We start from the raw sequence: 113,263 nt of genomic DNA, 5'->3' as shown, positions 1-113,263 counted from the left end.
TTGCGGTCGAAGGGCGCCAGGTTCGTGAGGTTCTCGAAGTAGGCGCGCCGCCAGCGGTTGCCCTCGAAGAAGTAGTCCTGGGCGGCCAGCGAGACGATGCCGTCGCCGTAGCTGCCCAGCGCGAATTTCACGAGCCCCATGTCGAGGTGGCTCGCGTGGTTCGAGACGACGATCGTGTTGCGGTTGTGCGGGATGAACGCGCGCCCGTAGACCTTCGGGCGCATGACGTTCCCGTAGAAGCCGGACTGGACCTTGTTCATCCAGTGCTTGGCGAAGTCGGCCACGGGGCGGGGGATGTGGATCGGCTCCTCGCCCGGCGCGTGCGACCTCGGCTCGATGCCCCCCGCGGCGCCGTCGTGCGCGAGGCTCCCCGCGCCGGCGTCGGCCGCCGCGGACGCGGCCGCCTCGGCGGCGAGGCGCGCGACGATCGCCTTCACCTCGGCGCGCTTCACCTGGCCGGACGCGGTGCGCGGCAGGTCCGCGTCGTGGAGGTGCACGGCCATGGGGTGGCACGGCTTGGGCAGCGCCTGGATCGCCGTCCGGAGCGCCTCGAGCGCGCGCTCGTGGTGCATCGCCCACGCGAGCTCCTCGTCGTCGCCTTCGTCCTTCGGGCCGGGCGCCGTGGGGACGGCGAGGCACGCGACCTGCTCGCCGCCGCGGCCGTTGTCGATCCCGACGATCGCGAGCTCCTTGATGTGCTCGACCTTGCCGAGCATGCGCTCGATCTCGGCCGGGTACACGTTCTCGCCCTTCGCCGCGGTGATCACCTCGCTCTGCCGGCCGACGAGGGTGAGCCGCCCCTGCTTGTCGAGCTTGCCGAGGTCGCCGGTGTGGAGCCACCCGTCCGCGTCGAGCGCCGCCTGGGTCGCGTCGGGGGCGTCGGCGTAGCCCTTCATGACGTTGGGGCCGCGCGCGAGCACCTCGCCCACGCCGTTCGCGTCCGGGTTCGCGATCTTGATCTGCACGCCGGGGAGCGGCTTGCCGACGTTCCCCGGGCTCGCCGCCGGCGAGGCCTTGGCGACGGTGAGGAGCGGCGCCGCCTCGGTCAGGCCGTAGCCCTCGGCGAGCGGCAGGCCGAGCCCCTTGAAGACGGCGGCCGTGTCCCTGGGGAGCGCGGCGCCGCCGGAGATGAGGAAGCGGACGTTCCCGCCGAGCGCGTCGTGGACGCTGCCGAAGAAGAGCCGCCCCGCGTTCAGCCCGAAGCGCTTGCCGAGCATGCGGTTCAGCTCCATGGCCCAGTTGAACGCGGCGGCCGCGGCGGGCCCCTGCTCCTTCATCCGGGCGACGATCTGGCGCTCCAGCATCTGCCAGAGCGCCGGCACGCCGACCATCGCGGTGACGCGCGCCTTCTTCAGCCCGTCGCTCACCCGGTCGGCCGAGACCTCGTCGAGGTAGATGATCCGCGCGCCCTGCGACAGCGGCAGGAGCAGGCCGCAGGTGACCTCGAAGGTCTGGTGGAGCGGCAGCACGCTGAGCACGCGGTCGCTCGCCTTGAGCGGGAAGAGCGGGGCGAGGGAGGCGAGCAGCGCGGTGAAGTTGCCGTGCGTGAGCAGCACGCCCTTCGGCTCCCCGGTGGTGCCGCTCGTGTAGACGACGCTCGCGACGTCCTCGCTGCCCACGCGCACGTCCGGCGGCGCGAGCCCGTCGCCCGACGCCGGCCCGAGGTCGGCCGCGCGGCCCTCGGCGAAGCCGGCCAGGTCGAAGGCGTACAGGTTCGGCAGCGCCGCGCGCACGTCGGCGCCGATCTTCGCCTCCACGCCGCTGTCCCAGAGGACGACCTTCGCGGTCGACGAGCGGACGACGGCCGCGAACGCCGCCGCGTCGAGCGCGGGGTCGATCGGGACGGCGACGGCGCCCGCGCGGAGGATGCCGAAGTAAGCGACGGGCCACGCCGGCTGGTTCGCGCCCGAGAGCGCCACGCGATCGCCGCGGCGGACGCCGAGCGCGGCGAGGCGCGCGGCCGTCTTGCAGGCCGCGTCGCGGAGCTCGCGGTAGCTCGTGCGCGAGAGCCCGTCCTGCTCGATGCGCTGCACGGAGAGCGCGTGATCGAAGCGCTCGGCGACCTCGTCGAGCAGGTCGACCAGGCTGTCGTAGGGCCGAAGCGGCTTGATCTCCCGGCGGAGCATCTCCTCCATGAGCGGGAAGGCCCACTTCTCCAGGCCGGGGAGGTGGACGTTCCAGATGTAGTCGCGCCAGTCGATCTTCTCGGGCGCCCAGACGAAGCGCGCCCGCTCCTCGGGCGGCATGCGGGCCATGGCCGCGCGGGTGTTGGCGCAGGAGTAGACCCAGTCCGCCTCCGCGACGAACGGCATGAAGACCTCGAGGAGGGTGGCCGTCCTCTGCTCGGTCTTCGCGGCGCTCTCCAGCGCGGCGGCCGCCGGCCTGAGGAGCGCGGCGGCGGGGCCGACGCCGGCCGTCTTGAGCAGGCCCCCGAGGCCGCGGAGCGCGCCCTCGATGGCCCGCGCGCCGTGCGCGTTGTACTGCTGCCGGGTGAGCCCGCGCGGCTCGAAGCGGGACGACACGACGTCGAAGAGCGCGGTCTTCTTCCCCTCGAAGACCTGCCGTCGCTTGTAGAGCCCGGCGAGCTCCAGGTAGCGCGTCACGCGGCAGCCGTTCGTGTCGGTGCTCCCGTACTGGTACACGGCGGGCGCGCGGCCCTCGATCAGCTCGCAGAGCGAGGCGATCATGCCGCTCGCGGTCATGTCGACCGGGATGAGGTCGAGCCGCACGTCGTGGTCGCCCGGGAACTGCACCTGCCCCTTCGAGGCGAGGTAGAGGTAGGGCGCCGAGGTGTTGATCCCCTCGTTCCAGCCGCAGAACGGGAACTCGACGGCGGTCTCGACGACGGCGGGGCGGACGATGGTGAAGGGCAGCCCGGAGCTGGCGAGCACCTGCTCGCCGATGCTCTTCGTGTAGGTGTAGATGTTGGTCCACCCCCAGAAGAGCGCGCGCTCCTTGCCGGCCTCGACGAGCCGGTCCTTGATGAACTTGCGCTTCACCCGGGCGAGCTCGTTCTCGAGCGCGCTGCCGCGGCCGGGCTCGCCGCGCGCGGCCAGGTTCGCCTTGGCCTCGTCGAGGAAGGCGCTCTGCCGGAAGGCGTCCTCGCACCGCTGGCGCGCCTGCTTCACGAGGTCGAGGCACTCGCTGATCTCGCGCTGCGGGTCCCAGTGCGATCGATCGAGCGTCCGCTTCGGGCAGGCGGCGCCGAACCACGTCTCGCCTGCGGCGCGGGGGAAGGGGATCTCGGCCGGGTGGTTCTCCTCGATGAGCCCGGAGCGGTACCCTGCGACGAAGCAGGTGCTCGTGTGCATCACCTTGGCCCCGAGGGTCCGCGCGAGCTCGACGAGGTTGCTGATGCCGAACGCGTTGACCTCGAGCGCCTCGTCGAGCGGCGGGTTGAAGTCGACGACGCCGGCCACGTTCACGACCGCGGCGATCTGGCCGGTGAGCTCCCCCACGCGGTCGCCGAGCCCGAGCAGCGGCTGGCCGACGTTGCCGTTCATGGGGGTGATCTTCTGCCGGAGGTACTCCTCGAAGGCGGGCCCGGGGTGCTGCTCGCGGACCGGATCGAACACCGGCGAGGTGGCGATCTGCGACCAGAAGCGCTCCTCGGGCGACTGGCCCTCCTTGGCCCGGACGAGCAGGTAGATGTGGGCGATCTCCGGGAACCTCGCGAGCAGCATGGCCAGCCAGACCTTGCCGAGGAACCCGGTGCCTCCGACCACCACGAGCCGCTTGCCCGAGAGCACGTGAGACGGCACCAGCGGCGGGGCCGCCGCGATCTCTTGGCGGCCCGCTTCACCCGGCGCCCCGGGCTCCGTCGCTCTGGCCCCAGCCCCGTTCGTAACACCCATATGGCTCATCGAGACTCCAGGAAGGCCGCTCAATTCGCGCCTGGGCCGGAACGCGTCAAGGGCGAGGTGCCGCGAACCGGGGTTCGCGCCCTCCAGGCATGGGGTTTGCTCACATCTTGCTCGCAGAATTGAGCATGTCGCGGCGTGTCGACGGCGTGTTCCGAGCATGTCGCGTCCGCGCGTGGCGCGAGCGTGTGATGGGCCGGTGCGGTGGCAGATCTCGCGCGTTCAGCGCAATGCCTTGCCCGCGCGCGCGAGGCGACCCAAGCAGTGCGGCCCATGATCTTCGGCGCGCACGAGTCCGTGGCCGGCGGCCTTCACCGCGCGATCGCGCTGGCGGGGGAGGACCGCTGCGAGGCGATGCAGATCTTCACCAAGGTCTCGGGCCAGTGGCGCGAGCCTGCGCTGAGCGCGGAGCAGATCGCGGCGTTCCGCGCCGCGCGCGCGTCCTGGGCCGGCGCGGGTCGGACGCTCGCGCACGCGAGCTACCTCATCAACCTGTGCGCTGATGACGCCGCGATCCTCGAGCGCTCGCGGGAGGCGCTGTACCAGGAGCTCGCGCGGTGCGACGCGCTCGGGATCGACTTCGTCGTGTTCCATCCGGGCGCGCACCGCGGCCTCGGCGAGGAAGCCGGCCTCGACCGCATCGGCGAGAGCCTCGCGATCGTGCTCTCGCGGGGGAAGGGGCTCCGCGCGCAGCTCTGCATCGAGAACATGGCCGGGCAGGGGTCGACGCTCGGCGATCGGCTCGACCAGATCGCCGCGATGATCGCGCGCGCCGGGCCGGAGGGGGCGCGGCTCGGGGTCTGCATCGATACCCAGCACGCCTTCGCGGCGGGGCACGATCTCCGCACCGAGGCCGGCTACGAGGGGTTCTGGGGCGACTTCGGCCGGCTGCTCGGCATGGACAGGCTGCGTTGCATGCACGTGAACGACTCGAAGGCGGCGCTCGGCCAGCGGCTCGATCGGCACGAGCGCATCGGCGACGGGGAGATGGGGCTCGCGCCGTTCTGGCGCCTCGCGAACGACGCGCGGCTCGCGCGCGTGCCGGCGGTGATCGAGCTGCCGCCGCTCTCCAAGGAGCGGCGCGGCTACGCGGAGGAGCTCGCGCGGCTGCGCGGCCTCTGCGGCGCGGCAGCGCCGGCGGCGGCGGCGCCGGTCCCCGTCGACGCCCGTCCGGCGAGGAAGGGGAAGCCGCGCGCCCCACGCGCGTGACGCTCGCGCCAGCCTGTGCCTCCAGGCCGGTGCCTCCAGGGGATCGCGGCCCCGCGGCGCGGCTCGCGCCCCGGCGCGCCGCCCGTTCACCCCGCCCGGTGCGGCACCCTGACGCCCTTCTCGTCGGCGACGCGGATCGCCGTCTCGTACCCCGCGTCGGCGTGCCGGATGATCCCCATGCCCGGATCGATCGTGAGCACCCGCTCGAGCCTGCGCCGGGCCGCCTCGGTGCCGTCGGCGACGATCACCATCCCGGCGTGCAGCGAGTTGCCGATCCCGACGCCGCCGCCGTGGTGGAAGCTGACCCAGGACGCGCCGCCGGCGGTGTTCGCGAGCGCGTTGAGGATCGCCCAGTCGGCGATCGCGTCCGAGCCGTCCTTCATCGCCTCGGTCTCCCGGAACGGCGACGCGACCGACCCGCAGTCGAGGTGGTCGCGCCCGATCACGAGCGGCGCCTTCACCCGGCCGGTGCGCACGAGCTCGTTGAAGGCGAGCCCGACCTTCGCGCGATCGCCGTAGCCGAGCCAGCAGATCCGCGACGGGAGCCCCTGGAACGCGATCCTCTGCTCCGCGAGCTCGATCCAGCGCCGGAGATCGGGGTCGCCCGGGACCGCCTCGAGCACCGCGCGGTCGGTGGCGAGGATGTCCTCGGGGTCGCCGGAGAGCGCGACCCACCGGAACGGGCCCTTGCCCTGGCAGAACAGCTCGCGCACGTACGCCGGCACGAAGCCGGGGATCGCGAACGCGTCCTGGCACCCCGCCTCCATCGCGCAGGTGCGGATGTTGTTGCCGTAGTCGAAGACCTCGGCCCCGCGCCGCTGCATCGCGAGCATCGCGTCGACCTCGACCCGCATCCCCTCCTTCGCGCGCGCGACGTACTCCCCGGGGTCGCGGGCGCGGAGCTCCGCCGCCTGCTCCAGCGTGAGCCCCGGCGGGACGTAGCCGACGAGCGGATCGTGCGCCGCGGTCTGCTCGGTGACGAGGTCCGGCGTGACGCCGCGGCGGACGAGCTCCGGGTACACGTCGGCTGCGTTGCCGCAGAGGGCGATCGAGCGCGGCGCGCCGCGCCGGACGCTCTCCAGGACCGCGTCGAGCGCGCGGTCGACGTCGTCGATGCGCTCGTCGACGTAGCGGGTGCGGAGCCGCTTCTCGATGCGCGCCGGGTCGATCTCGACGCCGAGGCAGGCCATGCCCGCCATGGTCGCGGCGAGCGGCTGCGCGCCGCCCATGCCGCCGAGGCCCGCGGTGAGCACCCAGCGCCCGCCGCCCTGGACCCGCGCCGCGTGCGCTTTCCGCGCGGCGACGAACGTCTCGAAGGTGCCCTGCACGATGCCCTGCGAGCCGATGTAGATCCAGGAGCCCGCGGTCATCTGCCCGTACATCGTCAGGCCGAGCGCCTCGAGCCGCCGGAACTCGTCCCACGTCGCCCACCGGCCCACGAGGTTGGAGTTCGCGAGGAGCACCCGGGGAGCGTCCGGGTGCGTGCGGAAGCGGCCCACCGCCTTGCCCGACTGCACGAGGAGCGTCTCGTCGTCCGCGAGCTCCCGGAGCTCGCGGACGATGACGTCGAACGCCTCCCACGATCGCGCGGCCTTCCCCGTGCCGCCGTACACCACGAGATCGTCGGGCCGCTCCGCGACCTCCGGATCCAGGTTGTTGTGGATCATCCGGAGCGCCGCCTCCTGGATCCACCCCTTGCAGCTCCGCTCGCTCCCGCGCGGCGCGCGCACCACCCGGGCCCCCTGCTCTCCGGTCGCCATGCTGTCGTGTACTCCAGCCGCCCCGGATCGACCAGGCAGGGTGGCGCCCGCCGCCGCGCGCCGCGCAGCGTGGCGTAAGCCTGCTCCGCGAGGTCGGTCGCTCTCCAGGGCAGCCGGCTTCGTCCGAACCGGAGTATGCTCGCCCCGGGCGCGCGCAGCGCCCCTATCCGGGAGAGTCCATGATCTCGAGGATCCGTTCGGCCCTGGCGCGTTGCTCCATCCCGGCCCTTCCTCCGCTCGCAGCGCTGGCGCTCGCCGTCGCGACCACCGGGTGCGACAAGGTCGGGTGCTTCGAGTGGACCGAGCTCGAGGGGGCATGCCCCTCCCAGGCCGAAGCGCTCGCCTACTTCGGCAGCGATGAGTGCAATGGCCACATCGAGTCGGTCGACAGCGAGCCCGACTACGACGGGGACTACTGCTGTTACAGCATCACCAAGCGCGACGACTACGGCGCGTGCTCCTCGTTCGACGGGCGCTCGTCGCCGCCGTCTCCGCCGCCGCAGCCCGCTCCGGCACCCCAGCCCGCGCCTTCTCCGCCGAACTGAGCCATGACGCCGGGCCCTCGTCGCCCTCGTCGCCCTCGTCGTCGGGTGTTGCGCCCGGACGAGCGTGGCGCCGCCCCCTCTCGCGATTCCTAGAGCTCGTCCAGCGCGTTCCTGTCGAGCTCCTGGAGCGCCGCGAGATCCCGCGCGGTCATCTCTTCCACGTCGCCGGGGGCCCCGCGCGGGTAGGCGAGCGCGACGTCTCCGTCGTGCAGGTAAAGGTGCTGGTCGTCGATGCACCCGTGCGCGCCCCCCGCGGCGTGGAGCGCCGCGACGGCCTCGCCGAGCCGCGCGCGCTGGCCCCTGGTCAGCGCGCGCCCCTCGTCCGCGAGCGCGCGGCCCTGGGGCAGCGCCACCCAGACCTCGCCGGCGGCGAGGTCGACCCGCAGCACGCACGGCAGGGACGGGTGGCCGGCGCGCGCGAACGCCCGGGCGCGGGCGAGGGTCGCGTCGTCGAGCTGCAGCACGAGGACGTCGCGGTCGAGCCACGCGTCGCGCCACCGCCCCTCCGTGTCCCGGCCGTCGCCGACCTCCAGGGTCGCCGCGAGCCGCGCCGTCGTCGAGGGCGGCGCGTCGCTCGCTCGAGGCCGGGCGCTCGCGCGCGATCGCTGCGGCCGCGCGCGCTCCGGCCAGGAGAGCGCGGTCAGCGCGCGCCGCGCCTCGAACGCGTCCGCGGGCCGCGCGGCCGGGTCCTCCGCGAGCAGCGCCGCCACGACCGCGTCGTGGGCCGCCGTGAGGTCGGGATGGACGTCGCTCGGCGCCGGATCGAGCTGCCCGTGCACCGCCGGGGCGGGCGGCTCTCCGGTGAGCAGCTCGGCGAGCACCGCGCCGACGCCGTACAGATCGCTCGCCAGCGTCGCCGGCCGGCCCATGCGCTGCTCCGGCGACATGTACGCGAACGTCCCGATCGCGCCGGCCGTGGCGGTGGTCGAGAGATCGCCGAGGTGCGCCGCGCCGAAGTCCGCGAGGTGCGCCGTCCCGACCTCGTCGAAGAGCACGTTGCTCGGCTTCACGTCGCGGTGGAGGATGCCGAGCCGGTGCGCCTCGCCGAGCGCTGACAGGAGCGCGCACGCGATCTCCACGGCGCGCGCGGGCGCGACCGGCTCCCCCCGCAGCCGCTCGATCAGCGACCCGCCCGCCATCCAGGCGAGCACCATCGCGGGCCCCTCCGGGTGGTACGCGCGGAGCGCGACGACGTTCGGGTGCCGGAGCTGGGCGAGGGCGCGCGCCTCGCGCTCGAACCGGAGGAGCGCGTCGCGGCCCGCGCCGAACGCCGCGCCCGCGAAGATCTTCACCGCGACGCGCTCCGCCGTGATCCGGTCGCGCGCCTCCACGACGCGCGCGTGCGGCGTGGCCGTGACCTCGCGCAGCGTCTCGTAGCGCCCGAAGAGGAGCGGCGCGCCGGGAGGCCCCGCGGCGGGGACGACGTCGCGCGGCGGGGGCGCCTCCTGAGCTCTCGGATCGAGCTGGGCGATCTCGTCGCGCACGGTCCGCGCGGCGTCCTCGAGCCCGAGCTCGCTCAGGCACCTGGAGAGCAGCGGCAGCGCGCGAGCGCGCTCCGCGGCGTCGGGCGGCAGCCGCTGCAGCGCCCGCACCGCGGCCTCGGCGCGGCCGTGGCGCGCGAGGAGCTCGCCGAGCGCGAGCCACGCCGCCGCGTCGTCCGGGCGGCGGCGGAGCGCGGCCTCGAGCACCCGCGCGCCGTCCGCGGGGCGGCCGGCGAGCTCGAAGCTCTCGGCGGCGCGGCGCGCGTCCTGGGCCGCGGTGAACGCCTCCGCGGCCGCGGCGTGCGCGCCGAGCGCCGCGAACAGCGCGCCGGCGTGGCGGGCGAACCCGCGCGCCGCGAGATCGGCGGCGGCGCGCAGCGCGGCGTCGCGGGGCGCCGTGGCGGCGAGCAGGTCGAGCGCCTCGCGCGCGAGCGCCTCGTCGCCGCCGAGCGCGGCCATCAGCGCCGCGCGGGCCGGGTCCTCGGCCGTCAGCGCCTCCCGGGCCGCGCCGACGAAGTCGCAGGCCCGCTCGAGCAGCTCCGAGGCGCCCGCGTGATCCCCGGCCGCGACGAGCAGCGCGGCGCCGCGGGCGCGCTGCCCGATGGCGGCGAGCTCGGCCGCGCGCCGTCGCAGGTCCTCGTGCGCCACCCCGACGCCGATCGTCAAACGGTCAGTGCGCGGCGATGCGCGCGCGGCCGACCACGGAGAGATCGAACCGCACCTCGCCGAGGTCGATGCCCGAGGCGCTGAACGGCACCTGCCGCGTGCGGTGCACGGCGAGCGTCGCGATCGCCGGCAGGGGCCCGAGCGTCGAGGGGTCGAGCAAGGAGCCCGGGATCACGCCCCGCCCGGTGTCCTTGAAGGCGCACCGCACGGCCGCGCCGCGCGTGGAGGTGACGTCGACGTAGATGACGTCCCGCGACCGGCCCGCCTCGGCGCCCTCGTCGGCGCGCCACTGCACGACGGCGCCGACCCCGGCGTCGAGCGCGACGCCGTCGGCCAGCTCGGCGTCGCCGACCCGCACCTCTTCAGGACCCGCGGGCGCGTCGGCCTCGAAGGAGAACCGGTCGAGCAGGCCCGACCCGGAGCTCTCGAAGACGTACCGCGCCGGCGCCGGCAGATCGCTCGTCGCGTCGCGCGACGTGTAGAACACGCCGAAGACCAGATCGCCGACGTCGGGGAATGCGCGGGCGGCGAGCGGCATTGCCGTGCTGTCGGTCTTCATCGTCACGTCGCCCGCGTCGAGGAGCTCGATCGGGCCGAGCGAGCTCAGGCTGCTGGTCGCCGTCTCGTCGTCGGCGGGCGAGAGGACCATGCAGCTGCCGGCGGACGGAAGGTCGAAGGGCGAGCCGACCACCCGCTCCGCGAGCTCGGAATCGGCCGCGGACGAGAGGCGCATGAACTTCGCCGAGACGTTGGTGACCGACCCCGACCCCTCGACGGCGGTGCTCGGCAGCGCCGCCTCGTCGAGCTCGACGGCCGAGGTGGTCCAGGCGTCGTCCCGGCTCAGGTTGATCGCGCGCTCGACGCGCACGACCCCCTGGGTGACCACCCCGCTGGCGCCGGCCGCGTCGTCGCCCGCGACAGGGGCCGAGCAGCCGATGAGAGCCGCACCGGCGAGGACGAGGCATGAGGTGCAGAGGGCGCCGATGGGACGCATAGATCCGAGTCTAAGGCCGGTCCTCCGGGCGGGCAAGCGCCTGTGCAGCCCACAGAAAATGCAAGAAAATCCGCGAGCTTGCGGTCAGGCCGGCGGCGGTTACGGCCGCGTCAGAAGGTGACCGTGAGACCGCCGCCCGGAACGACGGTTCCCTGGTCGAGCGCCACGGGAACGCCGGCGATCTCGCCCTCGGCGTGGTGGTAGGTCGCGGTGGCCTCCAGGGCGACATGTACGTGACGGAACCCACCGCGCACGCCCAGCACGAACCCGACCCGGAGGTGCTGGCCCGACGCATCGACGAGGGGCCCGGGGGCGGCTGCCCCGGCGGCGGGCAGCCGCACCTCGCCGCCGAGGAGCTCGAGCCCGAGCCGCGGGCCGAACCAGAGCGCATAGAGGTCGGCGTCCGAACGGAAGCCGAGCAGGACGGGAACGTCGATCCCGGCGCCGAGGACGTCGCTTCCTTCCGAGCCCGGTCCGCCCGCGAAGAGCGCGGAGGCACCGAGCCCGACCGACAGGGCCGCCTCGCCGATCGGGAACGCATGCCGCCCGTCGAGCCGGAGGGCGCGCCCCGTGTACGTCAGCCCCGCCTCGTTGTCGCCCTCGATCCCGACGCGGGCGCTGGCCCAGGGCGCCACGCCGGGCGCCACGGCGATCTCGGAGAGCTTCCGCCGGGCGGCGCCCTCCGTCGCCGTCGGGCCGCCGCTCGCGTCCGGCGGGGCGGTCGCCGCGCCGGCGAGGACCATCTCGCCGGACAGGCCTCCGCCGAAGCTCACGGTGCCCGGACGGAGCGCGTGGGCCGGGTGCAGCAGCGGGCCGCCGCCGTGGCAGCCCGCGCACGCGCTCGCGAGGAGCCATGCGGCCCAGCGCCGGATCACGGCGTGACCCGGGCGCCGAATCGAACCGACGGGGCCGGCGGAGACATGGCAAGCGTGGCCCGGGTGGCGACGCGATGTGGATCGGGAGAGGGCGCTACTTGCGGAAGCGCGAGGGGTAGTCGTTGGCGGCGGCCCGCTTCTGCAGATCGGCATCGTCGGGGTGCAGCTTGATGGCGCGCGCGATGAGGGCCTCCTCGGTCTCCACGATTTGCGGGTTGGGCAGGCAGCACTCGACCGGGCACACGGCCTGGCACGCTTCGTGGTCATAGAAGCCGACGCATTCCGTGCAGAGCTCCGGATCGATCACGTAGATCTCATCGCCCTCGCTGATGGCTTCATTCGGGCATTCGGGCTCGCAGGCGCCGCAGTTGATGCAGTCTTCGGTGATGTAAGTCGCCATGACCTTCGCTTCATTCTCCGGGGTCCAACCCCGGTCCGCTCGTTTGTAGAGGCCTGGCCGCAGGGTGTCAATTCGGGCGGAAGCAGGCGCCGGTTCTGCGCGCCAGAGCCGCGCGTATGCTTGCGCGCGGGCGCCCCCGCCAGTACTAAGCGGCCCTCCTCGATGCTTCGCCTCACCGGGCCCGCCCAACTGCTCGTCGTCCTCGGCGTTTCCTCGCTGCTCGCCGGATGCGGCCCGCAGATCGGCGATGAGTGCACCACGTCGCTCGACTGTGTGCAGCAAGAGCAGGCGCTCTTCTGCGACACCACCCAGCCGGGCGGCTACTGCACGATCTTCAACTGCGAGCCGAACGGCTGCTTCGGCAGCAGCGTCTGCGTCGCGTTCAACCCCGTGCTGGACCAGGCGTGCGGCGCGCTCGAGAACGCCCGCTGGCCGCGCTTCGAGCGGACCTTCTGCATGGCCACGTGCGACGAGGACGAGGACTGCCGCGGCGGCTACGCCTGCGTCCCGCTCCGCGACGTCCGGGAGGCGGCGGCGATCGCGCCGGGCGAGCGCAACGCCGTGATCGTCGACACGGAGCCCGAGGCCTGGAAGGCGTGCCTGCCGCTGCCGTCCTCCTCGTCGAGCGCGCCCGGCGAGCCGTCGGGCGACGCCGAGAGCACACCCGGGATCTGCGGGGCCGCTACCGAGCAGCCCGAGTGGACTCCTTATACGCCGGGGTCTTCTGGCACGGGCGGGGCGGGGGGCGAGGGCGGCGCTGAGGGTGAGGGCGGCGCTGGCGGCGGCTCGGGCGGCGCTGGCGGCGGCTCGGGCGGCGCCGGCGGCGGCTCGGGCGGCGCCGGCGGCGGCTCGGGCGGCTCCGAAGGCGACGGCGGCGCGGGCGGCGGCTGAGCGCCGCTCGGTCGATCCGGCGTCGCGCGTCGACCGTGCTAGCGTTGGCCGCGTGTTCGGACCGGCCCCTGCGAAAAGGACGCTCGAGGCTGCGCTGCGCGACGTCGGCTCGCAGAAGCCAGCCGTGCGCGTCGAGGCGGTGAGCGACCTCGTCCCGTACGCAGCGACGGCGCGGGAGCAGGTCCTGCGCGCGGTCGAGGGCGCGCTGCGCTCCGATGCGCACGCGGCGGTGCGCGCGGCGGCGGCGATCGCGCTCGCCGACACGAAGGCGGTCGAGGCGCTCCCCGCGCTGCTCCTCGCCGTGGAGGACGTGGACCCGCACGTCCGGCAGATGGCGATCACGGCGCTCGGCGAGATTGGCGACGGGCGCGCCACGGGCCGGCTCCGGCGCGCCCTCTCGGACGAGCGGCCCGAGGTCCGCTTCCAGGCGGTGATCGCGTTCCCCCGCGTCTGCGCCCAGCGGGCCGACGCGGTCGACGCTGTCATGCAGGCCACGCACGACGACGACCCGCTCGTCTGCCACATCGCCCTGCGCATGTTCGAGGAGCTCGGGGAAGCCGCCGGCGAGCTGCCGCCGCTGGCGATGGAGCGAACGCGGGCGCTGCTCGGCCACGCGTCGCCGCTCGTCCGGGCGGCGGCGGCGGTCGTCACCGCGCGCTTCGGCGATCCGATCGGCCACCCGGTGCTCGTCGAGATTGTGGAAGGGAAGCTCCGCGGGGTTGACCACGAGGACGAGGCCGCGGCCATCGAGCTCTGCGGCGAGCTCGGCCTGCAGGCCGGCCGGAGCGCGCTGGAGCGGCGCGCGTTCGGGCTCAGGATCGGCTTCGGCCGCGACCCGCTGCGCTGGCACGCGCGCGTCGCGCTCGCGCGCATGGGGCACGAGCGCGCGGTCCGGGAGATCCTCAGCGAGCTGGGCGCGTGGGACCGCCACCGCCGCACGCTCGCCGTCGCCGCCGCCGGTCGCGCCCGCCTCGAGGCCGCCCGCGCGACGATCGCGGCGATGCGGGGCGACGAGCGGAAGGCCGACCAGGGGGCCGTCGAGGAGGCGCTCGCCGCAATCGCCTCCGCCGCCGAGGGCGCGCCGACGGCGCCCGGCAACTGAGCCGCGCGGCGGCCGCGCGCGGGGCATGCGGCGCGGTCGAGGGTGGCGTAGAGGGACGGAGCCAACCGCGGGCAGGTCGCCGGGACGCCGCGCTGCCCCCCACCGAGGTGGATGCATGAACGATGAAGCGCAATTCAGCGAGGCCGACCTCGCCCCGGGCCCCGAAGAGCGCGCCGCGTCGCGCCGCTTTCTGATCGACCGGGTGGCCGCGAGCGTGGCCGCGCTCGCGGCGGGCGCCTGGGCCGGGGGGATGGTGGCGCTGGGGGCCTGCGCCGCGCCGTTCGTCTTCCGGCTCGCCCCGGCCCCTTTCTCCGGTGACGCGATGAGCGCGGCGTTCGCCCGCTTCGATCAGCTCGCGCTCGGCGCCGCGGTGATCCTCCTCGGCGCGGAGGTGGCGCGCACGTGGGCGGCAGGACGTCAGGGCGCGGGCCCCGCGGCCCGCGTGCGCCGGGTCGTCGCCATGGTGATGGCCGGCTGCGCCGCCTACGTCGGCCTGGCGCTCACCCCCCGCATCGCCGCGCTCCACCGCGACGGCGTCCGGCGCGGCGAGGGGGAGCTCGGCATGGAGCTGGAGCGCGCCCATCGCCGCGCCGAGCTCGTGGGGCGGTCCGAGGTGTTCCTCGGCGCGGGCCTGGTCGTGCTGCACGTCTTCACGCTCGGCGCGCGCCGTCCCGACCAGGACGATGACGACGACGAGGCGGCCGCGCCGCTGCCGCCCGGACCGCGGTGACGCCGCGTCCACGACAGGGAGAGACCAGGTGCCGCGCGACAACAAGCTGTATAGCGGCTTCGTCAACCACGATTACATCCTCACCTTCTCGATCGCCGACGAGGCGAACCGGGCTCGCCTCGTCGCGCTCTGCGCCGGACCGTGGCAGGGCGACGAGGTCACGCCGGATACCTGGGAGGTGTCCAACACGCTGAGCCCGGACCAGATGGAGCGCGCCATCCTCGAGCTCATGGGCGACGCAGACCGCGCCGCCTATTACTATCTTTCCGACAGCAAGCGCATGTTCCGCGTCCTCCTCGGCTGAGCGCGGGCGCGAGGGATGTGAGCCGCTTCGCTCCGGCAGGCGGCCAGGGCGAACGGGCTCGTTCCGGCGGGCTGAAGGCGCCACGATCGCCGCCATTTCGCGGTATGGTCGTCACGTCATGAGCGAGCTGGAAGCCACGCCGCCCGGCGCCACGACGAGGCCTGCAGCCGACGCCTCTCCGCCTACCGCGCCGCCGTCCCGAGCGGCGGAGGGGGACGACGAGGGCCTGCTCAGCGTCCTCCGCGACGACGGGACGCTGGACCCTGCGACCGATCCCGGCCTCGCCGACGCGCTGCTGCTGCGCGCCTTCCGCGAGATCAAGCGGCTCCGGCTGCTCGACGCGCGCATGCTCCTGCTCCAGCGGCAGGGGCGGGTCGGCTTCTATGGCGCGTGCACCGGCCAGGAGGCGACGCCGATCGCCGCGGCGCTCGCGCTCGAGCCGGGCGACTGGATCTTCCCCGCGCTGCGCGAGAGCGTGATGATGCTGGTGCGCGGCTTCCCGCTCCGCACCTACGTGGCCCAGGTGTTCGGCAACGCGGGCGACCTGCTCAAGGGGCGCCAGATGCCGTCTCACATGAGCGGTCGGCGCGTGAACCAGGTGTCCTGGTCGAGCTGCATCGGGCCGCAGATCCCGCAGGCGGTCGGCGCCGCGTGGGCCGCGAAGCTGCGGCGCGACAGCACGGTGGTGGTGGGGTTCATGGGCGACGGCGCGACGAGCGAGCCCGACTTCCACAGCGCGATGAACTTCGCCGCGGTGTTCAGGGTGCCGTGCGTGATGATCTGCCAGAACAACCACTGGGCGATCAGCGTGCCGACCGAGCGGCAGACGGCGTCCCGGACCATCGCCATCAAGGGGCGGGCGTACGGCGTCCCGTCGATGCGGGTGGACGGCAACGACGTCATCGCTGTCTACCGCGCCGTGTCCGAGGCGGTCGCGCGGGCCCGGTCAGGCGGCGGGCCGACCTTCATCGAGGCGCTCACCTACCGCGTCGGGGCCCACTCCTCGAGCGACGACCCGAGCCGCTACCGGTCGCAGGAGGAGGTCGATCGCTGGACGCAGCGCGACCCGCTGCTGCGCCTCGGGCGCCACCTCGCCGCTCGCGGCCTGCTCGACGACGCCGCGGAGGCGGCCCTGGAGGCGGAGCTCAACGCGGAGATCGCCGCCGCGGTCACGGAGGTCGAGGGGATGGACCCGCCCGCCCGCGAGACGCTGTTCGAGGACGTCTACGCGGAGCTGCCCTGGCACCTGCGCGACCAGCGCGCGGAGCTCCTGCGCTCCCCGAAAGCGCCCGCGCACGGCGGCGGACGCTGACCACGCGAGGGATTTCCCCTCGGTGCGAGGTCGTGTAAGCCCGCCGGAACCCAGGGTACGGCTCGCCGTGGCGGGCGCGGCCTCAGGGCTGGTCAGCGAGGGGCTTGCCTGGCCCACCCCGGCGCCCCTATTCCAGTCTCCGAAGCGCACAAAAGGACAAGGATGAAGACCTACGACGCGATCGTCATCGGTGCCGGCCCCGGCGGTTACCCCTGCGCCATCCGGCTGGCTCAGCTCAAGCAGAAGACGCTCTGCATCGAGAAGGAGCAGCCCGGCGGCGTCTGCCTCAACTGGGGCTGTATCCCCTCCAAGGCGTTGATCTCCGCCGCCCACCTCTACGAGAAGTCGCAGGCCGGCGCCTCGATGGGCATCAAGGTCAGCGGCGTCGAGCTCGACGCCAACGCGATGCAGGACTGGAAGGAAGGCATCGTCAAGAAGCTCACCGGCGGCGTCAGGTCGCTGCTCAAGGGCAACGGCGCCGATCTGCTCACCGGCACCGCGACGATCGTCGGGCCGAAGCGCGTGGACGTGACCCTGCCGGACGGCTCGGTGGAGCAGATCGAGGCGACCAAAGGGATCGTCATCGCGACCGGCTCGACCACCATCGAGATCCCGACGTTCAAGTTCGACGGCGACGCGATCATCGGCGCGAAGGAGGCGGTGAGCCTGCGCCGCATCCCGAAGCGGCTGCTCGTGATCGGCGGCGGCGTCATCGGCCTCGAGCTCGGCATGGTCTACCAGGCGTTCGGCTCCCAGCTCACCGTGGTCGAGGCGCTCCCGGACCTGCTCACGGGCGTCGATCCGGACTGCACCAAGATCGTCGAGCGCAAGATCCTGAAGCGCGGCGGCACGATCTACAAGAACGCCAAGGCGCTCGGGTACGAGAAGCAGAAGGACGGCTCGGTCGGGGTGAAGATCCAGATCGAGGGCAAGGAGCAGACGATCGTCGTGGACACGGTGCTCGTCGCCGTGGGCATGCGGCCGAGCTCGAAGGGCCTCGGCCTCGAGAAGGTCGGCGTGACGGTCGATCAGCGCGGGTTCATCCCCACGGACAAGGCGGGCCGCACCAACGTGCCGTCGATCTACGCCGTGGGCGACGTCAGCGGCCCGCCCCTGCTCGCGCACAAGGCGACGAAGGAGGGCGAGATCGTCGCCGAGGTGATCGCGGGCCACAAGGCCGAGAAGGACTGGGTCGCGATCCCGGGCGCGATCTTCACCGATCCGGAGATCGCCACGGTGGGGCTCACCGAGGCCGAGGCGAAGGCGAAGGGCCTCGACGTCAGCGTCGGCAAGTTCCCGTTCGCGGCGCTCGGCAAGGCCATGGCCATGAACGAGACCGAGGGGTTCGTGAAGATCGTGGCCGACAAGAAGACGAAGCAGGTGCTCGGCGTCCACATCGTGGGGCCGGAGGCCAGCACGATGATCAGCGAGGCGTCGCTCTCGCTCGAGATGGCGGCCTTCCTCGATGACCTCTCGCTGACGATCCACCCCCACCCGACCCTCGGCGAGTCGCTGATGGAAGCCGCCGCCCACGCCATGGGCGCGGCGATCCACATCGCGAATCGCTGAGGGCAGCGCCGGTTAGCGGCCCGCGGGCGTGGCCGCCGGCGGCCAACCAGCCGGTGCGCTGCTCCTTTGAAGCGACGCCCGGCTCGAAAACAAGCCAGAAAAACCACAGAGGGCACAGAGGAAGAGAGAAGATAAGATCTCTCTCTCTTCTCCTCTGTGCCCTCTGTGCCTCTGTGGTTCTAACTCTCTTCTTCTTTCCGAGTTCTCTCCGAGCTGTTGTGCTTCAGCCCGGCAATTCGGTCGGAGGAGAGATCTCCGCCGGCGCAGGTCGTACCCGCCGCGTCAGTCGCGCATGTAGTGGCACGTGTACCCGCCCGGGTACTTCTCCAGGTACTTCTGGTGGTACTCCTCGGCGCGCGTGAACGGCCCGGCCTCCACGATCTCGGTGACGATCGGCGCGCGCCACTTGCCGCTCTGGCCCACGCGCGCCTTCACCTCCTCGGCGACGCGGCGCTGCTCGGGCGTCGTCACGAAGATGGCTGAGCGGTACTGCGTGCCGACGTCGTTGCCCTGGCGGTTGCGCGTCGTCGGGTCGTGCATGCGGAAGAACCACTTCTCGAGCAGCTCGGCATAGGACAGCTTCGCCGGATCGAAGACGATACGCACCGACTCGGCGTGGCCCGTGTCGCCCGTCTTCACGTGCTCGTAGGTCGGGTTCGTCATCCGGCCGCCCGTGTAGCCGACCTCTGTCTCGAGGACCCCGGGGATCCCCCGGAGGATCTCCTCCATCCCCCAGAAGCAGCCGCCTGCCAGGATGGCCGTCTCCAGCGTGGTCTGGCAGCCGGGGGCTTGCCCCGGCGCCGGGGCGGCGCAGGCGTTGGCGCCGGCCTGCGCCTGAGGCGCGCCGCTCCCGCCCTCGAACAGGGCGCGGTAGGCGCCGTAGCCCTCCGCCTCGAGGCGATCCAGCGGGATGAACCGGAGCGACGCCGAGTTGATGCAGTAGCGCAGCCCGGCCGGCGCAGGCCCGTCCTCGAAGACATGCCCGAGGTGCGAGTCGCCGTCCCTGGAGCGCACCTCCGTGCGGACCATGCCGTGGGCCCTGTCGACGCGCGCCACGACCCGCTCCGGCGCCACCGGGCGCGTGAAGCTCGGCCAGCCGGTGCCCGAGTCGAACTTGTCGAGCGACGAGAAGAGCGGCTCGCCGCTCGCGACGTCCACGTAGAGGCCCGCGTCGTGGTTGTTCCAGAACGCATTGCGGAACGGCGGCTCGGTCGCGTCGCGCTGCGTGACCTCGTACGCGAGCGGCGTGAGCCGCTTGCGCAGCTCCTCATCCGACGGTTTGCGATAGCTTCTGTCCGACATCGTCACAGCCTCCTTGGACCCAAGAGCAACCTCGCTCGCGCGCCCCGCCTCGCCCGCGCGCCGGCACGCGAACAAGGCGGCGCACCCGACGAGCAAGAGCGCGAAAAGTAGACGAGCAGCGCGGAGCCAATTCATATCCACCTGGCCTGCGGGAAGGGTAGCGTAACCACCCCTCCTACGCCGCGCAGCGCCGCCGGTTTCGCCTCGCCGCGCCGATTTCGCCCCGCGGCGCGGATCGCGCGGCCGGCGCAGCCTCGCGGCGCCGGACTCGGCGTTACGGGCCGCCGCTCTCGAGAGCGACGTCGCCCTCGGCGGCGCGCCGCTCGAAGCAGTCGTCGGGGATCTCGCGCGCGCGGCGGACGAGGCGGGTCGCCCCGATGAACGCCGTGGTGACCGGATCGTGGTAGCCGCTCGCCCCGTGCAGGCCAGGGACGGCGCGCTGGTAGTGGCGCGCGATCCGCTCCATCAGCGCCTCGCGGACGTACTTGCCCACCATCGACGCCATCGCGACGCACAGATCCGAGGCGTCGCTGTCGCGGACGAACGCGATCTCGCCGAGGCCGGGGAAGCGGTAGGCGCTGCGGGCGCGGCCCTCCTCGAGCACCGCGTGCAGCCGCCCGGCGAGCGGGCCGAAGGCGGAGCCGTACTTGCCAAAGCCGCCGACCTTGCCGCACACCGCGAAGACCTCCGCGCCGGCAAGGCCGCCGAGCTCGAGGATGAGGCGCTCCATCGCGTGGAGGTCGAGCACGAACCGGTTCTTCCCGGCGCGGACACCGTCGTTCATCCGCTTCACGCAGAGCAGCATCGAGCGCACGGCCACGATCTCGACCCCCTTCTCCGCGAGCTTGTCGAGGTCGCGGCCGATCGCGCGCAGCAGCTTGTCGGGCGCGGTGAACGCCTCTCCCTCGGTCGACCAGCACTGCTCCTCGACGTGGCCCGGGCAGAGCGCGCGCAGCGCGGCGCGATCGTCGAGCGAGACGGCGTCGAGCAGCTCGTCGACCGACGACGCGTCGCTCGGCGTCCCCGCGCGCCCGCAGCCGCGGGCGACCAGCGCGCGGGTCCAGGCCTCGCCGAGCGAGACGTCCCCGTACGCGACGAGCTGCTTCGAGTCGCCGAGCCGCTGGGCCAGGGCGCCGCGGGGCGCGCGGCTGGCCGTGTCCCAGCCGGGCCCGGTGACGCGCGAGAGGACCGCCGTCACCACCATCGGGCCGAGCCGCGGGCCGAGGCCGTTCTCATCGACGCCGATGCGGTAGCGGACGGAGGTCTCGGCCGACGCCATGCGGCCCCCTTGCCACAGGACGGCGCCCGTGTCACCGCGCCGCGCTCTTCCGTGAGGCGCATCGCCCGCTCGAGACCGTTTCCCGGTCCGGCCGCGATATTCCCTCGAGCTCTCGCGATCCTGCGCGGTCGGGCGTCCCGGAGACCCGTGGTCAAGCCCGTGCGCTTCGTCTAAGCTCGCGCGCCCCTTAGGAAAAAGATGATCATGAGGTGGCAGATCTCTGCCCTGGCGGCGCCAGGGGCAATCCTGGAGACGACGTACCCGGCGCTCTGGAGCGCCGATCCGCACCGGAGCCCCTTCTGCGCGCCGGCCTACCTCGACGAGATGGCCGAGCTGGCGCGGCGCGACGGGGCAGCGCCGCTCGTCGCGACGGCGCTCGCGCCGGACGGCTCGGCCGTCGCGGCCTGGCCCCTGCGCCGCGAGCGCAGCGGGGTGATCCAGATGCTCAACATCAAGGGCGCGGATCACTGCACCTGCGTGACGCGCGAGGGCGCGGCTCCGGAGGCGCTCGGGGAAGGGCTCGCCCGCGCCCTGGCGGACGTCGACGGCTCCGGCCTGCTCCTCAAGAACGTCCCGAGCTGGGGGCCGACCCTGGAGGCTGCGCGCCGCGGGATCGCCGCGGCCGGGTGGAGCGGGCGCTCGTTCACGGCCACCCCGAGCACCGTGCTCCGCGTCCCCGAGGGAGCGGGCGCGGCGGACGCGCTGCGCCGCAAGGTGAGCGGGTCGAGCCTGAAGAACCTCGACAACCGCCTCAAGCGGCTGCCCGGCTTCGCCTTCAAGGCCCTGGAGGGCGACGCCGGCCTCGAGGCCTGGGTCGACGCCTTCTGCGACGCCCACGAGCGGCGCTGGAACACCACGACGACCCCATCCGAGTACCGCTTCGCCGAGGCCCGCCGGCGGTTCCTCGCGAGGCTGCGGGGCTGGGCGCGCGACGGCGTCCTCGTCCGGTTCTCGCTCGAGGCGGCCGACGAGGGGATCGCCTTCGCCGTGGGGCTCACGGCGCGCGACCGGCTCGTCTACCACCACGTCGCGTACTCGCCCGTGCATGCCGCCTGCTCCCCGTCCACGGTGCTGATCCGGCGCATCGTCCTCTGGATGGGCGAGCGCGGGTACACATGCATGGACTTCGGCATCGGCGGCGAGTCGTACAAGCGGCGCTTCGCGAACGTCGACGAGCCGCTCTTCCGTCTCATCGCCGCCCCGCGCGCCGCGTCCGCCCTCTACGTGCGCGGGCTCGTCGAGGAGCGGATCCGGGCGTCGTCGCGGCTCCAGGCGCTGTGGGACGAGTGGGGGAACAGGAAGCTGCGCGGCGCCATGATGTCGAACCTCGGGCGCTCGCGGAACCGGCTCCGCCGGGCGGTCGTGGTGGACGTGCGCCAGCCGCTCGGCGTGCTCGTCGGGCGCGCGCGAAGCCGCCTCGAACGCGAGCGGATGCTCTTCTACAGGGCGCCGGCCGAGGCCGGGCAGGAGCACCCCGACGTGGTGCAGCTCCGCGCCCCGGAGCTGCTCGCGATGCTCGAGGACGAGGTTGCCCTCGACGCGCAGGGGCGCGCGAAGTACCTCGAGGCCCTGTCGCAGGGCCAGCGCGCCTTCGGTGTCCTCCGGGACGGCCGGGCGGTGCAGGTCTGCTGGCTGCGCCCGGCGGCGCCGGAGGAGGTCCCGCCCGGCGCCGAGGGCGCCCCGGCCTGGGTGATCGCGGACTGCGTCACGGCCCGGCGCGCCCGGGGGCAGGGCCTGTACCCCAGGGTGCTGCGCGCCGTTCGCGCGGCGATCCCGCCCGGGGAGGCTTGCTTCATCTACACGAACGACTGGAACGTCGCCTCGCAGCGCGGGATCCTGAAGGCCGGGTTCCAGCCGGCGTCGATCCGGGAGCGACGGCGGCGCGGAAGCGCCGTCGAGACGCAGTGGCTCTCCGCGCCGTAGTCGAGACGCCGGGGGCGCCCGCGCCGTCGACGAAGCTGCTCCACCGGATCGCGCACGGCGGGCTCGGGGTGGCGGCGGCGTTGCTCCTGCCCCGCGCCGCCTCGATCACGAGCCAGTGGCTCCTGTCGGCCGCGGCCGGCCCGAGCGCCATCACGGCCTACGTCCTCACGACGTCGCACGCGAGCACGGTCATCTCCCTGGTGGCCGTCGGCCTCGCGTCCGCGCTCTCGCACCGCGCCAGGCTGCTCGGCACGGCGCGCGGCCGCGCGCTCGTGGCGGGCGCGCTCGCGGTGATCGGCGCCGCCGCCGGCGCGGTCACGCTGGCCGTGGACATCGCCCTCGGGCTCGGGCCGGTCGCCGCTTTGAGCGCCGGGCTGTTCGCCTTCCCCTCGCTGCTCGCGTGCGCCAACCCGGTCGCGTGGCCCCTCTGGCAGACCCGGGGTCGCTTCCTCGCGCTCCTCTCGATCACGGCCTTGATCTCGGTCGGCCTCTGCTTCGGCGCGGCGCTGCTCGGGATGCCCCGGCTGACCGCGGTGCTCGCGGGCGCGGGCATCGCCGTGCCCGTCCTCGCCATGCTCGGTCGCGTACAGCTCCGGCGCGCGGTCCGCTACGCGGTCCTGCTCGTGCGGGGCTCGGTGCCGGCCTCGATCGTGAACCTCTCCACGGTCGCGATCTACCCGCTCGCCCTGCACCAGGGCATCCCGCTGCTCGGCGAGGCGAAGGTCGGAACGCAGGCGCTCTGCTGGTCGATCGTGCCGCTCCTCACGACGACCTCGCAGTCGTTCGCGAGCCGCGCCCTCACCGCCGCCGCGCTCGGCAAGGACGGCACCGACGCCGAGCGGCGCGCGCGGGCGCTCTCGAGCTGGGCGCGCACCCTGCCGTTCACGCTCGCGGTGGGGGTCGCCATCTACCTCCTCTTCGTCGTCCGCGTGCCCTTCCTGCCGTTCACGGGCAGCGCGCGGGAGGCGCTTCCGCCCACGACCCTCGTGTCCCTCTTGGTGCCGGCCATCTCGGACCCGCTGTGCTTCTACTTCGCCCGAGCCCGAGGCAGCCGCGGCCTGGTCGCGAGCAGCCTGCTGAGCAGCTTGCTCCTCGCCGTCGTGCTGCTCGTCTGGCCCGCCGGGTTCCTCGATCGCTTCGGCGTGCTCGGCGCCTCGGGGCTCATCGCGGTGCTGCGGATGCTGTCGCTGCTCGACATGCCCCTGCTCCGGCGCATCACGCTCGCGGTCCTGGCGCTCCTCTTCGCGGGTTACGCGGTCACCCTCCTGCTCTAGGATGCCCGCCATGGATAACGTGGGTCTGCGGTTCGGCGTCGCGTGCGCCGGCGACACGCTCAAGGCGTGGCAGGCGAAGGCGATCGAGGAGCTCCGCCGCGTCGGGGCGCGCCCGGCCCTCGTCGTGCGCTGCCCGGCGCCGTCGGCCAGCGCGGCGCCGCCGCTCTTCCAGGCCTACCGCCGCGCCGCCGTGGGCGCCGAGCGCGCCGTCGACCTCGCGGCGATCGTCCCCGACGCGCCGCGGGTCCCGCTCGCGGACGCCGCGCGCGTGGCGGCAGATCTCGATGTTCTCCTCGTGTTCGGGGCCGCGGGGCTCGACGGCGCGCTCCTCCGCGCCCCCCGCCACGGGGCCTGGTCGTTCCGGCACGACGCGCAGGAGGCCTCGTCGGGCCGCCCGCCGGGGTTCTGGGAGGTGCTCACCCGGGCGCCGCTGACCGAGGTGGTGCTTCAGCGCCTCGGCGCCGCGCAGGGCGCGGCGGTGACCCTCAAGCGAGGGTGCTTCAAAACGATGCCGACCTATCCGGCCAACGTCGCGAGCTCCTGCGAGGGCAGCGCGGCTTGGCCGGCGCAGGTGTGCGCCGACATCGCCCGGGGCGCCGCCGCCTATCTCGAGGCGCCGCCAGCGGCGGAGCCGTCCCCCGCCGAGGGGGCGCCGACGCACCGCGACGTCGCCAGGCTGCTCGCGCGCACGGCGAAGAACCAGGCCGCCTTCATGGCGTGGCGCGTCTTCCTCCAGGACGAGTGGTGCGTCGGCATCGTGGACGCCCCGATCCACACCTTCCTCGGCCAGCCGAGCGCGCGGCCGGAGGTGCGATGGCTCATCAAAGGGGAGCCGGGCGCGTTCTTCGCGGATCCGTTCGGCATCGTCGACGGCGATCGCGTGAGCATCCTCTGCGAGCACTTCGACCCGCAGCTTCGCCGCGGCGTCCTCGTCGGTCTCACGCTCGACGGCGATCGCCTGTCGCCGGCGCGCCGGCTGCTCGGCCTCGATCCCGGCGTCCACGCGTCGTATCCGTTCCTGCTCCGGCACGGCGGCGAGATCTACTGCATTCCCGAGACCTGCATGGCCGGCAAGCTCTCGCTCTACCGCGCCGATCCGTTCCCGGAGCGGTGGGTCCACGTCGCCGACCTCTTCGACGACTTCCACTACGCCGACGCCACCGTCGTGCACCACGAGGGGCGATTCTGGCTCTGGGCCGCGGACGTCCCGTATCCGGGCAACTCCCCGCGCCTGTTCGTCTACCACGCGCCGGATCTCCTCGGCCCCTGGACGCCGCACCCGGCCAACCCGGTCAAGGTGGATGTCGGCTCTGCCCGGCCGGGCGGAACACCGTTCGTCGTGGACGGTCAGCTCTACCGGCCAGCCCAGGATTGCTCGACGAGCTATGGCGGCCGGATCGTGATCCTGCGCGTCAACCGGCTCACGCCGACCGAGTACGACGAGGAGGTGGTGGCTGCGGTGGAGCCTGATCCGGGCGGGCCGTTCCCGCAGGGGCTGCACACGCTGTCGGCGGTGGGGGAGCGGACGCTCGTGGACGGCAAGCGCACCCGGCGCGTGTCAGCCCAGGATATTCGCCGGAAAGCGCTTAAGATCGCCGGGCGGATGGGCCTCGGACGGCCTCCTGGCTGAGCCGCCACCGCGGGCGGCGGCGCGCTCACCTTTTCTCCGGTCCTCGCCGGGGGCGCCGCTATAGTCACGCCCCATGCGTATCGTCCCCGTACCCTGCCTCAGCGACAACTACGCCTACCTCGTGGCCGCGGACGGGCGGAGCGAGGCGATCGTCATCGACCCTTCGGAGGCCCCGCCGGTCATCGAGGCGCTCGAGCGCGAGAAGCTCCGCCTGGTCGCCATCGTCAACACGCACCACCACCACGACCACGTCGGCGGCAACGAGGCGCTCCGCGCGCGCTACGGCGACCTCCCGGTGTACGCGCACTCGAGCGACGTCGGCCGCGTGCCGGCGCAGACCGAGCGGGTCGAGGAGGGCCAGCCGGTCCGGATCGCTGGCCTGGAGCTCCGGCCGCTGCACGTCCCCGGGCACACGCTCGGCGCCGTCTCGTACTGCGTCGAGGACGCCGTGTTCACCGGGGACACGCTGTTCATCGCCGGCTGTGGCCGCATGTTCGAGGGCACACCGGAGGGGATGCACGCCTCGCTCTCCAAGCTGGCCGCGCTCCCGGGGCACACACGCGTGTTCTGCGGTCACGAGTACACCGTGAGCAACCTTCGTTTCGCCGAGACGGTCGAGCCCGAGAACGCGGCTGTCCGCAAGAAGCTCGAGGCCGCCCGCGCGGCGCGCGATCGCGGCGAGCCGACGGTGGGGAGCACCATCGCCGAGGAGCTCGCGACGAACCCGTTCCTGCGCTGCGGCGAGCCGTCCGTACAGGCGCGATTCCCGGGGGCCACGCTGCCCGACGTGTTCGCCGCCGTGCGGCGCGCCAAGGACAATTACCGCTGAGTGACGCGGTCGCGCGCGGCCGTATTCCGCTCGCGCCCGCCGCCTGATTTCTATACGACTACGGGCATGGACTCCCGCGCTCCCATCTTCGGGTTCAACGACGCGCGCGACGAGATCGTGCGCACCGTGGTCGACCGGGTCGTCGGCGCCACCAGGGATCCGCTGCTCGCCATGAACGAGGCGGCGTATCAGGAGGCGAAGCGGCTCGAGGGCTCCCGGAAGCCGCAGGACGTCCGCGAGCTCGGCGACTGGCACAAGCTCGCCCGCTCGCTCGGCCGCATGCACGACGCGGAGCGCCGCCGTCGCCTGCGGGAGCTCGCGGAGGAGTACGCGTGGGACATCGCCGGCAACTTCGACCGGCGCGTCTACCAGCTCTCGTCGCGGCTCCTGCCGCCGGTCGTGAGCGCCCTGCTCGCGCCGCGGAAGCTCGTGACCGTGGTCCGCGACCCGCGCAAGCTCGTCAGCCTCGAGCTGCTCGCCGACCGGGTGCTCGTGCAGGGGCCGCTCGCGAAGCTCCGGTCGCTCGTGCAGCGCGGCACGGCCGTCTATGTGCCGACGCACCTGTCGAACATGGACTCGATCGTCTTCGGCTACGCCCTCGAGCGCGCCGGCCTGCCGCCCGCGACCTACGGCGCCGGCAAGAACCTGTTCACGAACCCGGTCCTCTCGTTCTTCATGCACAACCTCGGCGCCTACCGCGTCGATCGGCGCATCCGGCACAACCTCTACAAGGACGTGCTGAAGACGTACTCGGGCGTGCTGCTCGAGCGCGGCTACCACTCGCTGTTCTTCCCGGGCGGCACGCGGTCGCGCTCCGGCGGCATCGAGCGCAGGCTCAAGCTGGGCCTGGTCGGCAGCGCGTTCGAGGCGTACACGCGCACGCTGCTCAGCGGCCGCGAGCGCCGCGTCTTCTTCGTCCCCGCCACGATCAACTACCTGATCACGCTCGAGGCCGAGACGCTCATCGCCGATTTCCTCTCCGAGGCCGGCAAGGGCCGCTTCATCATTGAGGACGACGAGTCGAGCCGGATCGGCCGCATCGCCTCGTTCCTCCGGAAGCTGCTCGCGATGAACGCCGCGGTCGTCATCCGCTTCTCGGAGCCGCTCGATCCGTTCGGCAACCGGGTCGACGAGCTCGGCCGCTCCTTCGACGCGCGCGGCCGCGAGGTCGACCCGGCGAGCTACGTGAAGAACCAGGACGGGGCCCCGGTGATCGACGGGGCGCGCGACGCCCAGTACGCCCGCGAGCTCGGCGAGGAGATCTGCCGGGCGTACGCGCGCGACACGGTGGTGATGGCGACGCACGTGGTCGCGGCGGCGAGCTTCGCCCGGCTCCGCGCGCACGCGCCCGCCGCGGATCTCTTCACGGTGCTGCGCCAGCGCGACGTGCTCACGGTGCCGCGCGACGACCTCGCGGCCGACGTGATGGCCCTCTGCGAGCGCCTGCGTGAGCTGGAGCAGAGGGGGTGCATCGTGCTCGGCGAGGACGTCCGGCTCGGCTCGGGCGGGGACATCGTCGAGCGCGCGCTGCGCGCCTTCGCCGGATACCACTCGTCGCCGGTGCTCGACTCGCGGCCCGACGGCATCGCGATCTGCGACACCAACCTGCTCTTTTACTACCAGAACCGCCTCGCCGCACACGGCGTGGCGTGGGACGTGATCGCGCCGCCCGGCGTCCCGTCCGGCCTCCAGGTGCAGCCGCCGCTGCCGCCGCTCGCGCCCTCGCCGCCGCCGCTCGACGACCGGGGCGCGGCCTCGTCCCGCGGCGCGGCCGCGGGCGCGCGCGCGGGCTCGATGAACGGCGCCGGAGGTGGCCGGTGAGCGCGCGTCCTGTGCCCTCGGTGGGGGTCATCGGCGGCGGGTTCTGGGGCGTGGCGCTGGCGCTCGCGGCGAGCCGCACCGGGGCGGAGGTCCTGCTGTTCTCGCGGCGCGAGCACCCGCAGATCAACGACGGGCCGCGGATCGTGCGGGACCACGCGGAGGTGGCGCGGGCGCGGCTGCTCGTGATCGCGGTGCCGTCGAACGCGGCGCGGACGGCGCTGCGCGCGCTCGGCGATCACATGGATGGATCGCACCTCGTGATCCATGGCGTGCGCGGGCTGGAGGGGGAGGCGCTGAAGACCGTCTCGGATCTGGTGCGCGAGGAGACCCCGGCGCGCCGGGTGGGCGCGCTGGGCGGCCCGGTGCAGGCGGATGAGCTCCGGGAGGGCCGCCCCTCGGCGATGGTGTGCGGCTCGCGGTTCCCCGAGGTCCACGCGGCGGTGGCCGCGGCGTTCCAGTCCGACGCGCTCCGGGTCTACACGACGCCGGATCTCCAGGGCCTGGAGTGGGCGTCGGCGCTGGTGGGCTGCCTGGCGATCGGCGTTGGCTTCGCCGAGGAGGCGGGCGCCGGCCCGGGGCTCTTGGCGGCGCTCATCTCGAGGGCGGTCGACAGCGCGGCGCGCGTCGCCGCGGCGGCGGGCGCGGAGGAGCGGACGATGCTGGGGCTCGGCGGCTATGGCGATCTGCTCGCCTCGATCCGGCTCGAGAGCCGGCCCGAGGTGCTGCTCGGCAAGGCGCTCGCGCGCGGTCGGACGCTCGACGAGGCCGTCGCGCAGGCGAGGCTGCGCGTGGAGGCGATCCCGCTGATCCCGCGCGTCGTGGCGTTCGCGAAGGCGCGGAAGGTCGACGGGGGGGTGTTCGAGGCGCTCGAGACGATCCTGCAGGGCGGGGCGCCGAGGGCGGTGCTCGACCGGATGTTCACGGCGTGAGCGCCGTGTCCGGCGCTGCGGGCAGCTCGGGGCTGTCGCAGCAGCGGAATCCCGTCGAGTAGTCGTGATAGGTCGGCTCGTGGGCGATGGTGGTGAAGTAGCAGCCCGGGCCGAGCTCGCTGGTCGTGCTGAAGAAGCCGCCCATGAACACGCCGTTGCCCTCGTGCCAGGGCTGGTCGCGGCGCTCGACGCCCTCGGTGCGCATGCGCTGCACGAGCTCGTGATCGACCATGTCGCCGACCCACTCGTGCAGGTTCCCGACCATGTCGTGGACGCCGAGCTCGCTGGCGCAGCCGGGGTGGTCGCCGCTCCTCGCCAGGAAGCCGGGCTTCTGGTTGAGGTCGGCGCTGTTGAAATGGCGCTCGTAGCTCCACCCGCCCGGCGGGTGGTCGCCGAAGAGCTCGCGCAGGAGGTGGGGCTTGCCGGTGTTGCACCGCCCGCGCTCGCCGCGGGGGCCGTACGGGTAGCGGTCCACGCCGTTGCCGCGGCAGGCGCGCTGCCATTCGCGCCGCGTGCACAGGCGCTTGCCCGCGGCGACGCACGCGGCCTTGGCCTCGACGCGGCTGATGTACGCCTGCGGGAAGACGCCGGCCTCGCTGCGGGCGAGATAGCGGACGTTCGCCTCGGGCCGCTGGTAGTGCGGGTGAACGGTGAGCTGTCCGCCGGCGTCGGCGACCAGGTGCGCCTCGTAGCGATCGATGCAGAAGCCGCCGACGAGGACCATCTCGGCGGGGCAGGACCCGAGCTCCAGGGGAAGCCCGAGCGGCCGCGGAGGAAAGGCGGCGGCCCCGGCGCTGGCGGAGCCTGGCGGCGGCGCTGCGGCGGAGGCGGCGCTCGCGGCGGAGACGGTCGGCGCGGGCTCGACGGCGGCGCCGCCCGGGATGGCTGCGCCGGCGTGCGCGCTGCCGGCCGGCGCGGGCGCGGCGGGGGCCGACACAGCGGCGGCGGACGCCGCGGAGGGCCCTGGAGATGCGGCGGAGGCCGAAGCCGCCGCGAGCCCTGCAGCCGCGGCGGGGGCCGCTCGCTCTGCGCCGTGCGCCACGGGGGCCTCGCCGGAGGCCTCGACCTTCTTCGCCGCGCTGCCGCTGCCGTCGTTCGGAGCGGCGCAGGCCGTGAGCCAGCCCAGGGCGGCCAGCAGGCCTGGGTGCGCGCGTCCTGGCAGGCGCCGGGGGAGTGAGGACCTCTTCGACAGGCGAGCCCGGAGGCGGTCGCAGGGCGGCGCGGACGGCACGAGGCGGAGTGTACACGCGCCCGGCGCGCGGCTGGGCTCCATCGCGGTGCGGTCTTCCGCCTCGAGCGCCGGCGCCGCGCTCTCCCTCTCGGTTCACACCGAGGTAAGTGGGGTTACGAGGAAAACGGTGGCGGCTCGGCGTCAAGGAGCCTGGCGCGCCCCGTCGGCGGAGGGAACGCGGGATAGAGAGACAGCGCGTCGTCCCGGGGGTGATTCTCGAGCTGCCATGACGTCGCGAGCCGCTGGATCTCCTGCGCTTGCGCGATCCGGACCGCCTCCGCGCCCGGGGGGGAGGAGACAGCGCGCGCGATCGACGCCGAGGTGCGGGCGGCCGTCACGGCGGCGTACGAGCGGGGGCGCGCTGTGCTGAGGGAGAGGCTGCAGGTTCTGCACCGCATCGCGGAGCGGGTGCTCGATCGGGAGACGCTCGAGAGGGCGGAGCTGGAGGCGATCGTGCGAGCGGAGGGCGCGCCGGCGCGGGATGCGTGCAGGCGCGGCGCGGCGCGCTGGAGGAGGGGAGGGCGGCCTCGCCGTAGCCTCGCCTCGATGCGGGCGGACCGAGGGATGCTCTCGGGCTGACGGCCTGCGCGTCATCGCTCTACGATGGCGCGCATGAAGACACGTACGTTGCTGCGATGCCTCGCCGGCCTCGGCGTCGTGGCGGTATCCGGTTGCGGTCTGGTGCTCGGGCTGGACGACTTCAAGGACGCCGGACCGGTTGACGGCGCGACGTCGACCGGGACCGGCGGGGGGCCGGCGTGCGAGCCGGAGAGCGTGGCCGAGTGCTACTCCGGTCCTCCCGAGACGAAGGACGTCGGGATCTGCCGGGCCGGGACGCAGGCGTGCAAGCAGGATGGCTCCGGGTACGAGGCGTGTGTGGAGGAGGTGACGCCGGCGGCGGAGACCTGCGCGAGCACGGAGGACGAGGACTGCGACGGGAAGGATTGCGAAGTATGGGCGCTGTCGTTCGGTGGTGAGCTGCGAGACGAGCCCACGGGTCTCGCGATGGACTCGTCTGGGAACTCGTACGTTGTCGGTGAGTTCTCTGGTCGAATCGACGTGAGTGGCGCCGTGCTGTCGACGACGGCGGGAAAGAACATTTTTCTCATCAAAATAGGCCCAGACGGTAAGCTTCTATGGGCCAGGCAGTATGGTGTCGCTGATGGCTCTGAAGCGGTGCTTCAGCTGCCCTCGGCGATCGTGCTTGACCGAGGTGGGAATGTGTTCATGGCCGGCTTTTCGTCTGAGCCGTTCAGCTTGGGAGGGGACCTCATCGATCGTGGCCACTTCGTGGCCAAGCTTGACCCGAATGGGCAGCACGTCTGGAGCAAGCACCTGACGGGCGCCTGCTTGCTCGCTCGCGTTCCATCGCTGGCGACGACAGCTCAAGGAGATCTGTTGGTCACAGGCTCTTTCTGCGGCTCGATCGACCTTGGCGATGGTGCGATCCCATCACAGGGTTCAGACGTGGACGTATTCTTGGCCAAGCTCAGTGGCTCCGACGGGTCAGGCAGCCGAAGCGACGGCTTCTGGGGTAAGGCGTTCGGCGGCGAAGGTGCACAGCTTGGCTCCAAGGTGATGGTCGATCCCGCCGGCAACATCTGGCTCGCGGGAAATTACGCAAAAAGCATAGATTTTGGTCTGGGAAGTCTACCACCCGCCGAGCGGATGGATGCGTACGTGGTGAAATTCTCCTCGGATGGAGCAGCGGTGTCCGATGCGTCGTTCCACGGCTCCGGCATTCAGACGGTCACAGGCGCTGCCCTGGATGAGCTGGGTGGGCCGCTGCTGGCGGTGGCATTCGATGGATCTGTAAACACCGGTGCCGGTACCTTCGTGTCCGATGGATCGGACTCCTATCTTATCAAGTTGAGCAGTCAGGCGACTTACCAGTGGGCCAAGTTGTTCGGTGGCGCTGGTGGTTATGACGGTGGAGAGCTCGCCTACGATCGCTCCGGCGACGTGTTCTTTTCTGGAGCCTTCGATGGGGACATGTCGATCGGTGGCGAAGAGCTCTCTGCGTCCGGAGACTCCAGCGATATATTTGTGGTGAAGCTCACGCGGCTGGGTCAGCCACTGTGGAGTCGGCGGTTCGGCAGCCCTGAAGGAGACCGGGCGTTCGCCATCAGAAGTGACGCTCTTGGAAATCCGGTGATTGTGGGAACGGTGTGGGAGACAGTCGACTTCGGCGGCGGCGCGCTCGCGACGAACGGCGGTGCAGATGTGTTCGTCGCGAAGCTCTCGCCGTAACGCCGCATCCGCGCGTGCGAGCCCGAGCTCGCTACATCCCCGGTTGATTGCAGGGATCAGCGACGGCACCACAGCTATCGCTGCAATCCGTGCAGGCGCAGGCATAGACGGCTTCAGCCATCTCCGCTGCGTCAGGGTACCTTGCGTTGCAGTCGCTGAAGCACTCTGGCTGCGGATCGCTCTCCATGCATGTCCGTGCGCAGCCAAGCCAAAGCAGGCACGCGCCGTCGTCCGCACAGGCGTTCAGACAGCCGTTCTGTCCCGCGCAGCTCAGGCACTCCACGCCGCTGCCTCCCCCTTCTGTGCCCTGGCACTCGCTCAGGCAGTCGGCGAGCTCTGGGTCGACGGCATCGCTTGAGATCGACTGGATCTGCTCGCACGACGCATCGAGCACGCACTGGGCGCTGCACTCCGCGGCCGGGTCTGCGCAGTCGAACGTGAGGACGCTGCACACCGGAACCATGCACTCCTCTGCCTTCTCGCAGGCCTGATCGCACACGGTGTCGCTGCCGGAGCCGCCGCCATCGCCCCCAGCTCCGCTCGACGTCGTGGCCGCCGACGTCGTCGTCGCCGAGGTCGTGGTCGTGGCTGCCGTCGTGCTGCTCGTCGTTCCCCCGCTGCCGGCCCCGCCGCTCCCCCCGGTCCCGCCGGGGTTCTCCGTTGTCTCGCCCGAGCAGGCCGCAAGCGCCGCGCCCGCGGCCACGCAGAACACGAATACAAGAGAAGAAGTCCTGTTGCGCATCTCCGCTCTCCTTCAGGGCACGCCGCGCCCGTTCCGCCGCGTTACTCCAACGCCGCGCGATCGTTCGCCTACCTCATTCCCCCCGCAAGATTTTTTTCTCACACCCGCGCGCCCCGTCGCCTGCGTCCCCACCACCCCGGCGCCGGTTGGCACCGCGCCCCGGCTCGGCTACCCACCCGCCCCATGCCCGGTCTGCCCCCTGCCGCGCTCATCTTCGATATGGATGGCCTCCTCGTGGACTCCGAGCCGCTCTGGCTCCAGGTCGTGCAGGCCTTCTGCCGCGCGCGCGGCTTCACCTGGACCAAGGAGCACCACGCCGGCTGCGTGGGCGGGGGCTTGCGCGCCACCCTCTCCGCCACCGGCGAGCGCTTCGGGTTCGCCGTCGAGCACGAGCGCGATGTCGCCGCCGTCATCGACGACTTCATCGGCTCCGTCGGTGGCCTCGCGCTCAAGCCCGGCGCCGCCGAGCTGCTCTCCGCGGCCACCTTCGCAGGGCTGCCCACGGCGCTCGCCTCGTCCTCGCCGCACCGGCTCATCGCCGCCGTGCTCGAGCGCTTCGCCCTCCGGCCGCGGTTCCAGGCCGTCGTCTCCGGCGACGACGTCGCCCACCCGAAGCCGGCCCCGGACATCTTCCTCCGCGCCGCGGCCGCGCTCGGCGTGCCCCCGGCCCGGTGCGCCGTGCTCGAGGACTCCCTCGCGGGCGTCACGGCCGGGCGCGCCGCCGGCATGGTCGTCGTGGCCGTCCCCGAGGGCCCCTGGGAAGGCCGTGGCTTCGAGGCGCTCGCCGACGTCTGCCTCCCCAGCCTCGAGCACGCCCACCGCTGGCTCGGCATCGCCGCCCCGGCCGCCGCGACCGCCGCCGGCGATCCCTGACAGGCGCGGCGCCCCCGGACGGCGCCCCCGGACGGCGCCGCCGCCGCGCGCGCCGCGGCCCGCCGCGACCCCCTCAGCCCCCCGGCGAGAGCGCCCCGAGCTCCGCGCCGTCGCGCTTGTTGCCGAGCAGGTCCCGCGCCGGCATCTCGCGCGCGTCGCCCTGCCCGAGCAGCATCTTCGACGACCGCTTCGGCCTGAAATCCGGGCGGTTCGGGTTGAGCTTCCACCAGCTCCCCTCCAGGACCACCCACGGCTCCTCGCTCGCGCGCACCACCTCCGCCGCGAGCCGCGCGCGCGTGATCCCCGTGATCGCCCGCGTCTCCGGCAGCGCCGCCGCGAGCCGCTTCAGCCCGTCGGGCATGCCGCCGTAGCTCACCTGGGTCACCACGTTGTGCCCGGCGTCGAACCGGTAGATCCCCGTGCTCAGCACCTCGATCGACGACGCCGCGTCGTTCACGAAGATGTTGTTCCGCAGCCGGCAACCCCAGCTCCCGTTGCCGCACTGGAGCGCGGCCCGGCCGCTCGTGTTCATGATCACGGTGTTGTTGCGGATGAGGTTGTTGCGGCAGCCCCAGAGCGGCAGCGCGTCGGGTCCGCTCACCTGCTCCGGAGAGCGCGGGCCGGGCTCCACGTACGCCCGGTCGAACGGGTTCGCGTTGTCCCACTGCGCGATCCCGCTGGCGAGGTTGCCGTAAACGAGGTTGTTCTGGATGAGCGAGTCCGACAGCCCAGCCAGGTTGATCGCCCCGCCGCCGACGCGCCCGTTGCCGTTCATCACGTTCTGCTCGATGATGAAGTTGACGCCGCGGCCGTCCGGAAACCCGTGCTCGCCGAACCTGTCCGTCGCGAGCTTCATCAGCCCCGCGGCCCAGGCGCGGGTCGGCAGCATGGCCGGGTAGCCCCGGAACGACGGGTGCTTCATCACCTCCTCGAGCGACGCCTCCGGATCGAGGTTCGCCTGGAACCCGCCCGCGTTGTTGCCGAAGAACACGTTGCGACGAACCACGTAGTTGTCCGAGCCGTCGGACACGTACGCGCCGTGCTCGCGCGCGGACATCGCGAACAGGTTGTCCTGCAGGAGGACGCTGTGGCTGTCGGTGGAGTGGAACCCCCACATCCGATGGTGATGGGAAAAGTTGCCGACGATGGCGATGTGGTGCGCGAGCCTCCCGGTCTCGCCGAACGCGCCGTCGACCATGATCCCCGCGCGCGGCGAGGCCGCGCTCTGCTTGCCCGGCTCGCTGCTCCCGGCGAGGTTGAAGCCCTCGATCACGACGTGGTGCGCCGTCTTCAGGTAGATCATCCAGCTCGGGTCGGCGGTACACGCCCGGTCGATCACGACCTCGCCCGGGCTCCCCAGGGCCTTGAAGTGGATGTACTTCTCCTGGCCGGCGCTCGGCTTGTCGCCGATAGAGAACCCCGCGTAGGTCCCCGGCAGCACCGCGACGAGGTCGCCGCCGCGGGCCGCGTTCGCGGCCTCCTGGAGCGTCGCGAACGCGCGCGTGACCGGCAGATCCTGCGGCTCGGCCGCGGCGTCCCGCGCGTTCAGGGCGTCCCGCGCGTTTAGATCGAGCGCGGCGACGCGGATCGCGGCGGGGGCCGGCGCGCCGACGACGAGGACGCGCTCGTACCGCCGCTGCAGCTTCAGCGTCTGGCTCACCCACTCGTCGGAGTCCCGCGTCCTCACGAACGGCTCGACGGGCGCCGGCGGCTCCGGCGTCTTGTGGGGGCCAGCCGGAGCGGGCATCTTCTTCTGCGGCGCCGGCGGCTGGGCCGTCTCGTCCGGCGGCGGACCCGCGACCTGGATCGTGGGGCTGCAGGCGAGCGCGGCGACGGCGGCGAGCGCCGAAGCGATGCGCACGCAACCACGGGCCCGCTGGATGACGCTCATCGATCCTCTCCTCTCGACGCTCCGCGAACGCCGCCCCTCCGCGGCACGCGGTCTCATGCGGCGCTGCGCTCTGTTGACCTCTTACCGCGAAGCGCGCGCCTCAGCCAGACGAGCTCGCCCCCGGCGAGAGCCCGCGCACGGCGTGACGCAGGCCACGCGCGCAGCGCGCGGCGGGCCACAGGGCGCCGCGCGTCGTGGGCCACCCCGCGCGGCGCGCCACGAGCCACGGCGCCGGGAGCGCCGCGCGGAGTGCGACACCGCCTTCCAGCGACGGCTTTCATGTGCCCGGCACGTGGCCGTGCGCTTCCTTCGCTGCCGTTCCTTTGGTACGTAGAGCACATGAAAGCGCTCCCCTCGCTCGTGAGTGTCGCTCTCGCCGGCGCCACCCTCCTCACGCTCGCGCCCGAAGCGCAGGCGAACATCAAGAATCCGAACGACCACCCCGACTATGTGGCCGAGCTCGAGCCGCACGCGAACTTCGTCTTCTTGCACCGCGACTACGGCCTGCGGCGGTTCCGGGGCAGGTACGACGGCGTCGGGGACCCGGAGTTCGGCCTCGGCTTCAGGGCCACGATCGAGCTCGCCGATCCGGCGTTCATCCCGCGGCTCAACAACACGGTTGGCATCTCGTTCGGCCTGGATTTCACCAACTGCACGTACTGCCGCCGCGACTTCACCATCTGGAGTCCGGTCACCATGCAGTGGAACTTCTTCTTCAACGATCAGTGGAGCGCGTTCGCCGATATCGGCGGTGTCCTCCGGACCGACGGGTTCTACGACGACGTGTACCTGGACTTCATCACCATGGTCGGCGGCCGGTACCACTTCAACGACGACATCTCGCTGACGATGCGGATCGGCTATCCGTTCTTCAGCTTCGGCGTGTCGTTCTTCACCGGCTGAGCCCACCCCGCCCGTTCTCTGGCCGGACTGAGCCGTCACGGCGCTGCCCTGCGGTCTCGCTGCCCTCCTGCCGGCCGGGGAGCGCCGGCCTCCGCCGTGGGCGGCGGGATCGCGCCGGGGCGGGCGCACGGGGCGGACATCGGGCGCGTGCGGAGGAGGCCCGCCCTGGTTAGACTAGCCGGAGATGGTCGGCTGGTATTTTGTAGGCATCCTCGGTCTCGCCCTGCTGATGGTGGTCCACGAGGCAGGGCACTACTTCGCCGCGCGCGCTTACGGCATGCGCGTCCTGAAGTTCTCGATCGGCTTCGGTCCCACCTTCTTCAAGGTCGTCCCGAAGGACGGGTACTTCTGGTTCACGACCGCCGCGGACAAGATCCGCGTGCGGCTCTGGCGTCACGACCCGGTGAAGCACGGCCCCACCGTGTTCCAGGTCGCGATGATCCCGTTCCTCGCGTACGTCCAGATCGCGGGGATGAACCCGCTCGAGGAGGTCGATCCCGAGGACAAGGGCAGCTACGCGAACGCGAGCCTGGTGGGCCGGATCGCCGCGATCTTCGCCGGTCCTCTCGCGAATTACCTGTTCGCGTCGGTGCTCTTCTTCGCGAGCCTGATGGTGGGCGGCAAGCCCTACCGGTTGACCGACATCGGCGTGGTCGCCGGGATGCCGGCGGCGGCGGCCAACCTGAAGGACGGTGACCGCATCGTCGAGATCGACGGCACCCCGGTCCAGGACTGGGAGAAGATGGCGGAGATCATCTCCAAGAGCCCCGGTCGCCCGCTCGACATCGTCGTGGAGCGCGCAGGCGAGCGCGTCGAGGCCAAGGTCACGCCCGCGAACGAGAACGGCACGGGCAAGATCGGCGTGATGGCGATCGGCGCGGTGCAGTCGGCGCCGGTGACCGTGAAGGAGGCCGCGGTGCTCGCCGTGACGAAGCCGCCGAAGGTCGTGCAGAGCCTGGTGGTCGGGCTCGGCCAGTACCTGACGGGCAAGGTCGACGGGGAGCTCGGGGGCCCGAAGCGGATGATCGAGGAGACCGCGCACGCGGCCAAGCGCGGGTGGGCCGACGGGCTCGAGTTCCTCGGGCTTCTGTCGGCGTACCTCGGCGCCTTCAACCTGATCCCGTTCCCGGCCCTGGACGGCGGCCGCCTGATGTTCCTGTTCTACGAGGCCGCCACGCGGCGCCGGCCGAACGCCCGCATCGAGGCGCACATCCACCTGGTCGGCGTGGTCATGCTGCTCGGGCTCATGCTCTACGTCACGGCGAACGATTTCGGCCTCGGGTCGAAGTAGCGCTCCGCGCGTGGCATCGAGGCGGCCCGCGCGGGTTCCGGCGTCGCCCCGGCGCCGCGCCCGCGCGCCGGCGCGGCGGCTCGCGCACGTGATCTCGCGCCGCTTCGCCCGCGCGGCGGCCTCGCTCTCGCTGCTCGCGCTGGCCGGCTCGCCGGCCTCCGCGCTGGCGGCGCCGCCGGGCTCGGGCGCGTGGTCCGACGAGGAAGACGCCGTCTTCGACGTCCCCGCGCCGCCGACGCTCCCAGGGCTCACGCGGCGCGATCCGACCTTCACCTTCGAGTACACGGCGGCCGTGATCGAGCCCGAGTCGACGAGCCGGGCGAGCGGCAGGACCGCCTTCGCCTGGTACTCGCACGGCGAGATGGAGATGCCGCTCGTCCCCCGGAAATGGTTCGTCGGCGCGGTGCACGACAGCGCCGCCGCGAGCGTCCCGGGGGTCGCGCGATCGATCCTGCTCGGGAGCCCCGAGCTCTACGGGCGGGGCGTCTGGTCGAGCGCGCGCGGGCTCTCCTCGGGCGGCGGCTTCGGCGTCGTGATCCCGGTCCCGCGCGACGTCTCGCCCCAGGAGGCCGAGGTGCTGCGGACCGCGCGTGTGGTGCGGCCGTGGGACGAGACGCGCTTCCGGGATCTCACGCTGACGTTCCGCCCCTGGTTCGACATGCGGCACATCACGGGGCCGTTCATCTTCCAGCTCCGGCAGGGCCTCGACTGGTCGCTGGTCGTGCGCGGCCTCAGGTCCGGCGAGCGGCGCACCGACATCCGGGCGCACACCGCGTTCTACTTCGGCTACCGGATCGCGCGGCCGGTCGGGGTGGGGCTCGAGCTGTGGGAGGTCTACCAGCTCACGGAGGGCCTTCCGGACGACAGGCGCGCGACGTTCGCGATCTCGCCGAGCGTCCGGTTCATCCTGGCGAACGTGCAGCCGGCGCTCAGCGTGCTGCTGCCGATCGCGACCCCGCTGCGCGGCGACGTGGCCTCGTACTACGCGGCGCGGCTCAGCGTCGGGTTCGCCTTCCCGACCGACGATCCTCCGGCGCGCCCGTGAGAGGCGGGCGCGCCTCCGCGCGGGCGCTCCCGGCGGGCACGGCGGCGCGCCGCGGCCGAAGGTGCGGCGGGCTCGTTCGAGTGCGTGCATCCAGCGCGGCTGCTGGGTACCCTGGGCGCGTGGTCAAAGCGGCATGGCTCCGGCGCGGTCTGGTTCTCGCGGCGCTCCTCGGGGCGACAGGCTGCTCGACCCAGCTCGTGAGCCTCAACGAGGGGCCCCGCGAGTACGTGGCGACGGACTACGAGAACGTGCTCCGCGCCTGGACGCGCACGGAGCACCTGTTCGCGCTCTCGGAGCTCGACAACTTCCTCACGGCCACCGCCACGTTCGAGTCGTGGGACTTCCGCTGGGCCTACGTCGCCCGCTACGCGCAGGACTACCGGCTCACGATCGATCAGCGGCAGAAGCTCCTCGAGAAGACGCTCGAGGAGACGCGCCACCATCACCAGTTCTTCGTCGCGATCTTCGGGGGCGAGCGCAAGTACAACGACCTCTCGACGCCGAACAGCGCGTGGATCGTCCGGCTGATCGACGACACCGGCAACGAGACGGCGCCCGAGGAGATCATCGCGATCACCAAGCCGAACGCGCTCGAGCGGACCTACTTCCCGTACAACACGGTGTGGCGGCAGGCGTTCCGCATCCGCTTCCCGCGCGCGACCGCGGAGGGGAGGCTGACGATCTCGCCCGCCGCCAAGTGGTTCGGGCTGCGCTTCGCGGGAGCGCAGGGCAACAGCGAGCTCGTCTGGCAGCTGACGGAGGACGAGGAGCCCGCCGAGCCGGTCGAGCTGGAGCAGGAGGCCGCGCGGCGGCTGCGCTCCGTGGCCGGCCGCTGACCGGCCCGGGGGACCGGCCGAGCCTGCGGCGGGATCAGCGGCGCGAGGCACGACCCGCCGGGGCCTTCAGCCGCGCGAGGCACGACCCGCCGGGCCTTCAGCCGCGCTGAGCGCTCAGCGAGACGGACTGCGCGAGGATGGAGAGCAGCTCCGGCGTGCTCTCGAACAGCTCGCGCAGCACGGGGTGGTCGGCGATGAGCACGAGCGCGCCGCCTCCAGCCGCGCGAGCGATCGACGGCGCCGGCTGGCCTCCGAGCAGCTCGGAGGCGAACAGGAGCTCACCGGGCCGCGCGGCCCCGATGGCCTCGTGCGAGCGCTCGTCGACCAGGTCCAGCGCGCCGGCGCCGATGATGACGAGCCCGGGCATGGGATTGCCGGCGTGGACGAGCTGCTCGCCGGGCACGAGGCCGCGCACGCGGAGCCGGCCCAGGACCCGGCGGAGCAGCGACTCCTCGAGCTCTCCGAGCGGCCCCATCGTGGCTCCAGCGAGCGACTGGATCCGGTCTGCGACGGCGCGCAGCTCATCGACCACCCAGGGGCAGGTGCGGAGCGCGTTGTCGATGGTCTCCTGGTCCCAGATCGCGACCCGCGCGCCGCCTGCGCCGGCGACGACGCGCAGCGGGATCCCGTCCTCGAGCGTGCCGCGCGACGGGACGAGCGCCCTGATGGCGGCGCGCTCGGCCGGCACGTCGACGATGCTCGCGCACACGGCAGCGCTCCCGCTCAGCACCAGCGCCGCCCCGTGGACGGCGAGCTCCTCGTCGGGCGCGAGGTCGTCGACCTGCGCCGCGCGCGCGAGCTCGTCGTGCATCTCCTCGGGCAGGTCGGCGAACGCCTCGATCTGCTCGATGTCGCGGCCGGTGATGACGGCGGACGGCGCGGCGCTGGCGACCGGCGCGGCACCGGCGCCATCCGGCTGCGGTAGATCCGGCGCGATCTCCGGGTCGATGTCGAGCGCCGCGATCGCTCCCTCCGCCGGTGGCGCTTCGGACGGCAGGTCGAGCACCATCGCGGCGAGGTCAACGGCGTCGCCTGCGTCCGGTCCGGGGAGCTCCACCGCGAGCACCTCGGGCGGCGCCGCGGCGGTCCCCGGGCGCGCGTCGCCCGCCGCCGGCGCGCGGGCCGATGCCGGGCGCGGCGGCGGCGGCTCGGCCGCAGGGGCCTGGGCCACAGGGGCCCGGGTCACGGGCGCCTGGATGGCGGGCGTCTCGTCGAGCGCGATGTCGGCCTCGTCGAGCAGCTCTTCTTCCGCCGCGGGCGCGGCGATCGCCTCACCGAGCTCGCGTGGGGGCTGCGCCGGGGCGTTCGCGCCGCCGGAGGCGGGCTCGCCGTGGGCAGGGTCGGCTTTCGCCTGCAGGTCGCCGTCCTGCACCGCCGCCTGGGGTGCTGGCGCCGCGTCGTCGCGCACCGACGGCGGCTGCGCGTCGAGGTCGTGATCGGAGAGCTCGATCACGACGGTTCCCTCGGGCGTCGACGCCGGATCCGACGCTCCTGCGGTCGCAGGGGGCTCGATCGGCTCGTCGCGGATCGAGGACACGACGGCGCCCTTCGGGGGGATGCTGTCTGCCGACGCCCCGAGGTGCCCGGGCGGTTCGCTTCCGGCGGGGGTCGCTGGCCGGGGGCGGGCTGCCGGCGCCGGAGGCGCGGGAGGTCGCGCGGAGATCGGCTTTCGCTTGAGCGTCAGATCGAGCGGCGCAGCCGAGGTGATGACCTCGTCTTCGTCGCCCTCCTGCGGCGTCGAGGGAGGCCGGCGAGCCACGAGGTACGTGTCGCCGCTGGGCGTGATGGTCTCCTGCGGGGGCCGAGGTGGTGCGGCCGCCTCGGCGTCATCGGACCAGGGGTCGAGGATCGGCTCGCGCGGCTTCCGCCTCGATATGGCCGTCCCCGGAGCGGGCGCGGCCGGGCTGGGGCGGGTCGCGGCGGGAGGCGAGGCCTGAGCCTCGACGAGGATCTCGCCGACGTCGTCATCTGCCGCGGGATCCTCGGTGCGCGTCGCAGGGCTCGGGCTCTGCGGCGGCGCTGACGGCGATAGCGGTGCGGCCGAGGGCAGAGCCGCGGCGGGCGGCGGTGACGACGGCGCGACGGTCGTGGCCGGAGGCGGAGGCGCCGCGGGCGGCGGAGGCGCCGCGGGCGGCGGTGACGACGGCGCAACGGGAGCCGACACGGCCGGCACTGCAGGGGCCGAAAGAGCCGGCGCAGCGGCAGGCGGAGGCGCGTTGGGTGGCGGTGGTGCTGCGGGCGGCGCAGGAGGCAGCGCAGCGGACGCCGACAGGGCCGGCGGTGGGGTTGATGGAGGCGGCGCTGGCGGTGCAGCAGGCGCCGACAGAGATGGAGGCGACGCAGCCGATACGGCGGGCGGCGGTGGCGGTGCAGCAGGCGAGGGCGGTTGCGGTGGAGCGGGCACCGGCGGGGACGGCGGCGCTCCAAGCGCTGCCGCCGGCGGCAGCGCTTGGAGCGGCGGCGGAGGCGGAGGCGGCGCGACGGATGCCGGCGCGGCGGGCCGAGGAGGCGGCGCTGCGGAGGTCGACGGGGCGAGCGGCGCCGAGGCAGGCGGCGCGACGGACGCCGCCAAGGACAGCGGCGGCGCGAGGGGCGCTGGCGGCGCTGAGAGCGGCGGCGCGAGGGGCGCAGCGGGCGGACGCGATGCCGACGGCAGGGTGTGCGGTGGAGGTGGCGCCGGCGGCGGCAGCGCCTGCGGATGCGGCGGCGCGACCGGCGGCGGCAATGGCGATGCAGCGGATGCGAGCGTCGAGGGCGGCGGCGGCGCGGCCGGCGGGGGCAGCGCCTGCGGATGCGGCGCGACCGGCGGGGGCAGCGCCTGCGGATGCGGCGCGACCGGCGGGGGCAGCGCCTGCGGGGGTAGCGGCGCGGCCGGCAGGGGAAGCGCCTGCGCATGCGGCGCGACCGGCGGCGGCAGCGCCTGCGCATGCGGCGCGACCGGCGGCGGCAGCGGTGCAGCGTAGGCGACCGTCGAGGGCGGCGGCGCAACCTGCGGCGGCGCGACCGGCGGGGGAAGCGCCTGCGGGGGCGGCGGTGCGACAGGCGGCGTCGCCGCGGTCGCCGGCGCGGCGGGTGGAGGCGGCGGCTGCGGGCGCGGCGGCGCGAAGGTTGGCGGATGCGGCGCCTGCGCATGCGGCACCGGCGGCGGTTGCGGGCGCGGCGGCGCGAAGGTCGGCGGATGAGCCGGCGCCGGCGGAGGCCCGAACGACGGCGGATGCGGCGGCGCTGGCAGTACCCCAGGAGACGGCGGATGGGACGGCGCCGGCGGAGGCCCGAACGACGGCGCTGGCGGAGCCCCGAAGGACGGCGCTGGCGGAGCCCCGAAGGACGGCAAAGGCGGCGCAGACGTCGGGGAAAGGCGAGGCGGAGCCGACGACGGCCGCTGCGATGCGGCGCGCGGCGGGGCCGGCGGCGGCGGCGCGCTCTGCGGCTTCGACTGCGCGGCGAGCCACGGCGGGTCGGCGGCGACCTGCGGCCTGTACGACGGAGCCGCGGACAGCGGAGGCGGCGGCTGGCTCTGATAGAGCGCGCTCGCAGGCTGCGTGGCGGCGAGCGGAGACGCCGGCGGCGGCTGGCTCTGATAGAGCGCGCTGCCCTGGAGGGTGGTCACCCCCGGCGGCGGTGCGGACGGCGCGACCGGCGCCGGCGGCTGGGCGTGCGAGGGATCGAGCCGCTGCGGGTACGCGGCGGGGGGCGGCTGCGAGCGTGGCGCCACAGCCTGCGCCGCCGGCGCGAAGGGCGGCGGCTGAACGGGCGGCGCGGCCTGCGGGATCGGGACGCCCGGAGGCTGCTGCGTCCTTCGTTGCGGCGGGGGCGGCGGCGCGGGCGGCGGGGCGCTGCCCTGCGCGATGCCGGGAAGCGCCGGGGCATACGGCGCGATCGGTCGGGCCGCGGGGGCGGGGGCGTCGTCCGCGGCCGGGTGGATCACCGGCGACGGCCGTGACAGCGGCGGCGGCAGGCGCTCCGACTCGGCGGCCAGCTCCGGCTCCGAGAGCGGCTCGAACATGTCGATCTCGATCGAGGGCATCGAGGCGCGCAGCTCCTCGGTGAGCGAGCGGCGGCGGCGCCAGGTCTGCTCGTCGGAGGGCGGGCCTTCGTCGTCGGTCTCGGTGTCGTCGGACGTCAGGGTCAGCTCGTCGTCCTCGTCGATCGTCTCCAGGAGGTCGGGATCGCTCGGCTGACCGACCTCCGAGGCCATGACCTCCTCGAGCGCGGTCGCGCAGAGCCCGAGCTCCGAGGCGCGGAACGTCTGCCCCGCGGCCCCGGCCGCGTCGGCCGCGCGCCGCAGCCACACGATGGCGTCACGTCGCTCGCCTCGCGCCCACAGCGCGCTGGCCGTGGAGATCCCCCACACGACATCTTCATCGTCATTCGGGTGCGGTTCGGGGAGGGCGACCACGCGGTTCGCCATGAGCAACACCACCTATCACAGGCCCAACAGCGGCCGTTGACCCCATCGTACCTGGCGAGCCGACGTCCCGGTTCGAGCGTCGCGCGAGCCTCACGGCGCGGGATACCGCGCCACCAGGAGCTTAGCCGCGCTGGATACGGCACGTACAAATTACGGCACCGCGGTCGGCTTCCGGCCGTCGCGGCCGCTGGATACGGCCGCCGGAGCCCGCCGCCCGTCGCGCCCGAGTTTCGGGCGGGAGGCTCCGGGGAAGCAGGGCGACCGCCGCGCGCCCGCCGCGGAGCGCTGGCCAGCGCGCCGGCAGGGCTGCTCTCCCGTGGCGCCGGCGCCGCGCCCGATCAGCGCGGCCCGATCAGGTGGACCGCCGCCCGCCCATGCGCCGCGGCCGGCAGCCCAGGACCGCCGCGCGGCGGCACATCTCGTCGACACCGTCGCGCGACGCCGCCTCTCCGGGCATGCGCCTCGCGAGCCAGCCGATGAGCGTCAGCCCCGCTGCGCGGGCGTCCGCGGGCATCGTTCCCTCTTTCAGGAGGCTCGCGATCTGAGCGATCAGACGCGTGCGCGTTTCCTCAGGCGCCATCCTGCGTGCTCCATGAAGCATTCGAACGGGAAAGTCAAAACAACCGCCATGCTAGCGCGCTGCCCCGGCGGCGGGGACGCCGGGGCTGTGCTCTCCTCAACATCCGTCTCGGTCTGCTCGCCCGAGTCGACGGCGTGCCAACACGCACTGCAGCGCGGCGTCAAGACAGATCCCGTGAGGATCAGATCGGCGCGATGAGCACCTCGCGATCCTTGGCGCCGTTGGCCGGCCCGACCAGCCCGCGCTTCTCCATCGCCTCGACCAGCTTGGCGGCGCGGTTGTAGCCGACGCCGAGCTTGCGCTGGAGCCAGGAGGTCGAGCAGCGCCGGGTGTCGGCCACGATCCGCACCGCGGCGTCGTACATGGGATCGGTCTCCGCGTCGGACGTGTCGGGCTCCTCGCCCTCCTCGTCGCGGGGCCGGAGGATCGCCTCGTCGTAGACCGGCTCCCCCTGCAGCCGGAGGAAGTCGGTGATCTTCTGGACCTCCTCCTCGGAGCAGAACGGGCACTGCACGCGGCGCGTCTCGTTGGAGCCGTTCATCTTGATCAGCATGTCGCCGCGGCCGAGCAGGTGCTCGGCGCCCTGCTCGTCGAGGATCGTGCGGCTGTCCACCTTCTGCGCGACCCGGAAGGCGATGCGCGTGGGGAAGTTCGCCTTGATCATGCCGGTGATCACGTCGACGCTCGGCCGCTGCGTCGCGAGGATCACGTGCATGCCGGCGGCGCGCGCCTTCTGCGCGAGCCGGGCCACGCTCGCCTCCACGTCCTTGCCCTGCTGCATCATCAGGTCGGCGAACTCGTCGACGACGATCACGATGAAGGGGATCTTCTCCGGCAGCGCCGCGTCCGACCCGTCCTTCGCCGCGTCGACCTCCACCTCGAGCCCGTCGGCCCCGACCGCGCTCACCTTGGCGGGCGGCTTCGGCGGGCGCGCCTCGCCGCGCTGCACGCGCTCGACCCAGGCGTTGTAGGTCGTGATGTTCTTCGTCCCCGCGTTCGCGAAGAGCTGGTACCGCCGCTCCATCTCGTCCACGGCCCACTTCAGCGCGTTCGCCGCCTGCTTCATGTCGGTCACGACCGGCAGGAGCAGGTGAGGGATGCGGTCGAAGGGCGCGAGCTCGACGACCTTGGGATCGATCATCAGGAGCCTGAGCTCCTCCGGCGTCTTGCGGAAGAGCAGGCTCACCAGCATCACGTTGAGCCCGACGCTCTTGCCCGCGCCGGTCGCGCCCGCGACGATCACGTGCGGCATCGACGCGAGGTCGGCGAAGTACGGCGTGCCGATGATGTCGCGCCCGAGCACGCAGGGCAGCGGCGCCTTCATCTCGACGAAGCGGCGGTCCTCGACGAGCTCGCGCAGGTTGACGGGCAGGCGGTGCTCGTTCGGGATCTCGAAGCCGATCCGGTTCTTGCCGGGGATGGGGGCGACGATGCGGACCTTGCGCGAGAGGCCGAGCGCGAGGTCGTCCGCGAGGCCCGCCACCTTCGAGACCTTGGTGCCGGCGGCGGGCGAGACCTCGAACGTGGTCACGGTCGGTCCGGGGTGGATCTCCTCGACCTTGCCGCTGACGCCGTAGTCGGCGAGCGTCTTCTCGAGGAGCTGCGCGGTCGCCTTGAGCTGATCCGCGTCGAGCTGGATGCGCCCGCCCGCGGCCGCGTCGAGCATGTCGGTCATCGGCAGGCGGAAGCCCGCCCCGGTGGCCGGGACGACCTTGACCACCGCCGGCTTCTCGCTGACGAGCTCGCGGCTCGTGTCGACGATCGTGGGCGCGCGCGGCGCGGCGCCCTGAGGTCGCTCGGGGCCGCCGGCCGGCGGCGGCTCGCGGTGCGCCGCCCGGGCCTCCGGCTCGCGCGGCTCCCGCGGCTCGCGCGCAGGCAGGTCACGCGCCTCGTGCGCGGTCAGATCGCGCGGCTCGCGGGCGGTCAGATCGCGCGGCTCCCGCGGCTCGCGGGCGGTCAGATCGCGCGGCTCGCGGGCGGGCAGGTCGCGGTGGGCCACCCTGGCGTCGGGCTGCCGCGCCGGCAGCTCGCGCACGGGCAGGATGGGCGACGGCGTGGGCACGTCGAGCGCTTCCGGCTCTGCGAACGCGGCCACGCTGTCCTCGTCGGCCGCGGTCTCGACCGCGTCGTCCTCATCGAGCTGCGCTTCCCTCTCGAAGAGGTGCGCCTCGCCCGCGAAGGGCGACTCGTCGCCGTCCTCCAGGGCCGCGGCGCCGCGCGGCTCTGCGGCGGCCGCGGCGCGGCGCCGCCCAGCGCGGCGCGGTCCGCCGTCGCGCGGCTCGACGGCGCGCTGCACTCGTTCGCGCGGCTCGACGGCGCGCTGCGCTCCTTCGCGCTCCTCTCCCTCGAACAGCTCGACGAACCGCTGCCCCACCTCGCGCGGCGCGGGGCTGTGCTGCGCCACCTCGCGCAGCGGGTCGCTCTGCGGCGCCTCCTCTTCCGGCTCCGGCTCGGCGCTGTGGATGACCACCTCGTGCGCCTCGCCGCCGTGGATGACCACCTCGCGCGGCTCGGCGCTGTGGATGACCACCTCGTGCGCCTCGCCGCCGTGGATCACCGCCTCGCGCGGCTCGGCTCCCTGCGGCGCCGCCTCGCTCGCCAGCGGCGCCGCCTCGCGCGCCTGCGCCTTCCGCCCGCGCTTCGGCTTCGACGGGGCCGCCGGCTCCTGGGGGGCGGCGCTGGTCGGCGCGCTCTTCCACAGGTCGAGCGCCGGCGCCTCGACGCCGGCCGGCTCGACGGGCGTGCTTCTCGCGCCGGGGTCCGAGAGCGGCTCGTCGGCGTCGTCGGCCAGCGCGGCGATGATCGCGTCGGGGCTCGAGTTGCGCGCGATGATCGGCGGCGCCTCCTGCTCCGAGCCCGCCGCCCGCCGCTCCAGGTCGCGCGCCGCGGCCCACGCCCCGAAGAGCGCGCGCGCCCAGCCGGCGATGCGCGCCGCGATCGCGACCGCGAGCTGCTCGGCCCGATGCGCGAGCTCGATGAACGAGAACGTCGCGCGGCCCATCAGGATCAGCGCGACGATGGTGAGCCCGATGATGTACGACCCGATGTTCGAGAAGAGCGCGCGCAGCACCTCCCCGAACAGCTCCCCCACGGCGCCGCCGAGCGGCATCGCGCCGAACGCGACCGCCCGCGGGAACGCGACGTGCGAGAGCGCCGCGAGCACCACGACCACCACGATGTCGCCGCTCAGCCGGAACAGGCTCGCGATCGAGCGCTTCGCCCCGAGCAGCGGCATCGCGAGCAGCGCCAGCTCGAGCGGGACGAACCAGGCGATGACGCCGACCGCCTCGACCGACGCGCCCGCGAGCGCCGCCCCCACGGGACCCACCCAGTCCTCGCCCGCGAGCTCCGGGCGCAGCGGATCCGCGCGAAACGAGGCGAGCGCCAGGGCGCTGTACAAGGCGGACACCAGGAGGACCAGCGCCGCCGCGTCCCGGGCGTAGCCATGCCCCTGCGGCGCAGCAGGGCCGGCGACCCCCACCGGGCTGGTCCGTGCGGCGCCACGTGCCCCGGACCGCAAGGGCTCGCCAGGGCCGGCGGCGGGCTGGGCACGGCGAGGAGCGAACAAGGGGACGTTCATACCTACCTAAACCTACTTTGCTCACATATGCGTACTCCGCCCCGGGGGCAAGAAGTCTGGCAGGGCTGGTAAGAATCGGGCAAGGGCGGAACAGACGAGCGCGGCCGCGCACATCCGCGCGCTTGCGTGCGCTTGCGTGCGCGCGCGTGCGCCCGATCTCGCCGGGGGTGCGGGCTCAGCCCCCTCCGGCCCGTGACGGGTGCGACGAGGGCAGGGGGACGGGAGGGGGACGACGCCGCGCTGGAGTTCCGGCCCGATTTGGCGGAAACTTCGCTCGGGCTTCCTTCTCGTCGGCCTTGAAATTCTTTCAAACAGGACGCGGCGGGCGGTACCATCCCCACCCTCCTGAGACGTGCATGGAAACTGTCGAACGAGCAGGGCGGCGCGTCGGCGCTGCGGGCCTTCTTTTGCTGTGCCTCGCCACCGCCGGCGTCGGGCTCGCCACCAGCGGGTGTCGCGTCAACGAGAACGACATCCACCGCTGGGAGAGCACCGCCCACGGGCCGGACAAGCTCAGGGCCGTCTTGTTTCACGACAAGTACGACAACTCGCTCCGCGTCGAGGCGGCCACCTCGCTCATCCGCATGAAGCCGCGGCAGGGCCGGCGCGTGGGCATCGGCATCATGGTCGAGACGCTCGCGACCATGGCGCCGGAGGCCCGGCAAGCCATCGTCGCGGCGCTCGTGCCGACGATCATCGCCGAGCTCAGAAAGCCGCCGCCCGTCGCGCAGCCCGGGCAGCCCGTCCCGCCGGACACCTCGTTCCCCTACAAGGACGCCGCGTACGCGATGCTCACGTCCGACCGGACCGTGATCATCGCGGATGAGGGGCTGAAGGAGGGGCTCAAGGCCGCCCTCATCGACTGGGCCATGGCGGACTTCGAGCACCGCCTCGAGGACCGCTCCCAGGCGTACGGGATGGAGCAGCTCCTGCGCTTCATCGGCCCCCCCGCGGTGGCCGGCCTGCCCAAGCTCATGACGCGCGAGGCGAAGCGGCTCGACCAGATGGCGTCGCTCGTGGCCGAGTACGGCGACCCGCAGGCCAAGGAGGCCGCCTCGGCGAACCTGGTCGCCATCGCGAAGTTCGTCACCTCGAGCGACTGGGTCAACGCCAAGAAGCCCGATCTCCAGGCGGCGAACGCCGCGTCGAAGCTCACGCCCACCGAGAAGCAGTTCGAGGCGCAGCTCGCGCAGTACCAGGAGGAGGAGCTCTTCCGGGTCTTCGGCTCGATGAAGAAGCTCGGCGGCCGGCCGTCGGTGGACTTCCTCCTCGGCTTCGCGGCGGACACCCAGCAGCCCGAGAAGCGCCGCCAGGCCGCGCTCGCCGCCCTCGAGGGCCGGCTCGATCGCAACAACCCGAGCGACATCCAGCGCATCCTCGAGATCGCGACCGCGGACGCGCCCGACGTGGTGCTCGACCAGGCGTTCCGCCGCGTCGGCGAGATGCCGCGCGAGCTCGTCGTCGAGAAGCTCTACGGCCTCTTCAAGACGGACAAGTGGAAGATCCGCCGCGCCGCCGCCGCGACCATCCTGAAGATGTCGACGGTGAAGCACATCGACGAGTTCATGAGCAGGCTCCCCGACAGCAAGGGGTTCGCCATGCCCGAGGCGCTCACGTACGGCGCGGCGTTCGGCGACCTGAAGGAGGGCTCGCCCCTCGAGGCCCTGAAGAAGCACTTCGCCGCGGGGCCGGCGCCGGCGCGGACGAGCGCCATCGCGTACTACTTCACCTTCGGCACCGCCGCCGACCTCGCCGCGGTCAAGGCGCTCGAGGGCGACACGACGCGCGCGCCGGTCTGCGATGCCGACCCGGACTGCAAGTGGGCGTGCGAGGTGCCGAAAGAAGGGTCGAACGAGCGCGAGCTCAGGGACGTGAAGACCGTCGGCGAGTTCGTTCAGTACTGCATCGAGCCGGCCATGCAGGAGCGGAAGCCGGAGGGCGAGAAGAAGTGACGCGAGCGTCAGGTTTCGCGGCGAGCTGCGCGGGCGATCACGGGATCTCACGACGGCATGTTCAGGGTCGCAGCGCGCCATCGGCGCGGCCGAGAGCCATCAGGTGCTTGCAGGGAAGAGGCCGGGAGGAGGCTTCCCAGCGCAATTCATCCTCCATTATCGTTGGGTAGAGATGAGCGCGGATCCGAACAAGAAAAGCGCACGGACGTTCCAGTGTCGCGATGTCCTTTGGGAGACGTTCGAGCAGATGGCGCGCGAGCTCGAGTGCTCCATCGACTACCTCATCAATGAGTCGATGAAGCAGTACGCGCGGCAGCGAAGCTACAGCCCGCGCACGCCTTTCCCGCCGCCCGCCAGGGTCGACGCGCCTCCCGGCTCCGGTCAGCAGGCGATCGCGCACGCTCATCAGGCCACTGCGATGCCCCCGAACCCGCCGCTCCAGCCGCCCGGGCTGGCGTCGCCCGGCTCGCCGTCGCCCTTCGGCGGGGGCGTCTCGCTGCAGCAGCAGCCGGCGGTCGGCGGGTCGCCTTACGGAGCATCGCCCGGCGCGCCCGCCTACGGCGCGCCGTCGCCGCCGTACGGCGTGCCGCCGGTGGGGCCGATGCCGACGCCGGTCCCGGCGCTCACGCCGCCGCCGCCGCCGCCCGGGCAAGTCCGGCAGGGCGCGCCGCCGCCGCCGCCGCCGCCGCCCGGCAGCAGCAACGCCGGCGGAAAGCGGCCCAGCCTGCCCGTGCCGCCGCCGATCCCGGGCCGCGTGGGCGCGCCGCCGCCGCCCCCGCCGACCAGCGTGACCCGCCTCGGCGCGCCGCCGCCGCTCCCGTCGCAGGCCTCGGTCCCCGGTGGGCGCCAGAGCATGCCCGGCGCGCCGACGGGCCGCTCGGGGCCGCCGCCGCCCCCGCCGATGAGCAGCGTGACCGGGTACGCCTCGCCGATCGGACCTCCGGTGTCGCCGCCGTACGGCGTTGCGCCGCCGACGGCCAGCAGCGTGCCGGGCCCGCCGCCGATGGCCATGGGGATGCCGAACCAGGTCCCCGCCGGCCCGGCGCTCGCCGCGTTCTACGCGGGGCAGCGCTTCGTGGTGAACAAGGACCGGTTCATCATCGGGCGCGGCAAGCAGTCGAGCGATCTGACGATCAAGGACCCGAACGTGTCGCGCCAGCACGCCATGGTCGAGTTCCTCAACGGCCAGTACTACATGGTCGACATGGGCTCGACGAACGGCGTCGAGTACAACGGCCAGCGCATCGCCCGGAAGGCCATCGTCGAGGGCGACCTCTTCCGGATCTGCGACCACGAAGTGCGCTTCTCGTACCGCTGACAGCAGTAGGCCCTTGAGCGCGCGCCGCGTCCCGGGATCCCGCCGCGAGTTGGCGATGCGAAGCGCCGCGGCGGCGGTCGCCGTCGGCGCGGCGCTCTGGGGCGGGGCGGTCTTCGCCTCGCAGCCCCCGCCGTGGGTGCCGGCGGGCGAGATCCCGCTCCCGGCGTGGGTCAAGAGCGCGCGCGTGCTCAAGCGGGATCAGCCGCTGTTCGAGGCGCCGGGCGAGAACCCGCGCCGGCGCGGCTCGGTCGATCGCAACGTGCAGCTCCCGATCTTCGCGGTCCGGCGCGGCGACGGCTGCCTCGGGCGCTGGCTCGAGGTGGGCGCCACCGCCTGGGTCTGCGACGACGCCGTCGAGCTCTCGGCCGCAGGTCCGATCAGCCCGCTGGTGCGCACGTGGCGCGACATGCCGGACGGGCTGCCGTACCGGTATTATTTCGTCGGCCCCGAGGGGACCTTCGGCTATCGCCGGGCCGAGGCGGCCGACATCGACGCGCCGGACGCGCAGCTCGAGCCCGGCTTCGCGGTGACGATCGTCGAGGAGCGAGCCCAGGGCGGGGCGCGGTACGGCCGCACGAACAGCGGGTTCTGGGTGCCGATGCGCGATCTCGGCCCGGTGCGCGCCTTCGCCTTCCACGGCGTGGACGTGCCCGCGGGCGCCGAGCAGATCGCGACCGCGTGGGTCGTGTCGGAGAAGGCGCCGCTCTTCCGGAGGACGGCGGCGGGCTTCGCGCGGACCGACGAGAGCAAGGCGCGGTTCGAGGTCGTCCCCTACCTGGAAGAGGCGCAGGGCGCGTCGGGGAAGCTCGCGCGCGTCGCGGACGGCGACGGCGCCGCGTGGATCGCGGCGCGCGATCTCCGGCGGCCGTCGGTGGCGCCGCCGCCGCCCGAGGTCGACGTCGAGGCGGGCGAGCGGTGGATCGACGTCGAGCGCGCGACGCAGACGCTCGTCGCGTACGAGGGCCGGCGCCCCGTGTTCGCGACGCTCGTCTCGACCGGCAAGGGGGCGCCCGGATCGCCGCGCGCCACGCCCGCCGGCACCTACCGCGTCTGGGCCAAGCTGCTCACCTCGGACATGGACAACCTCGAGGACGAGGGCGCCGATCGCTACTACCGGATGGAGGACGTCCCTTACGTGCAGTACTTCTCCAGGGGAGTCGGGCTGCACGGCGCGTTCTGGCATCGCTCGTTCGGCCAGGTGCGGAGCCACGGCTGCGTGAACCTGGCCCCGCTCGACGCGCAGCGGCTGTTCTGGTGGACGTCGCCCCGGCTCCCCGCCGGATGGACCGCGGTCCTCCCGACGGCGCACGAGCCAGGGACCGTGGTGCGCGTGCGCTAGCAGCGGGCGGCGGAGCGTCGCGCGCGCGAGCCGGGGCGCGCGGTGCGCGTGCGACGGCGGCAGGTAGCGGGGACATCGCGCGCGCGGGCGAGGCTCCGTGGGAGGAGCGCTCGACCGGCGCAGCAGAGAGGGCGGAGGGGAGGCGGGGGAAGGAGCAGCGAAGCCGGGCCCGATGGGCGCGGCGAGCGCTGGCTCAGGGGGCGATCTTGCCCTGGAGGAAGAAGGCGATGACCCAGGAGAGGAGCACGAGCGACTCGATGAGCGCCAGGCCGAGGATCATCGGGGTCTGGATACGGGCCGCAGCGCCCGGGTTCCGGGAGATGCCCTCCAGGGCGGCCGCCGCGGCGCGCCCCTGACCCATGGTGCCGCCGAGGGCAGCGATGCCGATCGCGAATCCAGCCGCGACGGCGAGCCACGAGTTCGCATCGTACTTGTTCGACGCCGCGCCATCCTGCGCGAGCGCCATAGCGGGAACCAGTACCAGCGCAGTGCCGACAACGGCGGACAGCGACAGCTTGCTCTTCAGCGACATCCGAATCTGCTCCTTTCAAGCCACACAACCCGCGCGGGGCTGCATGCGTAACATCTGCGTGGGTCGGGGGCTCCGCGGGCGGCCCCCTATCGAGCTCCGGGGATCGCTCCCGGGACCTCGGCGACTGCATCGGTAGGGGACGCGCTTCCGCGATCCACCCACCTCTCTGGGGCAACCCATCGACAGCGGGGCCCCTCTAATCCGTTTTTCGAGGGCTGGCTAGCCTTCTCTTCACCCCCGAGCGCTGTTCTCTGCTGCGCCGGTAGGCCCCGACCGAGCGGTCGGGCGAAGCGTTCAGTGGTGATCCGCCTTCTCCGTCGCGAGCCCGATGTAGATGCAGCTCAGCAGGCAGAACACCAGCGTCTGTACGGTGATGACGATGATCGCCAGGAACATCAGCGGCACCGGGACGAACAGCGCGACGAGCCCGAGGAAGATGCTCGCCACGAGGTGGTCGACCGCGATGTTGAGCATGAGCCGGATCGAGAGGGTGACCGGGCGGACGCAGGTGGAGATGACCTCGATGGGGAAGATCAGCGGCGCCAGGTACCACTTCGGCCCGGCGAGGTGAGCGATGTAGCCCCAGCCGTTCTCCTTCAGCCCGTAGTAGTTGAAAAGGACGAACACGACGACCGCGCACCCGATCGTGACGTTCAGGTTCGAGGTCGGCGGGTTCACCCCCGGGATCAGCGCCGACGCGTTCGAGAAGAAGACGAACGCGGCCGATCCGCCGATGAGCGGGAAGTACCGCTTCGCGTTCACGGGCCCCATCACGTCGCGGGCCATCCCGTAGAAGTAGCCGAAGAACGCCTCGAAGAACGTCCGCAGCGTGAGCTTGTCCTCCGGGATCACCGACTCGTTCAGCCGCCGGTACTGCGCGCGCACCTCGCTGGCGAGGAGCACGAACAGCACGATGATGAGGAGGCTCATGAAGATCGGCTCGGTCCCGCGGTAGTCCACCGTGTGGTGACCGATGAACGTCTTGCCGATGTTGCGAGCGTTCTCCCGGAGCCCGGGGAGCTGCGCCAGGAGGTACGTGAGGAACCCTGTATGCTCAGGCATGGCTTTCGTCGTCGATGCGCCGCGCTGGCAGCCGCGCGGCAGTGCTGAGACGGCCGCGAGCGCTCGCGCGCCTTGGAGGAGTTCGCCCTCGGTCGAGGGGCCTCGCCTCTACCACAACTCGCCTACGATGGGCACCCTTGGAGCGCGCCAGGTCCGCTCCAGGTGACGTCAGGTACCGCGCTGGTCCCCCCGGCGCGGTGCCGGTCCCCCGCTGAGATCAGCCGGGAGCGCTCGGCGGGGCCCCCTCCGCAGGAGGCTTCGGTCCGAAGAGCGTGCCCAGGCTGATGCCGACCACGAGGGAGGCATAGCCGACCATCAGGGCGACCCCCGAGACGGCCTCGCTCTTCAGGATGAGCCACACCCCGCCCATCAGGGCGGTGAGCTTCACCATCGCGATCACCGTCCACGACACGGTGTGGCCCCGCCGCGAGATGAACGCGTCCACGATGCGGGCGAAGACGTAGAGGTTCGCCGTGGCGATCGCGCCCCCGATGGCGACGCCGAGCGCCGCGCGCACGCCGTACGCGAGCAGCCCGGCCACGGACAGGACCGCGGCGGTGCCGGCGACCCAGCGGAGCACGGCGCGCATGGTCGCGTCCCCGACGCCCGGCTTCTCCTCCGCGTCGGGCTCGCTGTGCGGCGGCTCGCCGCCGCGTGCCCCGGATCGTCGCTCAGCGCTCATCGTGCTCCTTCGCGGGCTGCCGCTCGTCGGGATCGAGGGCGACGCTGCCGGAGGCCGCCCGCCGGTCGTCCTCCGGCGCACGCTCGTCCTGCCGCGCCCTCCGGTCGTCGAACATCGGCGCGGGGTTCCCCTGCTCGCGCTCTTCTCGCGCTGCCTCCGCCTGCATTTCCTTCCACGCCCGATGGACCGCCTTGCCGGCGGCGCCGAGCCCGAAGAAGAACCAGAGCACCGACATCAGCGGATCGGTCCCGAGCTTCCCGTCGAGCCAGCGGCCGATGAACAGGCCGAGGAGGATGCTCAGCACCACCTCGAGGCCGATGGTCCCGTAGCTTCCGACGGCCTTCCAATCCTGCTTCATCAGGGGATCCGATCACCCGGCAGTACCTGGGTGCCTCAGGTCGCGATTACAAGCGGTCCCGGACGGGGTCAACCGCCGTCGGGCGCTCGGCCCGGGGCGCCGCGGCTAGCCACCGCTAGCAGCGCCGCGCGATCAGCGCCTCGAGCGAGGACCGCATCGCCCGCGCGGCCTTGCCGCGGTGGCTCACGAGGTTCTTCTCGGTCTCGCCGAGCTCGGCCATCGTCCGTCCGTAGTCCTCCACGACGAACAGCGGATCGTAGCCGAATCCGCCCGCTCCCCTGCGCTGCCGGCCGATCCACCCTTCGCAGCGCCCCTCGGTCACGATCGGCTGCTCCTCGGATCGCGGATCGAGCAGCACCATCACGCAACGGAAGCGCGCGCGACGCTGGTCGTCCGGCACGCTCGCGAGCGCCGAGAGCAGCGCCTCGTTGTTCTCCGCGTCGGTCGCGCCCTCCCGCGCGAAGCGGGCGGACCGCACGCCCGGCCGGCCGTCGAGCGCGTCCACCTCGAGCCCCGAGTCCTCGGCCAGCGTCACCATCGACGACCGGAGCGCGCCGGCGCGCACCTTGAGGAGCGCGTTCTCGAGGAACGTCTCGCCGTCCTCGACGACCGGCGGCGCGCCCGGCAGCACCTCCGCGAGCGAGAGCACCTCGATCGGGAGATCGGCGAGCAGCGACCGCAGCTCCGCGAGCTTGCCCCGGTTCGAGGTCGCGGCGAGCAGGCGCATCGGCTCCCGGCTCACGCGACCCTCCAGTGGTCCGTCTGGAACAGGCCGGAGAGATCCACGCCGGCGTCGGCCAGCGCCCGGTGCTGCGCGCTCGCGAGCGACGCCACGCCCGCGAGCGCGAGGTCGATCATGCTGTCGAGCTCCGTGCGGGGGATGGCCTCGTCCTCCGCGGTCGCCTGGACCTCGACGATCGAGCCGACCGCCGTCGCCACGACGTTCATGTCGACGCGCGCCGCGCTGTCCTCCGTGTACACGAGGTCCAGGGCGAGCCCGCCCGGGAGGTGGCCCACGCTGATCGCCGCCACCTGATCGCGGAGCACCGGACCCTTGAGCGCGCCGGACGCGCGCAGGCGATCGAGCGCCAGCGCGAGCGCAACGAACCCCGCGGTGATCGACGCGGTCCGCGTGCCCCCGTCCGCCTCGAGGATGTCGCAGTCGATCGCGATCGTCTGCTCGCCGAGCTGCTTCAGGTCGACCGCCGCCCGGAGCGCGCGCCCGATGAGCCGCTGGATCTCCTGCGTGCGGCCGCTCGGGGCCTTGCCCCGCCCGTCGCGCGACTCCCTGCGCGCGGGGCTCGACCGCGGGTGCATCTGGTACTCGGCGGTGAGCCACCCCGCGCCCTTGCCCATCATCCAGGCGGGGACGGTGGGATCGACCGACGCCGTGCAGAGCACGACCGTCCTCCCGGCCCGGTAGAGGACGGACCCCTCTGCGTTGCGGTGGAACCCGAGGATCATCTCCACGGGGCGGTGGGCGTCGAGGGGGCGACCGTCAGGGCGATTCACGAGCGCCGCCTTAGCACATCTCCGGCGTGGCATGGCCGCGCCTCGAGGCGGCGCGCAGGGAGCGCCGCGGGCCGCGGCCGCTACATCCCGAACCAGGGACCCGGGTCGATCACCTCGGCGCCGCGCCTCAGCTCGAAGTAGAGCTTCGCGCCGTCCGGCCCGCTCGCGACCGTGCCCACCCGCGCCCCGCCCGCGAGCTGATCGCCGGCGCGCACGTCCGCGGCGCCGAGGCTGGCGTACACCGAGTAGTGCCGCTCGCCGTGATCGACGATCACGGTGAGCCCGTAGTCCGCGTAGGTGTCGGCGAAGGCCACCCGCCCGGCGGCCACGCTGCGGACCGGCGCGCCGTCCAGCGCGGTGAGCTCGACGCCCGGCCCGCCGGCGCCGCGGCGCGACACCTTGCGCACCTCGGCGCGCCCGGCGATCGGGAAGGGGAGCCGCCCGAGGAGCGAGCGGAAGCCGGCGCGGCGATCGAGCTCGGCGGGCCCCACGTCCGCTCCGTAGATGGCGACATAGTCGGGGCGCACGCTGGTCTCGAACGCGCGCGCGAACGCGGCGCGGCGCTCCTCCTCCTGGGCCAGCGCGACGCGGGCGCGGTTCATCGCCTCGCGGTGCACCTCGAGGGGCGCGCGCTCCGCGCCGAGGTGCGTGAGGCGGTCGGCGAGCTCGGCGCTGCGCCGGGTCAGCTCGGCCTCGCGGGCGAGATCGCGCTCGAGGGCGAGCCGGGTGCGCTCCACGCGGGCGGCGTGGTCGACCAGCGCGTCGAACCCGCCGCCCACCGGGAGGAAGCCGGCGCGCACGTGGCGGTAGTACGCGCGCCCGCGCGCGATCATCCGGCGGCGCGTGACCTCCAGCGCGGGGCCGATGGAGTCGAGCTCCGCGCGCAGCGCCTTCTCCTCGGCGTCGAGCTTCGCGAGCAGCCGGTCGAGATCGTTCTCCGCCAGCGCGGAGCTCGGGCGCGGGGCCGGCGCCCTCGCGGCCGGCGAGGGCGCGCGCGCCGCCGGATCCAGCGCCGGGACCTCCGCGCCGCTCGTGGCGGCGCCGGTGAGGAGCGCCAGCGCGATCGGCGCGATCCGGGCGCGGCGCCTCACACCGCCACCATCTTGCGCAGCGTGAGCAGCGCCGTCGCGGCGCCGAGCGCGGCGCCGAGGGTGACCATCCCGAGCGCGACCGGCCAGGGCAGGAACGACGGCGAGACGCCGAGCAGGTTGGCGAGCTCGTGATCGAAGCGGCCCCGCACCATCAGGAACAGCGCCCCCAGCATGAGCAGCGCGCCCGCCGCGCCGGCGGCGCCCTGCGTGGCGCCCTCGACGATGAACGGCCGGCGCACGAAGCCGTCGGTCGCGCCGACCAGCTTCAGCACCTCGACCTCGATCTTCCGGCGGTGCAGGAGGAGCCGCATCGTCGAGCCGATGACGCTGACGACGGCGCAGAGGACGATCGCCGCGAGGCACCCGCTCGCGGCCACGCCGCCGCCGAGGAGCGACGAGAGCCGCTCGGTCCAGCGCTGGTACGTCTCCACCGTGTCCACGGCCGGCAGCGCGCGCAGCTTCACGGTCATCGAGGCGAGCGCCTCGTCCGAGATCTCCTCGGTGAAGCCGACCTCGAGCGACGCGGGGAACGCGCTCGGCGGCAGCGCGGCGAGCGCCTTGTCGCCGTCGTCGTGCACCACCTCGCGCCGCGCCTCCGCGCTCGTCACGAGCCGGACCTTCTTGACGCCCTCGGTGCCCTCGAGCGCGCGCGTGAGCTCCGCGGTCTCCGCGTCGGTCGCGCTGTCGCGCAGGTAGATCGTGGCGCGGCCGGCGCGCGACCAGCGATCGCGCACCGCCATGAGGTTCGTGACCACGAGGAGGGCCGACGCGAGGCAGACGAACGCGACCGCGAGCGAGAAGATCGACAGCGCCTGCAGGCGCCAGTCGCTCCTCCCGGCCCGCCAGGTGCGAAGCCACCTCCGCCGATCGTCACGTTCGCTCGTCTGCATCCGGTCCCTCTATCCGTCGATCGCCTGAGCGGCGCCCTCGGCCTACGCCGCGCCGCGCACGCCGCTATCCATCTCGTCCTCGTCCTCGCCGCCGGCGAGGTCGCCGCCGCCGAGGCCGTGCGGCACGTCGGTCGCCTTGCCGTCGTCGAGCACCACCACGCGCCGCGGGCGCACGTCGAGCAGCGTCCGATCGTGCGTCGCGAACAGGACCGTCGTGCCGGTCTCGTGGATGTCCTCGAACAGCCCGAGCAGATCGATCGCGAGCTGCGGATCGAGGTTGCCCGTGGGCTCGTCCGCGAGGATCAGCGTCGGCTCGCCGACGATCGCCCGCGCGATCGAGACGCGCTGCTGCTCGCCGCCGCTCAGCACCTGCGCCCGGTCGCCGCCGCGCCCCGAGAGCCCGACGCGCTCGAGCGCCTCGCCGACCCGGGTCCGGAGCAGGCGCGACGGCAGGCCGAGCACCTCCAGCGCGATCGCCACGTTGTCGAACACCGTCCAGCTCGGGACCAGCTTGAAATCCTGGAAGACGAAGCCGATGTTGCGCCGCAGCGCCGGGATGGACGTGTCGGTCAGGCGCGCGATGTCCCGGCCGAGGAAGAGGATCCGGCCGTCGTCCACGCGCTCGGTGCGGTGCACGAGGCGGAGGAGCGTGCTCTTGCCGGAGCCGCTCGGGCCGGTGATGAACACGAACTCGCCCCGCTCGATCGAGAGCGACATCCCGCGCAGCACCGGCTGGTCCGCGCGGTACGACTTATATACGTCCTCGAACACGAGGATCGGCCGGCGCGCGGCGGACGCGTCATAGCGGTGGCCGGGCCGGAGCGCCGGTCGAAATGAGCCTTGCGGGGGGGGCGCCGCCATCGGACCCTTCACCTATCAGCCTGCTCGGACACGGAAAACTTTTCGGCCGAGGTGCGGAGGGACGACCCCTCCGGGTGGCCTTCTTCGGCCTCCCGCTCGCGGCGTTGCTGCTCCACGCCGACGGCCACGAGATCGCCCTCGCCGCGATCAGCCGCGCCGACGCGGTGGGGCTCCGCCGCGCCCGGCGCGTCTTCGGGGCGCGCCTCCTGATGCGCCCCGACGTCGAGCGCCCCGAGCTCAGGTCGCGCGTCGAGGCGCTCGCGCCCGACCTCCTGGTGAGCTGGTTCTGGACCACGCGCCTGCCGATGTCGCTCGTGAGGGCGGCGCGGCTCGGGGGGATCGGCGTGCACCCCTCGCTGCTCCCGCGCCACCGCGGCCCGGACCCGACGTACTGGGCGATCGCCTCCGGCGACGCCGAGAGCGGCGTCACGGCGCACCGGATCGAGGCGGAGTACGACACCGGCGACATCCTGGACCAGGAGCGGCTCCCGATCGATCCGGCGTGGACCGCGTGGCAGCTCGCCCGCGCCCTGGATCGCCCGAGCCTGCGCGTCCTGCGACGCACGGTCGCCCGGTTCGCGCGCGGCGAGGAGGTGGCGGGCGTCGCCCAGGATCCGGCGCTCGCGACGGCGGCGCTCGCGCCGGACGACGAGGCGTGCGCCATCTGCTGGTCGTGGCCGACGGAGCGCGTCCTCCGGCACGTCCGCGCGCTCGCGCCGGCGCCGGGGGCGTGGACCGAGATCGAGGGCGCCTGCGTCATCGTCCTGCGTGCGGCGCCGGCGCCGAGCTTCCCGGAGGCGTTGGCGCCGGGCGAGGCGGTGGCCCAGGGCGGGGTGGTCGTCGTGCGGACGGGCGACACGGCGGTCGCGTTGCTGGAGGGGGAGATCGACGGCGAGCCAGCGTCGGCGGGGGAGCTCGCGGCGCTTGTCGCGCCGGACGCCGCGAGCGGGTGACCGCCGGCCGGATCGCGCCCGGCGGCCGTGGCCGGCGGGGTCGCCTGGCCGGCTCGCGGGCCATCGAATCCTGAACCTGCGCGCGCGCGACCGCGTAGGATGCGCCCCTCGGAGGATTCATGTCGGAACCCGCGCAGCTTGCGAAAAGCGCCCGCGAACTGCTCGCGGCGGCGCTCAATGCGCTCCAGTCGAACGGGGGAGTGTCGCCTCAGGTCGAGGCGCTCGCCGAGCCGATCGCGCAGGCGATGGGCATCATGCACCGCATCGAGCGCTCCGGGGGGCAGACCCTCGACGGCAGCGATGTCGCGCTCGGCCACGTGCGCGACGTCCTGAACCGCCTGCAGAGCGTCACCGTGGCCGATCCGGTGGTGGACGTGCTGATGGAGCACGTCGCGTCGTCGCTGAGCAAGGTGCACGCGCTGAGCAGAGCGCAGGCGGCCGGCGCGCAGGCGCCCGTGGCCGCGCCCGTCGCGGCGGCGGCGCCTGCGCCCATCGCGGTGGCGGCGCCTGCGCCCGTCGCGGTGGCGGCGCCCGCGCCCGTCGCGGTGGCGGCGCCTGCGCCCGTCGCGGTGGCGGCGTCCGCGCCCGTCGCGGTGGCTGCGCCTGCGCCCGTCGCGGTGGCTGCGCCGATCGCTGCGCCCGTCGCGGTGGCTGCGCCCGCGCCGGTCGCCGTCGCTGCTCCTCCGCCGATCGCTGCGCCCGCGCCGGTCGCCGTGGCCGCGCCCGCGCCGGTCGCCGTCGCTGCTCCTCCGCCCGTCGCGGTGGCCCCGCCGCCCGCGCCGGTCGCCGCTCCTCCGCACCTCCAGCAGACGCTGCCCTCGCCGCAGCAGCCCCGGCACGCGCCCGCCCCGCCGGCTCACCCGGCCGCGGACGCGCGCGGCGCGCCGCCGTTCCAGGCCACGCTGCAGTCCGTCGACAACCGCGCGCCCGCCGCGGTCGTCGATGTCGAGCTCGGCGCTTTGACGCCGTCGAATTTTTACAAAGGGCTCGCTGGCAACGACGTCGTCGAGCACGGCGGAATCTTCGTCGCGACCTACAAGATCCCGCCGATCGGCACGGCCGTGACCCTGCGCGTCCGCTTGCCGGGCAACTACGAGTTCACCGCGCTGGCGACGGTCCGGTGGACGCGCGAGGCCGGCGGCTCGAGGGACTCGGCCGAGCCCGGCTTCGGCGCCCGCATCACGCAGATCTCGGCGGAAGGGCGCCAGCTCGTCTCCCGGTTCACGCGCAACAGGGAGCCGCTCTTCTACGACGACCTCTGACACCGTCACGTCGCATCGATCCCGGTGAATCTCCTTCCCCTGCGGCCCGGCTCGCGAGCGAGCCGGCCGCTCCACCGCGCGGCCTCCGTCCTCTGTGCCGTCGCCCTCGCGGCGCTGGTGCTCCTCGCGCCGCGGCCTGCCCGGGCGACGGGCGACCCCGACCTCGCGTTCTGGACCTACGAGACCGCGCACTTCCGCGTGCACCACCCGCAGGGCCTCGAGCCGATCGCGGCGCGCATCGCGTCGCTGGCCGAGACGATCTACGGGCGCGTCGAGGACGCGCTCGGCTACGCCCCGAAGGGCCGCACCGAGATCGTGATCACCGACGACTCCGAGATCGCGAACGGGTCGGCCGGCACGATCCCCTACAACGCGATCTCCCTCCTCGTGTCCGGGCCCGAGGACCTGTCGACGCTCGGCGACTACGACGACTGGTACCTCGACCTCGTCACGCACGAGTTCACGCACATCGCGCACATCGACAACACCTCGGGGATCCCGGCGCTCCTGAACGCGATCGTCGGCAAGTCGTTCTCGCCGAACCAGGTGCAGCCGCGGTGGATCATCGAGGGCCTCGCGGTGGTGAGCGAGAGCCATCACACGAGCGGCGGCCGCATGCGCTCGACCATGTTCGACATGTACCTGCGCGCCGACGTGCTCGCGGACAACATCGCGGGGCTCGATCAGCTCTCGAGCTCCCCGGTCCGCTGGCCGCAGGGCAACCTCTGGTACCTCTACGGGTCGAGGTTCCTCGGCTGGATCCTCGACGTCTACGGTCCCAACACGATGCGCGCCGTCTCCGCCGACTACGGCGCGTCGATCCTCCCGTGGGGGATCAACCGCGCCATCCGCCGCGCGACGGGCAGCACCTACGTCGATCTGTACGAGGGGTGGAAGGACCACCTCCGCCGGCTCTACCGGCAGCAGATGGCCGCCGTCGAGGCGCGCGGGCTCCGCGAGGGCGCGCGCCTCACGCACCACGGGCGCATCGTGTACTACCCGCGGTTCGTGCCGCCCGTCGCGCGCCGGGGCGCCGCCGACGAGATCGTCTACTACCGCGACGACGGCCACGACCGCCGCGGCATCTACCGCCTCTCTGTCGCCGCGCCCGTGCCCGCGCCCGGGAGCGCGCGCCCCGAGGCGCTCCTCGCGCGCACAAGCTCCGCCTCGCGGCCGGCCTTCACGCCGGCCGGCGACCTGATCTTCACGGCGCTCATGCCGTGGCGCAACCAGTACTACCGCGACGACCTGGTCCTCCTGCCGCGCGGCGAGGCGGCGCCCGACGGCGACGAGCCCCGGCGCCGCCGGCTGACGCACGGCCTCCGCTCCTCCGCGCCGGACGTGAGCCCGACCGGGGACCACGTCGCCTTCTCCCTCAACAGCAAGGGCACGCGCTACCTCGAGATCGCGCGCCTCTCGAGGGACGGCGTCCTCTCGGAGCGGCGCGACCTCGTGCCGAGCGCCCGCTTCGAGCAGGCCTACTCCCCGTCGTTCTCGCCCGACGGCAAGCTCCTCGCGTACAGCGTCTGGACCGCCGGCGGCTACCGCGACATCCGCGTGGTGGACGTCGCCACGGGCAGCTTTCGTCAGGTGACGCGCGATCGCGCGACCGACATGAGCCCGGTCTGGTCGCCCGACGGCGGGACGCTCTATTTCACCTCCGACCGCACCGGCATCCACAACGTCTACGCCTGCGAGCTCTCGACCGGCGCGCTACGGCAGGTCACCAACGTGAGACTCGGGGCCTTCCAGCCGGCGATCAGCCCCGACGGCAAGACGCTTGTCTATGTCGGGTACACGGCCCAGGGCCACGACCTCTTCGTCATGCCGCTCGATCCGGCGCGCTTCCTCCCGGCGCCGCCGCCCCCGGGCGACCGCCCCGATCCCGCGACCGAGGCCTCGGCGATACGGCTCGAGCGCACGCCGTACAACCCGCTCCCGACGCTCGCGCCGCGCGCGGTCACGCTCGACTACGCGCCAGGGAGCTACGGCTCCAACGCGCTGACGGTGAGCGTGACCGGCTCCGACATCGTCGGCCGCCACGCGATCTTCGGGCAGCTCACGGTCCAGCCGGACGCGCCGGCCCCCGACGTCGTGCTCGGGTACACCTACGGGCGTCTGCCCGTCGACCTCGGCGTCCGCGGGTACTACGTGACCGCGCCGCGCCGGGGCTACCGCATCGGCGGCCGGGACGTCACCTACGACGAGCGCGCGATCGGGATCGTGTCGGGCATCAGCTATCCAATCCGCGGCGAGTTCTCGCGGCAGACGCTGAGCGCGTCGTTCAGCAGCGTCGGCTTCAAGGGCAAGCTCCCCGTCCGCGGCAACATCGACCCCTACGCGCCGAGGACCATCCTCCCGCCGCAGGGCGCGCTGAACATCGCGCACCTCGGCTATGGGTTCTCGAACGCCGAGGGCTCGCTCGACGCGGCAGGCGCGGTGCGCGGCGTCTCGTTGAGCGCCGGCCTCGATTACGCCGGTCCGGAGACGGGCAGCAGCTACAAGACCTACGCGTTCTCGACGGCCCTGAACGCCTACGTGGCGATGCCCTGGGCGCGCGATCACACCCTCGCGTTCCGCGTCGCCGGGGCGGTCTCGGGCGGCAACTTCCCTCGGGGCGCCGCCTACGCGGTCGGCGGGTACGATCTCGAGAACCTCACGCTGGTCGACACCCTGCTCACGGGGGTCACGAACAGCTCGTTCACGCTCCGCGGCTACGCGCCGGGCGTGATGTCCGGCCGCTCGTATTTCTCGCAGACCTTCGAGTACCGCGTGCCCGTGGCCCAGCCCGATCGCGGCCTCTCGACGCTGCCGGTCTACCTGCGCCGCATCGACGCGAGCCTCTTCCTCGACCACGGCGGCGCGTTCAACCGCTTCGAGACCGATGACCTCGCGCTCTTCACGAAGGGGAGCCTCCTCTACTCGCCCCAGCTCCACACCTCGGTCGGCAGCGAGGTGTGGTTCAGCATGAACCTCGGGTACGTCGCCTTCTCGCAGCTGCGCTTCGGCTACGCCTACGGGCTGAGCGAGCGCGCGATCCCCGGCGGACAGCTCTACTTCGTCGCGACGAACTCGTTCTGAGCGCCGTGCGCCCGCTGGAAATTTTGCCCGCGCGGGCCGCTTCGCCCACGGTGCTCGGCCATGCGCCGCGTCCTCCTCGCCTTGAGCCTGCTCTCCCTCGCCAGCTGCGGCATCGCCCCGAGCAACTCCCAGCGTCTCACCGAGGCGGCGCTCGAGATGAACACGGCGACCCGGTTCGGCCGCATGGATGTCGCGCTCGAGCGCGTGGGCTCGAGCGCCCGCCAGGACTTCATGAGCCGCCACGCCGCGTGGGGCACCCGCCTCCGGGTCGTCGACGTGGAGTTCGGCGGCTTCGAGATGGTCCAGCGCGACGAGGCCGAGGTCTACCTCGACGTCCTCTGGCTGCGGAACGACGAGTCCACGGTCCGCACGACCCGGATCGCCCAGCGCTGGCGCGACGCGCGGGGGCACTGGGAGCTGATCGGCGAGGAGCGGCGAGACGGCGACGTCGGGCTCCTCGGCGAGCCCCCGCCCACGGCGGAGGACGCCGGCGAGGCGTCGAGCGCGGTCGACACGGGCCGGAAACACGGCCTGAGCCTCCACACGCGCGTCATTCGAGATGAGTGAGCGCCGCCGCGGATGCCTGAGGCGCGCGGCAGCGCGCTGAGGACCGCGCCGGGCTCGAGCTCATCGCTGGCCGGCGCGATGTCGGTGTGGTCGGTGTGATCGACGGGACCGCGCGGCAGCGGCGGTCCCCCGCGTGGCCGGTCTGCCGGCCACGCACCCGTCAAGCAGACGGCGCAGGGCTGGCGGGAGCGCTGCTCTTCGCAGCCCGGGGCTTCTTGGCCTTTCCGGCGACCTCGGTCGTGGCCCTCGTCAGCTTGCTGCGCTTGGCGCGCTCCTTCTTGGCAGCCTGCGCCTTGCGGCGCCTCATCTTCATCGACTGGCGACGATCGCGCTTGCCCATCTGCTTCAATCTCCTCACGGTCGGGGGCACGGGCGCGGCATCGTGAAGACAGCTCGCCAGGCGAGCCCCATCCTGCAACCGTGTGGATGGAGTACCGCGGGGCCCCTCGAAGGGAGCGGGAATGTGCCCAAGAGCGAATGGGAGCGCAAGGGGCAATGCGCGCGGAGACGCAGTTCTCGAGCTAGACGCGTGTGCAGTGTCTCACGCGCGCTCTGGCAGCTTCGTGGGGCGGCCTCATGTCCGCGATGTCCGCGTCGGCACGTCGTCAGCGCGGGGCCGGCGCGCTCTCGCGCTGCTCGGCGGCGCTCGGCTGGTTCAGCCCCCGACCGCGCCGTCCAGCGCGACCTCGCGGCCGCGGACCTCGAGGCGGTACCGGGAGTTCACGGTCTCTATGTAGAAGACTTCGCGCCCAGCGAGACGCAACACGCGCTTGACCGGGGTCGTCACGTATTCATGCATTCCGTCGGAAAACTCGATGACGATGACCGAGCCTTTCCGTGGTGCACGGACGAGCCGGCCAACGACTGCGCGCGATCCCCGGCCGAGCTTGCGGAGCACAACCTGCACAACAGAGATGCTAGCACGCAGATCTCGGCCGAGCACAAGCTGCACAAGCAGCACCTCTCGCAACTAGGTCCCACCCTGGCCCAGGGTGTCCGGCTGCATCGGAGCCGCCCGGACCTGCGCGCCGCGGACGGCGAGCGCGTGTAGGGGGGCCGGCACCCGGGCGGAAAAGTTCTGTAAATGAATGGCCTTGGCGCCGCATACAATGGTTCAGCAAACCCTGCGGGCCGCCGAGCGGACGCGACGACCCGCCGCGTCGTCTGTCGCCAGGGCGCCGAGCCGCCGGCCGGGCGGAACGAGGCGAACGCTCTCGGCCGTGCAGCGAGGGCGCACAGGCTAGGCGATCGCTGGCCCGGTGCCCAGCCCGATCCTGGCGCGGCAGGGCTGCGCCACCCGGTGGCGGGCGCTCGGATCCAGGCGCCGCCGGGCTGCGCCGCGCCGCGCGACGCAATGCGGGCCGGGTCGGATCGGGCGCCGAGGTCCGTCGGCGGACGTCAGCGGCGCTTGGCTGTCGCCCCTGTCCGATCGTTCGGATCGCTGACGCCGGGCGCGCCCTGATCAGCGAAGTAAGTGCGGAGCATGTCGCACGCCACGTTGGTCGCTTTCACCCGCCATTTCGCGCCGTTCGCGACCATCACCGAGATCGCGACCTCCGGCTTGCGGCTCGGGGCGAAGCCGACGAACCACGTGTAGAAAGGTCCCTCGGGCGTCGGCTTCGTGAGCGTCCCCGTCTTGCCCGCGACGCGGATATCCGGGAGGTACGCGCGGCCGTTGCGATCGTGGAACGAGCGGTAGCTCGTCCCGTTATCCACCGTCGCCTCCATCATCGCGGTCACGGCGCTGGCCGTGCTCTCGTCCATCACCCGCTTGAGCACCTGCCGCTCGCTCGCGCCCTGGTAGATCTCGCCGATCTCGTCCTTGACGCTCGACACGACGTGGAGCCGGATCATCTCGCCGCCGTTGGCGACGATGGTCGCCAGGTTCGCCCCCTGGAACGGCGACAGCGTCGTATTCCAGAAGCCCGCCGCGGTCCGCGCGAAGCCGAGATCGTCCTCCGGCAGCGCGATCGTGCTCGTCGCCACCTTCACGTCGAACGGCGTGTCCTGCCCCCAGCCGAGCTTCGCGGCCACGGCGCCGAGCTTCTCGTGATCGAGGTTCTTGGCGGCGAGGCGCGCGAACACCGTGTTGATGCTCCGGCCCATCGCCTGCGCGAGCGTCGCGCAGTACTTGTCGCGCCGCTTGTTGTCGATCATGTCGGCGGCCCGGATCGAGTGCTCGCCGCCCGAATAACACTGCTTGGTGCTCGGGCTCAGCCCGGCCTCGATGAGCGCGGTGCCGGTCACCACCTTGAAGATGCTCGCCGACGGCGCGGTGGCCTCGGCGGCGACGTCGTGCAGCGCCCCCTCGTTCACGTAGCTGGCCCAGACCAGCACCTTCCCGGTGCGGATATCGGTCATCACGACCGCGCCCTCCGGGACCTGGCCCGCCCGCAGGAAGCCGAGCGCCGCGCGCTGGTACATCGGGTTGATGGTCAGCTCCGCGACGCGGCCGCCGTGCGCCGGCGCCGTCGGCGGGCTCCGCCGGTCGTCGATGCGCGTCAGATCGAGGTCCGTGAGCGGCGGCGGCTCCACCTTACGCGTGATCGTCGGCCCGCCGGCGGTCGTCTTCTTGGCGAGCAACCCCCCGAGCTGGACGTCGTGCTCGCGCAGCATGGGGAGGGTCACGGCAACGAGCCCGACGGCTGCACCGACGGCGATCCACTGACGCATGTCGCGCATGGCCCGACGGGTACCCCGCCGCGGCGCGCTGGGCCAAAATTGAGGCGCGCGCCCCGGCGCCGCCGGAGCGCGGCGCGCCGAGTCACGAGCGCCGCGCTCCGGCGGCGCGCTTCGTTGGAGGGCAAACGATCGAGCGCCGCGGCCGGGGCGCCGGCGGCGGCGAGGAAAGCGGCGCAGGAATCAGAAGGACAGGCCGAGGCGGGCGCCGAGCTCGTGGAGCGCGTGCGCATCCGAGCGGGACGCGGCGCCCAGCGTATTGCCGGGCACCCGGAGCAGGTTCTCGTTCGAGCCGCTGCCGGGCGTCAGGTAGGCGTTGTAATTGACGCTGAGCCGCACGTTCCTCGTGTGCCAGTAGTTGGCGGCCAGGCCGATCTGAAGGACGTCGAGGTCGGTGCCCGGCCCCCCCTCGGCGCCCGGCGTCGTCTCGTCATAGGCGCCCTCGCGGGACGCGCCGTCGTATGTCGCGCTGATCCCCGAGAGCAGCGCCGCCACCTCGAGCCCCGACTTGGGCTTATCGATCGGCTTCGAGAGGTCGACCTTCGTGGGGCGCGGGCTGAACCCGGGATCCCCCGAGACGTAGGCGTCGCCGACCGGCCACGCCGAGAGCTGCACGTACCAGCCGAGCCCCTTCACCTGCCCGAGCCGCTCGGTGTTGGTGAGCTGATAGCCCTCCACGGCCTCGCGGGTGTTGTTCGCGACGTAGTACGCTTCCGCCCGCAGCTCGACCATCTTGATGGGCAGCCGGAGCTCGCCGCCGATCGCGTTCTGCGCGCCCGACGGGATGACGTGGATGTTCCGGCGCAGCGAGTCGCGGTAGCCGCCGCCCCACAGCGTGTAGCCCTGCCCCGTCCTGATGGGCGCGTAGTCGTAGCCCACGTACGCCTGATCGCGCTCGCCGTGGCGCGCGCTGATGCCGATCTGCGCCTTGGCGAGCAGCGCCTTCTTGTCGCCGCCGAACGGCCGGGCGAACACGCGGGCGACGAGATCGGGCGAGGCGTCGACGCCCGGCCGGTTCTGCCCGTCGCCGCTGATCACGCCGACGCCGTAGCCGAGCTGCCTGTCGCCGATGTCGCCCCAGATCGTCAGGCCGATGTCCTTGCCCTCGGGGAGCGCGAAGCCCCGGATCGCGATGTTGCGTTCCATGAACGTGGTGCTGATGTCGCTCGTCTGATTCTCCAGCGAGAACGCCGGCGAGTACTGCCCGAACATGAAGTTCAGCGCCGGCATGACCGAGTAGTTGATCCAGACGTCGACGAGCGCGGCGGTCGGCGCCGCGGCCTCGATCGGGGCGAAGCGCGCGCTCTCGGCCGTCGGCGCCTGGCCCACCGGCGCCGCGGCGTTCTGCGTCCGGCCGTTCGTGTTCGAGAGCCCCTGGCCGCCGAACTCGAGGTCCATATCGAACGACCACTTCTTCAGGAACTCGCCGGCCAGCTCGAACCGCGCGCGGCGGATGAAGAAGCGCGGCTTCAGCGCGCCGCCGTTGTCCGTCGCCGGCACGTCCGACGCCCCGCTGCCGAAGGTGCTGTAGAAGTCGAGGCCCATCCGCCCCTTCGGGTAGAGCCGGAAGGTGTCGTTGGCGTCCCGGAGGAAGAAGCCGCCGTGCCATCCCGCGAGCGGCTGCTGCTCCGTGACGACGGCCGCGTCGGCCGTCGGCGCGAACACCGGCGGGGGCGGCGGGGGCGGCGCCGGGGCCGCGGCCGCTCCAGGAGGAGGCGGCGGCGGGATCTGGACCGCGGGCGGCTGCGCCAGCTCCGGCGCCTGAGGCGCAGCGGCGGCGGGCGGCGCCGGCGGCACCGTGCCTGCGGGCGGGGCCGCAGCCGGGGCCGGCGTCGGGGCGGCCGGGGGCGGTGTCGGGGCCGCGGCCGGGGGCGGCGTCGGGGCCGGTTGCGCCGGGCCCTGGGGCGCAGGCTGTGCTAGCGCCGAAAGGCCCGACAGCGTAACGGTCATGCCCAGCAGCGCCGATGTAGCTAACCTCATGCAGTTCTCCCTTGTGCGGCTCGCCCGCACGCCTGAATCGACCATGGACCCCGCAGCAGGATTATGACCTGGACGTTACGATTCTGTGTAGTCCAGAAGACGCGCGGGCATGACAATCACGTAGAGGGTGGGTGGGTCAAGAGCCCGCTCCGGCGGGACGGTCGCGTCGGCGAAGGAGCGCCGGGGCAATTTCCGGGAAGGATCACGCGATGACGACGAGCGTGCGGATTACGGCGGATGTCGAGGTGCTCGACAGCAGCACCTTGGTGGCCCTCGCGGGGCCGGGAAACGAGAACCTGAAGCTCATCGCGCGCACTCTCGGCATCGAGTCGGGCGTTCGAGGCAACACGATCCGGCTCGCCGGCGACGCCGACAAGGTCGCGCTCGCGGAGCGCTGCCTGGCGGAGGCCGCGCAGATGCTGAGGAGCGGCGTGGCCCTCGATCCGCAGGACTATGTGCGCGGGGTGCAGGCGCTCCGGGACGATCCGGCGATGACGCTGCGCGAGCTGTTCGAGGACGTCGTCCTGATCTCGGCGCGTCGCCGGCCTATCTCGGCGAAGGGGCTGGCGCAGAAGCGGTACATCCAGGCGATCCGATCGAACGACATGACGTTCGGCATCGGGCCGGCGGGGACGGGCAAGACCTACCTCGCGATGGCGATGGCGGTTCACGCGCTCCTCGAGCGCCGTGTCAAGCGGATCATCCTGACCCGCCCGGCCGTCGAGGCGGGAGAGCGGCTCGGCTTCTTGCCCGGCGATCTCGCCGAGAAGGTGAATCCCTACCTGCGTCCGTTATACGACGCTCTCCACGACATGATGGACGCGGACAAAGCGCAAGGCCTCGTGACGCGCGGGCAGATCGAGGTCGCCCCGCTGGCCTTCATGCGCGGCCGCACGCTCAACGATTGCTTCGTCATCCTCGACGAGGCGCAGAACGCGACGAGCGACCAGATGCGCATGTTCCTCACCCGCCTCGGCTACGCGTCTCGCGCCGTGGTGACGGGCGACGTCACGCAGGTCGATCTCCCGCACGGCGCGCGCAGCGGCCTGGCCGAGGCGCGCGAGCTGCTCGCGGGGATCGAGGGCATCGCGATCTGCTCGTTCACCGAGGTCGACGTCGTGCGCCACCCGCTCGTGCAGCGGATCATCGTGGCGTACGAGCAGCGCGACGCCGAGGTGGCGCGCCAGCGCGAGGAGCGGCGCGAGGCGCGAGGCGGCCTGCGCGGCGGCGCGCCGGCGGGAGAGACCGGGGCTGCGCCGCAGGGTCGACCGCCAACGGACGAGCCGGGCGGAGCCGGCGCCGCGGGCTGACGCGAGGCGCCGCTGGGCGAGGCGCCGGCGTCGGCGCGCTCATCCAGCGGTGCGCGTCACTTCTTCTTCAGCTCCACGGGGGACTCGCGCACCAGCATCGCGTCGGGCCCGGTCACGCGCATCTCCGCATCGATCGCGTTTTCCTTCAGCTTCCCGACCAGGATGCCGGTCATCGCGTTCGGCGCGCGCGGATCGTCGGGGAAGACCGAGGCGCGGACCATGCCGTCCTCGACTTTGCCGACGAGGGTCGCTTCGCCGAGCGCTCCCTTCGCTGTGCCCTTCAGCTCTCCGCTCGGCTCGATGGTCACGGTCACCGTCCCCGCGCCCGTCGCCACCTTCCCGTCGTCCTTCTGGCGCACGGCATCCTTGACCTTGGGGGGCAGCACGACGCTCCCTTTCTTGGCGTCGTAGCGCCCTTCCCACGTGCCCTGCCACGCCGGTGTGCCCTGGGGCTCGCCCGCGTCTCCCGGCGCGCCCGCGCTGGGCTGTTCCGTTGCCGCCGGGCTGGCCGCCGGCGGCGCGGCCGACGCGCTCGGCTGGGACGACGGGGGCGCGGGCCGCTCCGGCTCGCTCGGGCGCGGCGGGCTCTCCTCGCAGGCCGCGAGGAGGGTGAGGGTGAGGGGCAGGAGGAGCGCGCGGGCGACGCCGCGCGTCCGGCGAGCTCGTGTTCCGGTGGGATTCACGCGGACGCTTTTATTACGTGCCGGGCTGGCCGTCGCGCTGATTTGACGGGCCGGCGCGCCGTCCGCGGTCGGCCGCGCGTCACGGCCCCTTGCGAAACGCCAGGGTCCAGTGGCGGTCGCTGGTCATCTGCGCGCATTCCGGGGGAATCTGGAGCGAGCGCAGCATCTCCCGCAGCTCATCGAGCGAGAGCGCCGCGCGCAGGGACGCGTCGAAGAGGGCTCGCTGGTACGCGGTGTCGTTCGCTGCATACGTGGCGACGAGGGCGGCGAGCGACGCCTCCGTTTCCGGACGGACCAGGTCGCGCACGAACAGGAGACCGCCGGGCTGGAGAACGCGGAGCATCTCGCGCAGCACCGCCATCGGCTCGGGGATGTGGTGGACGATGCTGTTCGAGAGGACGGCTGAAAACGTCTCGTCCGGCTCGGGCAGCTCCTTCGCGTCCACCACCGCGAGCGTGATGGCCTCGGTGAGCCCGGCCTGCTCCACGTGGTTGCGCCCGAGCGCGAGCATCGACGTCGAGAGATCGATCGCCTTGAGCCGCGCCGTCGGAACGCGCTTGCAAAGCTCGATGGGCAACAGGCAGGTCCCTGTGCCGACGTCGAGGGCGTAGGCGAGATCGGGATCCTGGGAGAGGAGGGCGTCGCAGAACGCCGTGTTGACGGCGGCGTGGTCCATGCTGTCATAGGCCCGCGCGTCCTCGTCGGTATCCATGACCTCCGGCTCGAGCACACGGACCAGCGGCATGCGCGCATCCTTCTCGCGATGGAGGCACATGTCAACGAGGGGCGACGGCTGGCCAATCTCGGCCGCCGCCGGGGGGCGCAGACGCTGGGACCGTCATGGAGGATGCGCGGTCAGCGCTGGAGGATGCCGGATCGGCGCGGATATGGACAGGAAGGCGTTTGAAGAAGCCGAGGTGGAGCGGGCCGGCGTCTCGGCCGTCGTCCTTGCATTGGAGCAGACGACAATGTCGTAGAGGACGTGCGCCCCGGGAGCGGCCCGCGCGCTCGCGACCTCCGCATCAGGGGCCGAGCTCTCCCGGGAGCGCCGAGCAGGAGGCCTGACAATGGCGATGAGCCCGCTTCGGCGCTCTGTTATGTAACGAGAGCAAGCTCTTGCCGTATGGACCACGCGTGCGCGGCCGGTCCGCCGGGCGCGACGCGCCCCGAATGCGTCACCCTGCGCCGCCCGCGGCGGCCACGCGTGTGATCCAGAGACCGGCGCTGCGCTGTACTGCGCTGTACGAGGAGAGCGCGCCTCGAGCGGGAGCCGGCGGACGCCGGCGCGGGCTCGGCATTCCGAAGAGCCCGGCGGGTCCCTCGTTGAGCGGGCGAGGTGGCCGAAGACACGGACGCGCGCGCCCCCGTTCCTCCCAGTCCGATGAGCGGATGTCGCGCGAAGAGCTCGACCAGCGGCTTGCGATGAGCCTGCTGGCGGCTTACCTCGTCGTGGTTGTCGCTCGAAGCGGGCGCGCGGCCGTCGCGACGCGGGCGGACGGGGAGGCATGCTCCGAGCGCGAGGCCCTGGCCTGTGCTGGTGGACGACGCGCCCTCGTCTCGGCGGTGATTGCCGCCCCTCCGGCGCGCGTCGTGAAGAGCCCTGCGGCGCCGCTCCGCCGGGCGGCATCGTATCAGGATCCATCACGGGTCAGTCGTGTGCCCGGGGCGTGCAATGTAGCCATGCGCTGGTCGCCTGTGTGGCGTCGCCAGGCGCTCGCACCCTGCGCGGGGCGCTTCAATGGTTGGGGGGGAGGCGCCAGGCCGGAGGTGGATGCGCCTCTGCGTTGTGCGCGCGCCCGCATTGCCGCCCGCGACGGGCTTGATCCAGGGAACGGGCCGCCCGGTCTCATACAGCGGTGACCTGACCGGCCGCTAACCCGAGACACGCAATGCCGCAGTGCATCGTGAGCAGGTCTGAGAGGGATTTGGCGTGGCCCGGGCCGTCCTGCGCGGGGGAGGGGTCTCGGCTATCAATTGGCGCTCGCGGCGCGGGCGATGCTCGCGGGGCGCTGATCGCTCGGCGCCTGTCGAGCAAAGCAGCCCAGCCGTTCGTGGCCGTCCAAATGAGCTCTCCGATTGAGCCCGCCCGCAGCGCCTATTGAAAGAAAAGACACCCCTGTGTCCTCAATTCGCTTGACCAGGCAAGTGGCAACGGCATAGTCGTATCCAACCGCCGAGCTGGATTCGGCGACGAGGGAGAGCACATGGCAACGGATGCCTTTTCACAGCAGATTGTAAACCTCGTGCGGAAGATGCCGGACGAGGCGATCCTCGCGCTCGTCAAGAATCAGCTGGGCGCCGTGACCGGGGAAGCGCCGTTGGTTCCTCCGCCGGCGCCTCGCCGCAGCCGTGCGCGTGCCCGCGCTGGAGCGGTCCAGTCCAAGACGTCTTCCGTCGCGGCCAAGCGCGGCGCCGCGCCGAAGCGCCGGCCTGGTCGCCCGCGCAACTCGCCCGCCGCCTCGGCGGAGCGTCAGGAGACGCTCGATGCGGTCGAGCGCGTCGTCAAAGCGAGCTCTGGCGTCAGCGCGAGCGAGGTCGCGAAGCAGGCGGGGATCCCGCAGACGCGCGCCGCCGCAGCGCTGAAGGAGCTCAAGCTGGAAAAGCGGATCTTTCAGGGGGGTGATCGCCGATTCGCTCGCTATGCAGGCGATGCGAAGACCGCCGAGCAGGCGAGCGCGAACGCACGAAAGACCGCCGCGGGGCCTGCGCCTGTGAAGAAGCCGAGCGTCAAGGGCCGCAAGCGTGTCGCCCAGGCTGCCGCGCCGGCGAAGTAGGTCCGGCGACCACCGCGCACGCCAACGTCAGAGGGGGATGAAGCTATGCTGACGCGCTGCGTTCAGAATGGCTGTCCCGTTCGAGACGGAGCTCAGGGCGGGCTCCAGGTGAGCCCGCTGTCTTCAGAGGCCGCAACGTACCAGCCGCGTCGCGATGTCCCGGTGACGTCGGCCTGGAGGAGCATCACGAGTCGATTCCCGAAGGAGAGGAGTGCTCCGAGCTCGATACGGCCGCGCTCGCCCGTGCCTTCTCCGATGACCCTCGGGACGTCGTAGATCTTACCTGCTTCCGGCGATTGCGCGATGTAGAGCCCCCATCGCGCCGCGGCGCGGGAGGTCAGGACTGCCGCGACGCCCTCGCGTGTGGGCGCCAGGGCGACAGAGCGTTCATGGGGCTCCAGCCAGGGGCGAAAGGGCGGTTTCTCGGCGAGGACGCACGCGCCTTCGAGCGTGCACGTCGCGATCGTGAGCTCCTTGGTCGCGGGCGCGACGACCTCGACCATGATTCGATTGGCGGCGCAGCCAACCGCGGCTCCCGGGGCGGCTTTCGCGGGCAGCTTCAGCACGGCTGTCTGCGTCGCGGAGATGGCGACGACGGCGGTCGTGTCGGGCGCCTGAGGCACGAGCTGGATCGACCACCCCGCGAAATCGCACGCGGGTGTCGCGGAGAGCGCAGACGTCGCCGCTGGGCTCATCACGAGCCCATCGACGCTCCGGGGCGCGTCGAGCGGCGCCCCCGGCGCAGGGACGGGTCGCACGAGGAGGCTGCGACCGCGCAGCGACAGGAGCGCTGGCGGGCGGCCATACGGCACGGGCAGCGCTTGTTCCTGCGCGGGCAGCGCCACCGGCGCCATCGACGGAGCGCCGGGCGGCCCCGCATAGACGAGCGTCGTGCGCCGGGGCTTCGGCTCGATGAGCAGCGCGGCGATCTCGGCGGAGAGCACCGCGGGCACGGCGTTCACCGGCGACCGCGCTCCGCGGCTCAGCTCGGGCAGCGTGACCGGCGACGGCGCCGACAGATCGGCCGCCTCGAACGGCGCAAAGAAGAGGTTCGGCGGCTCCACCGCGGGCGGCGCCCCGGCGCCGCGCGCCTGCTTCGAGAGATCCTGGCTGCGCGGACCGACGGTGAGCACGGTGGCGCCGTCCTCGCCGACGGACCAGGTCGACCACCCCTCGCGCAGGCGCCGCAGAGAGCGCCACGTCCTGCCTGCGTTGTCGGTCACGAGCGCGATCGCCTCGTTCTCGACCTCGCCTGTCACCACGGCGCGCTTGTCGTCGAGCGCGAATGCTCGCCGCCACCGCGTCGACGACGGCGCGAGCGCCGAGTGGATTCCTCGCGCCTGGCCGATGGCCGTGGTGAGCTCGTCCGAGGATGCCGCGCCCGGGGGCGGGACGGTTATCGGCTCTGCCTTTTCCTTCTTCCTGCACCCGAGCGCCAGGAGCGCGGTCACGGCGGCCAGCGCCACCGCCAGGCTCCTCGATCCGCCGCCCCGGACTCTGCGCCCGCGTCGCGGCCGCTCGGCGTCGGCCGCGCCTCGTGCGGCCCGCACTAGTCGACCTGCTCCGGATCCATGCAGCACCGGAAGCCCGTCGAATAATCGTGGTACCCGAACGAGTGCGCGGTCGTCGAGTACTTGCAGCCCTCGCCGTTGCGCGTCGTGTCCATGTAGTAGCCGCCGCGGAAGGTGCCGTTCGGGTCGTCAACCCACTCGTGCAGGTTGCCGACCATGTCGAACACGCCGTAGGCGTTGGTGCACGCCGAGCGCTCGCCCGTCGGGAGCAGGGCGTGGGAGAGCTGGTTGATGAGCGGGTTGTTCATCGCCGTCGTCCAGAGCTCCTCGGACTTGATCTCGAGCAGCGCCGCGATCTCGGCGACGGGGTGCACCGGGCGCTCGTCGTCGTTGCACACGCCGTGCTGCCGTTGCGCGCCGTAGGGGAAGGTCATGTCCTCCGGCCCGCGGCAGGCGCTCACCCACTCATCCGAGGTGCACAGGCGCTTGCCCGACGCCGCGCACGCCATCTTGGCTTGCCGCCCGCTGATGTATCCCTGCGGGATGACCCCCGGCCAGGACACGGCGCGTACGCGGCGCTCGTTCCCGTCGACCGGATCGAACGGCGACCAGGGGCGCTCTCCGCTGGGCGTCAGCTCCACGAGGGAGCTCTCCCACCGATCGACGCACACGCGATCTTCGACGAGGGCCATCTCGGCGGGGCAGCGCGTGCTGCCCGTGGAGGAGAACACCTGACCGGCGCCGCTCTCCGGCGCGATCGTGGACTCGATCGCGGCGCCGTCCTTGACGGTGGTGGTCGCGCTCTCCTTCGCCTTCATGGGCCGTTCCGCGAGGACGGCGGCGCTCGCGTCGAGCGAGGCGCGCATCATCACGCGCGGCGTGATCTGCTCCGCTGTCGTCGATCCCGGCGCGCAGCCGGCGGACGCGACCAGCAGACCTAGCAGGGCACCGCCGCGGAATGGACGCGCCCCCGACGAACGGGAAGGGGAGGTTGCCTGGCGCGGTCGGGAGGAGTCCTTGGCCACGGAGGAGCCGAGGATCCCTTCCCGCCATCTTTTTTGCAACCGAATACCGCGCTCAGGGATCGCCCGAAGGCCCGTACATGAGAGGCTGCGTACGTCGCGGCGCTAAGGTGGGCGTGAGCTGGTGAGAGGCTCGGAGGTCACCGGATGTGCGTCGCGTGTCGGGGGAAAAGAACCGCGAGAGCAGAGAGGGCGCCGGTGGCGCTGAGACCTCAACTCTCCGACGGCGACATGTTCAGCCCTCGAAGTACAGGGCCTCCATGTAGCACTCGTCGTACGCCTCCTGGCAGGTGACATCGAGGTTGTTGTTCATGCACTCCACGATGGCTTCCTTTGTCGCCGTGTTGAACGGGTTCAGTTCAGCCGAGCACGTCGTGCGGTCGAACGTGTTGGCGTCGCACGCGTCGAAGATGGTGTCGCAGATCTCCACCGCCTGGTTGGGGCACGCGTTCGCGTACACGCGGTTCATGCAGGCCTCGACGGGCGGCCGATCGCACGCCTCCTGCACGGGGATGTCGCTCAGGCAGTCCACGAGGTCCGCGGCGTGCCCCCGGGCGAAGATGACGAAGCCGTGCTTGCACAGCCCGTAGCCGATCGGCGGCTCGTCGCGGCCATCGCCGCACTGGCTCGTCGCGCCCTGCGCCGGCGAGATGTTCAACTCGTCGCACGCCGCGACCGTGAGGTTGCCGTCCGAGTCGTCGACGCAGGCGCCACCCCCCTCGCCGCCGCCACCTCCCTGGCCGCCCTCGCCGCCGTCACCTCCCCAGCCGCCGTCACCTCCCCAGCCGCCGTCGCCGTCGTCGCCGCCGTCGCCCCGGCCGGTCGACGAGCTGCTGGTGACGCCGACGCCGGTCGCTTGCTCCACGTCGTTGTCGGTGTCCTCCGACGTCACGACGCAGCCGTAGACGGCGGGCAAGATCAAGGTAAGCGCGAGGAAAGAATGGCGATGACGAGCAAGCATGGTCACGTTGCCTCCTACAGTGTCAGGGAAAAGCTCCTGGGCCTGGTACGTTCGACTGAACCTGGGGCTCTCCTATTCCCCTCGCAATCCCGTTCTTCGCCCTTGCCACGCCGCACGAGCATGCGTCCGGGTGGGCGCAGCCGGTCCGTGCGCGCCGGAGCGCCGCTCAGATCGCCTGGCCCGCCTGTTTCCGTCGTGTTTCGTGATTGTCAAGGCCGAGCTCAGGGGGTATGACCGGTCCGCCCGCCGGCCCTGTTCCAGGACGACGCCCCCCGGATCCTCCGGACGCACGTTCAGGAAAGCCTGAAAAGCTGCGCAGGGGGAACCGGCCCGAGCAACGGCCGAGCAACAAACTGAAGGATCGCGCTTGCGTACCGCGCGCCCCGCTGGTAATCACCGCGCTCCGTTTTCCCGGGCGATCGGGTGTCCTCCCGGTCTCCCAGTAGAAGAGCCGTAACGGCGCTTCGATCTCAGCTCCGCCCCTTCGGCCGCCGTGGGCCTCCCCCCGGTGACGCGAAGGGGGGTCGCGTCGGTGGACGTCGGGCTGCGACCGGAAGCGTACGACGGTGCAACCGGTTCGAAGTGAACCGAAACCCGGTACGGAGTCTCTCCGCCCGCCGGTGTCGCGAGGTGTCTCGAATGGTAAGCAAAGCCAGTGCGATGTTTTCGCGGATCGCCCCGCGCAAGGCACGCATGATCGCCGATCTCGTCCGGGGTCGCGACGCGGACGAGGCGATCCAGCTGCTCTCGTTCACGCAGAAGAGCGGCGCCCCTGTACTGCGGAAGATCATCGAGAGCGCGGTCGCGAACGCCCAGCAGGCGGGCGCCGACATCGACGCGCTCTTCATCAGCAAGGCGACCGTCGACAAGGGGCCGAACAAGTTCAACCGCCGCTGGCGGCCGCGCGCGATGGGCCGTGCGACCCGGATCACCAAGGGCGTGTCGCACATCGTCATCGAAGTCGACGAGAGAAAGTAAGTAGAGGACCTGCCGATATGGGACAGAAGACCCATCCGTATGGCTTCCGCGTCGGTGTCATCAAGACGTGGAGCAGCAAGTGGTACGAGGACGGCGCCGCGTATCAGAAGTGGCTCCACCAGGACATCCGCATCAAGCGCGCGATCAAGCAGTACCTCTACAACGCGAACATCGCCGGCGTGGAGATCGAGCGCGCCGCGAACCGCGCGAAGGTGATCGTCTTCACCGCCCGCCCCGGCATGGTGATCGGCAAGGGCGGCAAGGGGATCGAGACGCTGAAGAGCGGCAACGTCGGCACGGCGTCCAAGGGCGAGACCCTCTTCCCGGGCGTGTCGTCGTTCACGGACAACGAGGTCTTCATCGACGTGCAGGAGGTCCGGAAGGCCGAGACCAACGCGCAGCTCGTCGCCGAGAACATCGCGACGCAGCTCGAGCGCCGGATCGCGTTCCGCCGGGCGATGAAGAAGGCCGTGTCCACCGCCATGAAGTTCGGCGCGAAGGGCATCCGCGTGCGCTGCGCCGGCAGGCTCGGCGGCAGCGAGATGAGCCGCGTCGAGACCTACCGCGAGGGCCGGGTGCCGCTGCACACGCTCCGCGCCGACATCGAGTTCGGCCTCGCCGAGGCGAAGACGAAGGTCGGCATCATCGGCGTGAAGGTCTGGATGTTCAAGGGCGAGGTCCTGCAGCGTAAGGCGCGCCGGATCCAGTAGAGGGATTGCAGAATGCTGTCTCCGAAGCGAACCAAGTTCCGCAAGATGCAGAAGGGGAACAACCGTGGCCTCGCCCTCACGGGCAGCGACGTCTCCTTCGGCGACTTTGCGCTCCAGTGCGTCGAGCCTGCCCGCGTGACCTCGCGGCAGATCGAGGCGGCCCGTATGGCGATCCAGCGGCACGTGAAGCGCGCGGGCAAGCTCTGGATCCGCATCTTCCCGGATCGTCCGGTGACGAAGAAGCCGCTCGAGGTCCGCATGGGTGGGGGCAAGGGCGCGCCCGAGGAGTGGTGCGCGCTCGTGCTGCCCGGCCGCGTGATGTACGAGATCAGCGGCGTGAGCGAGGAGATTGCGAAGGAGGCGTTCCGCCTCGCGTCGCACAAGCTCCCGATGCAGTGCAAGTTCCTCGCCCGCGGGCTGACGTGAGGTAGGCGATGAAGGCGAAGGATTTGCGTGAACGCACCACCGATCACCTGCGCGAGCTCGAGAAGTCGCTTGCGGCAGGCCTGTTCGAGGCGCGCTTCAAGAATTTCACGAACCGGCTGAACGACACGGCGACGATCCGCAAGGCGAAGCGGGATCTCGCGCGGGTGAAGACGATCCTCACGCAGCGCGCGCGTGCCGAGGAGAAGGCGTAGCCATGGCGAAGAAGAAGGCAGAGAACCAGCAGCCGGTCGCTGCGGCGCCCGAGCTGGCAGCCGCCGCGCCTGCGCAGGCCGAGACCGAGGCGAAGGCGCACGGGTTCCGGCGCAAGCTGGTCGGCAAGGTGACCAGCGACAAGATGAACAAGACGGTCACCGTCGAGGTCATCCGGAACGCGCTCGATCCCGTCTACAAGAAGTACGTCCGTCAGCGGGAGCGCTACAAGGCGCACGACGAGACGAACCAGTACAAGGTGGGCGACCGCGTCGAGATCATGGAGCACAGGCCGATCTCCCGCGACAAGCGGTGGCTCGTGACCAAGCTCGTTGCCCGGCCGGTGGAGGAGTAGCGCCATGATCCAGGTGTCAACGCATCTCGAGGTCGCGGACAACTCCGGCGCCCGTGTCGTGAAGTGCATCAAGGTGCTCGGCGGCTCGCGCCGCAAGTACGCCGCCCTCGGCGACGTCATCGTCGTGTCGATCAAGGAGGCGTTGCCGGGGACGAAGGTGAAGAAGGGTGACACGGCGCGCGCCGTCGTCGTCCGCACCGCCCGCGAGTACCAGCGCTCGGACGGCAGCTACATCAAGTTCGACGGCAACAGCGCGGTCCTGATCAACAAGGAGAAGGAGCCGATCGGCACCCGTATCTTCGGGCCGGTCGCTCGCGAGCTCCGCGCGAAGAAGTTCATGAAGATCATCTCGCTCGCCCCGGAGGTCCTCTGATGAAGCGCCTCAAGGTCGGTGACCTGGTGCAGGTCATCAGCGGCAAGGAGCAGGGGAAGCAGGGCCGCATCACCAAGATCCTCGCCGACACGGACCGCGTGGTCGTCGAGGGCCTGAACACGGTGACCCGCCACCAGCGGCCCACGCCGCGCAATCAGGAGGGCGGGAAGATCACCAAGGAGGCGCCGATTCACGCCTCGAATGTCATGCCGGTCGATCCGGCGACGGGCAAGCCGACGCGCGTGAAAATCCGCGTCGGTGAGGACGGCAAGAAGACGCGCGTCGGCAAGAGCGGCAGCGCGATCGGTGTGGGCTAGCCATGGCGGACAAGAAGGACAAGGACAAGGCGGCCAAGGACGGCGGCAAGGGCAAGGACAAGCCCAAGTCGCAGCAGGCCAAGCCGCAGGCGCCCGCCAAGAGCAAGGAAGCCAGGGGCGCGAAGGCCAAGGGCGCCGAGGCCGAGGCCACGGGGCCCGCCGAGGTGCGCCCGCGCGACCCGAACTACACCCCGCGGCTGCGCACGCACTACCAGAAGAGCGTGACGGCCGCGCTGTCGAAGCGGTTCGGCTACAAGAACCCGATGATGGTGCCCCGCCTGCAGAAGGTGGTGATCAACATGGGGCTCGGCGCCGCGGTCCAGAACCCGAAGATCATCGACTCCGCGGTCGAGGACATGCGGGCGATCTCTGGCCAGAAGCCGGTGGTGACCCGCGCCCGGAAGTCGATCGCGACGTTCAAGCTGCGCGAGAACCTGCCCATCGGCGTGATGGTGACCCTGCGTGCCGAGCGGATGTGGGAGTTCGTCGATCGTCTGATCGCCTTCTCCCTGCCGCGCGTCCGTGACTTCAAGGGCGTCAGCCCGAAGGGGTTCGACGGCAAGGGCAACTTCACGATGGGCCTGCGCGAGCAGATCATCTTCCCCGAGATCGACTACGACAAGATCGACGTCGTGAAGGGGCTCAACATCTCGTTCGTGACCACGGCGAAGACGGACGAAGAAGGACGCGCGCTCCTGACCGAGCTTGGCATCCCGTTCCGGCATTGAGGGATTTTCGATGGCCCGTGCAAAAGAGTTTGCGAAGCTGAACCGTCCGCCGAAGTTTTCTGTGCGGCACAAGAACCGTTGCAAGGTGTGCGGGCGCTCGCGCGCTTACTACCGCGACTTCGAGCTCTGCCGTGTCTGCCTTCGGTTGTTCGCGCTCCGTGGTGAGCTCCCTGGTGTGATCAAGGCCAGCTGGTGATTCTATGATGACCGATCCCATCGCCGACATGCTGACCCGCATTCGCAACGCGGCGCTCGCGCGGCACGACCGGACCGAGATTCCTGCCAGCCGCATCAAGGTTGCGGTTGCGGAGATCCTCAAATCCGAGGGCTTCATCGCCGACGTGCGCGAGACCGAGGGCGAGGGTCCCAAGAAGCTCACCATCGTGCTCAAGTACGGGCGCGATCGGCAGAGCGCGATCGACGGCGTGCGCCGCGTCTCCCGCCCGGGGCGCCGCGTGTACGTGCGTCACGACAGGATCCCGCGCGTGTTCAGCGGGCTCGGGATCTCGATCCTGAGCACGTCCCGCGGGCTCATGAGCGACAGGGATGCGCGCCGTCTGAAGGTGGGCGGCGAGCTGCTCTGCGAGGTGTGGTGATGGAAGCTCAGGCGAACGCAGCCCAGCCCGCGAAGGGCAACGCGAACGGTGACAGCCGGCTCGCGCCGAAGACGTCGCGCGTCGGCAAGCGGCCGATCGACCTGCCGAAGGGTGTCACCGCGACCGTCAACGGCCGCCGGATCGACATCAAGGGTCCGAAGGGGCAGCTCTCCCGCGCGATCACCGAGCGGGTGGACATCAAGCTCGACGGCGGCAAGCTCCACGTGAGCTCGCTCGCGCCTGGCCGCGATGGCTCGCGCCTCCAGGGGCTCACCCGGGCGCTCGTCGCCGCGATGGTGAAGGGCGTCGCGGAGGGTTACGAGCGGACGCTCGAGCTCAAGGGCACCGGTTACCGCGTCGAGCTCAAGGGCACGACGCTGAACTTCGCCCTCGGCTTCTCCCATCCGGTGACGTTCGCGGTCCCGGCGGGCCTCACCGCGACGATCCCGGCGGACTCGAAGGGCACTGTCCTCGTCCTGACCGGCGCGGACAAGGAGCTCATCGGGCAGACGGCCGCGACGATCCGCGGCTTCAGGCCGCCGGAGCCGTACGGCGGCAAGGGCGTCCGCTACCGCGGCGAGCGCGTGCGGGAGAAGGCCGGTAAGGCCGGCAAGGGCGGCAAGAAGTAAGGGCGAGCGGCGGCGGGTACGCCGCTGCACCGAGGTACGAGACGGTCATGGGCATGAAAATCGTCGGTCGGGAGCGCCGGAAGCTCCGCATCCGCAAGAAGGTCGAGGGGACGCCGGAGCGCCCGCGCCTCAGCGTCTTCCGCAGCACCAAGCACATCTACGCGCAGGTCATCGACGACGTGAGCGGCAAGACCCTCGCCCACGCCTCGACGCTGTCGAAGGACCTCAAGGGCTCGCTCGACGAGGACAACAAGGTCGAGGCGGCGAAGAAGGTCGGGGCGCTGATCGCGAGGATCTGCAAGGAGAAGCAGATCGACAAGGTCGTCTTCGACCGCAACGGCTATCTGTACCACGGGCGCGTCAGCGCCCTCGCCCAGGCGGCGCGCGAGGCAGGTCTCGATTTCTGACTCCCACAGCCGCTGCCCTGCAGGTGTGGGCGGCGGGCGCGGTCAACTGCCGCGGCGGAGAACGTGATAGAGGACGGATATGGCGTTCGATCATGTCGACGAAGAGAAGCTGAAAGAGCGAGTCATCCACATCAACCGCGTCGCCAAGGTCGTCAAGGGCGGCCGGCGTTTCAGCTTCTCGGCGCTGGTCGTGGTGGGCGATGAAGCGGGGCACGTGGGCGTCGGCCTGGGCAAGGCCAACGAGGTGCCGGAGGCGATCCGCAAGGGGAACGACCAGGCTCGCAAGAACCTGTTCCGCATCCCGCTGGACGGCGTGACCATCCCGCACGACTCGTTCGGGCATGTCGGGGCGGGCAAGGTCCTGCTGAAGCCGGCGAGCCCCGGGACCGGCGTCATCGCCGGCGGCGCGGTGCGCGCCGTCGTCGAGTCCGCGGGGATCCACGACGTGCTGTCGAAGTCGCTCGGCACGAGCAACCCGCACAACGTCGTGCACGCGACCGTCGCGGCGCTCCGTGGGCTCAAGAGCCCGGAGAGCGTCGCCGGGAAGCGGTCGATGCAGCTGGACTCGCTCGACTACCAGCGCCGCGGCGGCACGAACACCGCGGCCCGCCGGCGCGCGAGCGTCGCGCCCCCCGCGCCGGGCGGCGCGCCGCAGGGCGGTGGCGGGGGTGAAGGAGGCTCGCAGTGAAGCTCCGCGTACGTCAGAAGGCCAGCAACATCGGTCAGGTCGAGCACACCCGCAAGGTCATCAAGGGGCTCGGCCTGCGTGGGCCGGGGTCCGAGGTGGTCGTCGCGAACACGCCCTCGTTCCGTGGCATGGTCAAGAAGATCCTCCACCTGGTCGAGGTGGAGGAGGTCGCCGACGAGGCAACCTCCCCGAAGTCCTGAGAAGCGAGATCGTCATTCCAGCGGGTTTGCCGCGTACGGAAGTGTGAAACATGGACATCCTTTCTAAGCTCCAAGCCCCTGAAGGTGCCGTAACCAAGAGGCTCCGCGTCGGCCGCGGCGTGGGATCCGGCGTCGGCAAGACCTCTGGCCGAGGACAAAAAGGGCAGAAGGCTCGGGCGGGCGGCAACATCAACAAGAAGCACTTCCAGGGTGGCCAGACGCCGATCCAGCGTCGCCTCCCGAAGCGTGGCTTCCGCAACCCGCTCGCGGACATCGTGGCCAACGTCAACGTCGGCGCCCTCGAGGCGTTCGACGACGGCGCGCAGGTCGACGTGGTCGCGCTCCATGCGAGCCGCCTGGTGCAGGGCCGGTTCGACGTCCTGAAGATCCTCGGCGGCGGTGAGCTCACGAAGAAGCTCACCGTGACGGCGCATCGCTTCTCCAAGGGAGCGATCGAGAAGATCGAGAAGGCAGGGGGCAAGGCCGTCGTGATCGAGGCGCCCGCTGTTCAGGGCAACTCGACGGACTCCTCGTCCTCCTAGCCAGCGCGCAGGCGCACCCCCTCAAGCCGGAGTCCAGGAACGCCCATGGCCAGCCTCGCGGGAATCACCAACTTCCACAAGATCCCCGAGCTCCGGCGGCGCGTGATCTTCACGCTGGTGATGCTCGCGGTCTACCGGGTCGGCGTCTTCGTGACGACGCCCGGCGTCGACCGGAACGCGATGCGACAGTACGTCGCGAAGCAGTCGGGCGGGCTCCTGGGCTTCTTCAACATGTTCTCCGGCGGAGCGCTGGAGAACCTGTCGATCTTCGCGCTGGGGATCATGCCGTACATCTCGGCATCGATCATCATGCAGCTCATGGGCATGGTCTACAAGCCCATCGACGAGCTGCGAAAAGAGGGCGAGCAGGGGCGTCGCCGGCTCGATCAGTACACGCGGTACGGCACGGTCGCGCTCTCGCTCTTCCAGGCCTTCTCGATCGCGAAGATGCTCGAGGGCCTGTCGAGCAGCGAGACCGGCGCCGGGATCGTGAACCACCCCGGCATCGGCTTCCAGCTCATGACGGTGATCACGCTGACGACCGGGACCGCGTTCCTGATGTGGATCGGCGAGCAGATCACCGAGCGCGGCGTGTCGAACGGCGTCTCGCTCCTGATCTTCGCGAGCATCATCACGAGGATCCCGGAGGAGATCGGCAACTACTTCGCGCAGAACTCGGGCGATCTCCAGCCGCTGTCGATGGCCGCGATCGCTGCGTTCATCGTGTTCGTCATCGCCGTCATCGCGTTCTTCGAGAACGGCAGGCGGCAGATCCCGATCGTGTACTCGCGCCGGCAGGTCGGGCGGCGCGTCTACGGCGGTCAGACGGCGCACCTGCCGCTCAAGGTGAACACCGCCGGCACCATCCCGCCGATCTTTGCGTCGTCGCTGCTGATGTTCCCGCAGACGCTCGCGAACATGAACGTCCCCGGGGCCGACCATCTCCAGGCGATCATCAACCGGGGGGACTGGGTCTTCAACACCGGCTACGCGCTGCTCATCATCTTCTTCTGCTTCTTCTACACGAACGTCACGTTTCAGCCGGTGGACGTCGCCGAGAACCTGAAGAAGCAGCAGGCAAACATCCCCGGGATCCGGCCGGGCAAGCAGACGGCGGACTACATCCACCGGGTGATCCAGCGGATCACCGTCGGCGGCGCGCTCTACGTCGCCGCGGTGTGCGTGGTCCCGTCGATCGTCGGCAACCTTCTGCGCATCCCCTTCGGCTTCGGAGGGACGTCGCTCATGATCGTCGTCGGCGTCGCGCTCGACACCGTGAACCAGCTTGAGGCGCACCTGATCACGCGGAGCTACGAGGGCCTTACCGGCCCCGGGGCCAGCCGCATCCGGGGCCGAAGGCTCCCGGAAGCGTGATGGAGGTCAAATGATCTTGGTTCTGGTGGGGCCACCTGGCGCTGGGAAGGGTACGCAGGCGAAGCTGCTGTGCGTGCGCTTCGGCATTCCGCAGATCTCGACGGGCGACATGCTGCGCGAGGCGAAGCGGTCGGGCACGCTGGAGAAGCGCTACCTGGACATCATGGACTCGGGCGGTCTCCTGCCGGATGAGGCCGTCATTGGCCTCATCGACCGCAGGACCGCCGAGCCCGATTGCCGTGGTGGCTTCCTTCTGGACGGATTTCCCAGGACGGTGCCCCAGGCGGACGCGCTCGACGCGCTCCTCGCCGGCCAGGGGAGCGGGATCGATGCGGTGATCCAGCTCGACGTTCCGCGCTCCCTGCTCGAGGAACGGTTGATCCATCGCCGCACCGACAAACGCAGTGGACAGATATACCATCTCGTTTATAATCCGCCGCCCCCCGGTGCGGAGCTGGAGCATCGGGCCGACGACCGGCCCGAAGCTGTCGGCAAGCGTCTCGACGCCTACGAGGCGATGACGGCCGCCCTTCTTCCGTTCTACGAACAGAAGGGACTGCTGCGTCGCGTTGACGGAGTCGGGACGCCGGAAGAAGTCACGCAGAGGGTGATGTCGGCCCTCGGCCGACCGGGCTCGGGTGGAGAATGAGGCGATCAAAACAAGCCAGAGCGCCGAAAGAACCGAAGGGCGACAAGCTCGAGTTCGACGGCGTGGTTCAAGAGGCCCTGCCGAACGCCATGTTTCGCGTGAAGGCGGACAACGGCTTGGGCGTCCTCGCCACCATCAGCGGCCGGATGCGGCAGTACTACATCAAGATTCTGCCGGGCGACCGCGTGACCGTCGAGGTCTCGCCGTATGACCCGAGCCGAGGCCGGATCACGTACCGGCACAAGTAACGTATTTTTTGAGGAATCTGGAGGCTCCCCGTGAAGGTGCGCCCGAGCGTCAAGAAGATCTGCGACAAGTGCAAGGTGGTGCGGCGGCGTGGTGTCGTTCGGATCATCTGCGAGAACCCCCGCCACAAGCAGCGCCAGGGGAACTAGCTCTTTCGGCGGAAGCCCGCCCTCGTTTTCGGTTTGGAGTAACCATGGCTCGTATCGCTGGTGTCGATCTCCCGCGTCGGAAGCATGTCGCCTACGCCCTACCGTACCTCTACGGCATCGGGCGGACTCTCGCCTTGCAAATCTGCGAGAGGACCAACATCCCGCAGGACAGGCGGGTCGAGGAGCTCAGCGACGCTGAGGTAAAGGCGATCCGCGACCTCCTGGACGCCGAGTACAAGGTCGAGGGCGACCTGCGGCGCGAGGTGCAGCTCAACATCAAGCGGCTCATGGACCTCGGCTGCTACCGGGGGCTCCGCCACCGGCGCGGCCTCCCGGCGAACGGGCAGAGGACGCACACGAACGCGCGCACCCGGAAGGGTCCGCGCAAGGGCATGTTGCAGCGGCGTCCGGCCGCGACGAAGTGACGAGCGGGGATTAGGACGCCATGGCGCAAGCGAAGACGGCTGCCACCACCACCAAGACGAAGCAGAAGAAGAAGGTCAAGAAGAATGTGTCCGCGGGCATCGCGCACATTCAGTCGACCTTCAACAACACGGTCGTGACGATCACGGACATCAACGGCAACGCGATCGCGTGGTCGTCCGCTGGCGCTCGCGGCTTCAAGGGATCGCGCAAGTCGACGCCGTTCGCCGCGCAGCTCGCGGCGGAAGAGGCTGCGCGGCGCGCGCAGGAGCACGGCATGCGATCGGTCGCCGTGTTCGTGAAGGGGCCGGGGGCCGGGCGCGAGAGCGCGCTCCGCGCGCTCCAGACCGCTGGCTTCAAGGTGACGCTGATCAGGGACGTCACGCCGATCCCCCACAACGGTTGCCGGCCGCCGAAGCGGCGCAGGGTTTGAGGTAATTCACGATGGCTCGCTACATTGGTCCGGTCTGCAAGCTCTGCCGCCGCGAGGGGATGAAGCTCTACCTCAAGGGAGAGCGGTGCTACTCCGAGAAGTGCGCGTACACGCGGCGCCCGTATCCGCCCGGCCAGCACGGCCAGGGGCGCATCAAGCTGAGCGAGTACGCGGTGCGCCTGCGCGAGAAGCAAAAGGTGCGTCGCATCTACGGCGTGCTCGAGCGGCAGTTCAGCGGGTACTTCCAGGAGGCCAACCGGCGCAAGGGCCGGACGGGCGAGGAGATGCTCGCGCTCCTGGAGCGCCGGCTCGACAACGTGGTGCACCGGATGGGCTTCGGCTCGTCCCGCGCCGAGGCGCGCCAGCTCGTCCGGCACGGTCACGTCCACGTGAACGGCAAGCGGCTGGACATCCCGAGCTACGTGGTGCGGACCGGTGACCGGATCGACCTCACCGAGGGGGCGCGGAAGTTCAAGAGCGTCCTCGCGTCCGTCGGCGGCGCGGACAAGCGCCCGATCGCGAGCTGGATCGACGTGGATCGCGCGGCGTTCACCGGCGCGGTCAAGGGCGCTCCGATCCGCGAGGATCTGAACGAGCCGGAGATCCGCGAGCAGCTGGTCGTCGAGTACTACTCGCGCTGATCGCGCGAGGCGGCGCCGAGGAGGCAGCGGCGGGAGCGCACCTTGCGGGGTGCGGTCCCGCGCTGCGGGCTCCCCTCGGCGTCGTTTTCCTGCGCGCAGCGCGCGCAGGCGCATGGAGCCACGAATGCGGGCAGGAGGCGGCGCCGGACCGGTCGAGTGCGGCCGCGGCGTGAGACCTCCGCGCAGACCCATGAAGGAAGGAGATCGTCATGACGATGAACAACCCGAACCTCACGATGATCGCCCGGAACTGGCGCGATCTGATCCGGCCCAAGGGCATCTCGATCGACGCGGAGAGCGGGACGCAGTTCTACGCCAAGTTCACGTGTGAGCCCCTGGAGCGCGGCTTCGGGATCACGATCGGCAACTCGCTGCGCCGGGTGCTGCTCTCCTCCCTCCAGGGCGCGGCCGCGACGGCCATCCGCATCGAGGGGGCGCTCCACGAGTTCACCACGGTGCCGGACGTTGTCGAGGATGTCAGCGACATCATCCTCAACGTGAAGGAGGTCGTCTTCAAGGCGGCGACCCCGAAGACGTACTCGGTGCGGATCGACCGCGAGGGCCCCGGGCCCGTCTACGCGCGCGACATCCAGCTCGTCGAGGGGCTGTCGGTGCTCAACCCCGACCACCTCATCGCCGTGCTCGACAAGAAGGGGCCGCTCTCGATGGAGCTCACGGTCAACGTGGGCCGCGGCTACGTGCCCGCCGAGCGCAACAAGACGCCGACCATGCCCATCGGGACGATCCCGATCGACGCGCTGTTCTCGCCGATCCGCAAGGTGAACTACACCGTGCAGAACGCCCGCGTCGGGCAGGTGACGGATTACGACAAGCTGACGCTCGAGGTCTGGACCAACGGATCCGTCTCGCCGGCGGATGCGGTCGCGTTCGCCGCGAAGATCCTGAAGGAGCAGCTCTCCATCTGGGTGAACTTCGAGGAGAGCGAGGAGACGAGCTACCAGGCGGTGATGAGCGACGACGAGCCGCTCAACGAGAACCTGTTCCGCTCCGTCGAGGAGCTCGAGCTGAGCGTCCGCTCCGCGAACTGCCTGCAGAACGCGAACATCACGCTCATCGGCGAGCTCGTGCAGCGGACCGAGCAGGACATGCTCAAGACCAAGAACTTCGGTCGCAAGTCGCTGAAGGAAATCAAAGAGATCCTCGCGAACATGGGGCTCTCGCTCGGGATGAAGATCGACAACTGGCCGCAGCTCCTCGAGCGCTGGAAGGCGCAGCAGGCGCAGGCGTGAGTCGGTACTGAGGGAACGTCATGCGTCACAAGAAAGCGGGCAGGCAGTTTGGTCGGGATACCTCCAGCCGCAGGGCGATGCTTCGCAACCTGACGGCGAACCTGATCACCCACGAGCGGATCGAGACGACCGACGCCAAGGCGAAGGAGCTGCGCCGGGTGGCCGAGCGGCTCATCACCAAGGCGACGCGGCTCGGCAAGGTCGCGTACACCGCGCACACGGAGCTCAGCCCTGGTGACAGGGCGCGCCGGCTCCATGCCGAGCGGCTCGTCGGCAGCTACATCCCTCGCTGGGGCGTCGCGACCGACGGCAAGAAGGTCGACATCATCGCGAAGGTGATGATCGATCTCTCGAAGCGGTTCGAGGGTCGGCCGGGTGGTTACACGCGCATCATCAAGTTGGGACCGCGTCGCGGCGACAACGCGCCGATGAGCCTCATCGAGTTCATCGACGCGCCTGCGGTCGAGGACGCGCCCTCGCAGGCGGCTGAGCCGGTCGCGGCGGCGGAGCCGGCCACGCCGGCGACCACCGCGGGCTGAATCGGACCAGACCGGCGCCCCGCGGCGCCGGCGCAGTCACAGAGGCGCCGGGAGAGCGACGAGCTCACCCGGCGTCTTTGCTTTGTGGGCCGGTCGACGGCGGCTCCTGGTCCGCCTGCGACGGCGGGGGCGCGGCGCTGGCCGGCGGTGCCGTGTGCGACTGCGGGGGAGCGGCGCTGGGCTGTGGCGGAGACGGCGGCTCCGAGGCCGCGGGCGGCTGCGGGGGAGCGGCGCTGGGCTGTGGCGGAGACGGCGGCTCCGAGGCCGCGGGCGGCTGCGGGGGAGCGGCGCTGGGCTGTGGCGGAGACGGCGGCTCCGAGGCCGCGGGCGGCTGCGGGGGAGCGGCGCTGGCCTGCCGCGGCGCGGGCGCCGGGTCGCTCCGGCGGCGGGCGATGAAGAACATCGCCAGCATCGCCACGATGCCCACGGCTCCCGCGGCGATGTAGCGATTTTTCTGGCTCTTTCGCTCGGCGACCTTGTCCCCGAGCGACGCGAGCGCCGCCTTTGCGCCGGCGTGGGCGGGATCGAGCTCCAGCGCCCGCTCGAGCACGAACTTGTCCGGCGTGCCGCGATCGATGAGGAGCGCGCCTTCCAGGTAGGCGATCTCGGCGTCGATCTTCTTCGCGTGCTCGCCGGTCGGATCGAGGCGGAGCGCCTTGCGCAGCATCGCGAGGGCGTCCTCGCGACGTTCGTCGGCGAGCGACTTCGCCCGCTCCACGTAGGCCCCCACCATCTCCTTGCGCCGCTCGAAGAGCGGCGCGCGGGCGAGGACCTTGTCGAAGGCGTCGGTCGCCTCGGCCAGCTTGCCCGCGCTCGCCGCGGCGACGCCCTCGTCCATCAGCTGGTACACCTCGGCGAGGCGCGCGCGATCGTACGTCGCGAAGAGCTCGCGCGCGATGCGGTCCCACGACCACTCGCGCGGCGGCTTCTCGCCCGTGAGGTTCAGGTACGCGTCGCGGAGCTGCCAGATGCCCGGCTCGCCGATCGCGGAGATGGCCTCCCGGGCAGCGTCGCGCAGCCGCGCGCGGTCGCTGTTGCAGAAGCTCAGGACGGCGCGCATCGCGTCGACGTCGCGGACACGGCCGTACGCGCGCAGGACGTCGGCCAGGATCTGCGTGTCGTTCGACGCGATCGCCTCGCCAGGGATCGCTCGGCCGAGCAGGTCGAGCTGCTTGTTGGCCCACCGCTGGACGATCTTCGCGTCGTGCTGGCGCGCCTCAATCAGCGCGGGGACGGCCTTGTCGCGCAGCTTCGCGATCTGCCGCTGCAGGTCGATGCGGAGCAGCTCGCCGAAGTAGGCGTGGAGCGCGATGAGCTCGCGCACCGCCGGCGTCGTGCCCGCGGCGACGAGCATCCGCTCCATCGCGAGCAGCTTCACGACATCGCGCCACGCGCTGTCGCGCGGCCGCGGCGTGGCCAGCATGAAGTCCAGCCAGTCGCCCTCGCTCTCGTCCTTCTCGTCATCGGCGCCCTTCTTCGCGCCCTGATCGGCCCTGGCGTCCTTCCTGGTGTCGCCCGCGCCCTTCTTCTCGTCGGCAGCGCCCTTCTTCGCGTCCTTCTTGGCGTCTCCCGCGCCCTTCTTGGCATCGCCGGCGCCCTTCTTCGCGCCCTTGTCGGACTTCCCGTCCTTGGCGTCCGCGCCCTTCTTCTTGGCGTCGCGCCCGTCGTCATCCTTCTCGGACTTCAGCGCCTTGCGCCCCTCCCGGCGCGCCTCGGCGAGCACGCGCGGCGCCGCGTCCCGATCGAGCGAGCCGCGGATGTCCTGCACGCGCAGCCGCACCGCGTCGACGATGCCCGGGATCGGCTCATCCAGGCCCGCGCGGGCGTTCTCGCGCGAGCGCGCGTCCTGCGACGTGAGCTGGTCGAGCACGCGATCGAGCTCGCGGATCGCGGTGATGTCGGGCTCCGGACGGGCGATCGGCGCGAGGCGCGGGAGCTCCGGCAACGTGGACGAGGCCGCCGCCGCGGCGCCCGCATCGCGGTCCAGCGCGGCGTGCGCCGAACGCGACGCGAGCGGCGCCCCCACGAGCAGGCTGAGCAGCACGAGCCACGCGCCCGTCGGCCTGTAGCGCCGCGACGGCCGTGCACCCGCGTTTCCCTGATCGGACAGACCGCGTGCCAAGTCCCTCAATCCGTGATGCGGAAGTCGAAGAAGTCGCCCGAGAAGCCGCGCCACCGGACGTCGACGCGCTCGACGCGCGCCGCACTCGGGCCGCGGTTGGCCCAGGCAATGAGCTCCTTGAGCTCGTCCTCCTCACCCTCGGCGAGGACCTCGACGCTGCCGTCGGCGCGGTTCTTCACCCAGCCGGTGAGACCGAGCCGCTTGGCCTCGCGCTGCGTGGAGGCACGAAAAAAGACGCCCTGGACGCGACCGCGGACGAACAGTTGAACCTGTTTGAGCCCCATGGAACCAGCTTGACTTAGCCGCGCGTCCGGAGGGAGGCAACTTCAGGCAGCGCCAGGGCGCTCCGGGCAGTTCGCGGCGGTTCGCCCCCGCCGTTCCGCGCGAGCGCGGCGCGGACGACCCCCATGTCCAGGGCCGCCGGCGCGCATTGACAGAGCAAACGCGCTTGATAGAGTCGCCGCCCGATCGGCAAGCGCAGCCCGCCGATCGAGCGACATGAACGTGAGGGGCGCCGGTGACGAGGCGAGCCCTCTTCCCCCTGGCGACCCGCCGACATCGACGACATGCTCGGCCCCGCCTCGGGCCCGACCCGCTAGACCCCCCCAACCAGAAACCATCGACCGACGGCCTCCACGCCCTTGACAGGGAGAGCGCTGTCGCATCCTGGAGCTTTCCGACTCATGCACCTCAGGGAACTGAAGCAGAAACCGATGGCCGAGCTCGTCCAGATGGCGAAGGGGCTCAACATCGAGGGCGCTGCCGGGCTGCGCAAGCAGGAGGTCATCTTCGCGCTCCTGCAGGCCCACGCCGCGCAGGACCAGCCGGTCTACGGCGAGGGCGTCCTCGAATGCCTGCCCGACGGCTTCGGCTTCCTGCGGGCGCCGGACTACAACTACCTGCCGGGCCCGGACGACATCTACGTCTCGCCGTCCCAGATCCGGCGCTTCAACCTCCGCACCGGCGACAGCGTGAGCGGCTCGATCCGGCCGCCCAAGGAGCGCGAGGCGTACTTCGCGCTGCTCAAGGTCGACAAGATCAACGGCGAGCCCCCGGAGGTCGCCCGCGACAAGATCCTCTTCGACAACCTGACGCCGCTCTACCCGCAGCAGAAGTTCAACATCGAGAACGGGACGAAGAGCTTCTCGACCCGCATCATCGACATGCTCTGCCCCATCGGCAAAGGGCAGCGCTGCCTCATCGTCTCGCCGCCCCGCGCCGGCAAGACGGTCCTGCTCCAGCAGATCGCGAACGCGATCTCCGCGAACCACCCGGACACGACCCTCATCGTGCTGCTCATCGACGAGCGCCCGGAAGAGGTCACCGACATGCAGCGCACCGTGAAGGGCGAGGTGATCAGCTCGACCTTCGACGAGCCGCCGACGCGCCACGTGCAGGTCGCCGAGATGGTGATCGAGAAGGCCAAGCGCCTCGTCGAGCACAAGCACGACGTCGTGATCCTCCTCGACTCGATCACCCGCCTGGCGCGCGCCTACAACACCGTCGTCCCGCCGAGCGGGAAGATCCTGTCCGGCGGCGTCGACTCGAACGCGCTCCACAAGCCGAAGCGGTTCTTCGGCGCCGCGCGCAATGTCGAGGAGGGCGGATCGCTGACGATCGTCGCGACCGCGCTCGTCGACACCGGCTCGCGCATGGACGAGGTCATCTTCGAGGAGTTCAAGGGGACGGGTAACAGCGAGATCCACCTCGATCGCAAGCTGATGGAGAAGCGGATCTTCCCCTGCCTCGACATCAACAAGAGCGCGACCCGCAAGGAAGAGCTGCTGCTCCCGGAGTGGATCCTCCAGCGCGTGTGGCTGCTCCGCCAGCTCCTGCATCCCCTCAACGTCATCGACTCGATGGAATTCCTCCTGGACAAGGTGAGCCGCACCGAGACCAATCAGGAGTTCCTCGAGAGCATGAACCAGTAGCCGCTCGTCTTGGGGGCGCTCCCGGCGGACGTCGGGGGCGCTCTCTGCCGAACGGACGCGTCGCGCCGGGGCCCGCGCGCGCGCTCCCCCGGGCGAAGTCGTGTTAGCGTCTCCCGGTGACCGCGAAGGCGGAACAACGCACGAAGGCGCTACAAGCTCGTATTCAGGAGCTGGAGGCGCGGCTCGCCCAGGCCGAGAAGACCGTGCAGGCGCTCCGGGACGTCGGGCTCGCGCTCGGCAGCACCCTGGATCTCGATCAGCTCCTCGCGCTCATCCTGAACAAGATCACCGAGCTGCTCGACGCGGACAGGGCGACCCTCTACCTGCTCGACGAGCAGCGCCAGCGGCTGTTCTCGCGGATCGTCATCGGCGAGGAGGCGCGCGCGATCGAGCTGCCCGTCGGCGCCGGGATCGCCGGCCACGTCGCCAAGGTCGGGCGCACCGTCCGCGTGAAGGACGCCTACCGGGATCGCCGGTTCTCGCGCGACTGGGACGACGTGACGGGGTACCGCACCCGCTCGATCCTCGCCGCGCCCATGAAGAACCACGTCGGGCGGACGATCGGGGTCATCCAGGTCCTGAACAAGCACGGCGAAGGGGAGTTCTCGGTCCACGACGAGGAGCTCCTGAGCGCGCTGGCGACGCAGGCGGCCGTCTCGATCGACAACTCGCGGCTGTTCCTGTCGGTCATCCAGAAGAACACGCAGCTCGTCGAGACCAAGGAGCAGCTCGAGCACCGCGTGAGCGACCTCAAGCTGCTCTTCGAGCTCGAGAGCGCGATGGGACGCGCGACCACGATGGAGGACCTCGCGCGCGCGGTGATCACGTCGGCCGGCAGGGCGTGCGAGGCGCGCGCGGGGGCGATGCTCGTCGACGAGATCGAGGGCGGCCTCGTCCTTTACTTCTTCGACCTCGCCGCCTTCGAGGAGGGCAGCCCGCCGCCGCGCTCGCCCGCGTCCGGCGACGAGCCCGAGGGGGTGGTGGACGCGTCTCCGCCGAGGCTCGAGGTCAAGCGCATCGCCATGCGCCGCGGCGAGGGGATCGTCGGCCGCGCCATGGTGCACAACGAGGCCGTGTGGTTCTCGAGCGAGGGCGGCGGCGACGAGGGAGACACGCCGGTGTCGCCCCGGCTCGCCCAGCTCCTCGGCGCGGAGCTGAAGACGGCGATCGCCGTGCCGCTCGAGGGCGAGGACGCCGTCCCGATCGGCGCCATGGCGCTCTACAACTCCAGGAAACCGCACGGCTTTTCGAAGGACGATCGCGCGCTCCTGCGGCTCGTGTCGGCCAACGCGTCGACCGCGCTGCGGCTGTTCCGCTCGCGCCTCGAGCGGGAGCAGAGCGAGCGGCTCACCACGATCGGGCGCCTGCTCTCGGGGGTGATGCACGACGTGCGCACCCCGCTCACGGTGATCAGCGGGTACGTCCAGCTCATGGCCGGCGCGCCGGACGCGGCGACGCGGGAGGATCACGCGAGGCTGATCCTCAAGCAGTTCGACGTGATCAGCGCGATGCAGCGCGAGGTGCTGGAGTTCGCGCGCGGCGAGCGGAGCATCCTCGTCCGCAAGGTGTACCTGACCAAGTTCTTCGGCGACATCGAGAAGCAGCTCGAGCAGGAGCTCGCCGGGACCGGCGTGACGCTGTCGCTCGTGCTCGAGGACCGCGGGACGGCGCGGTTCGACGAGGCGAAGATGACGCGGCTCCTGCACAACCTCGTCCGCAACGCGGCCGACGCGATGCGGCCGGGCGGCGGCAGGGTGACGATCCGCGCCTACCGCGACGGGGGCGACCTCGCGATCAGCGTCGCCGATACGGGCAAGGGGATCCCGAAGGAGATCCAGGGACGGCTCTTCCAGTCGTTCGTCACTGCGGGCAAGCGGGGCGGTACCGGGCTCGGGCTCGCGATCGTGAAGAAGATCGTCGACGAGCACGCCGGGACGATCAAGGTCGAGTCGTCCGACAAGGGCGCGAAGTTCACGATCCGCCTGCCCCAGGAGAGCGCGCCGTCGCGGTCCTCGACGCCCGCGGCCGCGGAGGGCGCGGCGGAGGCGCCGTCGCGGCTCGCATCGACGGACGGCGAGCCAGCGACCAGGCCGAGCGCGGAGGCGGCGCCGGTCGTCCACGAGGGCTCGCCGCGCCGCAGGCCGGCGGGCTCATCACCCCCAGCGAACGAGCGAGGCAGGCGCTCGTCGAGCAGCGGCTCGGACGCGTGACGCGCCCCCGCCGCTTGCACGAGGCGCGTCCGATGGAGAGACTCGAACGGTGCCCCAGCTCCGCCTGAAGCTCCTCGAGCCGCACCGGACGTCGCTCGAGAAGTGCGTCTACTGCCCCAAGCTCTCCCGCGCCGCGTGCCCCGTGTCGAACGTCGAGGCGAACGAGACGGTCACGCCGTGGGGGAAGATGTCGATGGCGTACTTCGCCGGGCGCGGCGACGTGCCGCTCGACGCGCGCCACGCGGAGCCCGCATGGGCGTGCTCGGGCTGTTACGCGTGCCGCGAGCGCTGCGACCACAAGAACGAGGTGGCCACGGTGCTGACCGACGCGCGCGCGGAGTTCTTCGCGCGCGGCCTCGCGCCGGAGGGGGCCAGGCGCGCGGCGGAGCGCTTCTGGGCCCGCGAGGAGGGCGGGGATGGCGAGCCGGACGCGCGCGCCCGCGCGGCCGCGGGCGCGCCAGGGGCGGTCCGCGTGCTGGTCGGCTGCGGCTACGTCCGCCACGCGCCGGACGTCGCAGAGGACGCGCTCGACGCGACCGAGGCGCTGATCGGCGCTCCCGTCCGCCCGGTGCGCGCCTGCTGCGGGTTGCCGCTCCTCTACGCGGGCGATCGGCCGGGCTTCGCGGCCGCGGCGCGGCGGCTCGCCGCCGAGGTGGCGGAGGGAGAGCGGTTCGTCGCCGTCGACCCCGGGTGCGCGCGCGCCGTGCGCGTCGAGTACGCGCGCGCCGGCGTGGACGTGAAGGCGCCGGAGCTGTTCGTCGACCTCGCGGTCGCCTCGCTGGACCGGCTGCAGCGGTCGGCGTCGGAGCGGCGGGTGCGCTACCACGACCCTTGCCAGCTCGGGCGCGGCCTCGATCGCTACGACGCGCCGCGGGAGATCCTCGCCCGCATCATGGGGCGGCCGCCGGAGGAGTTCATCCACCGCCGCGAGCACGCCGACTGCAGCGGGGGCGGCGGCCTCGTGCCCGCCACGCGCCCCGCCTCGTCCGCCGCCATCGCCGACGGGAGGATCGCGGAGCACCGCGCGCTCGGCGGCGGGCTGCTCGTGACCCACTGCGCGCAGAGCCTCCGGCGGTTCAGGTCGCGGGGCGAGCCCGCGGAGGACCTCGCGAGCCTGATCGCGCGGGCCGTCGCGCCGCGATGACCGCGCCGGCGCCGGCCGTGGACGGCGCGCGCGGCGGCGCCGCGGGCCCGGAGGGGCGCGCGCCGCACAAGCGGCGCACGGTCGCGGGCAGGCTCCTCGCGAGCTACCTCGTGGTGCTGGCCGCCTTCGCGCTGACCGTCGGCTGGAGCGTCCAGGCGCTCCGGGCCGCGTCGCGCGACGCCCAGCTCTTGCGCGCCGGGTACGTCCCGCTGCTGCTCCGCATCGGCGAGGTGCTGGCGGAGCAGAACGTCTTCAACGCCCAGCTCAACCACATCACCGCCGCGAAGAACCCGGGCGACGTGCGCGAGTGGATCGAGACCGCCCGGCGGACCCGGCCGCTCGCCTTCTCGATCGTCAAGGATGCTGCCCGTGCGCTCGCCGGAGCCGACGAGAAGGCGGCCGGCGGGGACGCGGGCGTCGGGCAGGCGGCCGCCTCGTCGGGCGTGCGGCGGTTCAGCGAGGAGATCGCGGCCGAGGTGGCGGCGATCGAGCGGCTCGTGGGGGCGAGCCCCGAGCGGTTCTCTCAGCTCTTCCAGGCGCTCGCCGTCGGCAACCGCGAGCTCGCCGAGCGCACGCGCGACGAGCTGGTCAAGCGCGAGGTCGAGGGGGCGCAGCGGCTGCGGGCGATCAAGAGCCGCGTCGAGGAGCAGATGGAGACCCTCACCGTCGAGGCGCGGCGGCGCGAGGAGCGCTCGATGCACCTGCTCCTCGGGCTGGGCGTGCTGACGCTGCTCGTCGGCGTGATGATGTCGCTGTATGCGCGGCGCGTGCTCGCCCCGCTCACCGCGGTCACGGAGCGGGCGAACGCGGTCGCGCGCGGCGACCTCACGCCGAAGCAGGTGCTCGCGACGAACGACGAGATCGGCGAGCTCGCGACGACGTTCGAGGACATGGTCGCCGCGATCCGCCGCGCGCGCGCCGAGCTCGTGAACGCCGAGCGGCTGGCGGCGATCGGGAAGATGGCGGCGCACGTCACGCACGAGATCAGGAACCCGCTGTCGTCGATCGGGCTCAACCTCGAGCTGCTCGAGGAGGAGGTGGCGCGCGCCTCCGCCGAGGGCACGCCCGACGCGGAGCTCAGGCCCGTGATGAAGGAGTCGGCCCAGCTCGTCACGGCGATCCGCGCCGAGGTGGACCGTCTGTCGCGCATCGCGGAGCAGTACCTCAGCGTCGCCCGGCGCCCCCGCCCGCGGCTCGTGCCCGAGCGCGTCGACGACCTGGTGCAGGAGCTCGTGGCGTTCGTGCGCCCCGAGCTCGATCGCGCCGGCGTCGCGGTCCGCGTCGCGGTGGACGAGGCGGGGCCGGAGATCCTCCTCGACGAGTCGCAGCTCCGTCAGGCGCTCCTGAACCTGCTCCGCAACGCGCGCGAGGCGATGCCCAAGGGCGGCGAGATCGTGGTGAGCGTCAGCTTCTCGAGCGGCGTCGCGACCATCGCGGTCGACGACACGGGCCCCGGCGTGCCGGAGGAGCTGCGGGCGTCCATCTTCGACCCGTTCTTCACGACCAAGCAGCGCGGGACGGGGCTCGGGCTCGCCGTGACGCGCGACATCATCGAGGCGCACGGCGGCACGATCTCATGCGAGGCGCGCGCGACGGGGGGCACGCGGTTCCGGATCACGCTGCCCGCCGGCGGCGCGCCGGCCCAGGGCCGCGCCGCGGAGGAGCTCGAGGCGCTCTGAGCCGCGCCGGCTACCTCGGCCCGTCCAGGTACTCGAGGGCGATCCCCATGAGAAGGAAGCCCACGACGGCGAACAGGATCGCCGCCAGCACGTAAACGATGGTCCGGAACGTCCGCGCCGGCGGCTGCGCCGGAGGCCGCTGCTCGATCGGCTCCGGACCGCCGGGGCCAGCCAGCCCCGAGCTCACCGAACCCATGCTGGGCCGCGTGGGCTTGTAGATGAGCGTCGGCCCCTGGCTGGTCGACCCGGCCGAGCTGTCCTCGGAGAGGTCCAGGATCCTCGGCGGCCCCGCGGGTGGGGGTGCGATCGGAACCGCGAGCTCGCTGGCCGCGTTGTTCAGCACCATGGTGCCGTTCGGGCCGGTCCACTGCATGGGCGGCGCGGAAAGCTGTCCGCCGGCCGCGTTCCCCGCGTGCGACGGGCGCTGGTCCTCGGTCTGCGCGAGCGGCGGCTCCCCGAAGCCGTGGGCCGCCAGATCATGCCCGCTGGCCGGGCGCGCCATGGCCCCGACCGGCGCCTGCGCCCCTGGATCGGTCTGCGTGCGGATCAGGACGGGGTCGACCGGCGGCTGCAGGTTCTTGAGCGCGCCGGAGGACGGGGGCTTGACGGTCTGCGGGGGGACGGGCGTGACGAGCGCGTTCCCGGCCACGTTGCCGCTGGCCAGGGACGCGCGCGAGGCGCTGATCGGGTGGCTGGAGGGCCTCGCCGGCCGCAGCTCCCGCCACGCGGTGAGCCCCTCGAGCGCGCTCTGGAAGCGGTCGGCGGGCTCGCGCGCCAGGCCCTTCGCGAGGAACGCCTCGAGCCGCGGATCGACCGGGCCGTCCATCGCTTCGGCGAGCTTCCGCGCGTCGGTCTTCTGCTTCATCTCGACCATGATGAGCAGGTTGCGCGCCTGGTAAGGGAGCTGGCCGCTCATCGACTGGTAGATCATCGTGGCGCAGGCGTAGATGTCCGCGCGGTGGTCGACCGTCTTCGCCTTCCCGATCTGCTCGGGCGGCATGAACGAGAAGGTGCCGAGGCTCTGCCCCATCTCGGTGAGCGTCTCCCCGCCCATCTCCTTCGGCAGCTTGGAGATGCCGAAGTCGAGGATCTTGACCCGCGTCGATCCGTCGGGGCGCGCCTCCAGGTACACGTTCGACGGCTTCAGATCGCGGTGGATGATGCCGGCGCGGTGCGCGTCGGCGAGGCCCATCCAGACCTGCTCGATGATCGGGTGCAGCTCCTCGAAGCCGATCGGCCCCGTGCGCTTCAGCCGATCGATCAGCGACTCGCCTTCGAGCAGCTCGAACACGAGCACGATGCCGTGCTCGGGGTCCTCCTCGACGTCGAGGATCTCGGTGACGTGGTCGCTGTTGATCGAGCCCGCCGCGCGCGCCTCGCGACGGAACCGCTCGGCGGCGGACGACTTGGCCTTCGAGTCGGCGCGCAGGAGCTTGATCGCGACCTGGCGGCCGGTGCGGATGTTCTCCGCAGCGAACACCTCACCCATGCCGCCACGGCCGAGCTGGCGGATGATGCGATACCGGTTCGCAACGACGGTTCCAGCTTCGAGCTCCAAAAGCGCCTCGCCACAGATTATCCCCCGCGCCGACGCGGCGGATCAAATTCTCCGGCGCGAACGAGGAGATCCGACCGTCGACCGCAGGCCGCAGGCCGTGAGCCGCCGCCGTCCTGCGCTGGTCGGGGACGGCGAAAGAGCCGTGATGCCGAGCTCTTCCATGATTTCTCCGCCCTCTCGCTGGCGATCCAGCGCCTCCCCCATCCCGCGCGATGCCGTCTCGTCGGCCGCAGGGGCACGCCCGTGCCCCTGCGCCGAGGCGAGGGTCACTCGTCTTCCTGCTGCCGGAGCTTCGCCACGACGCTCAGATCCTCCAGCGTCGAGGTGTCGCCGGTCATCTCCCGGCCCGCGGCGACGTCCTTCAGCAGCCGGCGCATGATCTTGCCGCTGCGGGTCTTCGGCAGCGCGTCCGCGAAGCGGATCGTGTCGGGGCGCGCGAACTTGCCGATCTCCTTGGCCACGTGCTCGGCGAGCTTGCCCTGGAGCTCCGGCCCGGCCGCGAACCCCGGCCGGAGCGAGACGAAGACCACGAGCGCCTGCCCCTTGAGATCGTCCGGACGGCCGACCGCGGCCGCCTCCGCGACCGCGGGGTGAGAGACGAGCGCGCTCTCGATCTCGGCCGTGCCGATGCGGTGGCCGGCCACGTTCAGCACGTCGTCGATGCGCCCGACGACCCAGTAATAGCCGTCGTCGTCGCGGCGCGCGCCGTCGCCCGTGAAGTAGCAGCCCTCGATGTCGCTGAAGTATTGCCTGCGGAAGCGATCGTCGTCGCCCCACACGGTGCGCAGCATCGACGGCCACGGCTTCTTCAGGACGAGCAGCCCGCCCTCGCCGGCGGCCACCGGCTTGCCGTCCTTCGTCACGACCTCGGGCACGACGCCGAATATCGGCAGCCCGGTCGACCCCGGCTTCGAGTGCACCGCGCCGGGCAGCGTGGTCATCATGATCGCCCCGGTCTCGGTCTGCCACCAGGTGTCCACGATCGGGCAGCGGCCGCCGCCGATGGTCCGGTGGTACCAGATCCACGCCTCGGGGTTGATCGGCTCGCCGACCGAGCCGAGGAGCCGCAGGCTCGAGAGATCGCTCTTCGCGGGCCACTCGTCCCCTTGCCGCATGAAGGCGCGGATGGCCGTGGGGGCGGTGTAGAGGATGGTCACCCCGTGCTTCTCGATCAGCCGCCAGAAGCGACCCCAGTCGGGGAAGTTCGGCGCGCCCTCGTACATGAGGCACGTCGCTCCGTTCGAGAGCGGGCCGTAGACGATGTAGCTGTGCCCCGTCACCCAGCCGACGTCGGCGGTGCACCAGTAGACGTCGTCGTCGCGCAGGTCGAAGACGTACTTCGTCGTGACGTGCACGTTGACCAGGTAGCCCGCGGTCGTGTGGAGCACCCCCTTGGGTTTCCCGGTCGAGCCGCTCGTGTAGAGGATGAACAGCGGGTGCTCGGCGTCGACGACGGTCGGCTCGCAGGAGGGCGAGGCCTGGGCGAGCAGATCGTGCCAGAAGACGTCGCGACCCTCCGTCATCTGCACCTCGCAGCGCTCGCTGCCGATGTGCTGGTACACGATGACGCGCGTCGCGCTCTTCGCCTCCGGCTGCGCGAGCGCCTTGTCGACGGTGGCCTTGAGCGGCACGACCTGCCCGCGCCGGTACGCGCCGTCCTGCGTGATGACGAGCTTGGCCTGGCTGTCGTGGATGCGGTCGCGGAGCGCGTCCGCGGCGAAGCCGCCGAAGACCACGGTGTGGACCGCGCCGAGCCGGGCACAGGCGAGCATCGCGACGGCGACCTCGGGGACCATGCCCATGTAGATCGCGACCCGGTCGCCCTTCTCGATGCCGAGGCGCTTGAGCGCGTTCGCGAGCAGCAGCGTCTCGCGGTGGAGCTGGGCGTAGGTGAGCGTGCGCGTGGCGCCGTGCTCCCCCTCCCAGATGATCGCGGCCTTGTTCCTGGTGGCCGTCGTCAGGTGTCGATCGAGGCAGCTCTCGGTGACGTTGAGCGTCGCGCCGAGGAACCACTTCACGTGCGGCAGGGACCAGTCGCTGGTCGTGGTCCACGGCGTGCGGAACACGAGGTCGCCCGCCTCGCGGCGCCAGAACGCGTCCGGCTGCTCGATGCTCTCGCGGTAGAGCGCCTCGTAGGTCTCCCGCGCGCCGACGCGCGCACGACGCGAGAACTCGGCCGGCGGCTCGAACCGGCGCGTCTCCTTGAGCAACGACGTGATGGCATCTTGCGACATGGTCACCCCTTGAGGGGACGGCGAAGTCCGATCCCCGGCCTACGTTGGAGGGGACGGCGAAGGCCGATCCCCGACCCATGTTGAAGAGGACGGCGAAGTCCGATCCCCGACCTACGTTGAAGAGGACGCGAAGTCCGATCCCCGACCTACGTTGAAGGGGACGGCAAAAGCCGATCCCCGGCCCATGTTCCCCGCTGGAAAGATCGGCGAACCATCTCCGACTCCCCGCGAGGGCGTGCGAGAATACATCCGCCGAGCGGCAGAACAAGGATGGAACGAGCTAGCCGCCGGGCTCGGCGCGGCCCGATCACCAGAACGCGTAGCCGGCGTGCAAGCTGCCGCCGAGATGCAGCAGCACGGAGGAGTAGAGCGGGGGGCCGTCCTCGCCCTGCTCGTAGTCGATTCCTCGCGACGACTGGAAGTAGCTGTCCAGCGAGAACCCGAGGAGCACCCCGTCGAGGTCGAGCTCGACCCCTGCCTCGGAGAAGACGAACGCGTTCACCCCCGAGGCGGGGTTGCACCGGCCGCCGCAGATGTCCCCGTCCGTCGTGCCGACGTTGTGGAACCGCACCTCGTCATAGGTGAGGCCGCCGCCGATGGAGCCCACGAACCTCCAGGTCTGCCCGGGGGTCATCAACCGGACATTCAACCCGAGGCGCGTCGAGCCGAGCGTGTAGCTGGCGTTCTGGTAGGCCGTGTCGTCCGATTCGATGTTGATGTTCGCGTACTGGAGCATCAGGTCGAACGCCGCGGGGGTGTTCACCCGGTAGCCCACCCGGATCGAGCCGGCGCCGCCGCTGTTCGCCTCCGGCTTCGGGAAGGCCCGAGGATGGCCGAGCGGCCAGAGCAGCGACGCTGCGCCGATCACGTAGTAGCCCTGCGGCGCCAGCGAGAGGGGCACCGGCCGCGGCGCTGGCGGGGGCGGCGGCGGCGTGAACGGCTCCGCCTCCGGGGGCGCGGCGGGACGCTCCCGCGCCAGCGACAGCTTCACCCGCTTGCCGCGCTCGCCGCTCACCACCGTGATGCTCTGCTCGGCGCTCACGTGGCCGTCGGCGCGCGCGCCGATGCGGTGCACCCCGGGCCCGAGCTCCACGACCCGCGTCCCGGACGACGAGGGGGGGTGCTCCTGGCCGTCGATGAACAGCGTCGCGCTCTGCGGGCTGAGCTCGATCGTGACCTGGGCGAGCAGCGCGCGCATCTCCTCGATGGCGCTGCGCGCGGTCTTCTCGTCGCTCTCGTCCATCGTGTCGCGGTGCTGCGCGAGCGCGCGCTCGAGCGCCGCGATCGCCCGCGGGTAGTTGAAGAGGGCCTTCTCGGCGAGCGCGATGTTGAACAGCGGGCTGGCCTTCGGCTTCTCCTTGTAGGCCGCCTCGAACTCGACGATCGCCGCCGGGTAGTTCCGGTCCTGGAACAGCTTGATGCCGTTCTCCATGTGCTGCCGGTACGGCTCGACCTGCGCGAGCGCCGGCGAGAGCTGCAGGGCCAGCCCGAGCGTGGCGGCGCAGAGCGCGAGCGGGAGTCGTCCGTGCGATCGGCCCAAGCCCGCCTCAGTCCACCTTGAGCTGCAGACCCGCCGCGACCCCCGCCGGCTTCGACGTCACGACCGCCGGGGTGGCCTGGCTCGACGCGGCGGGCTTCGCGCCGGTGCCCGCGCCCCTCGGGCGCGCCGCGAAGGGGAGCGTCGCCGTCTTCTTCGCGCTCGGCGCGGCCCTGGGGGGCGGGGCGGGCGCGGTGGGCGCCGGCTCCGCGGTCGTCTCGATCGCCGCAGGCACCGGCGTGACGGCCAGCGGCAGCGGCTGGAGCAGGACCTCGATCGGGGTGCTGCCGGCCTGGAGCGTCACTTCCTTGTCCACGGGCGTGTAGCCGGAGGCCTCGACCCGGACCCGCTTCGTCTCGCCCGTGCGCCCGCGCAGCGTGCGATCGACCAGGGCCACGCCGTCGACGGTGAAGCGCGCGCCCTCGGCGTTCGTCCGGAGCTCGATCGAGACGTGGGCGGCAGGCGCCGGCGCGATGGCCGCCGTCCCTTCCGCCGGCGAGCGGCGCGCGTGGAGGACCGCGCCGGCGAGCCCGCCGATCAGCGAGAGCAGCGCGATCGCGACGAGCACGAGCCGCCGCGGTCCTCGCGCGCCGGTGCGCCCGTTGCTCACCCAGCCCACCTTCGAGCCGCTGCCGGGCACCTCGAGCGTCGGATCCAACCCGATGTCCGGGTCGGCCGGCGTCTGCTTCGCCGGCGTGCGCCCGGGCACGCCAGGCGAGATCGCCGCGGGCACGGTCAGCTCGTCGCTCGAGCTGCGCCGCGGCCCGAGGAGCCCGCCAGCCGCCCCGATCAGCGCGTCCAGAAAATCCCTTGCGGAGGAGAACCGCTGGTCCCGGTCCCGCGTGAGCGCCTTCGCGATGACGCGCGCGATCGGCTCGGGGACGGCCGGGTTGCTCATCCGCACGTCCTGCGCGTCCTTCATGCAGATGTTGACGATCACCTGCTCGTACGAGTTGCCGCTGTGCGGCGGGTGCCCGGTGAGGCACTCGTAGAGGATCGCGCCGACAGCCCAGAGGTCGGTCCTGCCGTCCACGTCGGGCAGCGCCTGCGCCTGCTCGGGCGACATGTAGAACGGCGTGCCGAGGACCGTGCCCTCCCGCGTCAGCGTGTGGGCCGGCGCGCCGTCGACGCGGCGCACCTTCGAGATGCCGAAGTCCAGGATCTTGGCGAAGTTCGGGTCGTCGTCGCGGTCGACCAGGAAGATGTTGTCCGGCTTGAGGTCGCGGTGGACGATGCCCGCCTCGTGGGCGCGGTGCAGGCCGCGGAGGATCTGCGCGGTCACGTGGAGCGCCTCGCCGAGCTCGATCCTGCCGCAGCGCCGGATGCGGTGGCCGAGGTCCTCGCCGCGGAGCAGCTCCATGACGAGGAAGGGGATGTCGTCGGCGAAGCCGGCGTCGAAGATCTCGACGATGTGCGCGCTCTCGACGGCGCTCGCCGCCTGCGCCTCGCGGTGGAACCGCGCGACCGAGTCCTTGTTCTGCGCGAGGTCGGCGTCGACGAACTTCATCGCGACGCGCTTGCCGATGGCGGTGTTGACCGCCTCGTAGACCATGCCCATGCCGCCACGGCCGATCACCCGTACGATTTCGTACTTCTGCACCCGCTTTCCGACGAGCGACCCCTCGACCGGCTGAGTCGCTGCGGCAGTGGTGTCGGTGCTGCTAGGCATGGCGGTTGCGACTCTGAGGGGGCGGGGTGGGCGGAGCCGATGAAGCCCTATGGACGAACGGTATCAAAGAAAGCTGCGCCCCGTCCCCGCGCGGCAGCTTATCACCTACCCACGCCGGGGTGCACCTTCGCCGGCGGCAGCCCAGGGGCGCCGGGCCGGGGTCTCCGTCGCACCTCGCCTGCCTGCGCCGCTCAGCGCGGCATGGCGGGTGCGTCCGCGCGCGGCGCCTCGGCGAGCCGCGCATCGAGCGCGCCCTGCTTCTCCAGGGCCGAGAGCTCGCTGAATCCGCCGACGCTGTCCCCGTTGATGAAGATCTGCGGGACGGTCCGCTGCCCGGAGGCCTTGACCAGCCAGGCGCGGAGGTCGTCGCGGTCCTCCACGTTGATCTGCGTGAAGCGCACCTGCTTCTGGGTCAGCAGGCGCTTCGCCATGGTGCAGTATCCGCAGTATTCGGTGACGTAGATGGTGACTTCGGCTGCTTGCATGGGCATCTCGTCCTCTTTCCTTTCCCGGGACGGCCAAAGATGCAAGCGCACAGGGCCCTTCCTTGGGGTAGGCTGCGCGCATGGCCGAGAAAGAGGGGACGATTCACCTCGATCGCTATACCGGCGACGCGAAGCAAGTCGTCGCCGGCGCCCAGCAGATCGCGGACGAGCGCCAGCACACCGAGGTCACGCCGCTGCACCTGCTGACGAGGCTGCTCGAGCGTGACCGGGGGGTATCCGAGGTGTTTCGGCGGGCCGGAGCCGACCCGAACGAGGTGCTCCAGCTCGCCGAGAACGCGCTGAAGAAGCTGCCCAGGGCGGGCGGCGGGGTGGCGTACGTGAGCCCGCGCCTGCTCGACCTGCTCGGGCGCGCCGAGCGGGAGGCGACCCGCGACAAGTCGGCGAACGTGGGCATCGAGCACCTGCTCCACGCGCTCGCCCAGGAGATCCGCGGGCCCGCGGGGGAGATCCTGTCCTCGTTCGGCATCGGCCCCGGGGCGTTCCGGCCACACCTCGGCGCGCTGGAGGCGGCTTCGCGGGAGCCGTCGCCCACGCCGGCGAGCGCGTCGGAGCCGGGCCAGCCCGCGCCCTACACCCGGGACCTCGTCGCCGACGCCCGCGAGGGGCGGTTCGATCCGGTGATCGGGCGGGACGTCGAGGCGCGCCGCCTGCTGCAGATCCTCGAGCGGCGGTTCAAGAACCACCCGCTCATCGTCGGCGAGCCCGGCGTGGGCAAGACCGCGCTCATCCGGGGCCTCGCCGACCGGATCGCCCACGGGGACGTGCCCACGAACCTGGCCGGGGCCCACCTCTACGAGCTCGACACCGGCGCGCTGGTCGCCGGGGCGAAGCTGCGCGGCGAGATCGAGCAGCGCCTCAAGGTGCTCGTCGATCGCCTGCGCGGCGAGCAGGACGCCGAGAGCATCCTCGTCGTCGAGGACCTCGACGCGCTCTTCGGCCAGGGGGTGCAGGGCGCCGGCGTCGGCGAGCTCCTGAAGCCGCTGCTGTCGCGCGGCGAGATCCGGATCATCGCCACGACGACGCCGGAAGGCGTGCGCAAGATCAACGAGCGCGACCCCGGGATCATCCGCCGGTTCTCGACGATCACGCTGGAGGCGCCGAGCATCGATCAGGCGACGGAGATCCTGCGGGGGATCGCGACGAAGTACGAGGCCCACCACCGCGTCCGCGTGGGGGAGAGCGCCATCGCCTCGGCGGTCGCGCTGGCCAAGCGGTACATCTCGGATCGCGCGCTCCCCGACACGGCGGTGGACCTGCTCGACGAGACGTCTGCCCGCAAGCGGGTGGAGGTTGACGGGGTGCCGGCCGAGCTCGACGCGCTCAGCCGGCGCGTCGACGCGCTGCGCGCCCAGATCGCCGCGCTCGCCGACGACGACGACAAGCTGAGCGTCCAGACCCGCACGCGGCTGGAGGCGGAGCTCGCCGAGATCGAGCCGAAGGCGTCGTCGATGCGGACCCGCAACGCGTCGCGTCGCGGCGTCATCGCGGCGTGCCAGTCCATCCGCCGGGAGCTCGTCGCCGCGACGGACGCCTTGAAGGCGGCCCAGCGCGACAAGGCGTTCGCGAAGATCGGCGAGCTCGAGCACGTCACGATCCCGGAGATCAAGCGGCGGCTGCAGGCGGCCGAGGAGGCGGCGCAGCGGGAGGGGGTCGCGCCGACGTCGAACGTCGTCAGCGAGTCGGACGTGGCGGCGACGCTCAACGACTGGACCGGCATCCCGGTGGCGAAGATGCTCGAGGGCGAGGCCGAGAAGCTCCTCAAGATGGAGGAGCGGCTCGCGCAGCGCGTGGTGGGCCAGGACGAGGCGGTGCGCGCGATCGCGAAGGCGGTGCGGCGCGGGCGCGTGGGGCTGCGCGATCCGGGCAAGCCGATCGGCTCGTTCCTGTTCCTCGGGCCGAGCGGCGTCGGCAAGACGGAGCTCGCGAAGGCGCTCGCCGAGTTCCTGTTCGACGACGAGCAGGCGCTGACGCGCATGGACATGAGCGAGTTCATGGAGCGCCACATGGCCCAGCGCCTGATCGGCGCGCCGCCGGGCTACGCGGACAGCGAGCAGGGCGGCTTCCTCACCGAGGCCGCCCGGCGCCGGCCGTACAGCGTGCTCCTGTTCGACGAGGTCGAGAAGGCCCACGCGGACGTGTTCAACCTGCTGCTCCAGATCCTCGACGACGGCCGGCTGACCGACGGCCGCGGGCGGCTCGCCGACTTCTCGAACACGGTCGTGATCATGACGTCGAACATCGGGTCGAAGCGCGTGCTCGACACCGACGCGAAGCTCTGGTCGACGGAGGACGGGCGCGAGGCGATCCGCGACGTGCTGCTCGAGGAGCTGCGCGGGTTCTTCCGCCCCGAGTTCCTGAACCGCATCGACGACATCGTCGTCTTCAAGGCGCTCAGCAAGGAGGATCTCCGGGGCATCGTGGACATCCAGCTCCGCCGCCTCGAGCAGCTCCTCACGGACAAGGACATCCGCCTGGCGCTCACGGACGCCGCGAAGGCGCGGCTCGTCGAGCTCGGCTACGAGCCGAGCCTCGGCGCGCGCCCGCTGAAGCGGGCCATCCTGCGCGAGCTCCAGAACCCGCTCGCCGAGACGATCCTGGCCGGCGGGTACCAGGCCGGCCAGAAGATGCTGGTCGACGTGGTCGACGAGAAGTTCGTCTTCACCAAGGCCGAGGGGTAGCGAGCTGGGCCGTGGTCCGGGGTCGCGTCGGACGCGGGCTTCGCCTGCGGGCCGTCTGCGGGCTGCCAGCGCGCAGCCGGCGCTGGCAGCGCGCGGGCGGCCGCGGGCTGTTTCCCCGGGAGAAGAACCTGGGCGAGGGCGCTGCGAACCTCTTGCCAAGCCGGAGAAGGTCCGTATACTGCCGCTCCCTCGCTCACCGGGCCCTCCGATCGAGGGCAATTGCGTGACGTAAGGTGAGGGATCGCGGTCCCCAGGTTGAGGAAGACGCACCATGTACGCGGTCATCAAGACGGGCGGCAAGCAGTATCGGGTCGCCGAAGGTCAGAAGCTCCGGGTCGAGAAGCTTGCCGGCAATGCCGGTGACAAGGTCACGTTCAGCGAGGTGCTCCTCGTCGGCGGTGACTCCCCCAAGATTGGCAAGCCCCTCGTGAGCGGCGCCTCCGTCGCGGCCGAGATCACCGGGCAGGACCGCGGCAAGAAGATCGTGGTCTTCAAGTTCAAGCGCCGGAAGAACTTCCGCCGCAAGAACGGCCACCGGCAGCCGTACACCGAGCTCAAGATCACCGGCATCACCGCCTAGCAGGAGAGGTAGACATGGCTCACAAAAAAGGCGGCGGCTCCTCCAGGAACGGCCGCGACTCGAACGCGCAGCGCCGCGGGGTGAAGATCTACGCCGGGGAGCCCGTTCGCGCGGGCAGCATCCTCGTCCGGCAGGTCGGCTCCTCGATCCACGCCGGCCACAACGTCGGCACCGGCCGCGATTTCACGCTCTTCGCCCTCGTCGACGGCGTCGTGAAGTACGAGTGGAAGTCCAACACCAAGAAGCAGGTGTCGGTCTACCCGGGCTCCTGAGCCCTCCTTCCGGATACCGCGCCGAGCGCGGTGCCATCCAGTCCAGCTAGCTCCGCCTGCCACCCAGCGTGTGCTCTCGAGCTGCTCAAGGCGTTGCTTGATGAACGTCGCGAGCGGCTCGAGACCGGCAAGAGCGAGCTCGCAAACCTGCAGTACTTCGAGCGAGCTCGACTGTCAGTCCGGGCGGCGCAGCAGCTCGTCGGACAGAGCGTAGCGCGGTGACCACCTACAAGCTCCTCGCCCTCGATGTCGACGGGACCCTCGTCCGTCGTGATGGATCCATCCACGAGGACGACCTCCTCGCCATCCAGCGGCTCCAGGCGGCCGGCGTCCCGGTCTCCATCGCGACGGGGCGTCTGTACTCGGGGACGCGCGAGGTCGCGCGGCGGGTCGGCATCGTCGGCCCGATCGCGTGCGTCGACGGCAGCCACATCGTGCACACCGAGGGCGACGCGCACCTGTACTCGCGGACGATCTCGGGCGCCGAGGCGGCGCTCCTGCGCTCGATCACCGAGCGGCACGCGACGGCGTCGTTCCTCTTCGCGCAGGACAGCATCGTCCACGACGCGACCGGCGCGCCGCACGTCCACTATGTCCGGGGGTGGTCGACCGCCATCGCCGAGGTCGAGCGGGTCACGTCGCACCCGTACTGGGAGCACGAGCACGGCCTGCTCGGGCTGGTGGCGATCGGGACCGAGTCCCAGGTCATGGCCGCCGTCGAGGAGGTCCGGTCCGAGCTCGGCCAGGCGGCGTTCGTCGTCTCGTTCCCCCTCCTGCACGACGTCTTCGCGATGCTGGTCCGCGCCGCCGGGCCCACCAAGGGGACGGCGATCGCGTGGCTCGCAGAGCACTACCAGTGCTCGCCGTCGGACGTGGTCGTGGTCGGCGACTGGCTCAACGACCTGCCGATGTTCGAGGTCGCCGGGCGCTCCTTCGCGATGGGGCAGGCGCCCGAGAACGTGAAGCAGGCCGCGACGGACCGCCTGGACGCCGACGGCCTTCTGGGCGGCGGCATCGCCGAAGCGATCCGCCGCGCCTTCGGTCGCTGAGCGCCGGTCAGGTTGCTGCGGTGAGCCTCTTCTGCTGATTGCTGAGCTGAGCGAGGGCGATGGCCCCGCGAGGGCGAGCGGCTGCTGTTCGTTGCTGAGCTGCTGAACGCCGCTGAGCCGCGGGGAGCGCCGTCTCGGGCGCTCCCCGCGCGGGTCTTGCGTGCTTGTCAGGCCTTGCGCTGCGCCGCCGGCTGGGCTGCCGCGGCGAGCTGCTGCTGCTGCTGCTGCAGGTACTGCGCGACGGCGCGCGAGCGCTCGATGGCGAACTGCTTGACCTCCTTGTTCGGAGATCCGGCGAGCGCGTTCAGCAGCTTGGTCACCTTCTCGAGCTGGCGGGACTGGAAGAGCGCCTCGAAGTAGTTGTTGGCCAGGCGCACGTCGCGGCTCATCTTCGCCTCGTGCGGCTGGAGCAGGCGGACCACCGCCTCGAGGTCGTTCTTCTGCCCGTACAGCGCCGACAGGCAGAGCAGCGCCAGCGGGTCGTCCGGGTTCAGCGCGACCGCCTTCTTGGCGTACTCGACGGCCTTGTCCCG

Annotated in this window: 102 protein-coding genes (2 of these 102 only partly in view); 62 read left to right on the top strand and 40 right to left on the bottom strand. The window is 71.9% G+C overall.

Annotated features, from left to right (window positions below; translation table 11 throughout):
- Nucleotides 1-3,854 carry the 5' portion of an AMP-binding protein gene (locus WME96_RS41125; protein ID WP_437286995.1) on the bottom strand. Its footprint begins 736 nt before the window's first position, so the window shows 3,854 of its 4,590 coding nt (coding positions 1-3,854); the start codon lies at nucleotides 3,852-3,854; its stop codon lies off the left edge, out of view.
- Between the two features lie 279 nt (nucleotides 3,855-4,133).
- On the opposite strand from WME96_RS41125, the gene WME96_RS41120 reads away from it, so the two are divergent.
- Nucleotides 4,134-5,069, top strand: coding sequence for a deoxyribonuclease IV (locus tag WME96_RS41120; RefSeq protein ID WP_437286994.1), 936 nt, complete (start codon nucleotides 4,134-4,136; stop codon nucleotides 5,067-5,069).
- Nucleotides 5,070-5,155: 86 nt separating this feature from the next.
- Here WME96_RS41120 and hutU read toward each other — a convergent pair whose 3' ends face one another.
- Entirely contained in the window at nucleotides 5,156-6,829 is a 1,674-nt protein-coding gene (gene hutU, locus WME96_RS41115) for a urocanate hydratase (protein WP_437286993.1), read from the bottom strand.
- 179 nt (nucleotides 6,830-7,008) lie between these two features.
- Here hutU and WME96_RS41110 point away from each other — a divergent pair, with 179 nt between their 5' ends.
- Entirely contained in the window at nucleotides 7,009-7,374 is a 366-nt protein-coding gene (locus WME96_RS41110) for a hypothetical protein (protein WP_437286992.1), read from the top strand.
- 89 nt (nucleotides 7,375-7,463) lie between these two features.
- On the opposite strand, the gene WME96_RS41105 is transcribed toward WME96_RS41110, so the two are convergent.
- The 4 genes from WME96_RS41105 to WME96_RS41090 form a co-directional block, all read right to left on the bottom strand.
- On the bottom strand, nucleotides 7,464-9,521 hold the full coding sequence (locus tag WME96_RS41105) for a protein kinase domain-containing protein (protein WP_437286991.1): 2,058 nt from the start codon (nucleotides 9,519-9,521) through the stop codon (nucleotides 7,464-7,466).
- A 4-nt stretch (nucleotides 9,522-9,525) separates the two neighbouring features.
- Entirely contained in the window at nucleotides 9,526-10,515 is a 990-nt protein-coding gene (locus WME96_RS41100; protein WP_437286990.1) for a hypothetical protein, read from the bottom strand.
- Nucleotides 10,516-10,625: 110 nt separating this feature from the next.
- Nucleotides 10,626-11,390 (bottom strand): hypothetical protein, encoded by a 765-nt coding sequence (locus tag WME96_RS41095; protein WP_437286989.1) that lies wholly within the window; start codon nucleotides 11,388-11,390, stop codon nucleotides 10,626-10,628.
- Between the two features lie 94 nt (nucleotides 11,391-11,484).
- A complete protein-coding gene (locus tag WME96_RS41090; protein WP_061610113.1) occupies nucleotides 11,485-11,790 on the bottom strand; it encodes a YfhL family 4Fe-4S dicluster ferredoxin in 306 nt (101 codons plus the stop codon).
- Between the two features lie 162 nt (nucleotides 11,791-11,952).
- Between WME96_RS41090 and WME96_RS41085 the strand changes: the two genes are divergently transcribed.
- From WME96_RS41085 to lpdA, 6 genes are all read left to right on the top strand, one after another.
- On the top strand, nucleotides 11,953-12,681 hold the full coding sequence (locus WME96_RS41085) for a hypothetical protein (RefSeq protein ID WP_437286988.1): 729 nt from the start codon (nucleotides 11,953-11,955) through the stop codon (nucleotides 12,679-12,681).
- 52 nt (nucleotides 12,682-12,733) lie between these two features.
- Nucleotides 12,734-13,783, top strand: coding sequence for a HEAT repeat domain-containing protein (locus tag WME96_RS41080; RefSeq protein ID WP_437286987.1), 1,050 nt, complete (start codon nucleotides 12,734-12,736; stop codon nucleotides 13,781-13,783).
- A gap of 115 nt (nucleotides 13,784-13,898) precedes the next feature.
- Nucleotides 13,899-14,513, top strand: a complete 615-nt coding sequence (locus WME96_RS41075) for a DUF4149 domain-containing protein (protein ID WP_437286986.1) — start codon at nucleotides 13,899-13,901, stop codon at nucleotides 14,511-14,513.
- A 28-nt stretch (nucleotides 14,514-14,541) separates the two neighbouring features.
- On the top strand, nucleotides 14,542-14,817 hold the full coding sequence (locus WME96_RS41070) for a hypothetical protein (RefSeq protein ID WP_433930663.1): 276 nt from the start codon (nucleotides 14,542-14,544) through the stop codon (nucleotides 14,815-14,817).
- Nucleotides 14,818-14,935: 118 nt separating this feature from the next.
- On the top strand, nucleotides 14,936-16,129 hold the full coding sequence (locus WME96_RS41065) for a thiamine pyrophosphate-dependent dehydrogenase E1 component subunit alpha (RefSeq protein ID WP_437286985.1): 1,194 nt from the start codon (nucleotides 14,936-14,938) through the stop codon (nucleotides 16,127-16,129).
- 162 nt (nucleotides 16,130-16,291) lie between these two features.
- On the top strand, nucleotides 16,292-17,698 hold the full coding sequence (gene lpdA / locus WME96_RS41060; RefSeq protein WP_437286984.1) for a dihydrolipoyl dehydrogenase: 1,407 nt from the start codon (nucleotides 16,292-16,294) through the stop codon (nucleotides 17,696-17,698).
- A gap of 282 nt (nucleotides 17,699-17,980) precedes the next feature.
- On the opposite strand, the gene WME96_RS41055 is transcribed toward lpdA, so the two are convergent.
- Both WME96_RS41055 and WME96_RS41050 read right to left on the bottom strand, forming a co-directional pair.
- The gene (locus WME96_RS41055; protein WP_437292406.1) at nucleotides 17,981-19,135 is read right to left on the bottom strand and encodes a bifunctional methionine sulfoxide reductase B/A protein; all 1,155 of its coding nucleotides are present in this window, start codon (nucleotides 19,133-19,135) and stop codon (nucleotides 17,981-17,983) included.
- Nucleotides 19,136-19,274: 139 nt separating this feature from the next.
- The gene (locus tag WME96_RS41050; RefSeq protein WP_437286983.1) at nucleotides 19,275-20,279 is read right to left on the bottom strand and encodes a hypothetical protein; all 1,005 of its coding nucleotides are present in this window, start codon (nucleotides 20,277-20,279) and stop codon (nucleotides 19,275-19,277) included.
- A 204-nt stretch (nucleotides 20,280-20,483) separates the two neighbouring features.
- On the opposite strand from WME96_RS41050, the gene WME96_RS41045 reads away from it, so the two are divergent.
- The 6 genes from WME96_RS41045 (at nucleotide 20,484) to WME96_RS41020 (ending at nucleotide 28,685) form a co-directional block, all read left to right on the top strand.
- Nucleotides 20,484-22,202: a GNAT family N-acetyltransferase gene (locus WME96_RS41045; RefSeq protein WP_437286982.1), complete on the top strand. Its 1,719-nt coding sequence runs from the start codon at nucleotides 20,484-20,486 to the stop codon at nucleotides 22,200-22,202.
- Nucleotides 22,184-23,476, top strand: a complete 1,293-nt coding sequence (locus WME96_RS41040) for a hypothetical protein (RefSeq protein WP_437286981.1) — start codon at nucleotides 22,184-22,186, stop codon at nucleotides 23,474-23,476. The genes WME96_RS41045 and WME96_RS41040 overlap by 19 nt, the downstream gene beginning before the upstream one ends.
- A 10-nt stretch (nucleotides 23,477-23,486) precedes the next feature.
- A complete protein-coding gene (locus WME96_RS41035) occupies nucleotides 23,487-25,106 on the top strand; it encodes a glucosamine inositolphosphorylceramide transferase family protein (protein ID WP_437286980.1) in 1,620 nt (539 codons plus the stop codon).
- A 73-nt stretch (nucleotides 25,107-25,179) separates the two neighbouring features.
- Nucleotides 25,180-25,935 (top strand): hydroxyacylglutathione hydrolase, encoded by a 756-nt coding sequence (gene gloB, locus WME96_RS41030; RefSeq protein ID WP_437286979.1) that lies wholly within the window; start codon nucleotides 25,180-25,182, stop codon nucleotides 25,933-25,935.
- A gap of 66 nt (nucleotides 25,936-26,001) precedes the next feature.
- A complete protein-coding gene (locus WME96_RS41025) occupies nucleotides 26,002-27,756 on the top strand; it encodes a 1-acyl-sn-glycerol-3-phosphate acyltransferase (protein ID WP_437286978.1) in 1,755 nt (584 codons plus the stop codon).
- Complete coding sequence (locus WME96_RS41020) at nucleotides 27,753-28,685, top strand: NAD(P)-binding domain-containing protein (RefSeq protein ID WP_437286977.1); 933 nt, start codon at nucleotides 27,753-27,755, stop codon at nucleotides 28,683-28,685. The genes WME96_RS41025 and WME96_RS41020 overlap by 4 nt, the downstream gene beginning before the upstream one ends.
- On the opposite strand, the gene WME96_RS41015 is transcribed toward WME96_RS41020, so the two are convergent.
- Complete coding sequence (locus WME96_RS41015; RefSeq protein ID WP_437286976.1) at nucleotides 28,675-29,622, bottom strand: SUMF1/EgtB/PvdO family nonheme iron enzyme; 948 nt, start codon at nucleotides 29,620-29,622, stop codon at nucleotides 28,675-28,677. The two genes, WME96_RS41020 and WME96_RS41015, sit on opposite strands and share 11 nt — an antisense overlap.
- A gap of 540 nt (nucleotides 29,623-30,162) precedes the next feature.
- On the opposite strand from WME96_RS41015, the gene WME96_RS41010 reads away from it, so the two are divergent.
- Together WME96_RS41010 and WME96_RS41005 are read left to right on the top strand one after the other, a co-directional pair.
- Nucleotides 30,163-30,495 (top strand): hypothetical protein, encoded by a 333-nt coding sequence (locus tag WME96_RS41010; protein ID WP_437292405.1) that lies wholly within the window; start codon nucleotides 30,163-30,165, stop codon nucleotides 30,493-30,495.
- 33 nt (nucleotides 30,496-30,528) lie between these two features.
- Nucleotides 30,529-32,166, top strand: coding sequence for a hypothetical protein (locus tag WME96_RS41005; RefSeq protein ID WP_437286975.1), 1,638 nt, complete (start codon nucleotides 30,529-30,531; stop codon nucleotides 32,164-32,166).
- Between the two features lie 31 nt (nucleotides 32,167-32,197).
- On the opposite strand, the gene WME96_RS41000 is transcribed toward WME96_RS41005, so the two are convergent.
- Nucleotides 32,198-32,908 carry a hypothetical protein gene (locus WME96_RS41000; protein ID WP_437286974.1) on the bottom strand — a complete coding sequence of 237 codons (711 nt, stop codon included), beginning with the start codon at nucleotides 32,906-32,908 and terminating at the stop codon, nucleotides 32,198-32,200.
- 183 nt (nucleotides 32,909-33,091) lie between these two features.
- Here WME96_RS41000 and WME96_RS40995 point away from each other — a divergent pair, with 183 nt between their 5' ends.
- Nucleotides 33,092-33,781 carry an HAD family hydrolase gene (locus WME96_RS40995; RefSeq protein ID WP_437286973.1) on the top strand — a complete coding sequence of 230 codons (690 nt, stop codon included), beginning with the start codon at nucleotides 33,092-33,094 and terminating at the stop codon, nucleotides 33,779-33,781.
- A 73-nt stretch (nucleotides 33,782-33,854) separates the two neighbouring features.
- Here WME96_RS40995 and WME96_RS40990 read toward each other — a convergent pair whose 3' ends face one another.
- The gene (locus tag WME96_RS40990; RefSeq protein WP_437286972.1) at nucleotides 33,855-35,672 is read right to left on the bottom strand and encodes a right-handed parallel beta-helix repeat-containing protein; all 1,818 of its coding nucleotides are present in this window, start codon (nucleotides 35,670-35,672) and stop codon (nucleotides 33,855-33,857) included.
- A gap of 339 nt (nucleotides 35,673-36,011) precedes the next feature.
- Between WME96_RS40990 and WME96_RS40985 the strand changes: the two genes are divergently transcribed.
- From WME96_RS40985 to WME96_RS40970, 4 genes are all read left to right on the top strand, one after another.
- Entirely contained in the window at nucleotides 36,012-36,575 is a 564-nt protein-coding gene (locus WME96_RS40985) for a hypothetical protein (protein ID WP_437286971.1), read from the top strand.
- A 184-nt stretch (nucleotides 36,576-36,759) separates the two neighbouring features.
- Entirely contained in the window at nucleotides 36,760-37,866 is a 1,107-nt protein-coding gene (locus WME96_RS40980) for a M50 family metallopeptidase (RefSeq protein WP_437286970.1), read from the top strand.
- 10 nt (nucleotides 37,867-37,876) lie between these two features.
- Nucleotides 37,877-38,911: a hypothetical protein gene (locus WME96_RS40975; protein WP_437286969.1), complete on the top strand. Its 1,035-nt coding sequence runs from the start codon at nucleotides 37,877-37,879 to the stop codon at nucleotides 38,909-38,911.
- A 119-nt stretch (nucleotides 38,912-39,030) separates the two neighbouring features.
- Nucleotides 39,031-39,747, top strand: a complete 717-nt coding sequence (locus WME96_RS40970; RefSeq protein ID WP_437286968.1) for a hypothetical protein — start codon at nucleotides 39,031-39,033, stop codon at nucleotides 39,745-39,747.
- 97 nt (nucleotides 39,748-39,844) lie between these two features.
- On the opposite strand, the gene WME96_RS40965 is transcribed toward WME96_RS40970, so the two are convergent.
- The 3 genes from WME96_RS40965 to WME96_RS40955 form a co-directional block, all read right to left on the bottom strand.
- Entirely contained in the window at nucleotides 39,845-44,158 is a 4,314-nt protein-coding gene (locus tag WME96_RS40965) for a hypothetical protein (RefSeq protein ID WP_437286967.1), read from the bottom strand.
- 352 nt (nucleotides 44,159-44,510) lie between these two features.
- On the bottom strand, nucleotides 44,511-44,672 hold the full coding sequence (locus tag WME96_RS40960; protein ID WP_433930630.1) for a hypothetical protein: 162 nt from the start codon (nucleotides 44,670-44,672) through the stop codon (nucleotides 44,511-44,513).
- Between the two features lie 247 nt (nucleotides 44,673-44,919).
- Nucleotides 44,920-48,219, bottom strand: a complete 3,300-nt coding sequence (locus tag WME96_RS40955; protein ID WP_437286966.1) for a DNA translocase FtsK 4TM domain-containing protein — start codon at nucleotides 48,217-48,219, stop codon at nucleotides 44,920-44,922.
- 455 nt (nucleotides 48,220-48,674) lie between these two features.
- Between WME96_RS40955 and WME96_RS40950 the strand changes: the two genes are divergently transcribed.
- From WME96_RS40950 to WME96_RS40940, 3 genes are all read left to right on the top strand, one after another.
- Nucleotides 48,675-50,270 carry a hypothetical protein gene (locus tag WME96_RS40950; RefSeq protein WP_437286965.1) on the top strand — a complete coding sequence of 532 codons (1,596 nt, stop codon included), beginning with the start codon at nucleotides 48,675-48,677 and terminating at the stop codon, nucleotides 50,268-50,270.
- Nucleotides 50,271-50,442: 172 nt separating this feature from the next.
- Complete coding sequence (locus tag WME96_RS40945) at nucleotides 50,443-51,588, top strand: FHA domain-containing protein (protein WP_437286964.1); 1,146 nt, start codon at nucleotides 50,443-50,445, stop codon at nucleotides 51,586-51,588.
- Nucleotides 51,589-51,643: 55 nt separating this feature from the next.
- Nucleotides 51,644-52,927, top strand: coding sequence for a L,D-transpeptidase (locus tag WME96_RS40940; protein WP_437286963.1), 1,284 nt, complete (start codon nucleotides 51,644-51,646; stop codon nucleotides 52,925-52,927).
- A gap of 193 nt (nucleotides 52,928-53,120) precedes the next feature.
- Here the strand turns inward: WME96_RS40940 and WME96_RS40935 are convergent, their stop codons facing one another.
- The 9 genes from WME96_RS40935 to WME96_RS40895 form a co-directional block, all read right to left on the bottom strand.
- Entirely contained in the window at nucleotides 53,121-53,459 is a 339-nt protein-coding gene (locus WME96_RS40935; protein ID WP_012240589.1) for an ATP synthase F0 subunit C, read from the bottom strand.
- A gap of 294 nt (nucleotides 53,460-53,753) precedes the next feature.
- Nucleotides 53,754-54,521 (bottom strand): F0F1 ATP synthase subunit A, encoded by a 768-nt coding sequence (atpB, locus tag WME96_RS40930; protein WP_437286962.1) that lies wholly within the window; start codon nucleotides 54,519-54,521, stop codon nucleotides 53,754-53,756.
- A 217-nt stretch (nucleotides 54,522-54,738) separates the two neighbouring features.
- Nucleotides 54,739-55,203, bottom strand: coding sequence for an ATP synthase subunit I (locus WME96_RS40925; RefSeq protein ID WP_061615154.1), 465 nt, complete (start codon nucleotides 55,201-55,203; stop codon nucleotides 54,739-54,741).
- The gene (locus tag WME96_RS40920; protein ID WP_437286961.1) at nucleotides 55,193-55,561 is read right to left on the bottom strand and encodes an AtpZ/AtpI family protein; all 369 of its coding nucleotides are present in this window, start codon (nucleotides 55,559-55,561) and stop codon (nucleotides 55,193-55,195) included. Before WME96_RS40920 ends, WME96_RS40925 begins: the two co-directional genes overlap by 11 nt.
- A 115-nt stretch (nucleotides 55,562-55,676) precedes the next feature.
- A complete protein-coding gene (gene rdgB / locus WME96_RS40915; RefSeq protein ID WP_437286960.1) occupies nucleotides 55,677-56,303 on the bottom strand; it encodes an RdgB/HAM1 family non-canonical purine NTP pyrophosphatase in 627 nt (208 codons plus the stop codon).
- A complete protein-coding gene (rph, locus tag WME96_RS40910) occupies nucleotides 56,300-57,073 on the bottom strand; it encodes a ribonuclease PH (protein ID WP_437286959.1) in 774 nt (257 codons plus the stop codon). The genes rdgB and rph overlap by 4 nt, the downstream gene beginning before the upstream one ends.
- Before the next feature lie 80 nt (nucleotides 57,074-57,153).
- Nucleotides 57,154-58,164 carry a murein hydrolase activator EnvC family protein gene (locus WME96_RS40905; protein WP_437286958.1) on the bottom strand — a complete coding sequence of 337 codons (1,011 nt, stop codon included), beginning with the start codon at nucleotides 58,162-58,164 and terminating at the stop codon, nucleotides 57,154-57,156.
- On the bottom strand, nucleotides 58,161-59,054 hold the full coding sequence (locus WME96_RS40900; protein ID WP_437286957.1) for a cell division protein FtsX: 894 nt from the start codon (nucleotides 59,052-59,054) through the stop codon (nucleotides 58,161-58,163). The genes WME96_RS40905 and WME96_RS40900 overlap by 4 nt, the downstream gene beginning before the upstream one ends.
- 42 nt (nucleotides 59,055-59,096) lie before the next feature.
- Nucleotides 59,097-59,831 carry a cell division ATP-binding protein FtsE gene (locus WME96_RS40895; RefSeq protein ID WP_437292404.1) on the bottom strand — a complete coding sequence of 245 codons (735 nt, stop codon included), beginning with the start codon at nucleotides 59,829-59,831 and terminating at the stop codon, nucleotides 59,097-59,099.
- A 158-nt stretch (nucleotides 59,832-59,989) separates the two neighbouring features.
- Between WME96_RS40895 and WME96_RS40890 the strand changes: the two genes are divergently transcribed.
- From WME96_RS40890 to WME96_RS40875, 4 genes are all read left to right on the top strand, one after another.
- Entirely contained in the window at nucleotides 59,990-60,868 is an 879-nt protein-coding gene (locus WME96_RS40890) for a methionyl-tRNA formyltransferase (protein WP_437286956.1), read from the top strand.
- A 119-nt stretch (nucleotides 60,869-60,987) separates the two neighbouring features.
- A complete protein-coding gene (locus WME96_RS40885; protein ID WP_437286955.1) occupies nucleotides 60,988-62,130 on the top strand; it encodes a hypothetical protein in 1,143 nt (380 codons plus the stop codon).
- A 24-nt stretch (nucleotides 62,131-62,154) separates the two neighbouring features.
- Nucleotides 62,155-65,211, top strand: a complete 3,057-nt coding sequence (locus tag WME96_RS40880) for a BamA/TamA family outer membrane protein (protein WP_437286954.1) — start codon at nucleotides 62,155-62,157, stop codon at nucleotides 65,209-65,211.
- Between the two features lie 60 nt (nucleotides 65,212-65,271).
- Entirely contained in the window at nucleotides 65,272-65,778 is a 507-nt protein-coding gene (locus WME96_RS40875) for a hypothetical protein (protein ID WP_437286953.1), read from the top strand.
- Between the two features lie 160 nt (nucleotides 65,779-65,938).
- On the opposite strand, the gene WME96_RS40870 is transcribed toward WME96_RS40875, so the two are convergent.
- From WME96_RS40870 to WME96_RS40855, 4 genes are all read right to left on the bottom strand, one after another.
- A complete protein-coding gene (locus tag WME96_RS40870) occupies nucleotides 65,939-66,136 on the bottom strand; it encodes a hypothetical protein (RefSeq protein WP_437286952.1) in 198 nt (65 codons plus the stop codon).
- A 297-nt stretch (nucleotides 66,137-66,433) separates the two neighbouring features.
- A complete protein-coding gene (locus WME96_RS40865) occupies nucleotides 66,434-66,739 on the bottom strand; it encodes a hypothetical protein (protein ID WP_129579885.1) in 306 nt (101 codons plus the stop codon).
- A gap of 437 nt (nucleotides 66,740-67,176) precedes the next feature.
- A complete protein-coding gene (locus WME96_RS40860; protein ID WP_437286951.1) occupies nucleotides 67,177-68,460 on the bottom strand; it encodes a penicillin-binding transpeptidase domain-containing protein in 1,284 nt (427 codons plus the stop codon).
- Nucleotides 68,461-68,640: 180 nt separating this feature from the next.
- Nucleotides 68,641-70,437 (bottom strand): porin, encoded by a 1,797-nt coding sequence (locus WME96_RS40855; RefSeq protein WP_437286950.1) that lies wholly within the window; start codon nucleotides 70,435-70,437, stop codon nucleotides 68,641-68,643.
- 209 nt (nucleotides 70,438-70,646) lie between these two features.
- Between WME96_RS40855 and WME96_RS40850 the strand changes: the two genes are divergently transcribed.
- A complete protein-coding gene (locus WME96_RS40850) occupies nucleotides 70,647-71,747 on the top strand; it encodes a PhoH family protein (protein ID WP_437286949.1) in 1,101 nt (366 codons plus the stop codon).
- 56 nt (nucleotides 71,748-71,803) lie between these two features.
- Here the strand turns inward: WME96_RS40850 and WME96_RS40845 are convergent, their stop codons facing one another.
- Both WME96_RS40845 and WME96_RS40840 read right to left on the bottom strand, forming a co-directional pair.
- The gene (locus tag WME96_RS40845; protein WP_437286948.1) at nucleotides 71,804-72,430 is read right to left on the bottom strand and encodes a hypothetical protein; all 627 of its coding nucleotides are present in this window, start codon (nucleotides 72,428-72,430) and stop codon (nucleotides 71,804-71,806) included.
- Nucleotides 72,431-72,509: 79 nt separating this feature from the next.
- Nucleotides 72,510-73,175: a class I SAM-dependent methyltransferase gene (locus WME96_RS40840; RefSeq protein ID WP_437286947.1), complete on the bottom strand. Its 666-nt coding sequence runs from the start codon at nucleotides 73,173-73,175 to the stop codon at nucleotides 72,510-72,512.
- Between the two features lie 1,459 nt (nucleotides 73,176-74,634).
- Here WME96_RS40840 and WME96_RS40835 point away from each other — a divergent pair.
- A complete protein-coding gene (locus WME96_RS40835) occupies nucleotides 74,635-75,204 on the top strand; it encodes a hypothetical protein (RefSeq protein WP_061614907.1) in 570 nt (189 codons plus the stop codon).
- A 92-nt stretch (nucleotides 75,205-75,296) separates the two neighbouring features.
- On the opposite strand, the gene WME96_RS40830 is transcribed toward WME96_RS40835, so the two are convergent.
- The 3 genes from WME96_RS40830 to WME96_RS40820 all read right to left on the bottom strand — a co-directional run bounded on the left by WME96_RS40830 (nucleotide 75,297) and on the right by WME96_RS40820 (nucleotide 78,698).
- Nucleotides 75,297-76,670: a hypothetical protein gene (locus WME96_RS40830; RefSeq protein WP_437286946.1), complete on the bottom strand. Its 1,374-nt coding sequence runs from the start codon at nucleotides 76,668-76,670 to the stop codon at nucleotides 75,297-75,299.
- 83 nt (nucleotides 76,671-76,753) lie between these two features.
- A complete protein-coding gene (locus tag WME96_RS40825; protein WP_437286945.1) occupies nucleotides 76,754-77,584 on the bottom strand; it encodes an SUMF1/EgtB/PvdO family nonheme iron enzyme in 831 nt (276 codons plus the stop codon).
- Nucleotides 77,585-77,972: 388 nt separating this feature from the next.
- Complete coding sequence (locus WME96_RS40820) at nucleotides 77,973-78,698, bottom strand: hypothetical protein (protein WP_437292403.1); 726 nt, start codon at nucleotides 78,696-78,698, stop codon at nucleotides 77,973-77,975.
- A gap of 639 nt (nucleotides 78,699-79,337) precedes the next feature.
- Here WME96_RS40820 and rplV point away from each other — a divergent pair.
- The 24 genes from rplV (at nucleotide 79,338) to rplQ (ending at nucleotide 91,561) form a co-directional block, all read left to right on the top strand.
- On the top strand, nucleotides 79,338-79,676 hold the full coding sequence (gene rplV / locus WME96_RS40815; RefSeq protein WP_012240567.1) for a 50S ribosomal protein L22: 339 nt from the start codon (nucleotides 79,338-79,340) through the stop codon (nucleotides 79,674-79,676).
- A gap of 17 nt (nucleotides 79,677-79,693) precedes the next feature.
- Nucleotides 79,694-80,386 (top strand): 30S ribosomal protein S3, encoded by a 693-nt coding sequence (gene rpsC, locus WME96_RS40810; protein WP_020740980.1) that lies wholly within the window; start codon nucleotides 79,694-79,696, stop codon nucleotides 80,384-80,386.
- 12 nt (nucleotides 80,387-80,398) lie between these two features.
- Nucleotides 80,399-80,812 carry a 50S ribosomal protein L16 gene (gene rplP, locus WME96_RS40805; RefSeq protein WP_061609598.1) on the top strand — a complete coding sequence of 138 codons (414 nt, stop codon included), beginning with the start codon at nucleotides 80,399-80,401 and terminating at the stop codon, nucleotides 80,810-80,812.
- Between the two features lie 8 nt (nucleotides 80,813-80,820).
- Nucleotides 80,821-81,024 carry a 50S ribosomal protein L29 gene (gene rpmC / locus WME96_RS40800; protein WP_061609599.1) on the top strand — a complete coding sequence of 68 codons (204 nt, stop codon included), beginning with the start codon at nucleotides 80,821-80,823 and terminating at the stop codon, nucleotides 81,022-81,024.
- Between the two features lie 2 nt (nucleotides 81,025-81,026).
- A complete protein-coding gene (gene rpsQ, locus WME96_RS40795; RefSeq protein ID WP_420895011.1) occupies nucleotides 81,027-81,377 on the top strand; it encodes a 30S ribosomal protein S17 in 351 nt (116 codons plus the stop codon).
- A gap of 4 nt (nucleotides 81,378-81,381) precedes the next feature.
- Entirely contained in the window at nucleotides 81,382-81,750 is a 369-nt protein-coding gene (gene rplN, locus WME96_RS40790) for a 50S ribosomal protein L14 (RefSeq protein ID WP_061614904.1), read from the top strand.
- A complete protein-coding gene (rplX, locus tag WME96_RS40785; RefSeq protein WP_061614903.1) occupies nucleotides 81,750-82,067 on the top strand; it encodes a 50S ribosomal protein L24 in 318 nt (105 codons plus the stop codon). The genes rplN and rplX overlap by 1 nt, the downstream gene beginning before the upstream one ends.
- A gap of 2 nt (nucleotides 82,068-82,069) precedes the next feature.
- Complete coding sequence (gene rplE / locus WME96_RS40780) at nucleotides 82,070-82,795, top strand: 50S ribosomal protein L5 (protein ID WP_437286944.1); 726 nt, start codon at nucleotides 82,070-82,072, stop codon at nucleotides 82,793-82,795.
- A 10-nt stretch (nucleotides 82,796-82,805) separates the two neighbouring features.
- Nucleotides 82,806-82,991 (top strand): type Z 30S ribosomal protein S14, encoded by a 186-nt coding sequence (locus WME96_RS40775; protein ID WP_061614902.1) that lies wholly within the window; start codon nucleotides 82,806-82,808, stop codon nucleotides 82,989-82,991.
- Between the two features lie 4 nt (nucleotides 82,992-82,995).
- Nucleotides 82,996-83,391: a 30S ribosomal protein S8 gene (rpsH, locus tag WME96_RS40770; RefSeq protein WP_020740974.1), complete on the top strand. Its 396-nt coding sequence runs from the start codon at nucleotides 82,996-82,998 to the stop codon at nucleotides 83,389-83,391.
- Nucleotides 83,391-84,020, top strand: a complete 630-nt coding sequence (rplF, locus tag WME96_RS40765) for a 50S ribosomal protein L6 (RefSeq protein WP_433930589.1) — start codon at nucleotides 83,391-83,393, stop codon at nucleotides 84,018-84,020. The genes rpsH and rplF overlap by 1 nt, the downstream gene beginning before the upstream one ends.
- Before the next feature lie 47 nt (nucleotides 84,021-84,067).
- Nucleotides 84,068-84,427: a 50S ribosomal protein L18 gene (gene rplR / locus WME96_RS40760; protein WP_061614901.1), complete on the top strand. Its 360-nt coding sequence runs from the start codon at nucleotides 84,068-84,070 to the stop codon at nucleotides 84,425-84,427.
- A 79-nt stretch (nucleotides 84,428-84,506) separates the two neighbouring features.
- Nucleotides 84,507-85,115 carry a 30S ribosomal protein S5 gene (rpsE, locus tag WME96_RS40755; protein ID WP_433930587.1) on the top strand — a complete coding sequence of 203 codons (609 nt, stop codon included), beginning with the start codon at nucleotides 84,507-84,509 and terminating at the stop codon, nucleotides 85,113-85,115.
- Nucleotides 85,112-85,315, top strand: a complete 204-nt coding sequence (rpmD, locus tag WME96_RS40750; RefSeq protein WP_061609605.1) for a 50S ribosomal protein L30 — start codon at nucleotides 85,112-85,114, stop codon at nucleotides 85,313-85,315. The genes rpsE and rpmD overlap by 4 nt, the downstream gene beginning before the upstream one ends.
- Before the next feature lie 50 nt (nucleotides 85,316-85,365).
- Nucleotides 85,366-85,857 (top strand): 50S ribosomal protein L15, encoded by a 492-nt coding sequence (gene rplO, locus WME96_RS40745; RefSeq protein WP_437286943.1) that lies wholly within the window; start codon nucleotides 85,366-85,368, stop codon nucleotides 85,855-85,857.
- Nucleotides 85,858-85,902: 45 nt separating this feature from the next.
- The gene (secY, locus tag WME96_RS40740) at nucleotides 85,903-87,231 is read left to right on the top strand and encodes a preprotein translocase subunit SecY (protein ID WP_437286942.1); all 1,329 of its coding nucleotides are present in this window, start codon (nucleotides 85,903-85,905) and stop codon (nucleotides 87,229-87,231) included.
- A gap of 10 nt (nucleotides 87,232-87,241) precedes the next feature.
- Nucleotides 87,242-87,880 carry an adenylate kinase gene (locus WME96_RS40735; protein ID WP_433930582.1) on the top strand — a complete coding sequence of 213 codons (639 nt, stop codon included), beginning with the start codon at nucleotides 87,242-87,244 and terminating at the stop codon, nucleotides 87,878-87,880.
- The gene (gene infA, locus WME96_RS40730; protein ID WP_061609609.1) at nucleotides 87,877-88,128 is read left to right on the top strand and encodes a translation initiation factor IF-1; all 252 of its coding nucleotides are present in this window, start codon (nucleotides 87,877-87,879) and stop codon (nucleotides 88,126-88,128) included. Before WME96_RS40735 ends, infA begins: the two co-directional genes overlap by 4 nt.
- Nucleotides 88,129-88,158: 30 nt before the next feature.
- Entirely contained in the window at nucleotides 88,159-88,275 is a 117-nt protein-coding gene (gene rpmJ, locus WME96_RS40725; RefSeq protein WP_012240549.1) for a 50S ribosomal protein L36, read from the top strand.
- Between the two features lie 44 nt (nucleotides 88,276-88,319).
- Nucleotides 88,320-88,700 (top strand): 30S ribosomal protein S13, encoded by a 381-nt coding sequence (rpsM, locus tag WME96_RS40720; protein WP_061614896.1) that lies wholly within the window; start codon nucleotides 88,320-88,322, stop codon nucleotides 88,698-88,700.
- A gap of 20 nt (nucleotides 88,701-88,720) precedes the next feature.
- Nucleotides 88,721-89,131 carry a 30S ribosomal protein S11 gene (rpsK, locus tag WME96_RS40715; RefSeq protein ID WP_061614895.1) on the top strand — a complete coding sequence of 137 codons (411 nt, stop codon included), beginning with the start codon at nucleotides 88,721-88,723 and terminating at the stop codon, nucleotides 89,129-89,131.
- 11 nt (nucleotides 89,132-89,142) lie between these two features.
- Complete coding sequence (gene rpsD, locus WME96_RS40710) at nucleotides 89,143-89,772, top strand: 30S ribosomal protein S4 (RefSeq protein WP_433930579.1); 630 nt, start codon at nucleotides 89,143-89,145, stop codon at nucleotides 89,770-89,772.
- 209 nt (nucleotides 89,773-89,981) lie between these two features.
- Nucleotides 89,982-91,022, top strand: a complete 1,041-nt coding sequence (locus tag WME96_RS40705) for a DNA-directed RNA polymerase subunit alpha (RefSeq protein ID WP_012240545.1) — start codon at nucleotides 89,982-89,984, stop codon at nucleotides 91,020-91,022.
- 20 nt (nucleotides 91,023-91,042) lie between these two features.
- Nucleotides 91,043-91,561, top strand: a complete 519-nt coding sequence (rplQ, locus tag WME96_RS40700) for a 50S ribosomal protein L17 (RefSeq protein WP_437286941.1) — start codon at nucleotides 91,043-91,045, stop codon at nucleotides 91,559-91,561.
- Between the two features lie 64 nt (nucleotides 91,562-91,625).
- On the opposite strand, the gene WME96_RS40695 is transcribed toward rplQ, so the two are convergent.
- Together WME96_RS40695 and yccX are read right to left on the bottom strand one after the other, a co-directional pair.
- Complete coding sequence (locus tag WME96_RS40695; RefSeq protein WP_437286940.1) at nucleotides 91,626-93,683, bottom strand: hypothetical protein; 2,058 nt, start codon at nucleotides 93,681-93,683, stop codon at nucleotides 91,626-91,628.
- Between the two features lie 5 nt (nucleotides 93,684-93,688).
- Nucleotides 93,689-93,967, bottom strand: a complete 279-nt coding sequence (yccX, locus tag WME96_RS40690) for an acylphosphatase (protein WP_061609615.1) — start codon at nucleotides 93,965-93,967, stop codon at nucleotides 93,689-93,691.
- A 399-nt stretch (nucleotides 93,968-94,366) separates the two neighbouring features.
- Between yccX and rho the strand changes: the two genes are divergently transcribed.
- The 4 genes from rho (at nucleotide 94,367) to WME96_RS40670 (ending at nucleotide 100,647) form a co-directional block, all read left to right on the top strand.
- Nucleotides 94,367-95,614, top strand: a complete 1,248-nt coding sequence (gene rho / locus WME96_RS40685; RefSeq protein ID WP_012240541.1) for a transcription termination factor Rho — start codon at nucleotides 94,367-94,369, stop codon at nucleotides 95,612-95,614.
- Between the two features lie 116 nt (nucleotides 95,615-95,730).
- Entirely contained in the window at nucleotides 95,731-97,824 is a 2,094-nt protein-coding gene (locus tag WME96_RS40680) for a GAF domain-containing protein (RefSeq protein WP_437286939.1), read from the top strand.
- A gap of 49 nt (nucleotides 97,825-97,873) precedes the next feature.
- Complete coding sequence (locus tag WME96_RS40675) at nucleotides 97,874-98,968, top strand: (Fe-S)-binding protein (RefSeq protein ID WP_437286938.1); 1,095 nt, start codon at nucleotides 97,874-97,876, stop codon at nucleotides 98,966-98,968.
- The gene (locus tag WME96_RS40670) at nucleotides 98,965-100,647 is read left to right on the top strand and encodes an ATP-binding protein (RefSeq protein WP_437286937.1); all 1,683 of its coding nucleotides are present in this window, start codon (nucleotides 98,965-98,967) and stop codon (nucleotides 100,645-100,647) included. The genes WME96_RS40675 and WME96_RS40670 overlap by 4 nt, the downstream gene beginning before the upstream one ends.
- 10 nt (nucleotides 100,648-100,657) lie before the next feature.
- Here WME96_RS40670 and WME96_RS40665 read toward each other — a convergent pair whose 3' ends face one another.
- From WME96_RS40665 to grxC, 5 genes are all read right to left on the bottom strand, one after another.
- Nucleotides 100,658-102,205, bottom strand: coding sequence for a serine/threonine protein kinase (locus WME96_RS40665; protein WP_437286936.1), 1,548 nt, complete (start codon nucleotides 102,203-102,205; stop codon nucleotides 100,658-100,660).
- 266 nt (nucleotides 102,206-102,471) lie between these two features.
- Nucleotides 102,472-104,439 carry an acetate--CoA ligase gene (acs, locus tag WME96_RS40660; RefSeq protein WP_437286935.1) on the bottom strand — a complete coding sequence of 656 codons (1,968 nt, stop codon included), beginning with the start codon at nucleotides 104,437-104,439 and terminating at the stop codon, nucleotides 102,472-102,474.
- A 307-nt stretch (nucleotides 104,440-104,746) separates the two neighbouring features.
- Nucleotides 104,747-105,979 carry a hypothetical protein gene (locus WME96_RS40655; RefSeq protein ID WP_437286934.1) on the bottom strand — a complete coding sequence of 411 codons (1,233 nt, stop codon included), beginning with the start codon at nucleotides 105,977-105,979 and terminating at the stop codon, nucleotides 104,747-104,749.
- Between the two features lie 7 nt (nucleotides 105,980-105,986).
- A complete protein-coding gene (locus WME96_RS40650) occupies nucleotides 105,987-107,645 on the bottom strand; it encodes a serine/threonine-protein kinase (RefSeq protein ID WP_437286933.1) in 1,659 nt (552 codons plus the stop codon).
- Between the two features lie 191 nt (nucleotides 107,646-107,836).
- Nucleotides 107,837-108,130: a glutaredoxin 3 gene (gene grxC, locus WME96_RS40645; RefSeq protein WP_437286932.1), complete on the bottom strand. Its 294-nt coding sequence runs from the start codon at nucleotides 108,128-108,130 to the stop codon at nucleotides 107,837-107,839.
- An 80-nt stretch (nucleotides 108,131-108,210) separates the two neighbouring features.
- On the opposite strand from grxC, the gene WME96_RS40640 reads away from it, so the two are divergent.
- From WME96_RS40640 to WME96_RS40625, 4 genes are all read left to right on the top strand, one after another.
- Nucleotides 108,211-110,829 (top strand): ATP-dependent Clp protease ATP-binding subunit, encoded by a 2,619-nt coding sequence (locus tag WME96_RS40640; protein ID WP_437286931.1) that lies wholly within the window; start codon nucleotides 108,211-108,213, stop codon nucleotides 110,827-110,829.
- A 271-nt stretch (nucleotides 110,830-111,100) separates the two neighbouring features.
- A complete protein-coding gene (gene rplU / locus WME96_RS40635) occupies nucleotides 111,101-111,409 on the top strand; it encodes a 50S ribosomal protein L21 (protein ID WP_437286930.1) in 309 nt (102 codons plus the stop codon).
- 14 nt (nucleotides 111,410-111,423) lie between these two features.
- Nucleotides 111,424-111,681 (top strand): 50S ribosomal protein L27, encoded by a 258-nt coding sequence (rpmA, locus tag WME96_RS40630; RefSeq protein ID WP_061616234.1) that lies wholly within the window; start codon nucleotides 111,424-111,426, stop codon nucleotides 111,679-111,681.
- Between the two features lie 218 nt (nucleotides 111,682-111,899).
- Entirely contained in the window at nucleotides 111,900-112,730 is an 831-nt protein-coding gene (locus tag WME96_RS40625) for an HAD family hydrolase (RefSeq protein WP_437286929.1), read from the top strand.
- Between the two features lie 167 nt (nucleotides 112,731-112,897).
- Here WME96_RS40625 and WME96_RS40620 read toward each other — a convergent pair whose 3' ends face one another.
- On the bottom strand, nucleotides 112,898-113,263 hold the 3' end of the coding sequence (locus tag WME96_RS40620) for a tetratricopeptide repeat protein (RefSeq protein ID WP_437286928.1). 771 nt of this gene lie beyond the right edge of the window; the window shows 366 of its 1,137 coding nt (coding positions 772-1,137); its start codon lies off the right edge, out of view; its stop codon occupies nucleotides 112,898-112,900.

The sequence above is a fragment of the Sorangium sp. So ce406 genome, assembly GCF_051474675.1.
In the GTDB taxonomy this organism is placed as follows: Bacteria; Myxococcota_A; Polyangia; order Polyangiales; family Polyangiaceae; genus Sorangium; species Sorangium cellulosum_G.
This window is presented reverse-complemented; position numbering and strand designations above follow the sequence as displayed.

What these genes read in the sequence shown, in the direction of transcription:
- WME96_RS40995 (WP_437286973.1), top strand. Translation starts at nt 33,092, where the DNA reads ATGCCCGGTCTGCCCCCTGCCGCGCTCATCTTCGATATGGATGGCCTC.
- WME96_RS40650 (WP_437286933.1), bottom strand. Translation starts at nt 107,645, where the DNA reads ATGCCTAGCAGCACCGACACCACTGCCGCAGCGACTCAGCCGGTCGAG.
- rpsE (WP_433930587.1), top strand. Translation starts at nt 84,507, where the DNA reads ATGGCGTTCGATCATGTCGACGAAGAGAAGCTGAAAGAGCGAGTCATC.
- grxC (WP_437286932.1), bottom strand. Translation starts at nt 108,130, where the DNA reads ATGCAAGCAGCCGAAGTCACCATCTACGTCACCGAATACTGCGGATAC.
- WME96_RS40985 (WP_437286971.1), top strand. Translation starts at nt 36,012, where the DNA reads ATGAAAGCGCTCCCCTCGCTCGTGAGTGTCGCTCTCGCCGGCGCCACC.
- WME96_RS40950 (WP_437286965.1), top strand. Translation starts at nt 48,675, where the DNA reads ATGGAAACTGTCGAACGAGCAGGGCGGCGCGTCGGCGCTGCGGGCCTT.
- WME96_RS40705 (WP_012240545.1), top strand. Translation starts at nt 89,982, where the DNA reads ATGACGATGAACAACCCGAACCTCACGATGATCGCCCGGAACTGGCGC.
- WME96_RS41055 (WP_437292406.1), bottom strand. Translation starts at nt 19,135, where the DNA reads ATGAATTGGCTCCGCGCTGCTCGTCTACTTTTCGCGCTCTTGCTCGTC.
- rho (WP_012240541.1), top strand. Translation starts at nt 94,367, where the DNA reads ATGCACCTCAGGGAACTGAAGCAGAAACCGATGGCCGAGCTCGTCCAG.
- WME96_RS41110 (WP_437286992.1), top strand. Translation starts at nt 7,009, where the DNA reads ATGATCTCGAGGATCCGTTCGGCCCTGGCGCGTTGCTCCATCCCGGCC.
- WME96_RS41065 (WP_437286985.1), top strand. Translation starts at nt 14,936, where the DNA reads ATGAGCGAGCTGGAAGCCACGCCGCCCGGCGCCACGACGAGGCCTGCA.
- WME96_RS41075 (WP_437286986.1), top strand. Translation starts at nt 13,899, where the DNA reads ATGAACGATGAAGCGCAATTCAGCGAGGCCGACCTCGCCCCGGGCCCC.
- WME96_RS40670 (WP_437286937.1), top strand. Translation starts at nt 98,965, where the DNA reads ATGACCGCGCCGGCGCCGGCCGTGGACGGCGCGCGCGGCGGCGCCGCG.
- gloB (WP_437286979.1), top strand. Translation starts at nt 25,180, where the DNA reads ATGCGTATCGTCCCCGTACCCTGCCTCAGCGACAACTACGCCTACCTC.
- WME96_RS41035 (WP_437286980.1), top strand. Translation starts at nt 23,487, where the DNA reads ATGGATAACGTGGGTCTGCGGTTCGGCGTCGCGTGCGCCGGCGACACG.
- yccX (WP_061609615.1), bottom strand. Translation starts at nt 93,967, where the DNA reads ATGGGGCTCAAACAGGTTCAACTGTTCGTCCGCGGTCGCGTCCAGGGC.
- WME96_RS40960 (WP_433930630.1), bottom strand. Translation starts at nt 44,672, where the DNA reads ATGCCCGCGGACGCCCGCGCAGCGGGGCTGACGCTCATCGGCTGGCTC.
- WME96_RS40935 (WP_012240589.1), bottom strand. Translation starts at nt 53,459, where the DNA reads ATGTCGCTGAAGAGCAAGCTGTCGCTGTCCGCCGTTGTCGGCACTGCG.
- rpmC (WP_061609599.1), top strand. Translation starts at nt 80,821, where the DNA reads ATGAAGGCGAAGGATTTGCGTGAACGCACCACCGATCACCTGCGCGAG.
- WME96_RS41045 (WP_437286982.1), top strand. Translation starts at nt 20,484, where the DNA reads ATGAGGTGGCAGATCTCTGCCCTGGCGGCGCCAGGGGCAATCCTGGAG.
- rpsM (WP_061614896.1), top strand. Translation starts at nt 88,320, where the DNA reads ATGGCTCGTATCGCTGGTGTCGATCTCCCGCGTCGGAAGCATGTCGCC.
- WME96_RS40900 (WP_437286957.1), bottom strand. Translation starts at nt 59,054, where the DNA reads ATGCAGACGAGCGAACGTGACGATCGGCGGAGGTGGCTTCGCACCTGG.
- rplE (WP_437286944.1), top strand. Translation starts at nt 82,070, where the DNA reads ATGGCGGACAAGAAGGACAAGGACAAGGCGGCCAAGGACGGCGGCAAG.
- rpsK (WP_061614895.1), top strand. Translation starts at nt 88,721, where the DNA reads ATGGCGCAAGCGAAGACGGCTGCCACCACCACCAAGACGAAGCAGAAG.
- rplX (WP_061614903.1), top strand. Translation starts at nt 81,750, where the DNA reads ATGAAGCGCCTCAAGGTCGGTGACCTGGTGCAGGTCATCAGCGGCAAG.
- WME96_RS40775 (WP_061614902.1), top strand. Translation starts at nt 82,806, where the DNA reads ATGGCCCGTGCAAAAGAGTTTGCGAAGCTGAACCGTCCGCCGAAGTTT.
- WME96_RS40850 (WP_437286949.1), top strand. Translation starts at nt 70,647, where the DNA reads ATGACGACGAGCGTGCGGATTACGGCGGATGTCGAGGTGCTCGACAGC.
- WME96_RS40990 (WP_437286972.1), bottom strand. Translation starts at nt 35,672, where the DNA reads ATGAGCGTCATCCAGCGGGCCCGTGGTTGCGTGCGCATCGCTTCGGCG.
- acs (WP_437286935.1), bottom strand. Translation starts at nt 104,439, where the DNA reads ATGTCGCAAGATGCCATCACGTCGTTGCTCAAGGAGACGCGCCGGTTC.
- WME96_RS41120 (WP_437286994.1), top strand. Translation starts at nt 4,134, where the DNA reads ATGATCTTCGGCGCGCACGAGTCCGTGGCCGGCGGCCTTCACCGCGCG.
- rpsD (WP_433930579.1), top strand. Translation starts at nt 89,143, where the DNA reads ATGGCTCGCTACATTGGTCCGGTCTGCAAGCTCTGCCGCCGCGAGGGG.
- WME96_RS40875 (WP_437286953.1), top strand. Translation starts at nt 65,272, where the DNA reads ATGCGCCGCGTCCTCCTCGCCTTGAGCCTGCTCTCCCTCGCCAGCTGC.
- lpdA (WP_437286984.1), top strand. Translation starts at nt 16,292, where the DNA reads ATGAAGACCTACGACGCGATCGTCATCGGTGCCGGCCCCGGCGGTTAC.
- WME96_RS40940 (WP_437286963.1), top strand. Translation starts at nt 51,644, where the DNA reads ATGCGAAGCGCCGCGGCGGCGGTCGCCGTCGGCGCGGCGCTCTGGGGC.
- rplU (WP_437286930.1), top strand. Translation starts at nt 111,101, where the DNA reads ATGTACGCGGTCATCAAGACGGGCGGCAAGCAGTATCGGGTCGCCGAA.
- WME96_RS40980 (WP_437286970.1), top strand. Translation starts at nt 36,760, where the DNA reads ATGGTCGGCTGGTATTTTGTAGGCATCCTCGGTCTCGCCCTGCTGATG.
- rplV (WP_012240567.1), top strand. Translation starts at nt 79,338, where the DNA reads ATGGTAAGCAAAGCCAGTGCGATGTTTTCGCGGATCGCCCCGCGCAAG.
- WME96_RS41050 (WP_437286983.1), bottom strand. Translation starts at nt 20,279, where the DNA reads ATGGCGTCGGCCGAGACCTCCGTCCGCTACCGCATCGGCGTCGATGAG.
- WME96_RS40855 (WP_437286950.1), bottom strand. Translation starts at nt 70,437, where the DNA reads ATGAGGTTAGCTACATCGGCGCTGCTGGGCATGACCGTTACGCTGTCG.
- WME96_RS41090 (WP_061610113.1), bottom strand. Translation starts at nt 11,790, where the DNA reads ATGGCGACTTACATCACCGAAGACTGCATCAACTGCGGCGCCTGCGAG.
- WME96_RS40925 (WP_061615154.1), bottom strand. Translation starts at nt 55,203, where the DNA reads ATGAGCGCTGAGCGACGATCCGGGGCACGCGGCGGCGAGCCGCCGCAC.
- WME96_RS41025 (WP_437286978.1), top strand. Translation starts at nt 26,002, where the DNA reads ATGGACTCCCGCGCTCCCATCTTCGGGTTCAACGACGCGCGCGACGAG.
- WME96_RS40860 (WP_437286951.1), bottom strand. Translation starts at nt 68,460, where the DNA reads ATGCGCGACATGCGTCAGTGGATCGCCGTCGGTGCAGCCGTCGGGCTC.
- WME96_RS41005 (WP_437286975.1), top strand. Translation starts at nt 30,529, where the DNA reads ATGAAGACACGTACGTTGCTGCGATGCCTCGCCGGCCTCGGCGTCGTG.
- WME96_RS40965 (WP_437286967.1), bottom strand. Translation starts at nt 44,158, where the DNA reads ATGGCGAACCGCGTGGTCGCCCTCCCCGAACCGCACCCGAATGACGAT.
- infA (WP_061609609.1), top strand. Translation starts at nt 87,877, where the DNA reads ATGAGGCGATCAAAACAAGCCAGAGCGCCGAAAGAACCGAAGGGCGAC.
- WME96_RS40820 (WP_437292403.1), bottom strand. Translation starts at nt 78,698, where the DNA reads ATGCTTGCTCGTCATCGCCATTCTTTCCTCGCGCTTACCTTGATCTTG.
- rpmA (WP_061616234.1), top strand. Translation starts at nt 111,424, where the DNA reads ATGGCTCACAAAAAAGGCGGCGGCTCCTCCAGGAACGGCCGCGACTCG.
- WME96_RS40640 (WP_437286931.1), top strand. Translation starts at nt 108,211, where the DNA reads ATGGCCGAGAAAGAGGGGACGATTCACCTCGATCGCTATACCGGCGAC.
- WME96_RS41100 (WP_437286990.1), bottom strand. Translation starts at nt 10,515, where the DNA reads ATGCGTCCCATCGGCGCCCTCTGCACCTCATGCCTCGTCCTCGCCGGT.
- WME96_RS41000 (WP_437286974.1), bottom strand. Translation starts at nt 32,908, where the DNA reads ATGCGCAACAGGACTTCTTCTCTTGTATTCGTGTTCTGCGTGGCCGCG.
- WME96_RS40920 (WP_437286961.1), bottom strand. Translation starts at nt 55,561, where the DNA reads ATGAAGCAGGATTGGAAGGCCGTCGGAAGCTACGGGACCATCGGCCTC.
- WME96_RS40825 (WP_437286945.1), bottom strand. Translation starts at nt 77,584, where the DNA reads ATGATGCGCGCCTCGCTCGACGCGAGCGCCGCCGTCCTCGCGGAACGG.
- atpB (WP_437286962.1), bottom strand. Translation starts at nt 54,521, where the DNA reads ATGCCTGAGCATACAGGGTTCCTCACGTACCTCCTGGCGCAGCTCCCC.
- WME96_RS40840 (WP_437286947.1), bottom strand. Translation starts at nt 73,175, where the DNA reads ATGCCGCTGGTCCGTGTGCTCGAGCCGGAGGTCATGGATACCGACGAG.
- WME96_RS41085 (WP_437286988.1), top strand. Translation starts at nt 11,953, where the DNA reads ATGCTTCGCCTCACCGGGCCCGCCCAACTGCTCGTCGTCCTCGGCGTT.
- rpsQ (WP_420895011.1), top strand. Translation starts at nt 81,027, where the DNA reads ATGGCGAAGAAGAAGGCAGAGAACCAGCAGCCGGTCGCTGCGGCGCCC.
- rplF (WP_433930589.1), top strand. Translation starts at nt 83,391, where the DNA reads ATGGAAGCTCAGGCGAACGCAGCCCAGCCCGCGAAGGGCAACGCGAAC.
- WME96_RS40945 (WP_437286964.1), top strand. Translation starts at nt 50,443, where the DNA reads ATGAGCGCGGATCCGAACAAGAAAAGCGCACGGACGTTCCAGTGTCGC.
- rpsH (WP_020740974.1), top strand. Translation starts at nt 82,996, where the DNA reads ATGATGACCGATCCCATCGCCGACATGCTGACCCGCATTCGCAACGCG.
- secY (WP_437286942.1), top strand. Translation starts at nt 85,903, where the DNA reads ATGGCCAGCCTCGCGGGAATCACCAACTTCCACAAGATCCCCGAGCTC.
- rplN (WP_061614904.1), top strand. Translation starts at nt 81,382, where the DNA reads ATGATCCAGGTGTCAACGCATCTCGAGGTCGCGGACAACTCCGGCGCC.
- WME96_RS40885 (WP_437286955.1), top strand. Translation starts at nt 60,988, where the DNA reads ATGTCGGAACCCGCGCAGCTTGCGAAAAGCGCCCGCGAACTGCTCGCG.
- hutU (WP_437286993.1), bottom strand. Translation starts at nt 6,829, where the DNA reads ATGGCGACCGGAGAGCAGGGGGCCCGGGTGGTGCGCGCGCCGCGCGGG.
- rplO (WP_437286943.1), top strand. Translation starts at nt 85,366, where the DNA reads ATGGACATCCTTTCTAAGCTCCAAGCCCCTGAAGGTGCCGTAACCAAG.
- rplR (WP_061614901.1), top strand. Translation starts at nt 84,068, where the DNA reads ATGGGCATGAAAATCGTCGGTCGGGAGCGCCGGAAGCTCCGCATCCGC.
- WME96_RS40735 (WP_433930582.1), top strand. Translation starts at nt 87,242, where the DNA reads ATGATCTTGGTTCTGGTGGGGCCACCTGGCGCTGGGAAGGGTACGCAG.
- rplQ (WP_437286941.1), top strand. Translation starts at nt 91,043, where the DNA reads ATGCGTCACAAGAAAGCGGGCAGGCAGTTTGGTCGGGATACCTCCAGC.
- rpsC (WP_020740980.1), top strand. Translation starts at nt 79,694, where the DNA reads ATGGGACAGAAGACCCATCCGTATGGCTTCCGCGTCGGTGTCATCAAG.
- rplP (WP_061609598.1), top strand. Translation starts at nt 80,399, where the DNA reads ATGCTGTCTCCGAAGCGAACCAAGTTCCGCAAGATGCAGAAGGGGAAC.
- WME96_RS40835 (WP_061614907.1), top strand. Translation starts at nt 74,635, where the DNA reads ATGGCAACGGATGCCTTTTCACAGCAGATTGTAAACCTCGTGCGGAAG.